We start from the raw sequence: 104579 nt of genomic DNA on the forward strand, positions 1-104579 counted from the left end.
CTAAGCCCGGAGCATAGCCCACGTCCGGATGGAGATCCTCCGACAACGGCCGATCCCAGCCAGGCTCCGATTCGCCGCGTCCGGATCTGCCGCCGGAAGTGATGGGAGACCACGCCGAGAGCGGTCAGCGTGCCGGCGATGCGCCTATCCTCATTCGGGGCGAAGGAAGGGGCGGACGGATGAGCCAGGATTACCGGGACGGTGACATCGTGCTCTGGAACCCCTCATCGGGAGTCTCCCGAGTTTTTCTCGGCCAGGTGCGCCTCTTCGAGGGTGAGCTGTCGTTGGCATCCGGCGTGGGGCCGATGGAGGCCGACGAGTGTCAATTCGATGTCGAACATCTCAGCACGTTCGCTCAGGCGCTCCTCACCTACTGCGGAGCGTCGAACCACGAGGTTCTCCACGCCCTGACGAACGGGTTCGTCATCACGGTCCTTGCCCTTGCCGAGCGGGCTGGAGCCGAGGTCCCGCCATCCCGCTTCGACGGCGGTCAACACGACGTCCAGGCTGGCAGGGGACCAGCACCCGCAGCCGAAACCGAGGACGAACTGCGTCAACGGGCGCACGCCATGCTGCCCTTCATGCCACGCTAGGCAGCAACGCACGCTCATGGCTCCGCCGATAGGAAAGTTGAAGCGTCTAGGTCGCAGCAAACTAGCCTCTGCCTATGAGCGAAGCATTCCGGGCCGAAGGAGTGTGGCGGCCGATTGAATACGCCGAAGCGTGGGCGGCGTTCGACGCTCGCTTCGACTTCAAGCCTGACTACTACGAGCGTGCTGTGCCTGCCATCCGGCTGCCTGACGTCTGTGTTGTGTTCGACCTCGCTCCTGTCTTTGCTCACGAGGGCGCTCGGTTCGCGGCCGCCGAAGCGGCGATCACCGCGGCTGCCCTCCGGAACTTTGTTTGGCTCACCGACGAGGAAGAGTTGACCGCGTTGGATTGGCAGCACACTTCATACCGCTACTCGCCGGCCAAGCACGCTCTCGCGGACGTCGGATGGCCCGTCCCGGTCTTCCCGAACGGCGACTACTACGTCCACACCACATCGGACCTGCGGTGGGGCACGTTCGCGCACCCGTGGCAGCAGTCGCTGACCGTCTGGGGCGAAGAGCTGGTGCGCACCCTCGGGGCGGAACTGTTGACCTGGCTACCGCGCCACGCGCAGCGCCCGTAAACGAGCGCATCTGCCCCGATGCGGCCGTTGTGCGTGCCGACGGCCGACCCTCCTCGCGTCGGCGTCCGCCGAGCAAACCGGGCGGCTTTCGCCCGCCAGGCGGATTTGACTAGTGCAGAGAATCCGGTTCCCGGTCTTCGGATCCTTGGCCCACGACGGAACCAGACCCCACTTGAGGTTGCGCAGCTGCCGGACCGGTTCGGCGTCGTCGCCGGCCCCGCGCGGTGGGCGGGCCAGCACAGCGGGGCTGGTCTTGGTTGGCGCGACGTTGTAGTCCGGTGCCTTCTCCTCGTCGGCGTAGGCTTCCTCGATCTTGAACGTCTCCAGCAGCTCCGAGCGGCTCCTGGTCGAGGCATATCGTCCGCACATGCCTACAGCCTGCCAGAGCGCCCTACCGGTCTAGCGGCAAACTGTTGCCGGTCCGATACCTCAGACAGTGAAACACTCACCGCTCAGCCCGCGATACACCGGTGGGGAGGGGCCGTGTCACACAAACGCTGCCGCCAGGAGCGGCCTGCGCCGACGGACGACGATCAGCTAGTCGTCGCCCGTCTGCTGGCCCTGTGGCGAGCCGTCGTCGACTCGCCACCGCCAGTCGACTTCGACCGCGCTGTGCTCGCCGACGACGCACTGCTCGACCAGCTGGCCGTTCCGACGATTGCGCCCAACCGGTCCACCCCCCCGTAGAAGTGGGCCGGCCGCCGGAACGACACGGTTCCCGGGAGCGCGGGGGGTCGGGCGCTCACCGGGGACCGCACAATCACGGTAGCTCGATCTGGTGATCTGCTCCGGCCGCGCACCCACTGATCCTGAGGTGCGTGCCGACGGGGCCTCGCGCTTCGCCGCCATGCGGGCGACGGCTTCACCCGCCGGTGGCCCGGGGCCTAGGACCGGCAAACACCCCACCAGTCCGCCAACCCGCTCCGGTACGCGGCCGAGGTTATCCACGGGTGGTCACGGGTTGTTCCGTGCCTCCCGGCCGTCGAATAGAACGCCTTCCTGCCCGGGGCCAGGCTGCGGATCCGAGGGCGGTTCGGAGGGTGCAGCACCGACCTCGAACGGCAGCGGCTTACGGAGGAGCTTGTGCAGAAGCGCCCGCCACAGCGGAGTCAAGTTGGCGCAGAGCAGGGCATTCATGTGGGCGACCTCCTACCCGAGAGTTGGCTCCGCCTCGGTTCTCCCCTCTCCGTTGACCAACGAGTCCCCGGCCGGATTCTTACAGTCGACTGGCTTGCCGAGCGCATTCGTGTTCTCGGCGTATCAGCGTTGCCGATCGTTAGGGCCGGAATAGCCCGTCGTGGGTTCGTACCTCGGTTTCCCATGGTTTCTCTGCCGGATCGACCTCTTATGAATCAAGGCGCGCCTTCGGCGCGCGACGTGGGCGTGCGCCTGCCCCTCCGGCCTTTCACCGCCCGCGCCCGCTCCGGGTGTCTTTCCTGAGCAAGTGCAACGCCTCCGGCGGGGCGTGCACGACGACGGGAAGACGCGAGTGGCGCTGCTCGTGGTCTGTGCGTTACGGCGTCCGTGCGGCACACTGTGCTTGTGACGAGAACGCTGGAGTTCTGGCCCGACTACGGGCAGGGGCCCCTCTGGGATGAGCAGGGTCGGGCGGTCAACCTGGATGAGCTAGACCTTCCTCCCGCACTCGTCGAGCGGATTCGCAACTGGCATGGTCGGTACGAGGAGGATCGCCTCCCTATCGACGGGCCAGGCGATTCAGGTTGGCTGAGCGAGGGCCTGGAGTTGTTGTCGAGCATCCGCAGTTCGCTGACTGACATCCGAGTTGTGGTCACGGAGCCGTGGTGGGACGAGACGGACAGCGATGCCCCCGAGGGGCCCTGAACAGCCGTCAACGACCCCGGGCCACTGAGCACGATCACTGCTCAAGGTGGGGGTCGTCGCGGGTTGGGGCTGGAGGCAAGGACTCGTATTGAGACGGTCAACAGTCGCTCCGCGAGCGTTAGCGAGCGATTACGAGGAGGCAACCAGGGTCACGTGGGGTCACCCGGGGGGACCGGTTGACACTCAGGACTAAGCGGTGAGCGTGCCGTCGACGGATCTTCCAAACTGGCTACCTGCTAACAGCGGACCTGGATGGGGCCGGATGCCGGTGGACAACCAAGCCGATCGCGTGACCGACAGGGCATGCGACAGACGACTGTGGACGGTCCGAATTCCGCTACGGATCAGACCCGGCACACGGACTGGCCCGAGCAGGCGTGACCCTCGACCTAGGGTGGTCTCGATGCCTGGCATGACTCGTGGCACCAAACGACGGATACGCATGGGGAATCTGGCGCTCGCTGGGGGCGGCCCTGTTGCTAAAAGCGCTCGTAGAGAGCAGTGCCACGCTGTCGTTCCTCCTCGTAATGAGAATGTCGGCGGCTCGCGCAGGGGTCTCGCTTCCCATCATCCGACCTGGCTCCTGGTGATAGCGGCTCTCATGACAGGCCCGGGTCCGGTTGTTCGGATAGCTGGAATGTCGACGGACTCTGGGGCGGGACCGGCCACTAAGCGGCATTTTGAGTACCCATGCGAGCTCCAGACAGCGCCCTGTCGACATCGGCGAAGCTCGCATCAACGAACGATGCGTTCTGGCCGGAGATTCTCGCCTCGGTGAACGACGGGTCCTTGTCGGAGAACGTCGCCCCGCTGAACAACGAGCGCGCTCTCCGGAGAGGTTCGCCCCGGTGAAAGACGTTTGGCTGAGAAGCTTGTCTTGGTGAACGTCTTGTTTTGGCCGGAGAGCCTCGCCCTGCCGAATAGTGTCTGGTCGCTGGAGAACTCCGCCAGGTTGAGCGTCGTGCGTTCGGCCGAGAACCTCGCCGCAGTGAACCACGTGTACCTGCTGCAGAACCTCGCCCCGTTGAACGACGTGCGTTCGCCAGAGAACTGTGCTTCATGGAACAAAGCCCGGTCGCCGGAGAAATCGCTCCTCGGAACGTCAGCTTGCCCATGAAAATCGCTCCATCGAATGTGGCATTGACCAGGGTGGCCCGGGTGAAGTCGTAGCTCAGCTTGCTCCAGCTGTCTTGAGCGTCGGGTTGGAGGTGCTGACGTATGGTGTAAACGATGGCCTGGCGGACTTGGATCTCGCTGGCTTTGTAGGTGGTGGTTTCGGTGCGTTGGATCGTGCCGCCGGCGTACTGACGCAGTTCTACTACCTGCTCGGGGTGCCCCGGCGGAGGTTCGCCTGCGTAGGCAGGCGGAGATACCCGCACAGCACGTCGACGCACTGCCGCCGCCGGGTGACCCACTCGTCGGCGAGGGCTTCCATGGCGTGGACCCCAGCGAGCCGGACTGCGGGACGGTCGCCGCCAAGCTGGGCTGCGGCGGCGACGAACCGTTCGGTGAACAACCGGATCTGGTCGCGTTTGCCGGCGGCGTCGCGCTCGAGGTGCTGCTGGCCAGTAGTTCACTACCAGGGCGATCGCGGCACCGCCAGAGGCCACTACACCGAGCGCCAGCTTCACCACGTCGGCCTGAGATGCCTGGTCGCCATACGGCTCCCAGGGGCATTTCCGTACCAAAGCCGTGAGACCAGCGCCCAGGCCCCGACAGCGCCGAGGAACAGCCACGCCGGTCCGCACGGTCGCCCACGGCAACCCATCGACACCGCCTGGTCGCCGTGCCCGTGGGTCGATACGCCGGCCGTCTCCCCGCCGTCCAACGGCCAGGACCACCGACCGATGCTCTCGGCTCCGCCCCACGTCCCGATTCGCCACGCTGATCCCCCTCCAGCTCGCTTTCCGCGAGACCAGTAGTAGATCGGACTCCGCGCGGCTAGGGAAGGAGGCTAGCTGGACGAGGCGGGTCTGCCCTCCGGCCGTTGGTAGCCCGGCTCGTCTCTGCCGCGCCGAGACGGCGGGAGTCTTGCTCCGACTGCAACGACATCGGCGAGCGCGTCGATCCCTTCGACGAGCAGCACGACACCGTGGAGATTGTTCTGATCGCGGCGAGCTTGGTCGCCGGCGTACGCCGGTCGCCAATGGATCGGTGCGGTCCGAGCGAGACGCGGGCCTTGACTAGGCCCCGGATCGCGGCATGAGAGTGCATATTGTTGTCTGGCAGCTCGCGGTTCGGGGATCATGGCCTCGTGACTGTCAACGATCCCGACGCGCGGATCACCTTTGATCGGAAGGTGCACGCGCTTGAAGGGCTTCGCATCCGCGCGGTGGACTATTGGGACATTCACACCTACGGTCCGAAGCCTGCTCGGTGGGATTATAGCGACTGGCATCACGCCGTCATGGGTGTGCAACTTTCCACGGACGCCGGTCGGTCGTCTCGTAATGAGAAGCTCATCGGTTGGATTCCGACAGGCGGTCCCCCAGGGCGAGGGACCTAGCCGATGTCATCCATCCGTAGATGTGCGAGGCCGCGTCCCCAGATCTTGGCGCGCTGACTCGTCGCTCAATGCGTGCCCGCACATGACTGCCCAGTGTGTGGCGTTGGACCATGACCATCGAATACTCGACTGAGTGCAGGTGGTAGGTGACGTAGCTCGCTGCCGACAATGGGAACCAATCACGCTCAGTTCGAGCTGCAACTGAACGCCGACGGCGGTTTTTTGGTGAGAGGTGGACGGCCAAAGGCGGGACGGCACTCTGCCGATGGGCTTTAGCGAGCCGGGGCCGAGGACCGTCAGAGGCCGTCCGGAGCCGACAGCTCCTTCTCCTCTGGCCCGCCGAGGTGCTCGACCGACTGAGCCGAGCTGGCCTCTCCAGGTGATGCCGCGGTCAGCATGCTCAGGAGGCGCGAGTGGTGAACCGACTGCGCTGGGGCCGTTTGTGGTGGAGCGGCGCCGAGTGGTCTCGGTCCTTGGATGTTGAATCGCTCGCGGTAAGCGGCCACGTCGCGTAGGTAGGTCATCCGTTCGTGCTCAGATCCGCTTTCCAATACGTGAAGTAGCTCCCGGAACCACGGGGGTTGCTCGCGGGCGGCCTTGTCGACTAGCCAGTCGGCGCGTTGGGCGATCTGGGATTCTAGTTCGCGTAGTGGTGCGATCAGGGTGGGATCGGTGACTTGGGTGGCGGGGGTGACGAGGCCGGCGATCAATGGTGGGTGATGGCCGGTGCGACGGATGGCGCGGGTAATGAGGCGTTCCACTCTGGTGTGGAGGACTGCGGCTAAGTCGTGGGCGTTGGTTAAGGGTGATTGGCTGACGGCTCGGTGGAGGAGTTCGGGGATGTTGAGTTTGGCGTTCTCGGCACGGCGGAGTTCGGCGACGAGGGCGCCGTACGCGGGGGACGCTTGTAGGGCAGCTTGGTCTGCCGCGTCCAGGCCGCTGGTACTTATCGCTTGTCGATAGCGCGTGCGGGCATCTAGTTGGCAGATGTGTTCATGGATGGGGATCAGGCGGTCTAGGCGAGTGGCGTTGTCTAGTTCTTGACGTATGACTTCGTGGGCGGATTGTTCTACGCCGGGGTCGTTGAGGACTGCTTCGAGGACGTCTTGCATGGTCTGTTCCGGGTGGGGTTCGTGCATGTCCGAGGTGGACTGGTGTGTGGCTATGTAGGCCTGGTTGGTGTGGCGGCCGCGGGTCATGCCTACGTAGAGCAGGGCTCGGGTGAGTTGGTCGGTGACCAGTAGGTGAGCGGTGTCGACTGTTGAGCCTTGGGCTCGATGTGCGGTCGTAGCGTAGGCGAGTTCGACAGATTTTTGGACGTAGGAGCTTGGGAGGGTGACGGTCTTCTGGTCATGGTTCTGCACGGTTAGCGAGCCGTCGGGCCAGCGGTGGATGACGGTCCACCGGTCTCCGTTTTGGACGTATCCGGATTTGCCGTAGCGGAGTCGGCGGTTGTTGAGACGGGTGACTATGTGGTCGCCGAGACCGACGTGGTTGCCGTTGTGGAGTTCGATACCGTCCGCCTCGACTTCCCCGGTGGTGATGCGGTCGAGGCGGGCGCGGGCGTTGAGTCGGGCGACGGTGGTGTTGTCGGCGGCGATGAGAAGGCTGGTCTTTCCGCCGTTGATGTCAGCCAGCCATGCCTTGTACGCGGCGTCTTCCATCTCGTCGGTGGAGCCCGCGGCCAGTCGATTGTGGTCGTCGTACTGGTCAATTGCGGCGAGGTCTCCGCGGCGAAGCGCGAGGCTCGCTTCTCGTTCCCAGGTGTTGGTGAATCTCCAGACGTCGCTGAGTTCGGCAGCGTTGGTGTCGTGAGCGACCAGGCGGAAGGCCCCACCGGTGTCGGCGGCGCCGAGTTGCGCGTCGTCACCTACGAGGAGCAGTTTCGCGCTGGCTGCGTTTGCTGCGCGGGCGAGGGTCGCGAGTTCCATGGTGCTGGCCATTGAGCTCTCGTCGACGATGACGAGCTGGTTCGGACGCAAGGACCACCGGTCCTGTTCGGCGTGCAGTGCTGCGAGGAGGGCGGATAGGCGTTGGTGTCGTCGGCGGCGCCCGGCTTGATGAGCGAGCTGGGCGGCATGCTGGGCCTGCTGGATCTGGTGCCGGCGCTGTTCAGCTCCGAGTCCGGTTGATTCGTAGATCCATTTGGCGATGTTCTCCGTCGGTGTGCCGATGGCGTCGCAGAGGACCGTGGAAGCCGCCGAGGATGGTGCGAGAGCGATGATTGATCCCTCGCCGTGAACGGACTGCCAGCTGGTGGTAAGGGCGGCGAGCAGGCTGGTCTTGCCGGTGCCTGCGGGGCCGATGAGGGCCTCGAGCCTCTGACCGCTGGTGGCAATTCGATGGAGCGCCTGCACCTTGTCCGCGCTCAGTCCGGCGGGGTTCAATGCGCTCGTGTCGATGGTTGGCCCGCTGGAGTCGTGGGCGAGGTCGAGGAGCAACGATTCCGCGCCAAGGATCACGGGCGAGGTGAAGATCTCGCCGTTGTGGATCGTAAAGACACTCTCGCCACTTGCTCTGGTGATCGGGACCGTCACGAGTTCCGGTGCAATGATGCTGATCGACTGCTGTTCCGCGCTCTCGACGATCGACTGAAGTACGGCGACGCGATCGCTGGTGGATACGAGTCGAAGCAGGCGTGTTTGGCGTGCGGCTTCGGCGAGGAGGTTCCACCGGGTCCAGGTCGCGCGCTTGTTCTGCAACGTGAGGACGGTTGCAGCGCCGTACGCCTCGATCGTCTCCGGCCGCAGATCAGCGGCAGCCATCGGGCGACTGCTGGCTTCGTCGAGCGACCGCTGAATGGCGGCTACGACGTCGCGGCCGATCGCCCGATCCGCACGAATCCTCCACTCCGCCATCAGTGCTGCGAGTGGGCGGGCGAGGTGCTTGGGCGGGCGATTCATGAGCGTTGCCTGTTGACGGAGGACGTACATCTCGCGGCGGTCCGGTGGATGAATCTCGTCGGCTCGCTCGTCGAGAAGAGCGGCTAGGTTGGCTTCGATCTGCTCGGTTCTGGCGGAGAACTCGCGGATCAGCTCGTCCGGCACGGCCTCGACCTCGAACGCCGGGTTTCGCTGTAAACCGCGCTCCCGGACTTCCCAGTTCACACCGAGGCGTTCGCACAGTTTGTCGGCGAGGATCACGTTGTGGACTTCTGACATCGCGACGATGGAGCGGTACAGGACGCGGCCGTCGAGGGTACGCCACTCACCGTCGGGACCTTGTACGCGGTTGGCGACGACGACGTGGGTGTGGAGCTGCGGATCGCCGCTGCGCGTGTCCCAGTGGTCGAAGGCCGCGGCGATCAGGCCGCGGGTGTCGACCTGCGCAATGCCGTCCACGCCGGTTCTGGTGAAGGCAGCATGCTGTTCGATGAGGTCGAGAACGTCCTGTACGGCCTCGTGATGTGCGGCGACGATTTGCTCTTGGACACCTACGTCGGTTGTTGCCCATAGCGCCGAAACGGACTTGGCAGGGGAGAAGGTTAGGTCGAAGCCGGCGACCGCCTGCCGTGTCTTCTGACGCATCTCCTCCTTCCAGATCTGGGCGATCGCGTTCTGTCTCGCTGGCTCGTCCAACGCTGGGTCGAGCGTGCGTATCCGGTCCTGGATCCGCTCCGACGGACGTTTGTAGACCCGATGCGGACGTCCGAGTGTGCAGCCCGTCAGTGGGTCTTCGGCCCGGCCGAAGAGCGCGGACATCTGCGCTTCGGTGACCTCGCTTCCGGGGGCCAGGTGGCCGTCACCGAGCCCGCTGAGCCCGCTGCCGATCCATCGGCCCGGTGGGTATCCGGAGGCCGTGTAGTACGCCGTCAGAGGGGTGGCCATGCGGCGATCGACATCGCCAGAAGCGATATGGCGAAGCAGGTACTTGTAGCCATCGCCGGCGGTGAGCCGATGGATGCTCAGCATGACCGCCCACCATCTGATCGCCGGTTCGGGCGACGCATTGGGTGCTCCATGGACAGATCAACGGCTGGCCGGAAGGCACGGAATCCTGCCGTGCCGGCAGCGTCCGCTCCTTGAATGCAAGAAGTGTGACAGCGGTGGCCCTGTCTCGCCGCCGAAAAGTTGTCTTCGGCATCCGTTGAGTGGCCGTGGTTCGGGACGAGCGCAGGTGCGACGTCCTGGACTACGCGATCCAGGACCACCAACGGAAGGAAGCACTGTGAACAGCAATCTGGCCGACGGCGACGAGGTACGTCGGAGGGTCGTCGACCTTGTCGCTCGGGCCGAGGCGATCGTCGAGGCGTGGGAGGCGACTGCTGTCGATGGCCGGTGGGCGATGACGGCATTCAGCCGCTACCGACTGTGCGAGCTGCTCGACATCACGCCGTACGGACCGTACGACGGCAGCCTTGACGACGATCCAGCCGCGTTGCTCGACGAAGCGGCGCTTGCGGTCGACGAGCTCGACGTACCGATCGAGGAGCTGAGTTGGCGGCTCGCGCTGGGGGATGCTTTGCGAACGGCCGCGACGGACATTCGGATGGTTCAAGATGCGCGCGACGTATGAGGATCTGCTCCGCACCGCGCGTCGCATGGCGGTGAACGCCCACCGTGGGATCCGCGCAGATGAAGCCAGCCTCATGGCGGACTGGGAGGCAGTCCTCGCCGCAACGGTCGTTCACCTGCGTTGGCTGCGAGGTCGCCTTACCACTCACAGTCCGATGGGCGCACCGGTGAGGGTGTCGGACACCTCCCTGGGCCGCCTCGCCCAGGCTCTCGGCGCAGGAGCTGACCTGATCGCCACGCAGACTCCAAACACTGCGAGCGTCCTCAACGACCATGAGGCACTCGCGGCCGCCAGAGCGGAGGTCGCGGCGATCGCGCTGATCGGTGAGAGGGCCGTGCTACGTGACATCCGCACCAGGACGCCGGGGCACCACCACCTGCTCACGGTAATGGCGGAGCTCGAGTCGCTTGCCCAGGCCGACGTACGGCGACGTGGACTCGGAGCACTCGGCGCCCTCACCACAGGAGGACCACCTGCACCGGTCGACGGGCTCTCTACGCTGGTCCACCACTCCGCCAGGTGGGAACGTGCGCATGCCTCCGTGCCACCGTTGACTCTCCTCACCCGAGACCTGCGCTCTACGACAGCCCAGCTGAGGACCGTGTGCCGTCATGTGTGGCGCTTCGCGGATCATCTCCTGGCTGCACCCCAGGCCGAGCTCGACGCCCGTCAGCGACTCGATCTCATGACACTCAAAGCAGGACTGCGCGCATTTGAGGCGGGCGCTGTCCGGGCTGCCGAGTGCTGGCGACGTCGGCTGTCGGACCTGCGCGGACAGAGCAGCTCGCCTGGCGAGGTCGCCTTTCTCGATCTACGAGCTGCGCTCGATCAAGTGGTTCGATCCGACGGACGGCTGCTGTCGCCGGCCGAGCTCGTACCGAACGGACGGGCCGCTGCAGCCTTGCTGGACGCGATGGATGAACTCTTGTGGTCCGCCGATCAGGTGGCCAGGAACCAGAAGCATGCGGTAGCGGGTCTGATCCTGGAAGGACGCCTGTTCGTTCCCCGACGCGAGGTTGCGAGGGCCAATCTGACCTATCTACGTCGACCCAGCGGTGGCTCCAGACCTCTGCAGGCTCGATGGGTACGCACGAATCTTGCGAACTGCTTCGACGAGCTGACAGATGGCATGACTTGGAGCGTCGATCATTTGGCTGTCGCAGCCGACGTTGCCCGCCGGCTCGCCGGGACCTCGCATCAATCACGACCGGCCGGCGAGGAACGTATGAGAGCTCCCGCGCCATACCTCGACGTACCGAACAAACCTCGTCGAACGAAGCCTTATGGCACCGGGATCGCGAATCCAGGACCAGAGCCGGCCGAGCTCGAACGTTGAGCTGGTGTGGACAGACCTTGTTGGAGGTTGCTATGAGCAAACAAGAGGTCAGCGCGGAGGACCTGCACCAGGTACTCGAGGCAGAAGTGCGGAAGCTGAGAACTGGTGCCGACTGGACGAGATGGTTGGACGCGGCGGCACTCTTCCCGCGGTTCGGCTTCGGGAACGTCGTACTCATCAATCTGCAGATGCCACAGGCCAACTGGGTCGCACGCGCGCATGCATGGGAGAAGCTGGGGCGACGCGTCATGAAGCAACACGCCATCAGGATCCTGGAGCCAGTCAGATCGCAGACCGCGATGGGCGCGGCGCTCGAAGCGGCCAGCGCGCGTCTGGGGCATGTGCAGCGACATGTGATCGGGTTTCGAGTGGGGACGGTCTACGACGTCACCGACACGGTTGGCCCACCCGTACAACTGCCTCGTCCGCCGGCTCCTGCTCGTCGAGCGGTTCCAGAGGGCCTGTGGGGCGCTCTGCTGCGGGAGGCCTCTGCGGACGGCTTCACCGTCGACGTTCGTCCGACAGGAGACGCATCGGAGGGCTTCACCGACTACGACGCGCGACAGATCGTGGTTGCCGATCACCTTGATGACTTCACGGCTGTAGCACGATTGGCTCACGAGGTCGGACACATGCGCTTGCACTCGGCCGAGGACGTCACGGGTTCAGGGAGCGTGGTGTGCCGTGGAGTTCGCGAAGTCGAGGCCGAGTCGGTTGCTTACATCGTGCTTACGCATCATGGACTCAGCATCGAGGCCTCATCCTTCGACTACGTCGCCAGTTGGGCAGCTCTGGTCGATCCACACGAGCCTGAGAGCGTGATCAAGGCGACGGGTGCCCGCGTCGTCAACGCTGCCAGACAGCTCATCGACTCGACCAGCAAGTACATGAAGACCGACCGGACGCACCTGACACCAGTGCCGGCGCGGCCTCTCGACTCGCTCTTCCTCCCACCAGACGGCGACAGCCCGGCGCTGTGACGGGTGAGGCTTGAGCGCGCATGGGAGCCAGCGAGAGGGTCGCCGCGCTGCGGCGAGCACGTGAACGACAGGCAAGGATCGAGGCCGCCACGGCGCGCACGATCACCGCGCAGGCCGCGGTCGCCCGCGCAATCGAGGCGAGAGCTCTTGCGATCGAGCGGTACGACGAGCGCGTCGCCGGCGCGGAAGCGGCGTCCGCCGCGGAGATCGCCGAACTCGCCAAGGTCTGCGGATCAACTGACGCCGCTGCCGAGATTCTCGGCTGGTCCGTCCGCGATCTTCGACGGGTGCTCAAATCGCACCGCACACGGCGCGCCGATGTTGATTCGGTAAACCGAGGCGATCCTGAGGGCAGGGGTCGGCCTAGCAGTGGAGGCCCGCATGTCGGCGGCGTTTGACTCAGACCCCCTGTGGAACATCGACCAAGTCGCGGCTTACCTCAACGTGCCCAAACGGACCTTGTACCGCTGGCGAACCCTCGGCTACGGCCCGCCTGGCAAGCGAGTCGGCCGGCACCTCCGCTACCGCGCGTCTGAGGTCATCGGCTGGTTCGCCAGTCTCGAAGGCCATCTCCTGGACGAGAGGTCGGACCGGTGACCGAAACGGCGCGCTCGCGGCTTGCGTAGCGATGGGCGACGGATGAATCGATATCCACAGGGTGACCAGTGGGCGTTTGGTCCTCAGGGCTGTTCACCCCGAGTCACGTGAGGATCGATCGTCTCCAGGCCGAACGGCCCGTGGCGACTGTGCCAAACGATGAGGCCGTTCATCTCACTGGCGTACTTTCGTTGGAATTGGGCTCGTTCCATCGCCGCCGCGCCGAGTCGCCGAAGAGGTCACGTCGGTGTTCCGGGCAGCTCGTTGTCTCAGGCCTTCACGCGCATTTTTCGAGTGCATTGGCGGCCGCCGCTTCGGTCGTATCGGGGCCCTGAGTCGGTCCGCAGCATGCCAGCCGTCCCGGCCCTTGACATGGTGATGTTCCCCGATGTCACGTCACTCCAGCCTCCGCAGAGTCGGTAGGTGTGACCGCGTGGCCAGCCAGGCCAGAGCGCCGGCAAACAGCGGTACGGCGATGAGGATGCCGCCCAGGTCGCGCCATGGGATGGCGAAGTGAGGCGAGGCGAAGACCACGTGCGCGGTGTATCCGTACAGCCCACCGATCAGTACGCCGAGCACGCAGCCGAGTTGAGCGAGGAGCCAGGCCTGTGCCGCGGCGAGTTTGCGGCGCTGCCGTGGTTGGGCTCCGACGGCCGCCAGCGTGGCGAAGTCCGCTCGTCCTTCCGCTGAGGACAAGGCCACAGAGATGGCGACCCCGAGCAGAGTGACCGCGGTTGCAGCTGATACCAAGGCAATGGAGGCCGTGCCGGCCCGGCTGGTGTAGCCATCCTCGACGGTCAGCAAGCCCTCCGCACCGAGCTCGGCCGCGGCCGCAAGCTGTTCCTCTCCCGTGAGGCTTCGGGTCAGGTCGAAGTGCGTCTCGATGACCTTCAGGGAGCCGAGCTTGCGTGCCGTCTCCGGACTGATGAGCACCGCCGACTGGAATCCCTTCAGGCGCGGCAGTCCCGCGACAAGTGAAGCTGGGAGCGTCACACCGGTACTGGCGACGTCGTCGTGACCCTTGACTGTGATCTTCCCGTCGCGGACGAGCGGAGGCGAGCCGGGGACCTTCGACGCTGCGTCGGAAACTGCGACCTGTCCAGACCGGAGGACGGCCGCGACCTCTGGTCCGTTGGAGCCCAGTTGTTCAACGTATTCCGGATCGACCGCGATCAGCCGCAGGAACAGGCTCCCGCAGGTAGCACCTTCCGTGCCACAGCCAGCTCCGATCGGCTCGGTGACGCCGAGGACGGACCGGTAGGGCGGTTCGGATCGGCGCTGAGCCTCGACGAGCGCAAGGTCGACGTGGCCGCGAGCCGGGAGTCGTTGCTCCAGCCGGCGAATGAGGTTGAGGGAGTACGTTGGCAGCCGAGGACCTTCCTCGTGTTCGGAATCGCTGAACCGAACGACGGCGTTGCCGTCGCGGGTCGACGGGACGTACCGTTCGGCCTCGGCGGCGGACGCGTTGGCGACTGCGAAGGCCATGGCAACCGTGCCGCCGACCGAAATCATGATGGCCGCCGCGGCGGGCCCGGTCCGATGCCGGTGCCGAGCCGCGTCCCGCAGTGCAAGCCGGCCGCTCACCGGAAGTCGCCGGCCGACCATCGCGACCCTGGCCATCAGGGTCGGTAGCAGCCATACCATCGCCGCGATCACCGTGCTGATACCGATCAGAACAAGGGCAAGCGGCGCCGGCGGAGCGATGCCTCGAGTTGTCAGATTCGGATCCTCCTGGAGGGCTTGGCGCGCTTTCTCGAACTCCGAGCCGAGCATCGAGTCGCCGATGAGCACTGATGTGATTCCGGCGAGGAGCAGTACCAAGGCTGACCGGTACCGCCTGTTGCCCGCGCGCACAGAGAATCGGCCGGTGAGCGCAGCCATCGGCTGCTGCCGACCGGCGGTGATGGCCGGTACAACGGCGGCGGCCATTGCGGCGAGCAACGCGAGAAGGCCCATTACAACCAGCGGTACGACCGGAATGATCCAGTCGTCGATCAAGTGGTTGAAGGTCCGTTCCCACCCAGGTCTACCTAGGACCGCGGCGACGATCGCGAGAGTAGCGCCGGCCGCCGTTCCGATCAGGCCGAGAGCCAGGCCTTGGGCGAGGACGATCCGCCGTATGTCTTGAGGGTTTCCGCCGGCAGCCAACACCAGACCGTACTCTCGGGTCTGGCGGCGCGCGCTCACGGCGAACGCCGTACCGGCCAGCAGCACGATCTCGACCACGCCGAAGCCGATCACGAGTGCGGTGGCGGCGATGGCCCGAGCGTCGGAGTCACCAGGCGATTGGGGGCCGCCGGGAGGATCGATGACCCAGGACCGCGGTGTGAGGGCGATGCCCTGCGCCGCGAGACGCTGCTGGAGAGCGAGCGGGTCGGATGTGCGGGGGAGACCCACGAGGTACGTCAGATCGGCATCAGGGGAAACCGGGACAAGCGGCGAGCGAGGCAATCCCCACAGATACCGCTCGTTCGGGCGATCCGGTCGCCGGGCCAACCCTACGACGGGATAGCTGTGGCCGTCGGCCGTTTGCACAGCGGCTCCGTCGATGAGTGAGCGGCCCTCACGCAGACCGAGGTGATCGGCAAGTGAGGGGGACAGGGCAACCTCGCCCGGTCCGGTGGGTAGCCGCCCCGCGTCCAGCCTGTACATTCCAGCCGTCAGCCGAGAGCGGCCGTCAAGGCCCACGATCGGGTAGTTGCCAGTGGTGTCGCGCACCTTGAGCGTGACCGCGCTGGTCCACTCGTACGGCGCGGCGACAACCTTGCTCCCCGAGGGGAGTAGCGCTGCGATGTTGACGCGGGCCGGATCCCGGCTTCCGTCCTGTTCGGGGTCACTGCGGTAGGACACATTGGTCGGATCCGCCATAGCAGGCTGCACGGTGATCCTCGGCGTTTTGGTCACCGTGATGGTCGCATCGGCAGTTCCCAGCTTCTGGCGAGCCAAAGGCGCACCGCTCGGGTTCGTGCTGCTGGTGAGTATGACGATCCAGCTGGCCGCCAGTACCGGCAGGCCGATCAAGGCCGCAACCAGGACGGTACGGCCAATCGAGCGACGGGCCGTACGGTGCGCCATCCGCAGCGCGACGCGCCAGCTCCTGCGGGCCATCAGCGGTCCTGTCCGAGCAATGTCTCAGCGCTGTCGAGCGGACCCGCCTGCCCGACGATCGCGCCGTCGTGGAGATAGACGACTCGGTCGGCCCAAGCAGCATGCCGGGCCTCATGGGTGACCAGTACTCCGGCGATGCCGTGGTTGTCACAGCGGTCGCGCAGCAAGCTCAACACCGACTCGCCGGTCTGGGAGTCGAGTGCGCCGGTGGGCTCATCGGCGAGCAGCAACGTCCGTTCGCCGACAATGGCGCGCGCGATCGCGACGCGCTGTTGCTGACCGCCGGACATGTCGTCTGGGAAGCGGTCGGCCAACTCCGCGATTCGTACCTCCTCCAGCGCCTTCAGCGCGAGCGCACGGGCGGCGCCGGCCCGGGTCCCGTCGAGTTCGAGCGGGAGTGAGACGTTCTCCACGGCAGTCAAGGCCGGGATCAGGTTGAAGTCTTGAAAGACATACCCGATTCGCCGCCTTCTCAGTGCTGCCACTGACTGCCTGCTGATGGTCGTCAAGTCGGTGCCGTCGATGAGGACGTTGCCGGTGGTCGGCCGGTCGAGGCCGCCGGAACAGGTGAGCAGGGTGGATTTCCCGGACCCAGACGGGCCCGTCACGGCGACCAGCTCACCCGCCGTGACCGTGAGGCTCACGCCGCGCAGGGCGTACACGGCGTCCTCGCCTTGGGGGTGCACACGAGTGACGTTCCGTAGCTCCAGTACTGCGGTCATCGGTGTGCGCCCGTGGTGGGGTGTCCATCGGCCGAGGCGCGACGACTGGGTTGGGAGGTTCTTGGACGCCGTCGGCGCGCGAGCGTCGACTCGCAATGATCGAGCCAGCGGATCTCTGCCTCGGCCTGGAAGATCATCGCATCGACGACGAGGAGCCAGGGGATGTCGTCCTCCGGGGTTGCCCGCTTGACGCGCGTCAGTTCCTGCAGGGACTGCATTGTCGCGACTCGCTGACGCTGGATCACCTCTTTGATGTCGAGGCCCGGCACCGTGAGACCGAGGGCGAGCTTGATCGCCAGTTCGTCGCGTGGCCGCGAGTCGGGGACCACGGGAGTCTCAAACCAGCTCGCCAGCTCGGCGCGCCCAGCGTCGGTGATCCGGTAAACCGACCGGCCGTCCGGTGGTTCATCCGCCGGTTCCACCAGGCCGTCGCGGTGCAGCCGGGTCAACGTCGAGTAGACCTGCCCGATATTCAGCGGCCAGGTCGACCCAGTTGCTGCCTCGAACTCGGCGCGCAGTTGGTAACCGTACTTGGGTCCGGTGCTGAGCAAGGTGAGCAGTGCCGGTCTGATGGACATACATACTGAGTATACATACGCAGTAGGCGTCCTCCCAGCCAGCTGATCGCTCGGCGGTGGTCGGCGGGGGCGGCGCAGAGTCCGCCCACGCGAGGCCTCGGCGGAATATGAGGGGCGTCCAGTTGACGGCCACGGCGAGTGGGTCGAGCGTTGAGGCCTGTTGCAGCTGATGTGGACGCTCAGCCCGAGTACCAGCGGGAAGCACATGGCGACCACTTCGTCCGGACTGACGTACCCGAATGTGACGATCGTGAAGTGGGCCTGCCATGACTCATAGACGTCGCGCTCGGGGATCGGTTCCGTCCTCGACGCCTTCGGGCTGAGCGGTGCTCGGCGAGGTCGTGGTGCGGCGCCCTGTCTCTCTGCGTTGATAGGGCTACGAGTGGGTCCTATTGATAGTGCCGCAGAGCGCCGCGGTGCGAGGGAAGCGGTACATCGAAGTACCGCCGTGACTGAATGCGATATTCCACCTGTCGTTGACGCGGCCCCGATCGCATCGGTCATGGTCGAGCAACGGGGTTCCAGATAGAGGCGGTAGCCCGAGGCAATCGAGGTGGCCGCAAGTGTCGGCCGCCGCCTGAATCGCGACACGCGACTGGCCTGCCGCCTTCGACGTACTGGAGCGCGTGCTGCCGCAGGCGGTTGGTACGCACCTGGCGCTTCGGAAAGCGGGACCAGCACGCTGGCAACCGGTTGCGCGCGCGATGTAATGCGCCTCGCCCTACCACGCGGGCGGAACTGTTGGGTTCCGTCGCTTCGGAATGGTGGAACGGCAGACGAGCGCTGGTCGCTGACACTGAACGCTCGCCTGCCGGACTGAAGGAAGGAGTCCCCGTCCGCGAGACGCGCAGAGGAGGTTCGGGGGTCTCGCGGGCGAGGACTCCATGAAGCGGCCCGGCCCATGCAGACGTACGATTGCCTGCTGGGGGAGGGGACCCGGGCACGCTGGCTTATAGGTCGGCGATGATGACCTGAGTGTTGGCCACCTGTTGTTGAAGTAGGTCGTACTTGGACCCTGCCAGATCCCATCGGCCGAAGTGCGCCTTCGAGGGGATGATCACGGCGGGCGCATCAAGGTCCTTCAACGAGGCGAGCAAGGCCTCGAACGCCTGAGGATCCGTGGGTAGCTCCTCGACGTACACCGTGCCCAACGTACGCCCGTGCTGCTTGGCGACCTCCGCGAGACGCTGCTGCACTTCGCCAAGATCGCGATCCCGCATCAAGGGGTATCTACGGACATACCCCGGCGCCACCGGCAGCTTTCTGCCGATCACCGCTCGACGCCGTCGGGAAGCGAAGCAACCGGGTCGACGGTGACCGGCAGCCCGGAGAATCGGCGGCCGATTGCTCGGGCGAACGCCGTTCCAGCCTCGCAGGCGGTCGTGTGGTCGACGATCGGGAACTGGCCGAACCACACCCGCACGCGAACCATCGGCTGTTCATCGGTGGTCGTCTGGCTCACCGTTGACACTCCTTGATCAACTCCGTTACGAGCTCGACGGCTCTGTCGAGCGTTCCCCAAGACTGGTCGGACCGGGCTGGACAGCAGAACCTCATCCACGGACATTTACGGACATTTCGTGCTAGTGTCCTTCTAGACATTTACCGACATCTACCCGTGGGTAAGAGTGGGGATCCTAGGTGAACGAGCTGCTCCGGCGCGCGATGTACGACGCAAACCTCACCGAGGTAGACCTGTCCGTGGAGTTGTCCGTCGATCCGAAGACCGTGCGGAATTGGATGCGCGGTCAGATCCCGCACCCGCAGCGCCGCGCTGCGCTGAGTCGACTACTCGGCTTGGAAGAACACGTCGTCTGGCCCGAGCTCCGCGCCCTGACCGCCACCCGCTCCAGGCCGGCGGAAATCGCTGGCGTCTATGCACGCCGTACGGCGATCGGTCAGAAGGCCTGGCTGTCGTTCTTCGACGCGGCGAAGTCCGAGATCGGCATCCTCGCCTACAGCGCCCTCTTCCTTGCGGAGGACGCCCGTTTGGTCCAGCTGCTGAGGGACAAGAGTGATGGAGGTGTCCAGATCAAGATCGCCTTGGGGCTTCCCGACGGGCATAACGTCAATCGGAGAGGCGCGGAGGAAGAGATCGGCGAGGCAATGAGCGCCAAGACTTGTAACTCATTGACTCTTCTGCGCCCTCTCCTGAAGTACGACAGAGTTGAGCTGAGGCTGCACGACACAGTCCTCTACAACTCGATGTATCGATCGGACGATCAACTACTGGTCAATCAGCATGCCTACGGCATTCCCGCGGCGCAGTCGCCCGTTTATCACTACCACCAGACGCAAGACAGCGAGATGTTCGACTCGTACCTGGCCAGCTTCAGCGCCATCTGGGCCAGCAGCAGCCCTATGGCGGACGACTCCTGACGTGCTGACGGCTCCTTTCGGGATCTCTGCTTCTAACGCTGGCATGGTGCTGGGCCGCAGTGGCGGAGACGACTGGACCAACCCGGGGCGCGGGAAAGCTGCCCGAACTTGCCGGCGGCAACACCCTCGATCGGCGTGACAAGCATTGAGCTCGGCCAGAGCCAGGACACCGTCCGATCCGCACAAGCCGAGGGCATCTCGTTAGGCTGGTGAACCAAGGCTTCGCACGGCAACGTCGACAGCAGACCACAAACTTTGTTGCGGCCGGTACGACATACCGCATGAGACGTAGACCACATCGGCGTGGCCGTGTTCGAGCGGCGCGAGCGCCAAGGGAACCGTGTCGGACCTCAGGTACAGCGGAGCTCGGCCCGCGCGTCCGCCTGCAGGAGAAGGGGTGGCGCCGGACCGCGCTGTGTCGTTGAAGCCGAAGAAGTTTCGACTTAGGGCCCTGAGCCGGGGCCAGCCGTGTCCGCAGCTCGGTGGGTGTCGCGAGCACGATGTGTCAGCGTGAGGTTCGTGCTCGTGCGGCCCCGGTCACGCCCGGGCTTACCGGCAAGGAACCCCACTCGGTCCGCCGGAGCTTCGGTTTGGGGTGGGGCACGGTCGGGGTGTGCGGCAGGCGAGAGTCTGGGACGTTCAGACCAGCAGCGTGACCAGCGGCTCGCCGCTCCGCTGTGCTCTCGGTGAGACGTCCACCGGGGGCATAGTGACGTTGCCGTTGCCTGACCAGGGGATTGGCGTTGTCGTGCCAGGTGGAACGCGGGACCGCTGGTGAAGCGGCGCGGAGACCGCTCGGCGCGAACTGCTGGAGGATGCTAGGCCGCGGACTGTCGCGTGAAGTGTCTAGGTGTGGTTGCCCTTGCCCCAGGACTCTTTGGGAACATGCTCCGGATGAGCGTCCCGCCTGCACAGGGCGATTCAGATCCCCCGACAGGCGGCGCACCGTGACAACGAGCAAGGAAGCAGCCATGAGCGATCTGTTCGACCTGACCGGCACAACGGCAGTCGTCACCGGCTCCAGCCGCGGTATCGGCCTGGCTATAGCAGGCACCCTGTTGCGGCAGGGTGCCAGCGTCCTAATCAGCGGGTTGGACCCTGCCGAGACTGAGACCACCTTCCGGGCACTGCGTGAAGACCACCCTCATACAGCGGGCGGCCGGCCGCGAGTGGCGCAACTGCCTGGCGACGTCACGGATGCTGCCGTGGCACGGCAGCTGGTGGACGAGGCCGTCAGCGTCTTCGGCGACCTGGACCACATCGTCTGCAACGCTGGCATCGACATCATCAAGCGAGCCATCGACTACAGCGCGGAGGAATGGGACCGAATCCTCACTATCAACCTGCGCGGGGCCTTCCAGCCGGCCCAGGCCGCCGCCCGTCACTGGATCGGCAAGGGCCGCGGCGGATCGGTCACCATGACCTCGTCCATCGCCGGCTCCGTCGGGATCCCCTCGCTGGCGCCTTACGCGGCCAGTAAGGGCGGCATCAACCAACTCGTACGCACCCTCGCAGCGGAATGGGCACCGCATCACATCCGCGTCAATGCCGTGGCTCCCGGCTACGTCGCCAACATCATGGACAACGTCACCGCCCACGACGACCCAGCCTCCGACGAGCGCATCAACACCTTCACCCCGCTCGGCCGCCGCGCCACCGTCGAGGAAATCGCCGCCAGCTATGCATTCCTAGCCTCGCCCGCCGCCAGCTACGTCACCGGATCCGTCCTGGCCGTCGACGGCGGCTACACCGCAACCTGACTATGCACGGCTAACCGTGACCGTCGTCGCGCCGACTGCGGACGAGGTCGTCGTCCGGGCCACCCAGGCCTGACCAATGAGGACATCGCCGGCCGTCTGCAGGTGTCCCGCCTGATCGCCAAGACCCCATGTCAACCCCGCCATGACCAAGCTCGACGCCCGCGATCGCGCCCAACTCGTCGTCCTCGCCTACCAGAACGGCCTCATACGGCCCGGTCAAACCCCACCCTGACCTACTGGTCGATTCAGCGTCGGCGGCATCGCGTCGGCGGTCAGCTGCCAGCCGTCCGGCATCGACTGTCCGGCACGTAGCGCTGCGGACAGGTGGGCTACCGCCGCGAGCAGGCTGCCGTTGGATGGGAGGTACAACGACAAGAAGCCGGGACGCTGGGGTGCGTGTCCGTTGGGGAGAAAAATGTTCTTGGGGGAGGGGATCAGGAGCGCCTCCACGGCGCGGTGCAGGTCTGACAACGCCGTCGCGGTCATGGACATCACGGGGTAGTCCCAGCCCCAGGTGGACTGTAGGTCCCACGTTTGCCAAACGGCGTCGAGGGTGGCCGCCATTGAATCGTGCCGGATCTGTTCGGAGTGCGGAACCCAGCCGAGGGCCATCAGCATCGATGGATGATCCTCGCGGATCAGGTACGGCGGTGTCGTGATCGCGGCGTACGAATTGTCTGGCAGCAGGAGGGGCGGCCGCATCCGGGAGGCCACACGGGTCCAGCGTTCGGATGGCGGAAGCTTCAGACGTGTCCGCCACCTGTTCGCCACTCCGAGAGCCCAGGACCAGTACGTCAGTTCGAATGTCGGATTGGCGGTGCCGACCCGATCGGCGAGGTAGCTCTCCTGTGCCGGTATCAGCGGTGGTGGCAGCTCGAACAGGCCGTCGCGCTCGACCACGAAGTCCGCCATGAAGTCGGCGGTCGCCGCCACCAATGGGTAGTGCTCGGTGAGGAAACGGTGTGGACGGCCCTCGGCGTACAGCAACTCGAGGAGGTAGATGATGTGCGGCTGCTGCCACAGGATGAACGCTCCGATGTTGCTCGGCGACTCACGCCCTGACGGGTCGGTCTGCTTCGGCCACCTCGCGCCGCGATAACCCTGCTGCCGGGCGGTTTCCCTCGCGGTGCCGAGGGTGTCGTGATACCAGCCGAGGCTGCGTTCCAAGAGGTGGCCACGCCCCCACATCGGGAAGTGTGCGGCATGCCACCAGTGCATCTCGAGGTGAAACTTGCCGGACCAGCTGTTGTAGGTTAGGCCGGTCTCCTGGGGAGGAGTCGAGCCGGCGCAGTTGACCGCCGTGAGGTATTGCGACAGCACCGTCCGGCGCTCCAGTTCCCCGGCACGGTCGTCGGCGCTGCCGTCGAAGCTGACGGCAGCTCCCTGCTCCCAGAACTCGCTCCACCAAGAGCCTGCACGGTGGAAGACGTCAGCGGCTTTGCCGGGATCCGCCTGCGCGTGAACGGGGCCGAGGGCAACGACAACCTCGAGCTCGGGCGATGGGCTGCCGCAAACGAGCGAGCCGTCCTCGGAATCGACCTCAGCATGACCGCTGGTCGCGATCGATACGAGGTACGCCGTGGACTCGACGCGACGCTCACACTGCCAGACACCGTCGATCTGCCGCCACGCATGAGACTGAGCCAACGGTTGCTCGAACGACGCCAGATCATCTGGCTGGTCGTCGAACCGCCACGCGATCGCGAGCCCGTCCGGCAGCAACGCGGATTCGAGCCGGACAGCGAATCGATCGGCGGCCGGATCGGAAGTCGTGTGGACGACGACGCGCCGGCCCTGCAGTTCGAACTCCGCGCGGACGCTCCCGGTCCAGAGATCCAACTCGGTCCGTGCGTTGCGCAGCTGGAAAGGATCCGTCAGCGGTGCAAGTGCCGCGCTCCGGACGGCGAGTGCGAGCCTGCCCAGATGCAGGCGCCGCGGGTTGAAGTGCAGCCAGGCGCCGGCCTCGAGATCCGGTGGGATCGTGTCGCCGGCACGCTGAAGTCCCATCCGATCCGGGTACGGCACCTTGCCTCGGTCCGTCTCGTACCAGGTGAACGTCTCGTCCAGCCGGTACGAACGGCGGCCGCGCGCCCGATACCACCCCCAGCTCGACTGGACTCGCAGTGGAATCTGATAGTCGTCCTTGGCAAAGGGACGCTGCTCCTGCTTCGGAAGCCCATCGGTGCCGTCGCTTGCCACTCGGCGCGGATCCGGTCGTAACTCGTGAAAGTCCGGGAACGTCTGGAGGCCCGAGAGATCGACCGTCATCGCGATGTTGCCGTTGCCAACAGTCAAGGTGTCGGCCGGATGTGGACGGACGAAAACCGGATTGTGTCGCGTGACAAGGGTCCGTCGTTCGATTCTCATCAGCTGCTTTCGACGTAGCTGCACGGCGCTCAGCCGTTTCCGCGGCAAGGTAGCCACCGTGCCGAGCCTGCTTCAACCCGTTGACAGGGCGCACTGTTACCGGTATCAATTGTTACCGGTATCAACCCAGCCGGATACGCGCTCGCAGGCCTGCTGGATGCGGATGGCCCTGGTGACCACATCGGCACCGAAGGCCCGGCCAGACGCAGTATCTCGAGCACCGTAATCGTGTCGTTCCCAGAGGAAGGTTCCTGCCATGTCGCGATCGACCCGCGGGCCGCTCCGGCCCCCGAACTCACTGACCAGGCGCCGTTTCCTCGGCTACGGTGCCGCCGCTGCCGGAGCCGTCTCGTTCGGGTCGACGCTGACCGCCTGCAGTACGGACGGAGCCCAGCAGGGATCGGCGTCGACGGAGCTGACGTTCATGAATCAGTCCCGTGGCCAGAAGGATGCGCTGGCCAAGCTGACCAAGACGTACGAGGAGCAGACCGGCGTACGGGTGACCGTCGACAACGTCGGCCCGGTCGACTTCCCGACCAAACTGCAGTCGAAGTCCCAGTCGGGCGACATGCCTGACATCTACTCCGCACTGCTGGTCGGCGACATGATCCCGTACTACAAGGCCGGCTGGGCCCTCGACCTGTCGTCGGAGTTGAAGGGCGAATGGAAGAAGAACTTTGCGCCGACCGCGCTGGAGCTGGCCACCATCCCGGCGGGCAATGCGAATGGCGTCAAGCCCGGCATTTACTCCGCGCACTGGGAAATCCAGCTGTGGGGGCTGTTCCGCAACATGGCGACGTACCGGGACGCCGGTGTCGATCCGCAGAAGGCCCCGGCGACGACCACCGAGTGGATCGACCAGCTGAAGGCGATCTCGAGGCACAGCGGGAACGGGGCCTTTCTGGTGGCGGCGTCGCTGTCGCCGTACCTGGTACAGACGCAGGCCGCGAACTGGATGACCGACGACGAGATCACTGCCACCTTCGCCGGAAGGACTCCATGGACCGCCGAGGGCTGGCGTAAGGCATTGCAGTTGATCAGCGACCTGGTTGACGCCGGAGTGATCGTCAACAAGTCGATTCCGGGCGGCAACGACGACAACCCGAACGTGGAGAAGTCGTTCTTCAACGTCCAGGATGCCGCGTCCATCTTCGACGCGTCTGTCGCTGTCGGTGTCGGGCGGGCGACAGCGCCGGACTTCACCGACTACACCTCAGCGGCTCTTCCCCCGGCACCGGACGCGACGCAGAAGCCGCGCCCCGTCGGCAACATCGGCAAGGGCGCGTGCATCAACCCGAAGGGGAAGAACGTCGACGCCGCGTTGGCGTTCCTGAAGTGGTTGACCGAGCCCGAGCAGGCAAAGGTCTTCGCCGACATGGTCGGCCTCGTTCCCGCCAACCCACTTGTGGATGCGGCAGATCTCGCCCCCCAGTCCAGCGGCCTTGCCCAGCATCTGAACGACATCCAGATCATCTCAACACCATTCGGCTCTGACGCGCGGACAGCGCTGAGCAGCGGAGTACAGGCTCTCGCGCTCAAGGAGAAGACCGTGGACCAGGTCCTCGCCGAGGTTCAGGCAGCACAGAAGAAGAGCAAGTGACGATCACAGCGAAACCCAGCGAGCAGGCGATTGCGCGCAACCCTGGCCGGACGCGACGCCACATTGCTGCCCGGCGCCGGCATGCGATGGCCTATCTCTTCCTCTTGCCGGCGCTGGCGCTGCTGGCCGTGTTCACATTCGTTCCGTTCGGTCAGGCAATCCTGCTGAGTCTTCAGGAGTGGGACGGCGTCAGCCCGAGCACGACCTTCGTCGGACTAGCGAACTACGCGCGGGTCCTGCATGACACGATCTTCTGGGACTCGATGAGGATCGTCGTGATCTTCGGCCTGGTGGGGTTCTTCGCCGGGAACGGGATCTCTCTCTGCATGGCGCTCGCCGTCCACCGGATCCGCCGCGGAAAGGCCTTCTTCCGTACGGCGTTCTACCTGCCCGGAATCTTTTCGGTGGTCGTCGTCGGCATGATGTTCTCGTGGCTGCTGGCGCCGAACGTCGGCATCATCAACCGGCTGCTGGGCATGATCGGTCTGTCCGCACTACAACACAACTGGCTGAACGACCCAGACATGGCCCTGCCCGCGGTGGCCGCGGTGTTCATCTGGTTCCACTGGGGATTCGGCTTCATCCTGTTCCTCGCCGGCCTGCAGGACATGCCCGCCGAGCTCTATGAGGCGGCGAGCCTCGACGGCGCGCGGGCGTGGGCGAAATTCCGCTACATCACCTGGCCCGAGCTTGCACCTGTCACCACCATCGTCTCGCTGCTCACCCTGTTGGCGGCGCTGCAGATCTTCGGCACGGTCCAGGTCCTGACCAACGGCGGACCGGCGTACCACACGATCGTGCCGACGCTCCGAATCTACGAGGAGGCCTTCACGAACCACCGGTTTGGCTCCGCCGCGGCGATGTCGGTGATCTTCGGCGGCGCGCTCGTCGTACTGGCCGGGCTTCAGCTCACACTGTCGCGCAGGAAGGTGTGACCCGATGACAACCGTCCGACGTCGAGCAACGGTCTTGTACGTGCCGCTGGTCCTGGCTGCGCTCGTGGCCCTCTTCCCGATCTTCTGGCTCCTCGCCGGATCGTTGCAGACGACGCAGGAGCTGTATCGAGGCAGCGAGCTGATCCCCTCGGAGCCGCAGTGGTCGAATTACGTCGAGGCGTGGCTCGATGGCCGCCTCGGCGTCTACCTGCCCAACAGCCTGGTGTACACCGTGCTCGCGGTGGCCGGGATCCTGGTCGTGTCGAGCATGGCCGGATACGTCCTGGCGCGGGTCGACTTTCGCGGACGGTCCGTGGTGATGTTCGTAATTCTCGCCGTGTTGATCATCCCAGCGCCGGCGTCGTTCATCGCGCAGTACAAGCTGATGCTCTCGTTCGGGCTGACCAACAGTCGGCTCGGGTACATCCTGGTGCTGATCACCGCCGGTATCCCGATGGCGACGCTGATCATGCGAGGGTTCTTCGCCAACCTGCCCAAGGATCTCGAGGAAGCCGCGGCCATCGACGGTTGCTCGGCGTTCAGCGCGTTCGCCCGGGTGATCCTGCCGTTGGCACGGCCGGGGCTGATTGCGGTCGCGGTGATCCAGGGTCTCAACGTGTGGAACGAGTACCTCCTGGCTCTCGTGTTGTTCGACGACGACGGGTTGATGCCGGTGCAGCGTGGTCTGATGAACTTCGTGTCCGCAGAGACGCCGCTGCAGAACATCCTGCTGGCCGCGACTGCCATCTCGGCGCTGCCGGTGATCGTGTTCTACGTGGTGGCACAGCGTCAGGTCGTCCAGGGAATCAGCAGCGGAGCTCTCAAGTGACTCGCCGTGGTGACCAGGCATCTCGTGGGCCGTTCCGGCTGGATAGTCTTCCAGCATCAAGACTCGAGGAGCGCCCCGTTGAGCGATCGTTCGCCCGCTGACGCGGACCCGTCGGACGGCCCTGCCGTTGCGCCTCCGGCGAGGCCGACCTTGACCGACGTCGCGCGACTTGCCCGTGTCTCACGTCAAACAGCCTCCCGGGTCGCCCGCGGGGGCGACCAGGTCAACCCGCGCACGGCTGCCCGGGTCAGACGAGCGATCAATACGCTGGGTTATCGGCCGGATCCGATTGCCCGCGCGCTGTCGACCGGCCGTGGACGCGTACTCGGCCTGCTCACGCACCAGTTGACCAACCGGCCGACGAGCATCGGCGCGATGTCGATCATCTCCGGGGTCGAGCAGGCGGCCACGGAGGTGGGATACAGCGTGAGCATCGCCAGCTTCGCCACGTTCGAGCCGACCGCAGTTCAGGAGGGGATCGACCGGCTGGCGATGGCGCGCTGCGACGGTGTGATCTTCATGGCGCCATGGGTCTCTGGAGCCGAAACGATCATGGCGATCGACCGAACCATGCCCATGGTGACCACTAGTACGGTGCCCGGGTACGAAGGCCCCGCCGTACACCCCGACATGGTCAGATCCGCCGAGGAGGTGGTCGAGCACCTCCTCGGGCTGGGACACGCCACCGTGCACCACGTCGCCGGTCCTGCGGAGTGGAGTGCGAGCCATCTTCGTGCGCTGGGATGGGAGCAAGCGCTACGCCGGGCCGGCGCCGAGGTGGTACAGCCGCTAACCGGAGACTGGACGGCGCGATCGGGGTACCTAGCCGGACTGGAGCTGGCTGAAGACTCGTCGGTCACCGCCGTTTTCGCGTCGAATGACGAAACCGCACTGGGCGTCATGTATGCGCTCAGCGAACGAGGGCTGCGCATCCCTGAGGACATCAGCGTCGCCGGGTACGACGACGCACCTGGATCGGACTACTTTCGTCCGGCTCTCACGACGGTGAGGGTCGATGGTTACGAACACGGCCGGACAGCCGTCGCCCACCTGATCGCACAACTCGACGGCCAGTCACCCGAACCAACAGTGATCGTGCCCCACGAACTCGTCATCCGCCGCAGCACCGCAAGGGCCCCGCGTCGACGCCGAGCCGGCGCCACCACTTCGACAAAGCAAAAGACATCGCCGGCATCGTGAGCTGATCCCGGACACGATCTTTGAGCGGCATGGTCCGTCGGCGGTCAATCGCTGCCCGATGACGACGCGAACCCGGTCGTCCCGACGTACACGATCATGACCACTACGGTGACCGACAGCGGTCGTCCGGATCGACGGTCGCATGTCCATGGCGACCACCCCCGAGCACTGCGCCGACGGGCTCGACCGCCGCAACCAGGACGTCTACCAACTCCGTGCACTGACGGCACCACCGGCCAAGGGCGGCCTCGACATGTACGCCGTCTGGAAGGCCCTGAACGACGACATGATGACGGCCCCGAACTGCTCCCGCGGATCGTCGCCGTCATCGTTTCGGCGGCGTTGTTGTTTCCGGCCTGGAGGCGCGGCAGCCACCCCTGGCAGCCGCGCCGCTGGAAGACCCGAAGCCGCGGCAGCGAAGGTGTCTTGGCGGCCGATCTGGTGTTCGCGGTGGAAACGGCGCGCCCGCAGGGCTCCAAGATGGGGTGGAGTTGATGCGGTCGGAGACGTCGACGGCGTGGGCGAGTCAGAACGGGACGCTCACGACCGAGCCGCCTGTGGGGCCGATCCGGTTCAAGACGGCGAAGGGCTCGGGGCAGTCGATCAACCTGACTGGCGAAGGGTGCTCACGGGCGGTCGCGCCGTGGGCACAAGTGGGGGCTTCAGGTCAGCAAGGACCTCGGCCGGCGGGCCAGGTGCGTCGCTGAGCGGGTGCGGTCCTCACGTGGAGTGGCTGGCGCCATTCCGGTTGCCGGAGCCGATGCTGCCAAGCTCCGCCGAGGTGCAGCCCGGCTGGACATGACACTAGACGCACGGCGGTCGGGGTTCGAGGTCGACTTCATCGTGAAGCACGCTCCGCGACTGCACCGGTGTGGCGGATCCCGCTGCGCACGAAGGGCTTGACGCCGCGACCCCGTACGTGGACGTACGCCACGGTCAGTCCGTGACGAGGCCAACCACCTACGCGTGATGCGCCACCACAACCGCCCCCGGCGAAGAAGGCGACCGCCGCGAAGGTCGCGATCGACGGCGCTTTGCTCGTGGCAGCTTTCTTGGCGGGCGCCTTCGCGGTGGGCAGGCGGCACCGGCCAAGCCGGAGCCGAAGTCGGCACCGGCCAAGAAGGCGACCGAGAAGGTTGCTGCTAGCAACAAGGTTGAGGCTGGCGACCTGGTCGCCCGCTTGACGGCAGCCCGCACCGCCGGGTTCACCTGCCGCGCGATCGCCAAGTTGACCGGAGTCCCCGGCGACGGACCCGGCATGGAGTACTGGCGGCTGGCCGGCCGCGTCGACCGGCTCAGCCGGGGCGGCAGCGTCACGGCCGAGGGGCTGAAACTGCTCGTCCCGGTCCTCGACCAGATCGAGTCCGGCGCGGTCGCCCCGCCCGAGCGCGCGACCCGGAGGCCCTCGACGAGCAAGAGGGCCGAGGCCGTCCGCGCGCTCGAGGCCGCGCTGGCCGAGAACACCCGGGCGGGCACGGACAAGTTGTTCCGCGAAGCGCTCAACCTGCTGGGCGCCACCACCAACAAGTAACCCGAAGCGGCCCCGGCGGGTGTCTCTAGCACCCTGGCCGGGGCCTCGATGGATAGGAGCCATCGTGAAAAACAACCTACCGAACACCGGGATCCGCGTCCGGCTGCTGGGGCTTGCCGCCGACGCCGCGGCGCTGCGGCAGCCGGGCGACACCGGCACCGTCACGCTCGTGGACGACCTGGGCACCGTGCACGTCCGCTGAGACGACGGCGGGCAGCTCGGCCTGATCCCCGGGCTCGACGCCTGGGAGGTCATCGCCGGGCCGTCCGACGACGAGGGAGCCGGGCGATGAGCGGCTCGCCCTGGGACGCGCTGGCCGAGCGCGTCGAGCGGGTGCTCTCGGCGCCCCGGACCGAGCTGCAGGGCGCGGTCGACGGGTTCATCCACCAGCTCGCCCGCGGCCTCGTGCCGCTGGTCCGCGCCATGGCTGACGGGTTCGGCCTGGAGGTCGCGGAGGCGCGGGAGCTGATGGTCGACCGGCTCCGCGCCACGCTGCGTGCCGAGCTAGACGACGACCCGTCCGACCCGAGGGACTGACGACCGTGGCCGAGTCGTTCCGTCTCACCCAGCCAGCCGCCGCCGCGCGCAGACCCCCAGGCCGCGCGGTGGCGGCATCCATCACCCGGGTTCAGGTCGAACCCGCGGTCTGGCGGTTCGTTGTCCGGCTCGCTGCCGATGACCTCACTCGCGTCGAGGTCCTGAACTCGCACGACGTCGTCGTGCACAACACCCGCGACCGGGCGCGCCGCGCCCCGCGGAACAGGAGGTGGGGCAGGCACTACAACTCGGCAGCCTGCCCAGTGCCGACACCGTAAGCAACAGTAGGAAAGCGTAGGCCCGGGACCGTTCGGGTCCGGGCCTTCCCTTCCCAGCAAGGGGGAAGGACAGTGAGGTGATGAGGTCCGAAATGCCGGAGGGCAACAAGCCGCAGGGTCAGGGTGTCGCCACAGCAATCGGCGCTATCAAGTGGGTCATCATCGCGATCCTGATCGTGGTCGGCGTGGTCAGCACGATCAACATCGAGCTCAACACGACCGTGCCGCGCGTGTGGGAGGTCGTCACGCTGGTCGCCACCGCGGTGTGGTGCCTCGGCGTGTGGGTGCTGTTCGGCTGGTTCGAGCACGCGCTGCTCAACCTGGTCAGGATCGAGCGGAACACCCGGCCGATGGGCACCGAGTTGGTGACGCCGACCCCACCGGTTGACCAGCAACGCAGTTAGGGAAGAGGAGACGCACGAACGGGCGGCCCCGGCTTCCGGCCCGGCGTCGCTCCGACGTTCCGGCGGCCCCCGGAGGTGCGATTCTGTCCGGCCAGCGGCCGGGCTAGCCCTATACGCAGATATGGTCAATGTGACCTCGGTCACAATAGCCTGTGGATAACTTCCTCGTACGAATTACATTCATGGTGTTTAAACGGCCTCCTGAGCGTGGGTGGTCACGCTCAGGTAACGGCTGACAACGTTGACCTCGTGCCAAAATTCACATACACAGCCCTGTGGATATCTCACATAGCGAGACGATCGGGGTCGCCAACTGTCCTTGCACGGGAGACCTGTGATGTAGCCTTCATGACGGAATCGCAAAAGCCCTCGGCCGAAGCGGACTCCGAACCGAGGGCTGACGCGAATCATTTGGCCGTGATGGTGTCAACGTACTTGGTTTGTGCCAAGAGATCAAAGGGTCATCTCACCGTGTCCCGTCTCTTGGACTTCGGAGACCTCCCACGCCGGGGCTGTCCTAATCACGACAGGTCCTGGAGGATCCATGCACGACGAAACCCCCACGGGGGACACCTTCGACCGGCTGCTGGCCCGTCGCGGCGAGATAGCCGAGTTCGTCAACTCGTTCGCGTCCGAGCGCGTACAGAGGAAGGCCTTCGCCGCCATCGTCTGCTCGCTCGGGCTGGCGGCCGACGACACCGCCGATCCCGTGCTGGCGGAACCGCTGCGCCTCGTCCGTGAGGAGCCGGGCGCCGAGGCCGATCAGGAGGGCACGGAAGAGTCGGTCACCGCCGACTCGGGCGCGGCTAGCCGTCGTCGTCGGGGACGGTCGGCCAGCAAGAAGACGTTCACCGTTCCCAGGGGCCTCAACTTCGCGCCCGAGGGACACCCGACGCTCGAGCAGTTCGTCGCCGAGAAGCAGCCCCGCAACATGGACGAGAAGGTCCTCGTCGCCTGCTACTACCTGAGCAACATGATGGGCGTGGCGGACGTCGAGATCGGTCAGATCCTGGCGGTGTTCCAGGCTGCGGAGTGGAACGCGCCGGCTCATCCCGACAACTCCGTCCGTGCGGCTGCTAGCCGCACGGGCTGGATCGACACGGCGAACACCAAGTCGATCAAGGTGGTCTGGAAGGGCGAGAACTACGTGACGACCAAGATGCCGGCCGATTCGAAGAAGAAGTCCGGCTGACGTGACGCTCGACCCGAAGCAGGCCCTGGGGCACCTTCCCCAGGGCCTGCGCGACGAGCTGCTGACGGAGTACGCCAAGATCACGCGGAACTACCGGCGTCGCCACTGGGAGGCCGCCGAGCTCGACGGTGGCCGGTTCTGTGAGGTCGCCTACTCGATCCTCGCCGGACACCTGGACGGGAACAACTACCCGGCGTCCGCGTCGAAGCCGCGCGACCTCAAGAGCGCCTGCGAAGCGTTGGCTCAGCTCCCGAAGACGGCGGGAGCCGACTCCGCGCGGGTGACCATCCCGCGGATCCTGATCGGGCTCTACCAGGTCCGGAACAACCGGGGCGTCGGCCACGTGGGCGGCGAGGTCGACGCCAACCACATGGATGCGACGTACGTCCTGCACGCGGCGCAGTGGGTCATGGCCGAGCTGGTCCGGCTGTTCCACGACACCGACATCAGGACGGCGACCGCCGTGGTCGACGTCCTGGTGGATCGCACGCTGCCGATCATCTGGCAGGTCGGCGACGCGCGCCGCATCCTCGACCCGACGCTCAACCTGACGGACTCGACGCTCCTGCTCCTGTACGGCGAGGCCGAGGGGGCGACCGATCGGCGCCTCGTGAGCGACCTGGAGCAGCCGCGGCTCGACAACTACCGGCGCGTGCTGCGACGGCTCCACGAGCAGCGGCTGATCGAGTACTCCGCCGCGACCGGCATCGCCGTCATCTCGCCGACGGGCGAGAAGTACGTCGAGGAGCGGATCCTGCCGAAACTGGGCGACTGACGTTCCCCACTTATCCACAGATCGCCTCACCCACCCTTGCGGGCGAGCTCGCTGCGCCCGGCGAGGTCACCCCGTCAGGACGGCCGTCTGCTGGTCACGATGAACCGGGCGGGCCGGGACTGCAAAGGCCGCCGGGCGCGCCCCCCGGCCGGGTCGGATTACGATCCGTCGAAACCCAGCCAGTACAGGATCGCGCCCGCGACGATCGTGCCGCCGATTGTGACGATCAGCGGGTGCGTGGTCGCTACGCTCCACGCGCGCTTCCACCAGGTCCGTGGCTGCGCCGGCGCGACGGCTGATTCCGGCGCGGCCGCTGCCGGGGCCAGTGGGCAATGAGTGGTCAGCGATTCGGTTCTCGGCCGGTCGTCGAGTGAGGAACTCGGGTAGCTCATCAAGGGTGTGCTGCGCGGTTCTGCGGCGGGTCTACGCGCCGAGCGACCTACTCGAACGTGTTGCAGAGCGCCTCGCCGGCCGGCATCTAGGCGAAGGTTGGTGCGTCTGTTGCGGACGCTTCAGTTGTCGATCGCGTCCGTCGTACTGTCTGGGGTGTGATGGGTGTCGAGGAGGCCAGGTCGCTCGCTGGGCAGCTGCTGGGGGGTCCGTTGCCGCGGCGGTGGGCGCACACTCAGGGGGTGGCTGAGCGGGCGCGGGAGCTGGCGGGGGTGCTCGGTGAGCAGGCGCAGGTTGTTGAGATAGCTGCCTGGTTGCATGACATTGGGTACTCGCCAGCGGTGCGGTCTACAGGCTTTCATCCGCTGGATGGTGGTCGGCACCTGCGAGATGTAGTCGGTGCGGACGATGTGGTGTGTCGGCTTGTTGCGCATCACACTGGAGCGTTGGTTGAGGCGGACGCGCGCGGCTTCACCGAGCTTGCGGAGGAGTTCGCTCCTCCCGAGCCAGAGCTGCTCGACGCGTTGACCTACTGCGACATGACTTCCGGGGTGGATGGCAACCGGGTGGATGTCGAGGATCGGATCAACGAGATCCTGAGGAGGTATCCCCGCGAGCACGTGGTGCATCGGTCGATCGTCAGGTCTGGGCCGGACTTGCGGAGGGCGGCGCGTAACGTGCAGCGGCGCCTCGGAGTGGCCGAAGCCTAGTCGAAGTACGGCGTCTTGCGGGGCTCGAGGTAGTGGGCGATCCGGCGTTGCATGGACCTGTCCATCTGCAGGTTGTTGATATCGGCTTGAGGGACCCAGTGCACTTTGGTGCTTTCGCTGCTGGGGGTGGGTTGGCCTCCGGTGGCGCGGCCTCGGAGGAGGATGGAGAACTCTTGCCGGGCTTCGCCGTTGCTGGTGTAGAAGATGATGTGCTTGGGGTCGGTGTAGATGCCGATGACGCCGACGATCTCGCAGTCGATCCCGGTTTCTTCTTTGGTTTCGCGTACGGCGGCTTGCGACATGGACTCGCCGAGGTCGATGGCGCCGCCGGGGAGGGCCCAGTTTCCGTTGTCGGAGCGCTCGATCATGAGGATCTCGCCGGCGTCGTTCTCGATGACGACGTTGACCGAGGGGACCATGCTATTTGCGACCGGGGCGTTCGGGTCGTCGTAGTAGTCGATTCGCTTGGGCATCAGACCTCCGTCATCGGGATTGCATCGCTCCATACGCGCTCGAAACTTTCCAGGTAGTGGCGGGCGAGTTCGCCCCCGGGAATCTTCCGCAGGTGCCAAACAGGGGCGTGGGCGGCGGGCAACCCGTACACGTGGGTGTTGACGTAGACCCTGTCGTCGGCGCGGTAGATGGAGTTGTAGAGGACTGTTCGATGCATCCGGAACTCGATGCCGTCGACATCGAAGAGGCCACGGTAGAGGACGACGGCATTCCGGATTTTGGCAGCCATCGCGTCACCGACCCCTTCCTCCGCGCCGCGTTCGGCGACGTGCGAGTCGTCCGGGTCGCCAAGCAGGATCCGCACCCGAGTGCCGGCTTTGGCCTTCTTGCGGATGATCCGTTGGATGGCCGCGTCCTCGGCCAGAAAGAGACCTGCATAGACGAGAATGCCGATCTCCTCCTTGCCTGACTCGAAAAGCTGGCGCCACTCGTCTCGAGGTACGTCCGAGCGTTGTGGGTAGACCCTCACAATCTCACTCTGGGCGACCGCCGTAGCGCGGTCACGTGGCAGGGCGTCCGGCCACAGGTAGGATTCGTCTCGGCCAAGCCGGACGGCCAGCTTGTGGCGGTTCCGCGGGAACGGGACGTAGTCGCCCACGACCCACCGCTCGACGGTCTTGACGTTGACTCCCAGCTCCTCCGCAAGTGCATGATGGGTGAGACCCTGCTCCACCATCGCCGCTCGCAGTCGTTCGTTAGGCACGAGAACTAACCTAGGACATTTCGGGACATTTTGAGGCGAGGCAAGACATCCCAAAGTTGTCTTTCTGTGCCGTGACCCTGTCTCGGCTCCACAGGCCACCCTTCTCATGGGAACCCTAGGAGGGTCATGAGAGGCAGGAGAGCCTACGCGTTCGAGATCGCGATGCGAGGACGAGACGGCCGCTGGATAGTGGTTGTCGCGAAGTCAGGCATGTTCACGAGGTCGCCGAAGGCAACTGCGCGCAGTATTGCCGAGCGCTGGATCTTCGAGCAGGCGGGACAGCTCCGTGGCGGTCGGCTCGTCATCCGGGGCAAGCGGCGGACGGTCCCGCGGGCGTTCGACGCCAGTGTCCGGATCCGGATCATGGACGAGCTCGGCGCCCGGCAGTTGGCGGCGGCGTACATCGGGCTTGATCGGAGCCAAGGCCTCGCCGCATCTGCCGGAGACAGGAAGGACCACTACGTCATACCAGCGCTGGCGCTAGCCGGGGGAGATCGTGACTGACCGAGAGCGGCGGCCCAACGAGTTGCTCAGGCGGGCGCGGGGCGGGATGTCGCAGGCGACACTGGCCGAGTTGGTCAACGCTGAGATCTACCGGGCCACAGGGCGTATGTCCGCGGTTACTTCGAAGTCGATCTCCGACTGGGAACGTGGGTGGTACACATGGCCATCCGCTGATGTTCGGCGCGCACTGTGTCAGGTGCTGAAGGCGTCGACTCCCGCCGATCTCGGATTCTACAAGCGGCGAACCCTGCGCTTCGGCGGAGGCCGGGACGCCGTGGTTCCCATTCTGGAGCTGATGACCGACCACACCGCGATCGGCGACGTCGACACGGTGAGCCTCCCGGCCGGGCGGGCGTACACCGGTGTTGAGATCGCTGCCCACTACTGCGACGCGGAGCTGACAGGCCAGCAGTGGATGCTGGTTCATCCTGGCAAGGAGTTGGTCGGGTCGCTGCGTCGACCGGACCGCCGTTCGATGGTGCTGGTCGTCGATCGAGATCGTCGGTACTACGTCTTGGACGGCCGCCGATTCGTGGACCGGGCCGGCCGGCGTACCGGTCCGCAACCGGTGTCGCTGGCCACAGTGATCGACGACATGACGGTCGGCATCATGTGGGCGACCAACAATGCCGACTCAGCTCTGCTGGCGGACGACGCGCAGCTGGTGAAGAGCCAGGCCCGACTGGCCCGGTACGACGCGAGGTCCACCTCGGAGCCGGCGTTGCACGAAGTTCCTGCGCTGAACGCCGTCTCGACGCTGTGGCTTGGATCGCGGTTCTGCTCACGGCACATCACGCGGAATCTCGACCGGCTGTCCGGAGCGCCGTTCTTCTGGACGCGTGAGCAGCGTGGTGAGGAGGCCGCATCCTGGTTGCTCTGGTCCCACAAGTACGAGTACCTCCGGCGCACGTCGCGATGGTTCTCGGGCATGCGACGGGGGTTCTGCATCAGCGAGGAGGACGTGGCCGCGTCACCGAAGTACGAGCGGGTGATGCTCTTGCTGGCAATGGCATTGATGGAGGCGTTCGGGATCAAGGTGCAAGTCAGCAGCGAAGCCGAACATGGCTCCGTCGAAGGATTTGTCCTCGGGAATGATGCAATCGTCGCCAACTGGCTGGGTGGGTCTGGGCTGTGGTACGTCGACGCAAGCGCGCCACCGTCGCGCAGATCGGAGTACCAGGACATCTCTGATCGCCTTGCCTCCGACTCCCTGGTCGATCAGCAAACCTCGGCTCGGCGACTTGCGGCCATAGCAAGCTACTTAGACGTGCCGTGGGAGTGGTTCAGTCGGCGCTGCCAGGAGCTGGCCACTGCCGGCGTCGACGACATCGCTCATCCGCGGAGCCGCCTCCTGTCCACCCGCGGCCTCAACACCGCTGTCCGCTACGTTGCCTACATCGACAGCCTCCAGGGAGATGATCTTGCGCGCCGCTGAACTGACCATGGGCCGAACCTTCGCCGTCCACTTCGACCACGGCGACGACTTCTACACCGCGCTCGCCGAGTTCTGCGCCGAGTACGCCGTACGGCAAGGCTTCATCCCGATGTTCATCGCCGGCATGCGAGACGTCCAACTCGTCGGTACTTGCGGAAAGCTCGAGAATCCTGACGCTCCCGTCTGGAGCTCCGTCCATCTCGAAAACGTGGAGGCCGTCGGCGGCGGGACCCTCGCGTACGACGAGGAATCCGGCACAGTACTCCCGCACATTCATGTGTCGGTCGGCCTCAAATCCCACTCGGCCACCGCCCATACCAGCCACCTGCTGGGCGCCAAGATCCAGTTCCTCACCGAGATGTATCTCGTCGAGGTGACGGCGCCGAGCTTCTCACGGCCGCGCCAACCGAACTTGTTCAACGTTCCGCTGCTTAGCTTCGGAGCTCCAGAGATGTGACGACGTCCGGCGAGCAGAAGTCTCGCCTGGGTCCTGGATCGCATGTGCCGGGTTCCAAGATCACAGTGGCTGGACGAATGTCGGGTCATGAACGCGATTCGACATCGTCGGAGGCAGTCGTGAACCGGCGGTCACGTGACCCGAACTCCGTGCCGACCATCGCAGAGCGGCGGCGCCTGCTGGAGGTACATCGCGCCGCTACGCGGTTCTTCCGTCGAGAGTTGCTCCGAGCAACGGGTAGCTGGCCCAGGGAGTACATGGTGAACGGAGGTGCGAGCGAGCTACTCGCCCCAGACTCCGGGTGGTCAGTTGGATATGCACCCGATGCGCCCTCGCGGCTGGTCGATCACCTGAGGGCTCGCGGCTTTGACCTCGAGAGCGTGAGGAACGCGGGCCTAGGCTGCACGAGCCCTGAGGGGCGAACGGTGGATCGCTTCCGTGACCAGGTCATGTTCCCGACTTGGAACGACCGTTTGGAGGCGGTCGGATTCGTCGGTGTCCGTAACGCTGCTGCGCCGTACTATGCGACCTCACCGGCTACGCAGGTTCACCGCCGCTCGAACTGCCTCGTTGGCGTTGCCGAGCAGCGTGATCTTCTCTCGGAGGGCGCCGTTCCTGTGCTGGTCAACGATCCGCTGGATGCCGTGGCGATCGAGCGAGTCAGCCGGCTCACGGTTGGCAGATGGGCCGGGATTCCGTTGTGCGACTCGCTCCTGTCGGCCGAGCAGGCAGGGATCCTGGGCCGGTACGCAGCCACCGATACGGCAATCGTGGTGTTGGCAGACGAGAGAGGCGGGCAGCGAGCCGCCGTTGGATTCCTTGACGACCTATCTCGCTTTTTCACTCGCGTCGGGGCCGTCGAGATTCCGGCCGGGCAGTCCCCAAGCCGGCTGTCCATCTCCAAAGACGGGCTCCAACGACTGCACGACGCCCTACTGACCACGCGACCCCTCGCCGACTACCGCCCGCCCGGGCGACGGCGGCGACGACCGCCCATCTCGCTGCTGGCCACTGATCCCGCCCCACCCAGTCGAACACCGTCGCTCTGAGCGGGATGGCGGCTACAGCCGGCGGACGTTGGAGCCGAGGATCCAGGAGACGCGGCCGTGCTTGTCGCCTACGCGGCCGAGCCGCCGCATAGGTTGTCGTCGGTGTTAAGAGCTGGATAAGCAAATTGCAACTTGCTGCAATTGTGTAACGCGATCTGTTACGTCGACAGCGGTCGCTGGCCAGCTCGGTGACCCGCCTAGTCGCTGGTGCTTGTCCCGGTCGGCGTGAGGTGGGGGAGTCGTCCATGTTTGTGTTGGATCGTTCGCAGCGTGCAGCTGAATTGAATAAATGGCTCGTGCGTTCGACAGATGCGAGGTACTTCCCGAATAGGATTCATGGTGACGAGCTTGTACGTCAGGGTGCGACCTACACTGAGTCCAATGAAGAGTGGGCGTACTCCGAAGAGATAGAGAATCTTCTGACGGAGAATTCGACGTTGCCATTGGTCATGGTTGATAGAAGCGAGTTGCCGGTTGCTGCGTATAAGTTCCGACTGTCCGGGCTGGAAGGCTGGAGCTCTATCATCAAGCCACGCTATATAACTGACGATGGCTTCGCGCCACCGGGGCGTGACTTCTATTTCACGGCGCACATGTGGGGTGCCGAGAGCGGAGAAAGATTGCTGTTGTTTGAGCTGGAGTGTTGAGAGTTGCATCGTTCCTGATCTATGCACTTTTCCATCTCGACGCATTCGTCAAGGAAGGTGGGGTCGGAAGCATTACTCATTCTCGCGACCCATCGGTGCCATCGCGGGAGGTCTGCCGTAGCTGTATTCGACGCATGGCCTAACGGTGCCGGGAGAGGCGCGTGCTCCTTGCGATCGTTGTGCTCGTGACCTGGGCCTATCGAAATCGACTGTTTTCTGATCGCAAACATTCCGGTCGAACGAGCGCACCTCGGGTGGTGATTAGGATCGACGCTGTATCGCCGTGGGTTGTCGGCCCCGCGGTGCAGCGCCTAGTTATATGAGGTCATGCCGTTGATGACGGGTTTGTGGAGTCGGGTGGCAGGGTGGTTGGTTTTCCGGCGGTGGTGGTGTGGGTAGTGGATGTTCCAGACGGCGAGGGCCTGCGTGCGTTGTTGTTCGCTGGTCCAGGTGCGGGCGTAGAGGAATTCTTCGGTGAGGATGCGATTGTGGCGCTCGATTTTGCCGTTGTGGCGTGGGGTGTAGGGGTGTACGGGATGATGCGTTGACGGCGGGCTCCGCGCAGGACCGTGGCGAAGTCGTGGGCTCGGTAGCAGTCGCCGTTGTCGGTGATGATGCGGTGGATGTGGGTGATTCCGTGGCGGCGAAGAAGGCACTGGCGCGGTGGGTGAACTCGATCGCGGTGGTGGCCTTTTCGTCGGGTAGGGCTTCGGCGTAGGCGAGGCGGGAGTAGTGGCTGAGTGCAGGTAGGTGTAGCCGGTCCGCCGGGCTGGTCAGCCGGGGCTGGTTGCGGGTGGTATGGCGCTTCTTGGAGCATTCGGCCTGTCGGGCCGGGTGACGGTGCGGCGGCTGATCGGGACTTGCTCCAGGCCCAGCTCGCAAGCGATCCGAGACACCGGCCACTTGTGGTCACGTCGCAACCCCGATCACCGGGCTGTTACCTCGACCGCCCCGATGGCCGCCGGCCGGAGCGAAGCACACACGTGGCTGGTCGGCAATGCGTCCACGCTCGGCTGCTTCAGAGCGCGAGTGGTTCGCCTTCGTCATGCTGTCGCAGCCCCTGCCGCCTCGTGGTCTTCGTCGTGCCGCGGGATCGACGTCGTGGCCGCGCCGCTGGGAAGTGTGGGCCGCCTACGAGGATCGCTGGGATCTACTTGAGATACCGGACCGCTAGTGTTCCTGTGTTGTTCCCCTCATGGGTGTGAGAGAGCTTCCCTGAAGCGAGTCGGTTTGCCGCGTGGCCATCCTTGGAACGAGTCCTTGCCGGTGTGGTAGCGGGGCTGGCTCGCAGCGTCGATCAGCTCGTCTGCTCCGCCGGACCTTCATGCTCGGCGTCAGCTGGTCCCATGGTGGGCCGATACTGCACGCCGATCGCCTCGATGGCACTTCCGGGGATCACCAGACGCTGCCAGCCCTGCTTGCCTATCTCTATCAGCTCAGCTTGGCCAGGCATCTCCATGTACAGCGGCGGAGCGAGGATCAGCTCTCGATCGGCGAGCTCCAGGTCCGCGCTGTAGTGGGCTACCTTGCCGATGAAACGTGAGCCACTGCTCAGCTTGACCCAGACATGAGGGTCGGTGTTCTTCGGTCGATCCTTGCGAAAGGCCTTCGTCCAGAGCGACTCGTGGGTGAGGCCCGGCTTATCCTTCCCGCGTCCAAGCCACCAGTGCAGAGCGAGCGCAGCGAGCAAAGCGGCACCAGTTGCGACAACCGCCGTGACGACCACATGCCGCAGTTGGCTTGTTAGGTAGGTCTTGTCGGTAACCGCCTTGTCGAGGGCGACAAAGGCGCGACCCCAGAACTGGTGCAGTACCGTGACGACAGCGAGTCCAACGGCGCTGAAGCCGAGTGATCCGAGGGCGACGCGGCTGATCTCGCGGAAGGCGGACTCCGGAATCCCGACTCGGCGCTTTGCCGCCAGCAAGTCGAACAACATGCCCGGTGCGACCAGCAGAAGGAACAGCACCAGCGTCAACCAGCTGGTGGGCAGCATCTGTCAGCTACTCCTCGCCCGATGCGTCGGCTGACGCCTGCTGCCCGGACCCAGCTGGTGGCTCGTAGGGGCTCATCAGCGGGGAGATGGGACCCTCGTAAGGCTCGGCGGGCGCGACATTCAGCGAGTCAACGCTCTTACGCACCTCACTGAAGTCAATCTTGTCTTCGTAGGCCGGTTCGTTCGGTCCTTCGGTCACGCGTGCCTCCCAGGCGCAAATCGCTCAGGCACACCATAGAGGTTCACACCGACAAAGTGCGCGCTCCACCGGCTCTCGATCGGGGCGACTGAGGAGGGGTGAGCTACAGCGGGCGGAGGTCGGAGCCGGGGATCCAGGAGACGCGTCCGTTCTTGTCGCGGACGCGGCCGAGCCATTCGCCGTTGTCGCGGATCCAGACGTCGAGTTCGCCGTTGTGCCACTGGGCTCATTGGACCGGCTGGGCCGGATCCACCTTCCGGACGCGCGTCGGCCGGCCGCGGGCCGTGGGCGTCGTACTGGACGTCGAGGTCGCTGGCTATCCGGTAGGCCTCCGTCTCGTCGTCGATGTCCGTTGCCCGCCACCCGTTGACCGCGCCGTCCCAGACGCCGAATCTGCCCGATCCGTCGTCCGAAGGTCGCACCGTGAACCGCCCACGCATGTCCTCAGAGTAGCGCTTCTTCGAACGTATGTTCTAGTCACGGGAGTTCTGGGTCGTCGAAGGCGTGTTGGAGGGCGTCGGCGGCGGCTGGGTTGGCGGCTCGGCGGGCTAGGTAGATGTCTTGGGTGATGGAGACCTTGGCTTGGCCTAGTTGGTCGGCGATTTGGCGGGCGGTGTGGCCGGCTTCGTCGAGGGCGGTGGCGGTGGTTTTGCGGAGGGCGTGGGACCGGATCCAGGCGAGTTTGTCGGATTCGGCTGGTTGGGTGGCGTCGTGGAGCTGGGCCAGAAGGGGGTGATGGTTATCGAGGTTGATGCCGTAGGTCGCGACGAGCGTGGCGATCTGTTTATGGTCTACCTTGACGCGGCCGGTTTCGATGAGCTCGATCCTGGTTTGGGGCCAGTCGAGGGTGTCGGCGACCTGTTTTCGGGTCATGCCGGTTTGGCGGCGGAGTGCTCGCAAGGATAGGCCTAGGTCGCGGCGGGCGGTGCTGCCGACGGGGGAGAGGGCGGTGCGCAGCGAGCGGCGGACGTTGGTGGGGTCGCGGAAGCCGCCGATGGTGTCGGCGAAGACGGGGTTGTCGAGGCGGATGCCGGCGGCCTGTCGTGCTCGCAGGGCTGCCAGGGTCCAATTGGGCAGGTGGAGGACGCGCTGGCCGGCTCTGGACTTGGTGCGCTTGCGGAGGAGCCCTTCGCCCTTGACGCGGACGATCGTGCTGGTGATCTCGACAGCGCCGGCTTCCAGGTCGACCTCGGACCAGACGACACCGAGCGCTTCGCCGATGCGTACGCCGGTGCCGAGCATGAAGGTGACCAGATCAGGAAGGTCGGCTTGGACGGCGCGTTCGTCGGTGGCGAGGCTCTTGCGGAGGAGGGTGACTTCCTCGGTGGTCAGGGCTCGGGGTGGGTTCTTGGGTTCGGCCTCGATGGCGTCGACTTCGCGGACAGGGTTCACGGAGATGGCGCCATAGCGGACGGCGAGTTTCATGGCGCCGGAGATGATTGCCCGGCAGGTCTTTGCGGTTGGGGCACCGGCCTGGTCCTTCATCTTGGACAGGACGGTATCGATCCGTGGGGTGCTGGCTTCGCCGATACGGAGCTCGCCGAGGGCCGGGCGGATGTGGTTGCCGATGGCGCGGCGGTAGGTGTCGAGCGAGGTGGGGGACCGTTTCCCGTCGTGCACCATTCCCTCGAATCGCTTCTCCCAGAGATCGAGAAGGTGGTTGATCTTGTGCATCGCGGTGAGTTCGCCGGACTGGTTGGTCCTGGCGCGGTCCTGAAGCTTTTTGAGGAGCGCGCGCTCGGCCGCTGTCTTCGTCTTGCCGAACGCGGTGACGTCGCGAACGCGGCCGTCGTGGTCGCGGAAGTTGGCCTTGGAGAGGTAGCGGAGGGGCTTGCCTTTCGCGCCGTTCTTCTCGAGGCGAGTCGAGATGCTTCCCCAGGTTCCGATGGGCAGTGGTGGCCTCGACACGTCATGCCTCCAACCGGTGTGATGGTTGGCTGCTCAACGCTGGCCGTGGCCCGGGATCCGAGAAGTCGGCAGCAATGTGAATCGATGTGATGTGACGCACAGTCACGATCACATGAAGACCGGAGGGGCGATGTAAGGCCGGACACGACGGCTGGGTTGGAGCCCTACTCGCGGCAAAGAGGGACGTAAAGGGGATGCAGCAGGCATGAAGAAACCCAGACCACTGCTGTGACCTGGGTGTTTGTGCGCCGCCAGGGACTCGAACCCCGAACCCGCTGATTAAGAGTCAGCTGCTCTGCCAATTGAGCTAGCGGCGCCTGTGTTGTGTTGTCTTGCGTTCGAACGATGAGGATCGTAGCAGGGGTCGGAGGGAGATGCGAAATCGGTTCGGTCAGGGGTGGCGGGACAGGACGGACATGGCGGCGTTGTGGCCGGCGATGCCGGAGACGGCGCCGCCGCGGCGGGCGCCGGAGCCGCAGATCAGCAGGTTGGCGACGTCGGTTTCGGTGCCCCAGCGGCCCACGTCGGCGGCGTCGGCCGCCCAGGGCCATTGCAGGTCGCCGTGGAAGATGTGGCCGCCGGGCATGCCGACGAATCGCTCGATGTCGTACGGCGTCTTGGCCTCGATGCACAGGTTGCCGTCGGCGTCGCGGGCGATGCAGTCCTCGAGCGGTTCGGCCAGGTACGAGTCGAGGCCGGCCAGCACCCGCCGGGTCGCCTCGTCCCGGGCCGCATCGTTGTCAGAGGCAAACAATCGGGCGGGGAAGTGGACGCCGAAGACGGTCAGCGTGTGGTAGCCGGAGGCAACCAGCGACGGCGCCAGGATGGAGGGGTCGGTCAGCGAGTGGCAGTAAACCTCCGACGGTGGCGTCGGCGGCAGGACCCCCGCGGCGGCCGACTGGTAGGCCGCCTCCAACTGGCTGTAGTCCTCGTCGATGTGGAAGGTCCCGGCGAACGCCCGCCGCGGGTCGTCGCCCGACTTCAGTGCCGGCAGCCGCGACAGCAGCAGGTTGATCTTGAGCTGCGAGCCTTCGGGTTTCTCGACACCGGTCTGACCGCGGAGTTCGGCCAGAGTGGACGGTGCGACGTTGGAAAGCACCCACGAGCAGTCCACAGACCGCTCACCGTCGCCGCCGAGCCAGGTGACGGATCCACGCACGCCGTCGACCTCGATCGAGGTCACTTCCGCGTCGGTGACCAGGGACGCACCGGCGCGGCGCGCTGCGTCGGCGAGGGCGTCGGTGACGGCGCCCATGCCGCCGACCGGCACGCGCCACTCGCCTGTGCCGTTGCCGATGAGGTGGTAGAGGAAGCAGCGGTTCTGCAGCAGGGACTCGTCGTGCAGGCTCGCGAACGTGCCGATGACCGAGTCTGTGGCGACCACGCCGCGGACGGTGTCGTCGGCGAAGCGTCGTTCGATGGTCTCGCCGAGGGGACGTTCCACGAGCTCGTCCCAGAGCTCGGCGTCGACTCGGGACCGCAGTGCGGCGGCGGGTTGCAGCGGTTCGAGAAGAGTCGGGGCGACGGCGGCGGCCAGGGAGCCGACGGCGTCGTAGAAGGACGTCCAGGCCGAGTACTCCGCATTACTCCCCGTGAGCGCGGCGAACGACTCCCGGGTCGCCCTGCCCTCGGGTCGCTCCACCATCAGGCCGAGATCGCGTCCTGAGCGTCGTACCGGCGTGTACGACGCGACGGCGCGCGACCGGAGCTCCAGAGACAGCCCCAGGTCGGCGGCGATCTTGTCGGGCAGCAGACTGACCAGGTACGAGTACCGCGACAGCCGCGCGTCCACACCCGGGAAGACCTGCTGGCTGACCGCAGCACCGCCGGTGTGGGCCTGCTGCTCGAGCAGCAGCGTGGACAGCCCGGACTGGGCGAGGTACGAGGCCGCGACGAGCCCGTTGTGCCCGCCGCCGACGATGACGACGTCGTAGAAGTCCTTCATCAGACCGGCCACTCCAGCCTCTTGTACGCGGCGTCCCAGAACATCCACTCGTAGCGGCACGTCGTCCTGAAGTGCTGATGACAACGCTCCCGCTCGGAGGCGCTCACGTCCAGAGCGTCGGTCACGGCCAGCACCGACTCGACCACCGCGTCGAACTCGTCCGAGCCGTACGTCTCGATCCACTGGCGGTAGAGCGGGTCCGGCGACGACCGCTTGAGCAGCTCGCGGCCCACGTCGCGGTAGATCCAGTAGCAGGGCAGTACGGCGGCCACGGCCTCGGCGTACGTGCCCGTCGCGCAGACCGCGGTCAGATACGACATGTACGCCGTCGTCGTAGGACCGGAACCGGCCGCATCGACGTCAGCCGACGCGAGGCCCAGTGAATCGAGGAGCGAGGTGTGCAGCGAGCGCTCCACCTCGATCGCGTTGGCGGCGTGCAGTGCGAACATGCTGACCGCGTCCTCGTCGACCGCCCGGCCGGCGACCAGCGTAAGCGCCCGGGAGTACGAGCGCAGATAGTGACTGTCCTGCACGATGAAGTAGCGGAACGCCTCGTGGTCCAGCGTGCCGTCGGTCAGCCCGGTGATGAACGGGTGCCGGACGATCTCGGCGTACACGGGCGCCCCGCCGCGGTCCCACAGCTCGCTGGAAAGCGTCATCCCCAACTCCCTCGGCGTCGACTGCGACGACCTTATCCACAACGCGACGCGGCGGCACGAGACGAAAGTCACTCGCTCGCTCTACCCTGACGCCATGAGGTGTTGATGCCACGCCTCCGGGGCGGCGGGTGATGGGGCGGGAACTCCCGGTCTTCCCTCGTCGCTCCGGGCGCTTCGGTCCACGACCGGGAGGCCCCATGACCATGCAGGGGGAGCGGGTTGAGTCGGCGGTCGAGATGCCGCCCGACACGCCCTTGCTGGCCCGGATCCGGGCGTCGGTGATCGGTGACGACCAGGTGATGCCGGGGCCGTACGGCCCGCGCCGGGTCACGTACGCCGACTACACCGCTTCAGGCCGCGCGCTCACCTTCCTCGAGGACTTCATCCGCGCGGAGGTCCTGCCGCGCTACGCGAACACCCACACCGAGTCCAGCGGCACCGGTCTGCAGACCACCCGGCTGCGCGAGGACGCCCGCCGGATCATCCGCGACAGCGTCGGCGGCGACGAGGAGACCGCGGTGATCTTCTGCGGCTCCGGCGCGACCGGCGCGATCGACAAGCTGATCGGCATCATGGGCCTGCGCATCCCGGCCGAGCTCGACGACACCTATCACTTCACCGACCAGATCCCGCCGGAGCAGCGACCGGTCGTCTTCATCGGGCCGTACGAGCACCACTCCAACGAGCTGCCGTGGCGCGAGTCGATCGCCGACGTGGTCGTGATCAGCCAGGACCACGACGGCCACATCGACATCGACCAACTCGAGTCGCGTCTGGTGCAGTACGCCGACCGCCCGCTGAAGATCGGCTCGTTCTCCGCGGCCAGCAACGTCACCGGAATCGTCAGCGACACCCGTCGCGTGTCGGCGTTGCTGCATCGGTACGGCGCCTTGTCGTTCTGGGACTGCGCGGCCGCGGCGCCGTACGTGGAGATCGACATGTACGGCGACGACCCGTTGGCGTACAAGGACGCGATCTTCCTGAGTCCGCACAAGATGATCGGCGGACCTGGGACCCCCGGCGTCCTCGTGGCCCGTCGCGAACTGCTCCGCAACCGGGTTCCCGACGTCCCCGGTGGTGGGACGGTCGCGTACGTGAACCCGCTCGAGCACCGGTACCTCGAGGACCCGGTGCACCGCGAGGAGGGCGGGACGCCGGCGATCATCGGGTCGATCCGGGCCGGGCTCGCGTTCCAGCTCAAACAGGCGGTCGGGATCGACGTGATCCGGGCACACGAGGACGCGTACCTGCGGCGAGCGGTCGAGGCCTGGCGGGCGGAGCCGAACCTCCAGATCCTCGGCAACCTGGACGCCGAGCGGCTGTCGATCGTGTCGTTCGTGGTGAAGGCACCGTCCGGGAGGTACCTGCACCACAACTTCGTGGTCGCGCTGCTGAACGACCTGTTCGGCATCCAGTCGCGCGGCGGGTGTTCGTGCGCGGGTCCGTACGGTCACGCGCTGCTCGGGATCGACCTGGAGCGGTCGCACGAGTTCGCCGAGGAGATCCTGCACGGATGCGAGGGGATCAAACCGGGCTGGGTGCGGGTCAACTTCAATTACTTCATCTCCGAGGCGGTGTTCTCGTACGTCGTCGAGGCGGTCAAACTGGTCGCCCGCGACGGCTGGCGGCTGCTCGGCGACTACCGCTTCGACCCGACGAACGGGCTGTGGCGCCACCACCGCGGTCCCGTCGAGCCGCCGATGCGGCTGTCCCAGGTCGGGTACGACGCCGACGGCACGTTGCGGTATCCGCACCACGACCACACCGCCCCGGAGTCAGCCCTGGAGGACTACTTGGCCGAAGCCCGCGAACTCCTCTCCAGCTGCCGGATCAGCCCGGACGGCGAGGGCCACGTCAACGCGGACTTCGACCACCTCCGCTGGTTCGACCTACCCTCCCGATGTCTGTCGGGGCTGCCGGGACGTCATGCGTAGGTAGTAGCCGTCGGCATCGAAGAGCCGGAAGTCCCGCAACCCCCACTCCCGCAGTTGTACCGGCCCCTCGACCGGCCAGCCGGTCGCCCGCACGCGCTCGTACTCGGCGTCGATGTCGTCGACTTCCAGCACGATCTCGGTCCCGGCCGGCACTCGCCGTACCGCGGGATCGACGGGCTCCGGGGCGGCGCCGATGCCGATCAGCGCCGACCCGCGGCGCATCCACAGGTACCGCTCCTGCCGGGACAGCTCCTCGAAGCCGAGCACGTCCCGATAGAACCGTCCGGCCCGATGGAGGTCCTCCGCGAAGACCTCGATCCGCAATGTCATCTCCATGGGACGATTCTCAGACCTCAAGTCGGCTTGAGATCAAGTCCGCGGCGGCGAGGGCCTGGTCGTTGTCTCTGGCAATCACTTGGAGGCCGACGGGAAGGCCCGGGGTGGGGATCGGGATGGTGATCGCGGGGTGTCTGGTGAGGTTCGCCAGACGGGTGTTCGTGAGCAGTTGGGCGCGTACGACGCGAGCGCCGTCCGGATCGTCGATGGCGTCGATCGGTGGGGCAGGGGTGAGGACGGTCGGGGTGATCACGGCGTCGACCTGGTGGAGGAGGTCGGTCATCGTCTTGGTGATCTCGGCTGCCTTCGTGCGGGCCGCGTCGTACCGGTACCGCGGAACGGCGGCTGCGTCGCGGAGCCGTTCCCGGACGTCGGGTTGGTAGCGGTCGGTGGCGCGACCGGCATGGTTCGCGGCGGCCTCCGGGCCTTGGAGATCGGCAGCGGTGTGGAAGCTCTCGGCCCAGTCCGGTAGGCGTACGTCGACGGTCGGCAATCGCCGGATCGCGTGAGTCCACGCGGCTTCCACGTCCGGAGTCAAGTCGAGGTACTCCTCGTTCACGACCACTCCGAGTTCCTCGACCACGGGCTGGTTCGCGGTTGAGCCCGTCAACGCCGCGACGGCGTACGCGGCATCGTCGACAGTGGTCGTGAGTACGCCGACGTGGTCGAGGCTCTGCGCGAGGGGGAAGACGCCGTCGGCCGGCAGCGTGCCGTACGACGGTTTGAAGCCGACCACTCCGCAGAGTGCGGCCGGGATGCGGACCGATCCGGCCGTGTCGGTGCCGATCGCGAGCGGGACGATCCCGGCCGCGACCGCCGCTCCGGCACCGGAGCTCGAACCGCCGGTCATCCGGGTCGGGTCATGCGGGTTGCGGCAAGGTCCGACCCGATTCGACGTACCCGTGCAGCCGTAGGCGAACTCGTGGGTGTGACTCAGCCCGATGACGATCGCGCCGGCCGCCCGGAGGCGCGCGACCACCTCGGCGTCACGTCGCGCGATCCCGTCCATTGCCGCGGATCCACAGCGATAGGGCAGTCCCTCGACCTCGATGATCTCTTTGACCAGCACGGGTACGCCGGCCAGCGCGCCGGTCCGTGGATGCTCGGCCGCGGCCTTGCGGGCGCCGTCGGCATCGAGGTGCACGACCGCGTTCAGGTGCTGCGATTCCTCCGCGCGTCGGAGAGCCTCCTCGACCAGTACGACGGGGTCCAGCCGGCCGGTGCGCACAGCCTCGGCGACCTCCGCGAGACCGCTCATGCGTCGACTCGGTGATCGGCGGCGAGTTCGGTCGCCAGCTTGAGCGTTTCCGCGTCCGGCGGTTGTGGACTCGTCGCGCCGTACGCCTCGAGGAGTTGGTGCTGGACGGCGTCGACGGTCAGGTCGGGCACTTCACTCGAGACAGAACCGACCGACGCGGGATCGAACGGCAGTTCCAGCTGAGCGTAGATCTCGGTCAGCACAGGGCGGAGTCGTGCGTCGTCGCCCACCACGATCAGCGCGCTGAACAGCCAGCCGTTGGGTACGACGCGTTGTCCGGTCCCGGCCAGTTTCACCACGCCGCGTGCGTTGACGCTGTGCGCACCGGGGCAGTATTCACCAGGCACAGCACCGACCCGCGCGTCGATGCCGAGTGCTCGCAGGACGTCGGCGTACATCAACCCGAACTGCTTGAACCGCGTCTCCAGCCCATCCGGCGCCAACCGCTCCTGCTTGACGTGGTCGACGACCAACGCCTCAGACGTGTAGGCCACCGGCCGACCGCCGACTGCCCGTACCAACGGCTCGAACCCGGCTGCCCGAGCAGCCCGAACCGCCGGCCCGAACCCCGGCAGCCGCGTGTCCCGCCGTCCGAACACGACCACAGGCGCCGAGGGCCGATACACCCGCAGGGCCTCCGTCACCTCGCCGGCCGAAACCCGCCGCACCAACGCCTGAGCCCCCGCCAACTCGACGGCCCCGTCCCCACCCCCGCCACCCATCACCAACACCCCGCCATCGTGCCATGTGACACTGACGGTCATGGCGGAGCCGACGGTTGACCGGGTGTTGGGGGTTGACGCCTGTAGGAGGGGGTGGGTGGGGATCTCGGGGGAGCTGCGGGGGTACTTCGGGGTGACGATCGGGGAGTTGGTGGAGCGGGCGGAGCGGGATGGGGCTCTGGCTGTGGTGGGGGTGGACATACCTATTGGGCTGCCGATCACCGGGGCGCGGCAGGCTGACGTGCTGGCGCGGAGAGTGGTGGGGAGGCGGGCGTCGTCGGTGTTCTCGACGCCGGTCAGGGAGGCACTCGTCGCGGCGACGCATGCCGAGGCGTCGGCGGTGAATCTGCGGGCGACCGGGAAGGGGCTGAGTCAGCAGGCGTACGCGTTGGCGCGGAAGATTCTGGAAGTCGATGCGTGGGCGCCGACCGCGGCGTGTGCAGTCATCGAGGTGCATCCCGAAGTCTGCTTCGCGACGATGGCCGGCCGCCCGTTGACGCATCCGAAGTCGACCTGGGCAGGCGGGGAGGAACGCCGACGGCTGCTGGCGAACGCCGGCATGCAGGTTCCCGCCGACATCGGTCCCGCGGGCGAGTCCGCCGCCGTCGACGACGTACTCGACGCGGCTGCGGCGGCCTGGACAGCCAGGCGTTATGCCGAGGGCCGCGCCCTCGCCTACCCAGAACCTCCGGAACTGTTCGGCGACGGGACGCCGGCCGCGATCTGGGCGTAGGTCGTGTCCGGCAATTCCTCGGCGACGGCAGGCATGACCTAGCGGGCGCCGGCCTTGCGGAGGAGCGTGGCTATTTCGTCGTAGCCGCGGTCGACGGCGTGTTGGAGGGGAGTGACGCCGTTGCTGTCTGCGAGGGAGGGGTTGGCGCCGGCTGCGAGGAGGATGGCGACGATCTGTTGCCAAGGTTCGGTGCCCTTGCCGAGGATGACGGCTTCCAGCAGCGCGGTCCAGCCGAGGTTGTTGACATGGTTGACGTTGATGCCGGTCTGGACGACGCGACGAACGTAGTCGACGTGGCCGCGTTCGCTCGCCGGGATGATCGAGATGCCGCCGAAACGGTTGCGAAGATTGAGGTCCGGGTCGGCCGGCAGCAGGGTCTCCAGCATGGCGACGCTGCCCGTCACACCCGTGACCAGCCAGGCCGAGTCCTGACGGTCGTCCTGGGCGTCCGGGTCTGCGCCGAGTGCGACCAACAGGCGGGCCGTGTCGACGTGGTCGCCCAGCGACGCGAGCAGGAGTGCCGTACGGCGGTGCTCGTCCCGCGACTCGAGCGGCGCGCCGGCCGCGAGGGCAGCGGCCACACGGTTGGCATCACCCGCTTCGGCAGCCTCGAGGAGCACGGCCGGGGCTTGGTCGCGAGACGGCAGTTTTGAGCTCAGTACGGCGGCCACTTGTCCGCGGGCGGCCTGGACCGGCGTGACCCCGTCGCGCTCGGCCGGGAGGTCGCGGTTGGCTCCGCCGGCGATGAGTAGGCGGACGGTGTCGACGTACCGCTGGCTCCCGTCGCCGAGCAGGATTGCCTCGTGCAGAGCGGTCCAGCCGAGGCGGTTGACGTGGTTGACGGCCACACCGGCGCGGAGCAGGCGGCCGACCACAGCGGCGTGACCGCGTTCGGCAGCGCGGATGAGCGCCGTACCGCGGTAGCTGTCGAGGCTCCGGACGTCCGCGCCGTGCTGGAGCGTGAGATCGAGCAGGTCGAGGTAACCCTCGCTCGCAGCGATCAGGAAGGCGCTCTGCACGGTGTCGTCGACCGCGTTCACGTCAGCGCCGGCCGCGATCAGCCGACGGGCTGTCGGCACGTCGTTCTTCCAGGCCGCGGCGATCAGCTGCTGGTCGAGCGATGCGGCTTGCTGCACGGTGGACGTCCTCGCGCTCGGGGTTGGTACGGGCGGTGTGGTGGAGCAGGCTGCCGCCACCAGGATGGCGGCAGCCAGGGCTATCACTCTGTACATCAGCGTGGCGGGGTCAGCGCGACGACCTGGTACGGCGGTACGGCGACCTGCTCGTCGAACTTACTGTCAACGAGCAGCAGCCTGCCCTGTGCCAGCTTGGCGGTCGTGAACACGCGGGACGGGTCGGTCGGGGTGGCGGAGACCAGAGTCGCGGTGCGTCCGTCGGACGAAAGCGTCAGCGTGGTCAGGACGCGGGAGAAGTTGCGCACGACCCACAACTGGTCGCCGTTCCGCACGAGACCGTCGGCGTTGACCAGTTCCGCCGTACCGGTGTCGATCGGTGAGACCTTGCCGCTGCCCAGGTCGAACCTCCAGAGCTTGCCAACGTTGCCCTGGGCCACGACCAGAGCACTGCGGTCCGGTGACAGCACGATGCCGCCGAGGTTGAACCCGGTCTGGGTCGGGATCGTCGCCGTGGCGTCCACCCAGGTCCGGACCGTCCACTCGCCGTTTCGCTCGGCCACGCGGAACACCTGCGGCGCGTTGGAGTTGGTGAAGTACGCCGCACCGTCCGGGCCGATCACCACGTCGTTGAGGAACGCGTTGGCGACACCGGTGCGCATAGCCGCCAGCAGCCGGCCGGACTGGTCGTACACCCACAGGTCCGGCGCACCCGCGTGGTCGATGCCGTTGGGACCTCCGGCGACGTACACGCGACCCTCCGAGTCCACAGTGACGCCGCGAGCCGTCCAGCGGCCGTCGGTCCCGTCACCGCGCAGCCACTCCGTAGCGGCCGTGGAGTTGAGCTGACCGCGGTGGATCTCGCCACCCGTCGTCTCCGACACGTAGAAACGCTGCGTGCGTACGTCGTACCCGATGCCCTCGAACTTGGACCCGCCCGCGTCACCGGGCAGCTCGTAGCTGGCAGGCCGGGCGGACGCCGTGGGCGCGCCGACTCCGATGAGGGCGGCGGACAGCGCCAGGGCGGCGGACAGGGAGCGTACGGACATGAGTACCTCGCTTCTGGAGTAGTGGATGTCTCCAGCCTGCTCTGTGGGCGCCGCGGGGACGACGGGCAATCGGGGACGATCAGATAGCCGAACGGATGATTCGGTACGGCGGCTTTCGGGCCTACCATCGGCTGGATATGACTACTGCGCGTTCACACAGCACGCCGGCAGCCGCCGGGAGCCCGACTGCGCCCGCTTGGGCGACCGGGATCCTCGGTCGTGCCAACGGGCTGGTGACGGTGCTGCACGCGGCGTTCGTCGTACTGGTGCTGGCGTCCGCTGTGCGGTACCTCTCCGGGCACGGGTTCGGCGACCAGGCCCCGTGGGTGCTCGCCGGAGCTGCTGTGTTGCTGGCGACGTACGCGGCGTACCGGGTGCTGCCCGGGCGGGTGTGGCTGGCGTTGCTGGTGGTGGTGTGGGTCGGACTGGTGCTGCTGGCGCCGTCCTTCGCGTGGTGCGCCGTACCACTGTCGTTCGTGGCGCTGCGGGTGCTGCCGTTCTGGCCGGCCTGCGTGGTCGTGGCAGGGATGGTGGTGACCACTGTGGTCACATGGACCCGCATGACAGACCGGCTGGACCCGACGATCGTGCTCGGGCCGGTGTGCGTCGCCGTACTCGCCGTCAGCGCCTATAGAGCGTTGGAGCGGGATGCGCTGGCGCGGCAGGCGTTGCTGGACGACCTGCACGCGGCACAGGGTGATCTGGCCGACGCACAGCATCAGGCCGGCGTACTGGCCGAGCGGGCACGGCTCTCGCGGGAGATCCACGACAGCGTGGCTCAAGGGCTGTCCAGCATCAATCTGCTGTTGCAGGCCGCTGAACGCGAGTGGGACGACCGACCGGCCGCTGCCCGCGAGCACGCGGCTCAAGCGGCGGCCACGGCGCGCGACGGGTTGGACGAAGTACGGCGGGTCGTGCGGGACCTGGCGCCGTCCGACCTGTTGAGCGGGTCGTTGCCGGACGTACTGCGGCAGGCCTGTGAGCGGCTGGCTGAGCACAGCGAGGTCGACGTGCAGGTCCAGGTGCACGGCACGCCGGTAGCGCTCGGGCCGGAGGTAGAGACCGCTTTGCTACGTACTGCGCGTGGTGCACTGGCTAACGTGATCGAGCATGCTGATGCGAGCACTGCGGTCGTCACGCTGACCTACCAGCCCGATGCCGTCGTACTGGACGTTCGCGACGACGGGCGCGGTCTGACGGCTCGCGCTACTGGCCCTGACCGTGGGCGCGGCCTGGCAGGTATTCGTGAGCGGCTGGAGGCACTTGGCGGGACTCTCGTGCTGGAGAGCGAGCCTGGTGAAGGTACGGCGCTTGCGGCCTCAGTGCCGCTGGAGCGGCCATGATCCGGGTTGCGCTGGTCGACGACCATCCGGTGGTCCGTGCCGGGATGCGTGCACTCGTCGACGGTCAGGACGACCTGACTGTGGTTGGTGAGGCGTCCGACGCGCACAGCGCCGAGCAACTGGTTGCGGCTGTGCGGCCGGACGTCGTACTGATGGATCTGAACCTAGGAAGCGGTCCTGGTGGTGCTGAGGTCACCGCGCGGCTGCGTTCCCTGCCGGAACCGCCGCAAGTCCTGGTGCTCACGACGTACGACACCGAGGCAGACATCCTCAGCGCGATCGACGCCGGGGCGTCCGGTTATCTGCTGAAGGACGCGCCGCCCGAGGACCTGTTCCGCGCCATCCGCGGCACCGCACGCGGCGAGGTGGTCCTGGCCCCGGCCGTCGCCGCCCGCCTGGTCAAACGCTCCGGGCCGCTCCTCACCGACCGAGAGGTCGAGATCCTCGGCCTGCTGGCCACCGGCCAGTCGAACCGCGAACTCGCCAAACGCCTCTTCGTGAGCGAGGCAACGATCAAGTCCCACCTCTCCCACATCTACACCAAACTCGAAGTCGACACCCGAGCCGCCGCCGTAGCCCGCGCCATAGAACAACGCATCATCCGCCCACCCGGCTGAACACCGAACGACGTCGTCGCTTGAAGCCCGCAGGATGCCGCGGGGCTGGGTGGGGGAACCTGCTCAGAACACCTTCGACAAAACCCACACCGCGAAGGCAAGAAACCCCACGACGAACGTGACGACAACCACAACCCCATACCCGAACCACAAACTCCCAGAACCCTTCACCCGCCCATCCTCCCATCCACCCCTCGTCACCCACGCCCGCCGAAGCGGAGTGCGGGTGACCATAGTCCGCCTAGCGGGGCGAAGGTGTGGGGGGTGCGGGTGGCGGAGGGCCCGCTGGCGGCGGGTGGAGCGACGGCGCAGAAGACGGCGAAGGCGACCCGGTCCGCGGTTTCCGCGGGCACAGGTCGCCTTCGCCTTTGGGTGAGTGACGGGACTCGAACCCGCGACCACCTGGACCACAACCAGGTGCTCTACCAGCTGAGCTACACCCACCATTGCCGCCCTGACTGCGACGGCTGAGCAATCATAGCGACGATGGCCGATTACCAGAAATCGGGTCCGCGGGCACCCCGTTGACCCCCTCGATGACCCGGCTGGCGGCGGCCCGGGCGGTGTCGGAGTCGGGCCCCGGCGGGGGTACGAAGACGGTCTGCCGGTAGTACCTGAGCTCGGCGATGCTCTCGGTGATGTCCGCGAGCGCCCGGTGGTTGCCGGTTTTGGCGGGGGTCGCGTAGTACACCCGCGGGTACCACCGCCGGACGAGTTCCTTGATCGAGCTGACGTCGACGTTGCGGTAGTGCAGGTGGGCCTCGACCCGCGGCATGTCGCGGACCAGGAACGTCCGGTCGGTGCCGACGGAGTTGCCGGCCAGCGCGGCCTTGCGCGGCTCCTTCACGTACCCGGTGATGAAGTCGAGCACCTGCTGCTCGGCCTCGGCGAGCGGGATGCCGTTCTCGAGTTCGGCGAGCAGGCCGGAGTCGGTGTGCATGTCGCGGACGAAGTCGCCCATCTGCTCGAGCGCGCCCGGGGGTGGCGCGATCACCAGGTCGATCCCGTCACCGAGCACGTTCAGTTCGTAGTCGGTGACGAGAACCGCGACCTCGATCAGGGCGTCCGCCGCCAGGTCGAGGCCGGTCATCTCGCAGTCGATCCACACCAGCCGGTCGTTCATGGGCACCCACCTTACGGCGACCCACCGACACCGTCGCCCCAACCGCCCCCCACCGACAACGTGGCGTTCCTCTCCACCACCCTGTCCCACCGGGACCTGCGGTACGTCACGGGGCGGGGAAACCGCCCGTACGTCGTGCGCCAGGAAGCTCCAGTACGTCGTTCTCGCCCGGGAACCTCCCGTACGCCGTCCCCGTCCGGGAGACTGCCGTAGGTCGTGCGGCCGGGAAGCTCCCGTACGACGCCGTCGACTGCTGTGCGTCGTGTCGCAGGAAACGTTCCGTACGCCGTGCCGCCGCGAAACCCCGCAGGTCGTGCTGCCGGGGGAGCACCCGTGCGTCGTGCCGCCGGGACCCCGGGGTGTGCTGTGCCGCCGGGACTCCGAGGTGGAAGGACTCAGCTTGGGGCGTGGGCGAGGTGGATGCTGCGGGCGGAGAGGATGGCTAGGTCGGTGCGTCGGCCGAGGTAGTGGGTGCTGTCCGGGTCCAGTAGCTGCTTCCATACCGCCAGGTCCTCGGCCGACAGCCACTCCTGCGGCTCCACGTGACCGTGACCGTGGCCATGCCCATGCCCATGCCCATGACCATGCCCGTGAGCCGGCGCGGCGTCCGGGTTCAGGCGGTCGATGCGGTGCTGGAACTGCGTGATGAGCCGATCACGCTGCTCGGGGGACAGCGGCGGTGGGGACTCGGTCAGGATGCTCCGAGTGGTCACGTCGGTCAGTCCGGCGCGGGTCAGGGCATCGGTCCACCCGTACGGCATCGGCACCGTGCCCGGCAGCGCGTCACGCATCGCCGCGAACCACCGGTCCTGCGCCAGGTCCAGCCGCAGCTCCAGACCCGGCTCACCGATCCCCAGATCCCAGGGGAGGTGCCGCGCCGGCAGACCACCTTCCGCGAGTGCCAGCCGCCCACCCGGTGCCAGCAGCGAGGCCAGCGCGTCGACGGCTGCCTGCTGATCCGCGGCGTGGTGCACCGAGGCCGACGCCCAGATCAGGTCCGCCGGCGCGTCGATTGCCTTGCGCAACGGTTCGGCGCCGTCCTCCATCGAGGCCAGTTCACACCGGACGGCGCCGGCGGTGTGCTCGCGGGCCTGCTCCAGTACGTCGGGATCCGCGTCGATCGCGACCACCGTCGTACCGGCCGGCATCGCCTCGGCCAGTGCCTTGGCCATCCCGCCGCCTCCGCAGCCGACGTCCACGGCCACCTTGTCGCTGTCACGGACCAGGCTCGCGGCAACCGTCGCGTTCCACTCGGCCTCGTTCGCCGCCGACGCCCGCAGCCGTCCGGCCTCTGCACTCCATTCGATCTCCACCATGCCGCCAGTTTCCGCCCGCCGGCCGGCAACCCCCACATCCGGTTGCCGTTTCGGCAAGTGATTTCAGGTCCGACCGGGGCGGCACGGTTGCCACGTGGTCACGCGAGGTGCTGTCCTATTCGGGTCTGGGGAGGAGGTGGGCGGCCGGTGGAAACCGTGGCGGGGACGGTGGGTCGTCCCCGGTTGACGTCGTTGCTGGACGAGGGGGTGCAGCGGCGGCTGCTGACCGTCGTGGCCGACGCCGGGTTCGGAAAATCGACACTGCTCAGTTCTTGGGCGGCCGGGCGTCCGTGCGCCTGGCACACGGTTCGCGCGGAGGACGCCTCGCTCGCCGCCATGGTCGCCGGTCTGGTCGCGGCCCTCCGCCGCCAGGTGCCTGCCCTCGAAGCCATCCCGGCCGAGTTGCAGAGTCCCCGCGGCCCGGATGCCGACGCCGAGCAGGAGACCCGGGCGCTCGCGTACGCCGCTCTCCTCGCCGACGCCCTGGAACAGAACCTCAGCACCGACCTCGTCCTCGTTCTGGACGACCTGCACGAGATCGACCCGGACGCTCCCGCCACCAGGCTGATCGAGGGCCTGGTCCGCACCGCGCCGTCGAACCTTCACCTGGTCGTTGCCTCCCGCACCCAGCTGCCGTTCGGCATCGACCGCCTCCGTGGCCGCGGTCAGGTGATGGAGATCGATGCGACCGCTCTCGCGTTCACAGTCCCCGAGACGCTCGGCGTACTCCGGCAGGTGCTCGGTGAGGGTACCGAGGAGCTCGCCGAGTCGTTGCAGACCGCGGTCCATGGCTGGCCGGCCGCCGTACGCCTTGCCGTGGAGGCCCTGCGCACAGCACCGGCCGACGGGCGCGGTAGCCGGTTGCGCCGGGCGCTGCGGTCGGACGGCCCGCTGTACGACTACCTGGCCGAGGAGGTCTTCGCAGCCGAGCCTCCAGCGGTACGGCGGTTGGTCGCAGCCGTGGCCGTGTTGCCGCGATTCGGATCCGAGCTGTGCAAGGCGATAGGACTCACAGACAGCGCCGAGACACTCCAGCAGCTCCGCACTAGGGGACTGCTCGTGTCGGCCGGTGAAGCGGACGGCTACGAGCTCAACCCGCTGGTCCGAAACTTCGCCAAGGACAGGCTGGCGGCCGCCGAGCAGGAGACGGCCGAGCTCACCCTCGCGGCTGCCAGGTGGTTCGAGGCGACAGGAGAGCACCGGGACGCGCTGGCCTGCTACCAAGCCGTCGACCCGGCTGCGGCCGCTCGCATGCTGACCGAGAAAGGGCATGCGATGGTCACTGCCGGCCTGGCCGAGACCGTGGTCGCTGCCGTCACCGCACTGCCTGCAGAGCTGCACGACCCCGCTTTGGACCAGTTGGAGGGTGAAGCCCGGCAGGTACTCGGGGACTGGCAGGGCGCGATGGAGTGCTTCGACCGGATCATCGGGCCGGAGGGTGAGATCCCGGTCGGCGTCGCCTGGCGGCTGGGACTCATCCATCACCTGCGTGGCCAGACCGATGTGGCGATCGCGACGTACCAGCGTGGCCGGATCGACGGTCGGCATCCCACCGACGAGGCGCTGCTGCAGGCGTGGTGGGCCGGTGCGCATTGGTTGCGCGGCGAGTTCGAGGAGTGCCGCCGACTGGTGACCGCCGCCCACAAGTCGGCCAAGCTCTCCGGAGACGACGGCGCCCTTGCCATCGCCCACACCGTGCTCGCCATGCTGGCAGCGGTCGACAGCGACCCACACGGCAACTACACGAACTACGTGCGCGCGCTGGAGCACGCGGAGCGGGCCGGCGACCTCCTGCAGTCGATCCGTATCCGGGTGAACCGCTCGTCGCATCACATCGCCGAAGGCGACTACGAGCTCGGCTTGAAGGAACTTGACGTCGCTCTGGAGCTCGCGGACCGGGCAGGCTTCGCGGTGTTCCGCGCCCTTGCCCTCAACAACCGTGGCGAGGCGTTGCTCAGGTTGGGCCGGTTGGACGAGGCCATCGGCGAGCTGGAGGCGTCACGAGCGCTCTACCAGAAGCTGGACTCCAAGCGCGTCGCACAGCCGCTGTCCGTGCTCGGCGAGGTCTACCGCGAGCGGGGAGACCGTGCGATGGCCAGAGCCTGTTTCGAGGAGGCCATCCCGATCGCCGAGGAGACCAGGGACATGCAGTCCCTGGTGCCTTCACTCGCCGGTCTGGCCCGGGTGCTGGCCGTCGAAGAACCGGAACGGGCAGCCGAGCTCGCCGCGATGGCACGCCAAGCCGTTGCCTACGGCCCTGTCCTCGGCCTCTCCGGCGCGCTGGTCGCGTTGGGCTGGGTCACACTGCATGCGGGCAACCAGACCGAGGCTGCAGCGACCGCAGAGGAGGCAGCCGCGCTCTGTCGCAAGCGACGTGACCGAGCGGGCTTGGCCGACGCGCTGGAGCTGTACGCCGCAGCGGGTGGCGGTGAGGTGCTACACGAGGTCCTGAACATCCGAAGCGAGTTGGGGGACCAGTTGGGCGAGGCACGGGCCGAGTTGATGCTTGCCAAGCGCACCAAAGGCCCAGAAGGTCGTGAGCTGGCCCTGCGTGCCCATCAGCAGTTCCTGGCTGCAGGCGCGACTCGCTACGCGGCTGAGGCGTTGGCAACCAGCGACGAGACCCGGCCGGTCCCAGTCCGCATCGAGTGCCTTGGCGGCTTCCGCGTGCTCCGGTACGGCAAGGCCGTCCAGCTGGGGGAGTGGCCCTCGAAGAAGGCTCGTGATCTGCTGAAGATCCTGGTGGCGCGCCGCTGCCGTCCGGTCGCCCGAGTACAACTGCTGGACCTGCTCTGGCCGGACCAGGACGAGTCGGTTGCCTCACCCAGGCTGTCGGTGGCCCTGTCCACCGTGCGCTCCGTACTCGACCCGGACAAGAAGTACCCAGCGGACCACTTCGTCGGTGCCGACCGCGCCACCATCTGGCTCGACGGTGAGCAGACGGCGGTCGACGTCGAGTTGTTCCTCCGTGACGCGCGGGAGGGCCTCAACACCGGCGATCTGCGGTTGCTCCGCGCTGCCGAGGCGGCGTACAGCGGCGACTTCCTGGAGGAGGATGTGTACGCCGACTGGGCCGCAGGCATGCGTGATGAGGCCCGGGCGCTGTACGTCCGGGTCGCCCGTGTACTGGCCGAGCGGGGTCGCCGTGACCCCGACGCGGCGGCCGGCTACCTGCTCCGGATCCTGCAGCGCGACCAGTACGACGAACGCGCGCACCTCGGCCTGGTGGCGGCGTACCAGGCGAGCGGCGCGCACGGGGAGGCCCGCCGGGCGTACCGCACCTACGTGCAGCGGATGGCCGAGCTGGAGGTCGAGCCGGCCCCCTATCCGGCGGTGCCGGCCCGGCTTTAAGGCTTTCTGAAGATCCGGCCGCACGATCTGACCATGGCAGCGCCGGTGCACAACCCAGTGGTGGTCCGCGAGTTCGATCGGACCGGTCACCCTGGTCGCGACTACCGCTCCGAACCGGGCACCCCGGTCAGGGCGACCCTGGCCGGTGTGGTGGTCCGGGTCGAGGCCGGACGGGTCGCGGTCGAGTCGAACGCGATCTGGCACGTCTACGACCAGCTGTACGGCGTCACGGTCAGGCAGGGGGAGACCGTGGAAACGGGGGACCTACTGGGGCTCGCGGCCGGTTCGCACCTGCACTACGAGGAGCGGGTCGCGCCGTACGCGGTGGAGGATCAGCGGAGTCCGCAGTTCGATCTGCACACGAATGCCCGGATCCGGATGGTGGCGCGGGACGGGTCGGTCGAGGAGGGAGCGGCCGAGCCGTCCGGCGCTACCGTTGAGCCGTGATCGCCACCAGCTTCCACACCGCCCGGCTCACGATGTTGCCGTTGCAGGTCGAGTACGCCGGCGAGATGGCGAAGGTCCTGGCCGACCCGGCCCTCTACACCTTCACCGGCGGAGAGCCGCCAAACGTGGACGCACTGGAGAACCGCTACCGCCGTCAGCTCGCCGGACCGGGCCGGGCAGACGAGCACTGGCTCAACTGGGTCGTCCAGTACGACGGCCGGCTCATCGGCTACGTACAGGCAACCGTCACCGGTAGCACGGCCGAGATCGCCTGGGTGATCGGTACCGAGTGGCAGGGCCGCGGCTTCGCGAAAGAGTCCGCGCGGGGCCTGGTCGCCTGGCTGAACGGACAGGGCGTTGAGCGCATCATCGCGCACGTCCATCCCGACCACACGGCGTCAGCCGCGGTCACCGCGGCGGCAGGCCTCAGCCGCACCGACCACATCGAAGGCGGCGAGTATCTCTGGACAACATGACAACAGGCCCAGCCGCAGTGCGGCTGGGCCTGTTGCGGACAGCTCAGACCGGGCGGACGTTCTCCGCCTGCAGGCCCTTCGGGCCCTGGGCGACGTCGTACTCGACCTTCTGGTTCTCCTCGAGCGACCGGTAACCGTCGGTCGCGATCGCCGAGTAGTGCACGAAGACGTCGGCGCCGCCGCCGTCCTGGGTGATGAAGCCGAAGCCCTTTTCACCGTTGAACCACTTCACTGTTCCACTGGCCATGATCTGCTCCTCGCGTAAGGGCCGGGGCGAGAGTCGACGGATGCCGACTCCCGGGTTGCCGTATTGAGCCCTCCCACTACAGACCAGGCCTGAAATGAGAAACGCCCGGCGGATCACAAATCCGCGGGCGCTTTTGAAACGAACGTGGAACTGCAAAACTGCAACCGGCGAAAAGCCTAGCAGACCGCCAACCATCCGTCAGCCCGGCGCGCCTCGTACTCGTCCGGCGTGCCCGCCCAGACCTCCGAGCAGCCAGACTGGCCGCACTCACAAGCGAACGGGTACGGCGGTAGCGTCGCCAGACCGATATCCGCCTGCCACAGCCGACCCTGGCGACACGCAGCCTCGTTCTCGTACTGCCGCTGCCTCCTCAACGCGGCGCCGGGCTCGAGCCGCGGCAGCGTCCCCAAAGCCGCTTCAACCGCGGCCGTGATCTGCACCCAGTCCGGCGCAGCCGGCACCTCGATCAGCGTCCGGCCGCGCTCGACCGCCTCCCGCCGTACCAACTCGGCCAGTACTACGTCCCGCGCCAGCAGACCCTCCAACCGGGCGCGGCCCTCAGGGTCCTCCACCCGAGCCAGCCGCTCCGCCCGAGCCTTCCTGGTCTGCTCGGCATCCGGCACCAACCACACCGCCGCCACAACCCGCTCAGCCATCGACGGGAACAACTGTGGACCCTCGACCAACGCCGGTACGTCGCCCAACCCGCGAGCCCGCACGTCCTCGACGACCAGCTCCAGCCGCGCCCGCGCGATCCGCACGAACGCCTCGGCCGCAACCTCGGGTCCGTCGGCCAGGTCCTCGTCGAGCGACCGCATCGGCGGCATCCGGCCGACGTGGTCGTAGGTCCAGAGGTCGACCGGATGCAGCGGCAGGTCCCGGCGGCGGGCTAGGGCGCGGGCGATCGTCGACTTCCCGGCTCCGGGCGCGCCACCGATCCACACCATCGGCGGCCAGGTCATCGGGTCATCCTCTCAGGAAACCGGCAAGCGCTCGCCGTCGGTGTGATCTTGACCGCATTCGGGGGTCGGCCTACTGTATCCGGTATACAAGCTCCCCCTCCGGAAGGTGGGAACCCATGCACTCTGCCCGTGATGCGGCCGGCTTCGACACGGCTTCGGGACCGAGGAGGGACGGATGAAGGTAGCTGTTCTCGGCGCCGGAGCAATCGGTGCCTACGTCGGCGCGGCCCTGCACCGCGGCGGAACGGAGGTTCACCTGATCGCCCGCGGTGCCCACCTGGAAGCGATCCGGGCCGACGGCGTCAAGGTGCTCAGCCCGCGCGGCGACTTCGAGGCCCGTACGCCGGCCACCGACGACCCGGCCGATGTCGGCCCGGTCGACTACGTCTTCCTGGGACTGAAGGCGAACACCTACGCCGCCGCGGGCCCGCTGCTCGAGCCGCTCCTGCACGACGAGACCGTCATCGTCGCGGCGCAGAACGGCATCCCGTGGTGGTACTTCCACGGGCTCAAAGGCCCGTACGAGGGTCGCCGGATCGAGTCGGTCGACCCCGGCGGCGAGGTGTCCCGGGTGCTGGAGGTCGAACGGGCGGTGGGCTGTGTCGTGTACTGCTCGACCGAGCTCGAGGCGCCGGGCGTCGTACGCCATCTGGAAGGCACCCGGTTCTCGATCGGTGAGCCTTCCGGCGGGATCTCCGACCGGTGCGTGCGGTTCAGCGAAGCGATGATCGCCGGCGGGCTGAAGTGCCCGGTGGAGGAGGACATCCGCAAGGACATCTGGATCAAGCTGCTCGGCAACGCGGCGTTCAACCCGATCAGCGCGCTGGCCCGGGCCACGATGGTGGAGATCGCCACGCACCAGGGCACCCGGGCGATGGTCCGGCTGATGATGGAGGAGTCGCTGGCGATCGCGGCGGCGGTCGGCTGTCACCCGGACATCTCGGTGGACAAGCGGATCCACGGCGCCGAACGGGTCGGCGAGCACAAGACGTCCATGCTGCAGGACCTGGAGAAGGACAAGCCGCTCGAGCTCGACGTCATCCTCGCCGCCGTCGTGGAGCTCGCCGACCTGACCGGCACACCGGCCCCGACACTGCGTGCCGTCCACGCCGTCGCCGACCTGCTGGCCACCAAGGTCGGCATGGCGCACGCACCGACCTCGGCGCCGGCGCCTTCCTAAGAGCCAGGTGGGTCCGGCCACAGCGACGCCGGACCCACCTGTTCCACTGTTCTACAACTCTGTCGGCCCCAACGACGGGCGGGCGACGAAGTGCGCGACCGGATCGGCCATCACATCGAGTTCCAGTACGACGAGCTCGTTGCGGCCCGGACGCAGTACCGGGCCGGGAACGTACAGCGTCTCCTGCGGACCGCGGCGCCAGTAGCGGCCGAGGCAGAAACCGTTGACCCAGGCCACACCTTTGCCCCAGGCAACGGTGGAGAGGAAATGGTCGACCGGCTCGGCGACGTCGAAGCCGGCCCGCCAGGCCATCGGTCCGACGCCGGGGGCATCCGGCGCCGTACCCACGGAATCCCACAACTCCGGCACCCGGTCGAGGTCGATCACGCACGCCGACCATCCGGTCAGCTCGGACGATCCCAGCTGGACCGGCCCGATCAGGCCCTTCGGCTCACCGATGCGCTGCCCGTAGTTCACCCGGCCCTGGTCCTCGACGAGGATCTCGAGCCGGCCTCGGCCACGCGGCAGCATCAGCGCGCGGTCGTGTCGTTCGCGGTCCAGGACTCCGACCGGATCGCCGTCCAGGAACACGTACGCCCGGTCCCGCACCTCGTCGACGCTCAGCAGCGCCGGGCCGTCGCCGTCTAGCGAAGTCCGGAACAGCACCAGCCGCGCATCCAGTGCGTCGAGCGTGGGCATGACCGCGTGCTCACTCCACTCGCCCCAGGCCGACGGATCCGCGAGCAGCCGGATCGGCGATCCCAGCGCCGCGGAGGTCTGCGGCGCCGCCGTCCCCGACCCCGGGACAACGTCGGGGACCGGCGCGTACCGGGAGATGACCTCCCGGAAGGCGTGGAACTTGGCGGTCGGGTTGCCCGCCTCGTCCAACGGGGCGTCGTAGTCGTACGACGTGATGGTCGGCCGGTAGACGCCCTTGTCGTCGGCCCCGCTGGTCAGCCCGAAGTTCGTGCCGCCGTGGACCATGTAGATGTTCACCGAAGCACCCGCCGCGAGCAGTGCCTCCAGCTCCGCGGCGGCCTCGGCGACACCGGTCGTGTGGTGTGGTCCGCCCCAGTGGTCGAACCACCCGTCCCAGAACTCCATGCACATCAGCGGCCCGGTCGGCTGGTGCTTGCGCAGGGTCGCCAGTCGTTCTTCGGCCCGCGACCCGAACGATCCGGTGCGCAGTACGCCGTCCAGACCGCCGGCCGCGAGCATCGCGTCGACGGGCTGGTCGACCGTCACCAGCGGCACCGTGATCCCGGCCTCCCGGATGATCTCGGCCACCGACTTCAGGTACGTCCGGTCGTCGCCGAACGCGCCGTACTCGTTCTCGACCTGGACCAGCAGGACCGGTCCGCCCTGGTCCACCTGTAACGGCCGGACGATCCCGAGCACGTTGCGCAGGTAGTCCTGGACGGCGGCCATGAACTTCGGCTCGTACCGGCGGACTCCCATCCCCGGCTCCCGGAAGAGCCAGGTGGGGAGTCCGCCGTTGTCCCACTCGGCGCAGATGTACGGCCCGGGGCGGACGATCGCGTACAGGCCCGCGTCGGCGACCTCCCGCAGGAAGCGCTCGAGGTCGAGCATCCCGGAGGTGTCGAAGCTGCCCGGCCGCGGGCTGTGCGCGTTCCACGGCACGTACGTCTCGATGGTGTTGAGTCCCATCAGGCGGGCCTTCTCGATCCGGTCGGCCCAGTGGTCCGGATGCACCCGGAAGTAGTGCAGCGCACCGGACAGGATCCGGAAGGGCCGGCCGTCGAGGAGGAAGTCGGACTCACCGATCGCGAAATCGGGCACGGTCAGCCGTTCACCTGAAAGCCCTGCTGATTGCCATAGGCAACCAGCGCGTCCTGCCAGGCCTTCAGTCCGGTGTTCAGGTCGGACTTGGACTGGTAGGACTTGCCGACCGTGTCGCCGTAGATGCTGTTGGCGTACAGCTCGTACGGCAGGTAGCTCCAGCCCTTGACGACCGTGTCGGCCGCGCCGGTCAGGACCTGGTTGATCTTCTGCCCGCCGAAGTACGCACTCGGCTTGTCGACGAAGGCCGGGTCCTTCAGATCCTTCGTGGTGGCCGGGAAGCCACCGCTGGCGAGGAACGGCTTGACGCCCTCGTCGTGGTTCAGCCAGCGCACGAAGGCCGCGGCCAACGCCGGGTTGGCGCTCTGCTTCAGCACGGACTGGGTGCTGCCGCCGTTCTCCGCGGTCGCCGGCCGGCCGTCGTACGTCGGCATCGGGGCGACCCGCCACTTGCCCGCGCCGGCCTTGACCGACGCCTCCATCACGCCGGGCATCCAGGCGCCGGTCGGCAGGGTGGCGATGGTGCCGTCACCGAGGGCCTTGAACCACTCGTCGGTCCAGCCGGGGATGTTCGAGACCAGACCTCCCTCGACCAACTGGTTCCAGGTGCCGGTCCACTTCTTGGAGCCGTCGTCCTGCAGGTTGATGGTGATGTTCTTGCCGTCGGTCTTGAACGGCTGACCGCCGGCCTGCCAGATCATGCTGGTGGTGAAGCCCGCGTCACCGGAGTCGTTGGTGATGTAGGCCTTCGGGTTGGCCGCGTGCAGCTTCTTGGCCGCGGCGACGTATTCGTCCCAGGTCTTCGGTACGGCGATGCCGTACTTGTCGAAGACCTCCTTGTTGTAGAACAGCGCCATCGGGCCGGAGTCCTGCGGCAGACCGTACAGACCGCCGCCGGCATGCACGGAAGCCCAGGTCGACGGCGTGTACGCCGACTCGTACTGGTTGAAGCCGTACTGGTTCAGGTCGACCAGCGAGCCGGGCAGCGCGAACTGCGGCAGCGCCTGGTACTCGATCTGCGCCACGTCCGGAGCACCGGAGCCGGCCTTGATCGCGTTCTGCAGCTTGGTGTAGTGGTCGTTGCCGGTCCCGGCGTTGACGTAGTTCACCTTGACGTTCGGGTACTGCGCCATGAACGCCTTCACCTGGGCCTCGGCCGACGGCGTCCAGCTCCAGTACGTGATGGTTCCGCCCGCCTTGAGCGCGGCGTCGACGGCGTCGGCTGATCCCGTGGTCTGACCGCCGCCGGAGCCGGCCGTGCTGTCGGAGCCGCCGCACGCGGCCACGACCGCCAGGGCCGTGAGTGCGGCGCCGGCAACCACCAGTTGCCGCAGGCCGCGCCGATGTGACTTCATCCTGTTCCCTTTCACTTGACGCTCCCCGCGGTCAGGCCGGACTGCCAGAACCGCTGGAGCAGGAGGAAGGCGATCACGAGGGGCACGATCGTCAGCAACGATCCGGTGATCACCAGGTTGTAGATGGGGCGGGCACCCACGCCGGTCGCCTGGTTGCTCCACTGGGTGAGGCCGACCGTGAGCGGGTAGAGGTTGGGTTTGCTGAGCATGATCAGCGGGAGGAAGTAGTTGTTCCAGGTCGACACCACCGCGAACAGCAGCGTGGTGACGATGCCGGGGGCAACCAGTCGCAGTGCGACGGTGAAGAAGATCCGCACTTCGCCGGCGCCGTCGATCCGGGCCGCCTCGAGCAGTTCCACCGGTACGGCCTCGGTCGCGTACACCCACATCAGGTAGAGGCCGAACGGGCTGACCAGCGACGGAATGATGATCGCCCAGACCGTGTTGGTCAGGCCCAGGTTCGAGAACATCAGGAACGTCGGCACGGCCAGCGCCGTCCCGGGTACGGCGACCGCACCCAGCAGCACCGCGAACACGGCCCGCCGGCCGGCGAACTTGTACTTCGCCAGGCCGTAGCCGGCCGCGGTGGCGAGCAGCGTCGCCCCGCCGGCACCGACCACGACGTACAGCACGGTGTTGCCGAGCCACTGCAGGAAGATGCCGTCGTTGTAGGTCAGCGTGTCCTTGATATTGGTGAACAACGCGAAGCTTTTGCCGAACCACAGCCCCGGACTGGAAAGCAGGTCGTTCTGCGTCTTGGTCGCGCTGATCAGCAGCCAGACCAGCGGGACCAGGGTGTAGATCAGGTACAGGATCATCAGGCCGGTCAGCAACGGCGACCGCTTGGGCCGCAACGGCGACGTCCCGGTCTTCTTCTTGGCGCCCGGCGTCGTACTCGCGACACGGGGTGCGCTCATCGTCGTGGTCACAAGGCCTCCCGGGAGCCGCGAAGCTGGACGACGTACGCGATGATCGCGGTGATGACGCCCATCACGATCGCGATGGTGGCGGAGTAGTTGAACTGCTGCCCGGCGAAGGACAGGTTGTAGGCGTACATGTTGGGCGTGTAGTACGTCGTGATCACGTTCGGCGCCAGCGTGCGCAGGATGTTCGGCTCGTTGAACAGCTGGAAGCTGCCGATGATCGAGAAGATGGTGGCGATCACGATCGCGCCGCGCAGCGCGGGCAGCTTGACCGCCCGGGTGGTCCGGAACGTCCCGGCCCCGTCGATCGCGGCCGCCTCGTACAGCTCACCGGGGACCGTGCGCAGCGCCGAGTAGAAGATCAGCATGTTGTAGCCGACGAACTCCCAGGTGACGATGTTGGCGATCGACGGCAGCATCCAGTTGCCGCTGAGCGGCTGGATGGCGGTCGTGCCGAACAGGTCGTTCAGGTCGGCGGCCAGGCCGAAGTTGTTGCCGTAGATGTAGCCCCACATCAGCACCGCGACCACACCCGGTACGGCGTAGGGCAGGAAGATGATGATCCGGAAGAAGCCGGCGGCGTGCAGCCGCGCGCTGTCGATGGCCAGCGCGGCCAGCAGGGCAAGCACCAGCATCACCGGTACCTGGACGACCAGGAAGAGCAGCACCCGGCCGAACGCGTCCCAGAACTTCGAGTCCTGGATCGCCGCCACGTAGTTGTCCAGGCCGACGAACACGGTGCCGCCGAAGAACGCCTGGTCCCGGAACAGGCTGAGATAGATCGCGTACCCGATCGGGGCCAGGAAGGTGAGCGCGAAGACGGCCAGGAACGGCCCGACGAACACCCATCCCTTCGCGTCCTTGTGCACCCTCCGGCGCCGGGGCGCACCAGCACCGGGTGTCCTGCTGAGTTGGCCTTGGGCCACGGACTCCGCCATTGCGTCCGCCGACCTCCTCTCACTGTCCGTGTCCGTCCGACACGACGGATGTTTACGTCAACATCGACGGCGTGACGGTAGCGTGTTTACGTCAACATGTCTAGACTGCGGGCACTAGCGAGGAGGGGGTCCGATGGCAGCGGAGGAGTCGCCGATCCGCCGGCGGCGCGGTCCGTCGATGGCCGACGTGGCCCGGCTGGCCGGCGTGTCCGGGCAGACGGTGTCCCGGGTGGCCAACGACCGGCACAACGTCGACGCGGCCACCCGGGACCGGGTGCGGGCCGCCATGCGTCAGCTCGGCTACCGCCCGAACAGCGCCGCCCGGGCGCTGCGCAACGGGCAGTTCCGCAGCATCGGCGTGATCGTCTTCGAGCTGCACAGCTTCGGTACGACGCGCACCCTCGACGCGGTCGCCGCGGCGGCCACGATCAGCGGCTACGCGATCAACCTGCTGCCCGTGCTGGACGTCAACCAGCGTTCGGTGACGAACGCGTTCAGCCGGCTGGGCGAACAGGCCGTGGACGGTGTGATCATCCTGATCGAGGCGCACACCCTGGACGAGGCCGGCGTACTGCTGCCCGACGGGCTACCGGTCGTCGTGGTCGATTCCAGCGCCCACTACGACTACCCGATCGTGGACACCAACCAGGCGCAGGGCGCCCGGTTGGCCACCGAGCACCTGCTGGATCTCGGGCACAAGACCGTATGGCACCTGGGCGGCCCGCCGACCTCGTTCGCCGCGGACCGGCGCCGGCGCTCCTGGGAGCTGACGCTGACCCAGCGCGGCTGCGAGGTGCCGCCGGTGCTGGACGGGGACTGGTCATCCGGCTCCGGGTACGAAGCCGGCCGTCAGCTGGCCGCGAACCCGGACGTCACGGCGGTGTTCGCGGCCAACGACCAGATGGCGCTCGGGCTGCTGCGCGCGTTGCACGAACAGGGCCGGGTGGTGCCGTACGACGTCAGTGTCGTCGGCTTCGACGACATGGAGGAGGCCGCGCACTTCTGGCCCCCGCTGACCACGATCCGGCAGAACTTCGCCGAGGTCGGCCGGCTCAGCGTCGACGCGCTCATCCGCGAGATTCAAGCCGGCGAGCACCACCACGACCCGGTTGCCGTCGGCACCAAGCTGGTGGTCCGGAGCAGTACGGCGCCGCCGCGCACGTCGTCGCGCTGATTGTCAGACCGCGACCTCCTCCACGGCCATCACGGCCCGCATCAGCTGCGCTGCCTCGGACGGGGTCTTGCCGACCTTCACGCCGACGGCCTCCAGGGCCTTCTGCTTCGCGGCCGCCGTACCGGACGAACCGGACACGATCGCGCCCGCGTGCCCCATCGTCTTGCCCTCCGGCGCGGTGAACCCGGCCACGTAGCCGACCACCGGCTTGGTCACGTTCTCCTTGATGAACGCCGCCGCCCGCTCCTCGGCGTCACCGCCGATCTCGCCGATCATCACGATCGCGTCGGTGTCCGGGTCGTCCTGGAACGCCTGCAGCGCGTCGATGTGGGTGGTGCCGATGATCGGGTCACCACCGATCCCGATCGCGGTCGAGAACCCGAAGTCCCGCAGTTCGTACATCATCTGGTACGTCAGCGTCCCGGACTTCGACACCAGACCGATCCGGCCGGGACCCGCGATGTCGGCCGGGATGATGCCGGCGTTCGACTCACCCGGCGTGATGATGCCGGGGCAGTTCGGCCCGATGATCCGGCTTCCGGCCGCCTGTGCGTGCGCGAAGAACGCGGCGGTGTCGTGCACCGGCACGCCCTCGGTGATCACCACCACCAGCGGGATGCCGGCGTCGACCGCCTCGAAGACGGCACCCTTGGTGAACTTCGGCGGCACGAACACGACCGACACGTCGGCTCCGGTCGACGCCACCGCGTCGGCGCACGAGCCGTACACCGGGATCGACCGCTTCGCGAAGTCGACCGACTGACCACCCTTGCCCGGGGTCACGCCGCCGACGATGTTGGTGCCGGCGGCAAGCATCCGGCTGGTGTGCTTCTGTCCCTCGGATCCGGTCATCCCCTGTACGACGACCCGGCTCTGCTCGGTCAGGAAGATCGCCATCTCTCTCACGCCTCTCGGTTCTGTGACGCCAGCTCGGCGGCACGGGCGGCGGCGCCGTCCATCGTGTCCACCACGGTCACCAGCGGATGGTTGGCCCGGGCAAGGATCCGCCGGCCTTCCTCGACGTTGTTGCCGTCCAGCCGGACCACCAGCGGCTTGTCGGCCTGGTCGCCGAGCAGGTCGAGCGCCTGCACGATGCCGTTCGACACCGCGTCGCAGGCGGTGATCCCGCCGAACACGTTCACGAACACACTGCGGACCTGGGCGTCGCCGAGGATGATGCCGAGACCGTTGGCCATCACCTCGGCCGATGCGCCACCGCCGATGTCCAGGAAGTTGGCCGGCTTCACGCCGTACTGCTCGCCGGCGTACGCGACGACGTCCAGGGTGGACATGACCAGACCCGCGCCGTTGCCGATGATGCCGACCGAACCGTCCAGCTTGACGTAGTTCAGGCCCTTCTCGTGCGCTGCCGCCTCGAGCGGGTCCGCGGCCGCCTTGTCCTCGAAACCGCCGTGGTCGGGATGCCGGTACGCCGCGTTGTCGTCGAGCGTGACCTTGCCGTCGAGGGCTTCCAGCGACCCGTCGCCCAGCTTGACCAGCGGGTTCACCTCGACCAGTGAGGCGTCCTCGGCGACGAACACGTCCCACAGCCTGCGGACCAGCTCCTCCGCGCCGGCCGGGAAGCCCGCGGCCGCGACGATCTCGGCGGCCTTGGCCTCGTCCACGCCGACCGCCGGGTCGATCGGAACCTTGGCGATCGCGTCCGGATCGGTGTGCGCGACCTCCTCGATCTCGACGCCGCCCTCGGTGCTGGCGATGCAGAGGTACTCCCGATTGGCCCGGTCGACCAGGAAGGAGAAGTAGTACTCCTCGGCGATGTCCGCGGCGGGCGCGAGCAGCACCCGGCGGACCGTGTGGCCCTTGATGTCCATGCCGAGGATCTCGCGCGCCTTCTCCACTGCCTCGGTGGGGGAGCCGGCCAGCTTGACTCCGCCGGCCTTGCCGCGGCCGCCGGTCTTCACCTGCGCCTTCACCACCACCCGGCCACCCAGTTCCGCCGCGGCGCCGGCCGCGTCGGCGGGATCCTCGATCACCCGGCCGAGCGTCACCGGGACGCCGTGCCGGGCGAACAGTTCCTTGGCTTGGTACTCCATCAGGTCCACGGCCAGCCTCCTCGTCGGGATCATGGCGACTGTATTCTGTATGCACAGGGATTCACAAGGGGTCGGACTCTGGACAACGCCGACGCGGAGGAGTACCACAGATCTCATACGGTATGCAGTAGTCAGGAGGCGCTATGAATCACGTGATGCCCGCTGACCGGGGCCGTGGGGCTGGGACGGTGAACGCACAGCCCCGGGACGTGCGTGACGTCTACGGCCGGCAGTACCGCATCGGCGAGGACGCGAGGGACCTGACCGGACACTCCCGGCGCTGGCAACTGTGGGCGGCCTGGGCGTGCATGGTCGCCATCAGCCCATTGCAGTACTCCTTCGGATCGGCGGCCATCGGCCTGCAGGACGGACGTGGCTGGGGTGCCGTCGCGACCATGTGGCTGCTCGCCGTCTTCGTCGCCTGCCAGGCGTTGATGGCGATCCCGGCCGCCTGGATCCAACGCGTACGCCGGGCCACGCCGACCCAACTCGTCGTCGGCGGCGGTGTGTGCGCGGCGATCGGCCTGGTGACGCTGGCGCATGCCGACAGTTACCCACTCGCCGTCCTCGGCTACGCGGTGATCGGTGGAGCCGGTGCCGGACTGGTGTACGCCGCCTGCATCACCACGGCCGCGCGCTGGTTCCCCGACCGGCGGACCGCCACGATCGGGTTCGTCACGGGCGGCTTCGCCGTGGGTGCCGTGCCCAGCATCGCGTTGTTGACCATCATCCGGTCGGCGAGCGGACAGCGGATCGTGTTCGATGTGACCGCGCTCCTCGCCGTACTCGTCGTACTGACGGCCGGGGGACTGCTGAAGGACCCGCCGCGGCACTGGTGGCCGCCGCACATCGACGCGCAGGTCTGGGCGATCGACCGGAAACTGAACCGGAGCATCCCGCACAACGCGCCCGCGGTCCGGCACTACCGCCCGGCCGAGGCGATGCGCACCGGCGCGCTCCCGCTGATGTGGCTGACGTTGGCGTTGTCCACGGCGCTGTCGCTGTTCGGCATCGCGTTCGTCGTGAGCTACGCCGTCTCCGCCGGATTGGGAGTCGCGGTGGCCGGGTTCGCGGCCGGAATGCTTGCCGCGGTCAACGGTCTTGGCCGGTCCCTGGCCGGACACCTGTCGGACCGCTTCGGCCGCCGTCGGGTGCTGGCCGCCGTACTGATGATCGAAGGGTTCACGCATGTCGGGCTGGTCGTCGCCGGCGAGACCGGGGCGGGCTGGGCGTTCGTGCTGTGCGCGATGTTCGCCGGGCTCGGCGGCGGCGCGTTCTACGCGATCATGGCGAATCTGGTGCTCGAGTTCTTCGGCGAGAACAGCCTGCTGCAGAACCAGGCGATCCTGTACTCCGCGAAGGCCGCCGGTGGACTGGTCGGCGTCGGTGTCGCGGCCTCGCTGGTGGCCACGGTCGGCTATCGGCCGTTGTTCCTCGGTGCCGGCCTGCTCGGTCTGCTGACCGCACTCACGGTGCGGTTCCTGAAACAACCCGGACGACCGGCGCTGCCGGTCCGGCCGCAGCTGGGTACGCCGGTCGCCGGATCGCACGAGTGAACGGCTACGGCCGAGTCGTCCGGCCCGATCCCTGCGTGATGGAACTGGTGTCCAAACTGGCCCGCGAACCGTGGACGGATCGGCCGAGTTGCGTGCATCCGACGCTGAGTGCGGTGGCGAGAGCGGTGCACGACCACAGCAGCCCGGCCGGCCGCCGGGCGTTGTTGCCGCTGGCATCGAGTTTCGTCGGAACCGCACAGCCGGGGTTCGAGGCGTCAGCCCGCGTGGTCGCGCTGTGCGTCTCGACCGCGTTGGCCGGCGGGGAACTGACCACGGACGAACGGGTCCGATTGTCGAGGGCCCGTCAGACCGCGATCCACCTGATGACAGGTCGTGACGAGCCGGCGGGAGCGGCTCGTTGGTGGCTGCCGGTGCTCGGCCGGTTCGGCTGGAGCGAGCCGTTCTACCGGACCTTCGTTGCCACCGAACAGGCCGCGGAAGCAGTCGCGATCACCGCCCGATGTCCGGACGGTGACCGCGACGCACGCCTGCGGCATCTACTCAAGCAATGTCTCGCCGTGCTGAATGCTGCGCCTCCGGCGCAGCGGGTCATGGGGCTTTGACTCCCGGCGTTCCCTCGTCACTCCGGTCGCTTCGCTCCCTCCGCTCCTCAGTCCAGGCCGGGAGGCCCCACGACCGGTCACGGGGCCCGGCGGCCGGGTGCTCCCAAGCCTTCGTGCTCGACGCCGGCCCAGAAGCTCTGGTCGTAGTCGCCGTCGGGGATCACCACCAGTTCGTGCCGCCGTGGTGCCCTGACCTGTTGTTCGAGCCGCTGCAGGTCCGCCGCACACCGCTGGAGATCGTCCATCAGCCGCAGTACGTCGAGATGCGGACCGAGCCGATTCCTCAATGCCAGAAGGGATTTCTCCAGGTCCTGCACGGCCTGACGGGTCCGGTCGAGGTGTTCGTGAATCGTCATCGCAGCTCCCTGGTGCTCGAACTCTGGACAACCGCCACGGCGTGCGATAAGACTACGACTACACCATACGGTATGCAATCTACATCGAACTGACACGACAGGGGCGCACACCGGCCCTTCCGAGGAGATGACTGCAGATGGCGCAGACAGTGTCGGAGACCCAACCAGTCGCAGAGGTGAAGGAGCCGGCCCCGGCGACCATCTCAGGTGGTCACCTGGTCGCCAAGGCCCTGAAGGCCGAGGGGATCGACGTGATCTTCACCCTCTGTGGCGGGCACATCATCGACATCTACGACGGCTGTGTCGACGAGGGCATCGCGGTCGTCGACGTCCGGCACGAGCAGGTCGCCGCGCACGCGGCCGACGGGTACGCGCGGATGACCGGCAAGCCCGGGTGCGCCGTGGTCACCGCCGGTCCCGGCACGACGGACGCCGTCACCGGTGTCGCGAACGCCTTCCGGGCCGAGAGCCCGATGCTGCTGATCGGCGGCCAGGGTGCGCTGAACCAGCACAAGATGGGGTCCCTGCAGGACCTCCCGCACGTCGACATGATGGCGCCGATCACCAAGTTCGCGGCGACCGTGCCGCACACCGCCCGGGTCGCCGACATGGTGTCGATGGCGTTCCGCGAGTGCTTCAACGGTGCCCCCGGCCCGTCCTTCCTGGAGATCCCGCGCGACATCCTGGACAACTCGGTCCCGGTCGAGCAGGCCACCGTCCCGGAGGCCGGCCGGTACCGCGCATCGACCAAGAGCATCGGCGACCCGGCGAACATCGAGGCACTGGCCGACCTGCTGGTCCGGGCCGAGAAGCCGGTGGTGCTGCTCGGCACCCAGGTGTGGACCTCGCGCGGCACCGACGCCGCGATCGAGTTCGCCCGGACGCTGAACGTCCCGGTGTACATGAACGGCTCCGCCCGCGGCACGCTGCCGCCCGGCGACCCGCACCACTTCCACCTGTCACGGCGGTACGCGTTCAACAACGCCGACCTGATCCTGATCGTCGGTACGCCGTTCGACTTCCGGATGGGCTACGGCCGCCGGCTGCCGAAGACCGCGACCGTGGTGCAGGTCGACATGGACTACCGCACCGTCGGCAAGAACCGCGACATCGACCTCGGCCTGGTCGGCGACCCGGGAGCGATCCTGGCCGCGGTCACCCAGGCGGCCTCCGGCCGGGTGCAGAAGGCCGCCGACCGCAAGGCCTGGTTCGCCGAGCTGCGGTCCGAGGAGGACGCGTCGTACCAGAAGCGGCTGCCGAAGCAGCTGTCGGACGCCAACCCGATCCACCCGCTGCGACTGGCGCACGAGATCAACGAGTTCCTCACCGAGGACTCGATCTATATCGGTGACGGCGGTGACATCGTCACCTTCTCCGGCGGCGTGGTGCAGCCGAAGTCGCCGGGCCACTGGATGGACCCGGGCCCGCTCGGCACCATCGGCGTCGGCATCCCGTTCGTGATGGCGGCCAAGTACGCCCGGCCGGACAAAGAGGTGGTCGCGCTGTTCGGCGACGGCGCCTTCTCGCTGACCGGGTGGGACTTCGAGACGCTGGTCCGCTTCAACCTCCCGTTCGTCGGGGTGGTCGGCAACAACTCCTCGATGAACCAGATCCGCTACGGCCAGGAGGCGAAGTACGGCAAGGCCCGCGGCCGCGTCGGCAACACCCTCGGTGACGTCAGGTACGACGAGTTCGCCCGGATGCTCGGCGGCTACGGCGAGGAGGTTCGCGACCCCAAGGACATCGGGCCGGCCATGCAGCGGGCCCGCGAGTCCGGGCTGCCGTCGCTGATCAACGTCTGGGTCGACCCGGACGCCTACGCCCCCGGAACCATGAACCAGACCATGTACAAGTAGTGGAGGACCAGCATGAGTAAGGCCCTCGAAGGTGTCCGCGTCCTCGACATGACCCACGTCCAGTCCGGACCGTCCTGCACCCAGATTCTGGCCTGGCTCGGCGCCGACGTGATCAAGCTCGAGGCACCGACCGGTGACATCACCCGCCAGCAGCTGCGCGACATCCCCGACGTCGACAGCCTCTACTTCACGATGCTGAACTGCAACAAGCGCAGCATCACGCTGAACCTGAAGTCGGACCGGGGCAAGGAGATCTTCACCGACCTGGTCAAGGACGTCGACGTCCTGGTGGAGAACTTCGCGCCCGGTGCGATCGACCGGATGGGCTTCACCTGGGACCGGCTCCAGCTGATCAACCCGCGGCTGATCTTCGCCTCGATCAAGGGCTTCGGCCCCGGCCGGTACGAGAACTTCAAGGCCTACGAGGTGGTCGCGCAGGCGATGGGCGGCGCGATGAGCACGACGGGCTTCGAGGACGGACCGCCCACCGCGACCGGCGCGCAGATCGGGGACTCGGGCACCGGGATCCACCTGGTCGCCGGCATCCTGGCCGCCCTCTACCAGCGGACGAACACCGGCAAGGGCCAGCGGGTCTCGGTGGCGATGCAGGAGGCCGTGCTGAACCTGACCCGGGTCAAACTGCGCGACCAGCAGCGGCTCGCCCACGGGCCGCTGCGCGAGTACCCGAACGAGCACTTCGGCGACGAGGTGCCGCGGTCCGGGAACGCCTCCGGCGGCGGCCAGCCGGGCTGGGCGCTGAGGTGCTCCCCGGGTGGCCCGAACGACTACATCTACGTGATCGTCCAGCCGCCCGGCTGGGCCCCGATCGCGAACCTGATCGGCAAGCCCGAGCTGGCCGACGATCCGGACTGGGCCACCCCGGCCGCCCGGCTCGACAAGCTGGACAAGATGTTCGCGCTGATCGAGCAGTGGACCGAGCAGCACACCAAGTTCGAGGTGATGGACAAGCTCAACGCGCTGAACGTGCCCTGCGGGCCGATCCTGTCCACGCGTGAGCTGATCGAGGACGAGACGCTGGCCGAGCTCGGCGCGGTGGTCGAGGTGAAGCACCCGCAGCGCGGCAGCTTCAAGACCGTCGGCTGCCCGATCCGGCTGTCCGACTCCCCGGTCCAGGTCGAGACCTCACCGGGTCTCGGCGAGCACAACCCGGTCATCTACGGCGAGCTCGGCATCGACACGGCCGAACTCGAGGAACTCAAGGCCGCCGGCGTCGTCTGACGTCACCCTCCGCAGCGGAAATGGAGCCCATGGCATGACTTATGACAAGGCAGCAGTCCGGACCATCCTCGACCAGGCTCTGGCGGACGGCCGCACCTCGCTGAGCGCACCCGAGGCCAAGCAGGTCGCGGACGCGTACGGCATCCCGACGCCGGGTGAGGGGCTGGCCACGACTGCCGAGGGAGCGGCCGGTCTCGCCGCCGAGATCGGCTTCCCCGTCGTGCTGAAGATCGTCTCACCGGACATCCTGCACAAGACCGACGCCGGCGGCGTGGTGGTCGGCGTCGACTCCGCCGAGGCGGCGGTCAAGGCGTTCGACCAGATCGTCGCCAACGCCAAGGCGTACCGGGCCGACGCCGAGATCACCGGGGTCCAGGTGCAGAAGATGCTGGTCACCGGCGGTGACGTGCAGGAGGTCATCGTCGGCGCGGTCACCGACCAGACGTTCGGGAAGGTGGTCGCGTTCGGGCTCGGCGGCGTACTGGTCGAGGTGCTGAAGGACGTCACCTTCCGGCTCGCCCCGCTGACCGGCGACGAGGCGCGCTCGATGATCGACGGGATCAACGCGCACGAGATGCTGGACGGCGTCCGCGGCGCCGAGCCGGTGGACAAGGACGCCGTGGCCGACCTGGTCAGACGGCTGTCCGACCTGGTCACCGACTTCCCGCAGTTCGCCGAGGTGGACCTGAACCCGGTGCTGGCCGGGCCGGACGGCGCCACCGCGGTGGACGTCCGGATCATCGTCGACGCCGAAGCCGGCAAGCCGGTCGAGCGGTACAGCTCCGAGGAGATCCTCACCGCGATGACCCGGATCATGAAACCGCGCGCGGTCGCGGTGATCGGGGCCTCGAACGAGTCCGGCAAGATCGGCAACTCGGTGATGAAGAACCTGGTCAACGGCGGCTACGCCGGCGACATCTACCCGATCAACCCCAAGGGCGGCGAGGTGCTCGGGCGCAAGGCGTTCCCTTCGATCCTCGACGTACCGGGTGACGTCGACGTCGCGGTGTTCGCCGTACCGGCCAAGTTCGTCGGCGCCGCGCTCGAACAGTGCGGTCAGAAGGGCGTGGCCGGCGCGATCCTGATCCCGTCCGGGTTCGCCGAGACCGGTCAGCAGGAACTGCAGGACGAGGTCGTCGCGATCGCCCGCAAGCACAACGTTCGCATCCTCGGACCGAACATCTACGGCTACTACTACCTGCCGGAGAGCCTCTGCGCGACGTTCTGCACGCCGTACGACGTCCGCGGCAGTGTCGCGTTGTCGTCACAGAGCGGAGGCATCGGGATGGCGATCCTGGGCTTCAGCCGGTCCAGCCGGATGGGCGTCTCCGCGATCGTTGGGGTAGGCAACAAGGCCGACATCGACGAGGATGACCTCCTGACGTTCTTCGAGAGCGACGACAACACCAACCTGATCGCCATGCACCTGGAGGACCTGAAGGACGGCCGGGCGTTCGCCGAGACGGCGGCCCGGGTGTCGAAGAAGAAGCCGGTCGTCGTCCTGAAGGCCGGCCGGACCGACATGGGCGCGCGGGCCGCCAGCTCGCACACCGGCGCCCTGGCCGGCAACGACAAGGTGTACGACGACATCCTCCGGCAGAGCGGTGTGGTCCGGGCCCCGGGGCTCAACGAGATGCTCCAGTTCGCCCGCGGCATCCCGCTGCTGCCGACGCCGAAGGGCGAGAACGTCGTCATCATCACCGGCGCCGGCGGTTCCGGCGTACTGCTGTCGGACGCGTGTGTGGACAACGGCCTGCAGCTGATGTCGATGCCGCCCGACCTGGACGAGGCGTTCAAGAAGTTCATCCCGCCCTTCGGTGCCTCCGGCAACCCGGTCGACATCACCGGCGGTGAACCACCGTCGACGTACCGGAACACCATCGCCCTCGGCCTCTCCGACGACCGGATCCACGCGCTGATCCTGGGCTACTGGCACACGATCGTGACACCGCCGATGGTGTTCGCGAAGCTGGTCGCCGAGGTGGTCGAGGAGTACCGGGCCAAGGGCATCGACAAGCCGGTGGTGGCCTCGCTGTCCGGTGACGTCGAGGTGGAGGAAGCCAGCCAGTACCTGTTCGACCACGGTGTGGTCGCGTACCCGTACACCACCGAGACGCCGGTCCAGGTGCTCGGTGCCAAGTACCGCTGGGCCCGCAACGCCGGACCCCTCGGTTCCTGAGTCCCTGGAGAAGCTGTGTCGGAGGAAGCCGGTGATGCGTTTGGCAAGGGGGGAGTGCACGGGGGAGCGGTAGTCCAGCAGCTGGCGTCGATCTAAGGAGTCCGCCTTGGACGTCACGAGCAAGACCTCAGAAGTACCCGAAGAGCCCGCCTCGGCGGCCGTGACCGAGCGGGTCTGGCGCGCGGGCAGGCTCGAACCGATGCCGATCCGGAAACTTCCGGACGCACCGCCCTCGATGCACATCCTCGGTCCGACCGTCTTCCTGGTCGCGCTGGGCGTCGGCATGGGCGAGTCCTACATGTGGCCCCGGCTCGTCCTGGTGTTCGGGCCGGACATCCGCTGGCTGTTCATGGTCGGCGTCACCCTGCAGGCGTTCGTGCTGCTGGAGATGGCCCGGTACGCGATGGCGACCGGGGAGAGCATCTTCTTCGGCGCGGCCCGGATCTTCAAACCGCTGATGTGGTTCTTCTACGTGGCGGCGATCCTGATCTACATGTGGCCCGGCCACCTCTCGGCCGGCGCGGCCGCCTTCGAGGAGGTGTCGGGCATACCCTGGCAGGTCTCGGCGTGCGTGGCTCTGGTGTTCGTCGGTGTCCTGTTCAGCCTGCTGTCGGTGATCTACAACTTCCTGGAGAAGCTGCTCGGCCTGCTGATCGGCCTGCTGGTCGTCGGTACGTCGGTGATCGCCGCGATCGTGGGCAGCTGGGACGACCTGGCCCAGACGGTCTCGGGCATGTTCGCGTTCGGCTTCTTCCCGGACAAGGCGCTGTCCGAGGCGTGGTTCCCGATCGTGGTCGGGTCGATCGCGTTCGCCGGCCCGTCCGGGATGCAGCAGATGTGGTACACGCTGCAACTGCGCGACAGCGGTGCGGCGATGGGTGCGCACATCCCGAAGATCCGCGGGCTGCGGTCGGCCGGCGAGGCCGAGTCGATGCCGTCGCGGGGCTTCATGTTCGACACCGAGGACGCCGGCGAGATGGCCAAGTGGAAGGGCTGGCGCAAGTGGGTCACCTTCGACGCGCTGCTGCTCTTCTGGGGCATCACCATGCTGGTCACGATCTCGTTCACCGTGCTGGCCATGTCGGCGGCCCGGGAGAACCCGAACGTGGCCGGCCTGATCGAGGGCGGCGACCGGGAAGCCGCGCTGAAGGCCATGTCGGATGCGTTCGCCTCGGCCGGCAGCCCGATCCTGGGCACGCTGTTCTTCGGCTTCATCGCGCTGATCGGGCTGAACGCGACCCTCGGTCTGTTCGACTCGTTCTCCCGCGGTCAGGCGGACATGACGTACTACTTCGTCCCGGGGGCCAAGCGGTTCTCGATGTCGCGGCTGTACGCCGGGTTCCTGTGGGGCGTGATCACCTTCGGCATCCTGATCCTGCTGTTCGGGCCGGCCGAGGGTCCGGCGGGCATCCTGGACATCCTCGCCTTCCTGTCCACGTTCGCGATGGGCGCCTACTGCGTCGTGTTGCTCCTGGTGAACAACAGGCTCCTGCCCAAACCGATCCGTCCCGGTCCGGTGCGCAACGTGATCATCGGGTTCGGCGCGGTGTTCTACCTCGGCCTGCTGTTCTACAGCCTGGTGCGCTTCGGCGTGGTCGTGGGTTGAGATGGCCGGCGTGAAGCAACTTGCGGAGTTCTCGGTCCCGGCCGCCGCGGTCGGTGCCGCGGCCGGGCTGGTCGCCGGTGGTCTGGCCGCGTTCGTCGGCCAGCCCGCCGGCTGGGCTGTGGCCACCGGGCTGGGCCTGGGCGTTCCGCTGGCCCTGTTCGGGGCCGGGTACGCCGTCCTGCTTGCGTTGGGCAAGGTCCCGGCCGGTGTGTTCGCGCCGGCGGCGGTCTACTGGGTGATCGGCTTCCCGCTCGCCCTGCTGGTGCACTCGGTGGTGACCGAGTGGGCGGTGACCGGTACGCCGGGCCTGCCGTCGGAACCGTGGAAGTTCCTTGCCTTCCGGGCCCTGGTCAGCATGGGTTTCGCGATCGGCTTCCTCTGGATGCACGAGCAGCTCGGCCGCCTCTGGTGGCCGCGCATCCTCGAGCACAACGTCTACGCGTTGCGCACGGTCGAGCAGTACGTCCACCTCGCCACGGCCATGGAGGCCCGCAAGGCCGCTACGGGTCGTGGCCGCAAGAAGCGTGTCGCCTCACCCTGACCGGCGGACGGACATCCCCTGCAATGGCCCCTTCTCCCCTCGTATCACCGGGGGAGAAGGGGCCATTCGGGCGGTGATCCCCTCGCAGCGGCTGGGCCGGTGGGCCCTGCGGTCAGTTGGCCGTACGGCGGCGACGACGTGGGGCGGGATCGGTCTCGGCCGGAGCCTCGTCCGGACCGTTGGCGGCCTGGAGGTCGTGGTACGCCTTGCGCGTGTGCTCGGTGTGCTCGCGCATGATCTGCGCGGCCTTGTCCTCGTCGCCGTCGCTGATCGCCTTGACCAGCCGGTTGTGCTCCCGCCACGAGGCCGCGCCACGCGCCGGCGCGACCGGGGTGTAGTACCAGCGGACGCGGCGGTCGACCTGGGCGGCGAAGTCGACCAGGAACCTGTTGCCGGACATCTGGGTGATCAGGCTGTGCAACTCGCCGTTGGTCCGCACCGCGCCGTCGATGTCACCGGCCTCGTGGTACGCCGTACCGACCTTGCACAGTTCCTTGAGTTTGGCCACGTCCTCCTTGGCCGCGTGCCGGGCCGCGAGCCGTGCGGACTCCGACTCCAGCGCCGCGCGGGCCGCCAGCAACTGGTCGACCTCGTCCTCGGCGGGGACGTGCACCATCGCACCGAATCCCGGCCGCAGGTCAACCCAGCCCTCGTTGTTGAGTCGCTGGAGCGCCTCGCGGACCGGCTGCCGGGAAACGCCCAGCATGCCGGCCAGCTCGACCTCGACCAGGTGCCGGCCGCGCTCGAGGGTGCCGTCGATGATCATCTCGGTCAGTGCCTCGTAGACGGACTCGCGCAGCGGCGTCGGCCGCTTGACGTGCCGGACACCGGGGGAGACAGGATCGGTGGCACCCGCACTGATGGTCGTCATGAGGTCCTTCCCGGAGCACTGGGAGATCAGGATGGCACTTGGTACACAGTCTACCAAGTGCCATCACCGAACATATGGCTACCAGCTCGGGAATCGCCGGGCGGATGCCGGTGATTCCGCGCGGACTCCCGGGAGTTGGTCAGGCCGCCGATTCGTCCGCCTGGTGGTGGCCGCCGGAGTTGCGCCGGGTGTCGGCGGTCACCCGGTTGCCGTCGGTGGCCACCCGGTTGTCGCCGGCGGTCAGCCGGGCGAGCTCGGCATCCAGGTCGATCGGGGTGTTCTGCTCCTGCTGCAGCTCCGGAGCATCCGGGAACTGCGGGCGAGCCGCCAGAGCACCGAACCTACGCGTGAAAATCATCGTTACCCTTCCTGCTCCCCAGTGGGGAGCGCTTCTGAATTCTGCCTTCTGTATACATTCAACCAGCCGTCTTGACCGGTTATGCCCCCGTCTCACGTGATCCCGGTTACCACGGACGTGATCCCCATTACATGCACGTGGCTTCGCTGTGGAAGGGATCCGTCCCTTCCACAGTCACCCCGGCGTGGCCAGGCGGTCAAAGACCTGCCTGCTATGGCGTGATAGGCCGCGCCTATCAGCTCACCTGAGCGGAATAGCCCGAGCCCATCAGGTGTACGTCGAGAAGCTCGTCCAGGGCGTCGTGAACGCCGGCCTGCCGGGCGATGTCCAGCAGGGCGCGGGCCAGCACGGGCTCGGGGCTGCGTGCCGCGATCACCAGGCCGACCCGCGGCCCGTGTGCCGGGCTCTTCAGCGGTACGACGCGCATCCCGTCGGGCACCCCGAACATGTGCAGCCACGCATGCGAGATCACCGTCGACCAGTGGTTGCCGTGCAGATGACTGTAGAGACCGGACACCGTGTCGCTCTCGATCGCCGGCGAGGCGGTGACGCCGTCGTCGGTGAAGTAGCCGTTCATGATCCGGCGGTTGCGCATGTCCGGGGAGAGCAGGCACAGCGGCAGTTCGGCGACCTGCGCCCAGGTTGCCACCGGCGACTCGGCGAGGTCGGTGTGCTGTGGCGTGAGCAGAAGGTAGCGCTCCTCGTACAACGGGGTCTTGCGGACGTGGCCGAGGGTGTCGTCGTCCAGATAGGTCATCGCGACGTCGAGATCGAACTCGGCGAGCTTCTGGGTGATGTCGCGCGACGACAGCGACTCGATGGTGACCTTGGCGTTCGGATGCCGTTCGCAGAACGGCGTGGTGAGCAGCGAGATGACGGGCATCGCGGTCGGGATCGCACCGAGCCGAAGCGTTCCGGTGAGGCCGCCGCGCATCATCGACAGCTCGTGCCGGAGTGCGTCCTGTTCGGCCAGGATCCGCTGCGCCCAGAGCAGCACTCGTTCACCCTCGGGGGTGAGGCCCTCGAATCGGCGGCCGCGGCGGACGATCGGTACGTCGAGCTCCTGCTCGAGCTTGCGGATCGCGGCGGACAGCGACGGCTGGGACACGTAGCAGGCGTCGGCGGCCCGGGCGAAGTGCTTCTCCCGGGCCAGGGCGACGAGGTACTCGAGCTGCCGGAGCAGCATCAGGACCGAGCCTTCGTGTGGACCGCATACCAGTCGTCTGTATACATAATCCAACTGTAGTGACGCGGTCAAGGTCGCGGAAAGGGCTCGCGGGCGGTCGTCGGCTCGTGTGATGTGGATCACAATTGAGGTGGTCTATCCGCGCCGGGCTCGTTCGACGGAGGGGTAGGGAATCCCGTTTTCAGAAGGAGCATGGTGATGGAGAGGGTTGTCTCACACGACGGCACAGAGATCGCGTACGACACCTACGGCAGTGGACCCGGACTGGTGCTTGTCACCGGGGCGTTCACCGACCGGTCGTTCTTCGCGCCGTACGCCGAGGCGTTGTCCGCCACGTTCACCGTGGTCAACTACGACCGGCGCGGCCGCGGGGACTCCGGCGACACCGCGCCGTACGCGGTCGAACGTGAGTGGGAGGATCTGGACGCGGTGCGCACGGCGACCGACGCACGGTTCGCGTGCGCGTTCTCGTCCGGGTCGATGGTGCTGCTGCAGGCCGGACTGCCGTTCGAGAAGCTGGCGATCATGGAGCCGCCGTTCCGGGTGGAGGGCGCGCCGCCGGCGCCGGAGCGATACCTCGAGCGGCTGCAGGAGTTCGTGGACGCCGGCAACCCCGGTGGCGCGGCAGAACTGTTCATGGTCGAGGCGGTCGGGCAGCCGAAGGAGATGGTCGACCAGATCCGGCAGACGCCGATGTGGGCCAAGCTGGAGGCGATGGCGCACACACTCGTGTACGACGGCCTGCAGATGAGGGACAGCGCCGTACCGGTGGAGTTGCTGTCGTCCGTGTCGGCGCCGGTGCTGGCGCTGTACAGCAACGCCAGTCCGGAGTGGATGAAGCAGGCGGTGCGGGAGGCCGCGGCCGCGCTGCCGAACAGCACGGTGGAAGGGCACGACGGCACGTTCCACACGATCCCACCGGAGACCCTGGCCCGAGTCCTGACCGCCTACTTCCGCGGGGCGAGCTGACGCCTTCCGGGGCAACCATCAGTAGCGCGCCGGCGACCAGGAGGACGTGGTCCACCTGGTCGCCGATGTGCCCAGGGGTTGAGCAGGTCCTGTTCTCCTGGTCGATCTGCGACCCGCCGATGCGCGCATCAGTTCGGCAGGCGCATGGGCATCAGGATGTACGCCGAGTCGTCCGCAGGACTGTCGTCAGGCGAGCGGAGCCCGGTCAGGTTGGCGGGTTTGGTCGGCTGAGTGAACGCGAAGTGCGCGACCGGCGCCCCGATCGCGGCCAGCCCGTCGAGCAGGTAGCCCGCGTTGAACCCGCTCACCACCGGCTCACCGGTGAGCACGACGTCGACCGACTCGGACGCCTGCGCCTCCTCCCCGCTGCCCGCGTCCAAGGTCGCCGTACCGTCCGCGAACGTCAGCCGCACGGGCGCCGTACGCTCCGCCACCAGCGCGACCCGCTTCACCGCCTCGACCAGCGCCGCGGTGTCCACCCGGACCGTGCTCGTGATCGCGGACTCCGCCGGGATCAGGCTGCGGACCTTCGGGAACTCTCCGTCGATCAGCCGGCCCGTCGCCTGCCGCCCGCCGGCCTCGAACCCGATCAACCCGTCCCCTGTGCGGGTCGCACCGAGCGCCAGTGTGACGTCGTGACCGGCCATCGCCTTGGCCACCTCGGCGAGCGTCCTGGCGGGCACGATCGCATCCGCCTCGATCGCCGGGTCGACCGGCTCCCACTCGAAGGTCCGTAGGGCGAGCCGGTACCGGTCCGTGGCCAACAGGGAGACCTTCGATCCGCGGATCTCCAGCCGGATCCCGGTGAACACGGGCAACGTGTCGTCCCGGCCGGCCGCACTCACCACCTGGGCGACCGCCCGAGCGAACACGTCCCCGCTCACCACACCGGTCGGCGCCGGTACGTCGGGAAGGGCCGGATACTCGCCGAGCGGCAAGGTCTGCAGCACGAACCGCGAGCTTCCGCTGCTCACCTGCACCCGGGCGGCCTCGCCACTCAGCTCCACCGAGTCCCGCGGCATGCTCCGGCAGATGTCGGCGAGCAACCGGCCCGACACCAGATACCGCCCCTCGTCCGCCACTTCGGCCGGCACACTCACCTGCGCCGACGTCTCGTAGTCGAACCCGGACAACGTCACCTGCCCGTCGCCCGCCTCCACCAGCATCCCGGCCAGGATCGGCACACTCGGCCGGCTCGGCAGCCCCTTCGCCACCCAGCCGATCGCCTCGGCCAGCACCTCACGCTCAATCCGAACCTTCACTCGCACTCCTCCCCATCAAGGAGTCCGAGTCAATCACCAGCCACCGACAGTCCTCGTCTAGTACCGGAACAGCTGGGTCGGCGAGTTCGTGTTGCAGTTCGCGAGGGTGACCTGCTCGCCGTTGGTCCTGCCGGGAGCCGAGAAACAGAGCCTGGGTTTGGTGGTGGACCTGATCCGGCCGTCCGAGCCGATCGTCCACTTCTGGGCCGGGTCGACGCTGTTGCAGAGGTCGGTCCGCAGCGGAGCGCCCACCTTGAGGTTGCCGCCCGGTACGTCGGCACACACGCCGAGCGCGCGCAACGTGCCGTCGGACGGACGGGTCCAGCGCTGCGCCGGCGTACCGTTGCAGTCCCACAGCTGGATCTTGGTCCCCGGAACGATCGAGCTGTGGTCGATGTCCAGGCACCGGTCGCCCGGGCCGCTGATCGTGAGCCGGATCGGCGCCGGCGCCGGCGGGGCCGTCGCGGTCAGCTGCACCATGTGTGCCACCGAGGGCACCCCGTTGCTGTCGACAACGAACAGCATGTAGTAGCCGGGTGGCGCCAGGTTGACGTTCGCCGGGGAGTCGATCGACAGCGTCGTACCCGAGGCGCTGAACGAGAGCGGCACGTAGCGCTGGCCCTGGTCGTCGCCGTGGGTCGGCGCACCCAGGCCGACGAGTCCGACCTTGGCGATCGACCCGGCCTGGGGCGACGTCACCGAGAAGACACTTCCGTACGACGCGGTGGCCGGGGCCGCCGTGATCGCCGGACGAGGGGCAAGCTGCCCATCGGGTCCGTAAAGGTACGGCGGGGTGAAGTACTCGATGTTCTTCTCGAGGTACCCGACCCGCTGGCACTCGCCGCAGATGCCGCCGCCACCGGTCATCACGCGACCGTCGGGCAGCAGGAGTGCGGTGGAGTGGTACTGCCGGATCCGGTTCGCGGCGGCCAGATTGCGCCAGGTGCCCGTCTCGGTGTCGTAGAGCTCGGCGGCGTACACGGGAGCGGCCAGGTTGACCGTGCCGTCGGTCATCACCGCGTTCATGCCGCCGGTGGCCAGGGCGTCGCCGTCGGCCAGGACGGTCAGGTTGTGCTGGCGTCGTCCGGTGGCCATCGAGCCGGTCGACTGGGCCACCGTCGGGCCGTTCGAGTCCACGATCACGGCGGTGCGCGTCGGTACGCCGACCTTGCCGTCCTCGGCGATGATGCCGCCGCCGGCGACCAGCGTCTTGCCGACCCGGATCGTCGCGAAACTGGCGTAGTCGCGGTTGATCAGGTCCCGGACGGAGGTGCCGACCTGCGCGCCGGCCGCGCTCGTCTGCAGCGTTCGCATGACGGCGCTGGTCCCGACCAGGTCGACGTTGCCGTCCGGTCGGACGGTGAGCAGCGGGTACAGCCGGCTGGACGGTGTGGTGAACCCGGTCAGCAGCCGGATCCACTGGTTCGTCTGGTGCACTTCGGCGTTCTCCGGGCCGCCGCCCTGGATCAGGGCCTCCTGGTTCGGCAGCGCGGTCACCGACGGGTACCAGCGTTCGGCGGCCATGTCCGGGCCGCGACGCCAGGTCTCGGTCCGCCAGTCGAACAGATGCGTCTTCCGCAGACCGTTGAGCGACGCATCACGGTTGCCGCCGGCAACAAGGACGGTGCCGTCGGAGAGCTGGGCGTAGCCGGCGCAGAAGATGTTGTAGCCCTGGACGTCGACGCGCCTGCTGGTGTTCGTCACCGGGTCCCACACCGCGGCCCGGGTGAACGACTGGTCGCTGTACGACTCGGTCGGTCCCTCGCCGATGGAGTCCCACATCAGGACCTTGCCGTTCGGCAGCGTGGCAGTGAACACCGGTACGACGGGAGTGTCGATCACACCGCCCCACGTCCCGGACACGGCCGGATCCGCCGCCGCGGCGATCGCGTCGGCCTTCGCCTGCTCCTTCGGCGACCGGCGGCCGGGGCGCTGACCGGTCTGCCGGGTGACCTCGTCCGCACGGGCCTTCGCGGCCCGTTCGATCTCGTTCATCGGCACCCCGACGAGATCCTCGGCCGCATGATCGTGGTCGTGACCCCGGTGATCGTGCGCGGCCGCCGTCGGCGGCGGATCCTGTGCGCTGGCCGGTGCGGTCGCGGCGACCCCCACGACCAGCGGAACGAGGGCAGCGATCGCCACCCGGGCATGCGAGACACGAGTGCGCATGACAGGTTCCCCCCTGCAGCAGACGCGATCATGGCGGAGATCGCTGGGCTCAGAGTCTGCGTCCGCAGGGGATCCCGTCAATGCCCTGTGCAGTCACGATCTGCGATCGCTACCGCGCGATGGCCGGCGATCACCCGCCGTACCGGTGAAACGGGAAGGTCGATGACCCCTGGTCAAGCGGAAACCGGAGTCGTACCGTCGAAATGTCCGTCTGTGGGGGACGGGCAGGGGAGCGCCAATTCCGGCGCGTTTTCACAAAGGGGGGCCTGAGATGGGCCGCAATCGTGGGGTGCTCGCTGTCGTCGCCGCAGTCTCGGCTGTCGCCGCTGGAGGTGTCCTCGGCCTCGGGTTCGTTACCCAAGCCGGCGCGACTTCGAGTACGACGAGTACGACGACCACCACATCCACCTACACGCCGCCGACGACCACGCCGCCGCCGACGACCCAGCCGCCCGGGGGCGAGTTCTGCACACCGGGGTTCTGGAAGAACAACCCAGGCGCGGTGGCCGAGACCGGCGTCGACATGACGCAGTCGTACAACGCGCTCTTCGACCCGGACGTCAACGGCACCAGGAAGGGCGGCGTCGCGAACCCGACGCTGCAGCAAGTCCTGGACAGCCCGCAGTTCTACGGCGGCGAGGCGGCCAACAACGTCGCCGCACTGCTCAGTGCCGCGCACCCGGACGTCGACTTCACCGGCGAGCGCACCGAGAACACCTGCCCGCTTGACGCCGACGAGAGCCGGAACTGACGCCGTACAGCCTGGCCGCACGCACTGCGGCCAGGCTGCACTGACCGCTAGTCGAACGTGATGGTGGTCAGGCGGTCTGCCTGACCGCGGGTGAGGATGGTGGCGGAGATCGCGCCCGGGATGAGGGCGCCCGGATCCTCGGCTGCCAGCGCCATGAGGCGCGGCCAGCGCCGGCAGTGGGTGGCCATGCTGCCGGTACGGACGACGCGACCGCGGGCGTACTGCCCGGAACGGGCCACGTCGCCTGGTACGTCGAGAAGGATCAGGTGCACCGCCAGACCCGAACGACGCGCCCGCCACCCGATCAGCCGCCGTACCCAGGGACGCGTGGCGCAGTCGTGAACGACCATCGGGCCCGTACGCATCGCGCTGAGCACCTTCACGTAGTACGTGAGGTGCAGCAACGGCCGCCACCACGAATACGGCACAGCACCCAGTACGGGTGTCCAGCGAGCACGCAGCCGTTCTGAGTCGAACACCTTCACACCACGGTGGTCAGCGCCCACTGGGAACAGCCGGCGCAGCAACGTGCTCTTACCGGCGCCCGGGATCCCGGCCAGCACCACCACCGAGTCCTTGGGGTACCGCAACTCGTCTCTGCCGCGCACCAGGCGGGTCCCCGGTGCCTCGGCGATCCCCAAACCTGCCACAGCAGCTACCGTCCTCTCGTCCTTGTGGTGTTCAACATCCACTTAGACGGACGGCGTTCCCGCTCGGCCCACAAAGCACGCTGAGAAGTCGATAGGAAAACCCTGAGAGACCACAGCCCGTACGCAACTGGCAACAACTACCGCATGGGTTCGCGGTCGGTGTCAGGGTTCGACGAGGCCGACGCGGATCGCCGGATGCCTGATCCGGCCGGTGGCAGCGCGGGCCTTATCCGTCCCGGGAGTCGACTTTGTGCTCGGCGGTCCACGAGGTGAGGATGCGCAGGGCCTCGTGGGAGCGACTGCCTTCCTCGGCGGTGAGCAGCATCAAACGCTGGCCGCCGCCGTCGGGACTTTCCCACAGATCGCAGTCGAGGGTCAGCGGCCCGACGACAGGGTGACGGTAGTTCTTGACGCCGTAGCTGGCGGCGGACACGTGGTGCTCCGCCCACCAGGTGCGGAACTCGGGGAACTGGACGGACAGCTCTCCGACGAGACCTGCGAGCTCCGGCGCGCCCGGGTCCGCGGCCGCCTCCATGCGCAGGGCAGCGACCGCGGTGCGCGCCGCATCGTCCCACTGCTCATGCAGATCGCGCATCGCGGCATCGGCGAACAGCAGATACACGTAGTTGCGGTGCCGCGTGGGGTACTGCGCGAAGTCCGTGAACAGGGCCGCCGCCGCGGCATTCCACGCGAGTACGTCCATCCGCCGTCCGAGGACGAGCGCGGGGGACTCGGTGAGCTGGTCCAGCAGGCGCCGCATGGCTGGTCGCACCTTCTGTACGGCGCGGCGGCGCGGACGCGGCGAGATGACGCCGGCGACGCGGTAGAGATAGTCGCGTTCCTCGTCGCTCAGCCGCAACGCGTCGGCGAGCACCGGCAGGATCGAGGGCGACGGCGGGATCCGGCCCTGCTCGATACGGGTGTAGTAGTCGACGCTGACCGACGCGAGCTGGGCGACCTCCTCCCGTCGCAGTCCCGGCACCCGGCGGGGCGAGCCCGTCTCGGGCAGGCCGACCTGGCGCGGGGTCAGCTGGGCACGGCGCGCCTTGAGGAACGCCGCGAGTTCGGCGGAGGCGGTTCGATCCCTGGCCATGCTCACAGTGTGATCGAAACGCGGCGGGTGTGCGGGGGCAGGATCGTTCCCTGGCACGAATCTGTCCTGGTCCGAGCCCCAGGCTGCGACGAACGCTGGATGCATGAAAACCACTGTTTCCTTCCCCAGCGATGGCCTCACTCTCAGCGGCCACCTCTACACCCCGGACTCTGGACAGAGCAGTCCCCGCCCCGCGATCGTCGTCGGCCACCCGATGACCGGCGTCAAGGAACAGACCGCCGGCCTGTACGCCGAACGGCTCGCCCGGAACGGGTTCGTGACGCTGGCCTTCGACTCCGCGCACTGGGGCGAGAGCGAGGGCGAGCCGCGGTTCCTCGAGAACCCCGCCCGCCGGATCGAGGACCTGAAGAACGCCGTCACCTTCCTCAGCGGCCTCCCCGAAGTCGACGCTGATCGCATCGGCGGACTCGGCATCTGCGCAGCCGGCGGTTACATCGTCCCGGCCGCGGCGACCGACCACCGCATCAAGGCGGTCGCCACGGTCAGCGCCGCCGAGGAAGGCAGCTGGTTCCGTGACGGCCTCGCCCACTCCCAGGCACCGGAAGTTCTGCAGGACCTGCTCGACCAGGCCGCGGCAGCCCGTACGGCGGAAGCTCGGGGCGAGCCGGTGCGCCGGATGCCGATCCACCCCGAGACGCGGCCGGAGAGAGGCGAGGTGAAGAAGAGCCTCACCAGGCACATCTTCGACGGCTGGGAGTACTACCGCACCGACCGCGGCTATCACCCGCGGACCGAGAACTGGTTCGCGCTGCGCAGCATCGACCTGCTCGCGCAGTTCGACGGCTTCCGGTTCGTTGATCTCATCGCGCCCCGGCCGCTGCTCATGATCGCCGGCACCGAGGCGGTGAGCGACTACTTCAGCGTCGAAGCGATCGAGCGCGCCGCCGAGCCGAAGGAGCTGTTCTGGATCGAAGGCGCGAGCCACGTCGACCTGTACGACAAGGACGAATACGTCACGCCCGCCGTCGCGAAACTCACCCAGTTCTTCGACAGCGCGCTCAGCCGTACGTCGTCGATCGCCGCGTGACCACCACCCACGTTCGCGGGCCGGGATGACACCTGGCCCGCGAACACGACCCGTCAGGAGGTCCACATGCCTTCGTCAACCCGAACCTGGACGCCCGACGAGCTCCGCCTCCTCGACACGGCGTACTCCGTCCATCTGCACGCACACACCGAGGGCAGTTCGAACGCCTCTGTCGAGATCGGACTCGTCGTCGTGAACGGCAGCGTTTTCGTCCGCGCCTACCGGGGAACAGCCTTGCCCTGGTACCAGGCCACGCAGAGCCGAGGCACCGGGTGGATCCGCCTCGTCCCAACCACCTGGAACGTCGCGTTCTCCGCCGTACCCGCCTCCACGGACCCACACCTCGCCGACCAGATCGACGCCGCCTACATCCGCAAGTACGGCAGCCTCGCTACCAGCGCCACCGGCAACCGCATGCGCCAGGCCACCCTCCGCATCGACCCTGCCTGACGAGACTCGCCTTCGCGCTCTCGGCTGGGCCGCCGTCAGACCTCCGGTTCAGGCAGGAACTCGCGGACCTCTTGCGCACAACGACAGGCGACCGCGATCTTGGCCGCCCACTCCAGAGCCGCCTCCCGATTGGGTACATCCACCACCATCAGGCCGCCGAGGAACTCCTTGCTCTCCGGGTACGGCCCGTCGGTGATGGTCCCGTCGGTCGCCACCACGTCGTACTCCGCATCCTCGGCCAGCCCGCCGGCGAACACGAACACCCCCGCATCCCTGGCCTCCTGAACCACCCCATACGCAGCCTTGGCCACGTCCGGCAGGTCCTCCTCGGAGATGTCCATAGCCCCGTTCCTGAACGAAATCATGAACTGCGCCATCTCACCCCTCCTAGTCCCGACGGCCACCCACCGGCCGCCTCTCACCCCTCCCACGAACGCCCCACCCCAAATCCGACAGCCGGCCCAAACAAAATTCTTACTGGACCCCTCCCCGCCAGCTGCCCTCAGCACTCGCGGCCTCGACAGACCTCCGGACCCTCCACCTCGCGCCGCCAGCTCCGAGCTCGACCTGCCCCAGCCAACTTCGCAGCACACCTTCGCCGCAGCTTGGTCTGCCGTACGACCCGAGTCAATCGGCGCTGGGCAGGTTCCAGCCGTGCCGCCGTACGTAGTGTGAAATCGGTGGAAACCGTGGGGACCATCGCGCCCTGGTGCAACCGGAATATGAGCCTTTCAGAACCCAGGGCTGACCTGCGCGTTTGCGGGGCGATTCCAGTACGCGACGGGACCGAGCGAGACCGTGCCCCGGTGACGTCTCACCGGGGCACGACGCAGGGCAACCGGTGGTCGCGCTACTGCTCAGAACGTCCCCCACCACTAACTGCGTGCCGGCACCGACAATGTACCCGGAGCCGAAACCTCCGCACGCAGGCGGATGCGCCCTTGGGAGCGCAGCGGGATGCCTCGCCGACGACCGCAATCTGCACTGCCCGCCCCCGCGGCAGGTCACTCCCAGCGACGACGCCAGAAACACCGCCCGCCTGGTCCAAGTCGCGTCACGACGGCTCGGATGTGGAGGCAATGCTGGTGTTGTGGCGCGGCGGTGGCGGTGCGGGAAGTGCGAAGGAGCGAATGTTCCTGAGCATGAACAGGATGAATTGCACTTGATGCAACATTGCTCGCTGGTCCGGATCGGCCAATCGCGCTGGTCAGGGAGGTGCAACGAGATCCCGGGTTTGACCGCCCCCGGCCTCTGACCTGGGCAGACGGGTTCACGGCAACATTGATGCATCTAATACAACCGCCTGGAGAGGCCTGATGAATCGCGGCGAGAAGCAGAGCCACGATGCTCCGATGCCTGGCCTGACTGTTCAACGTGATGCCCCTACTGTGGCGTTACAGGCTCAGTTGATCGGAACCCTCGAGATCGACACTTCAACAAACTGCCTGGTAGTCCGTACCCCAATGGGCACTGCTGCCGGCACCGACAGCCGTCGACATCGACGTGGCCTGGCCTCCAGGCTGGAGTGTCGCACTCCGTGACGGCTCACCCGCCCTGATTGATGCAACTGGACAGCTGGCCTGCCGGCCAGGCGACGAGATAGGCGTCGGTGGCGGCTTCGAAGACACAGCCGTAATCGACGTCGTCTCATGCACAGGCCAGGAGCGGATATTCGAGGCGTACAAGCTCACCCGCGCTTGAGTCTTAGCTGCCGAAGCTCGTCCAGGCTGCCCCCGTCATCCTCATGACGATCGGCCGCGACACACGAACCCAGAGTCATTGGTCTAAGCCGTGCAGCCGACATCGCACCCTGGTCTACGGCGGCCCGGTCGCCGAACCCGCCGACGCCGAGTGCGTCCTCCGCAAAACCACCGGCATCCACGGCTTCTACGGCGCCTCCTCCCTGGACGCCTCCCCGTCGAACGAGCCCTTCACCGACCAAACCCGAGCCTTCACCTCCATCACTTTCTGAGGTACGGGTACGGCGTGAGACGTACGCCGGTGTCCGCGGCGATGACGGCCCGGTCGCCGAGCGGCTTGCCGAGGGTGACGACCGCGGTCGATGTCTTCCCGACGTCCGCACCGCCCGGGAGCAATGGACCGTGACTGCCGCCGATGACCACCAGATCGTCGTACTCGACGACGTGGGCCCGGAGGTCGGTCTCATAGAGTCCGTGGCTGAACTCGAAACTGAGGGTCTTGCCGTCGACCCAGTCGAGAACGCCGACGCGGAGCAGACCCTGCTCGAGCCGGGCGAGACCGGGTAGCGGGTCGGGCCACTGCAGCGACTTGAGCACGCCCGCGGGGGCTGCGACGGCGACAACAGGTCTCGACAGGCCTTGCACCGTGAAGGACCAAGCCGGCACGGTCGCCCGGCCATGGCTGGTCTCCACGTCGGTCGTCGTCAACGAGCCGCCGGTGATCGTGAGCGTTTCGCAGCTCGGCATCCTCTCGCAGATGTCGTTCGGCGGCCCGATCGCCTCGGTCAGAGCTTGCTGAGCTTCGAGCACCTGCATCGTCTCATTCGACCCATCCGCGAAATCGATCCGCGTCGTACCACCTTCCGCGAACTGGACCCCGTCCGCGAAGGCAACCCGCCCGGACGACCACGAGTTCTTCTGCTGCCAGGTGTCGAACCCGAGCCCCGGCGTCCGCGTCGAGTACAAGAAGACCCCGGTCACCGGCGCCGGAATCCCCGCCGCCCGCACGACCCGCGCCACCACTCCCGCGCGCTCCACAAACGCTTGTGTGGGCTGAGCTTGCGGCACCAGATCACCGCCCGGTGTCTTCCACGCCGGCCGAGGGGCCGACGTACTACTAGGCGCAGAGCCCGGCGCTGCCTCGGACCCACACCCTCCGAGAGCGAGCACCAGCACCACCCCCAACCACACCTTCCCCACCATGGGGCCGAGTATCCGCTTCCCTTCTCGGCCCCTCAAGCAGCGAGGTTCCTCAGGTGAGGTAGGTGGTAAGGGTGCGCGCGAAGGTTGTGGCTGTTGTGCAGGTGGGTAGGGCCGGCGCCGTACCCGGCAGCCTGTGACCGCAACTCATGAGACGAGCGCACGCGACAGTATGTCCGACGCTCCGCCATCCTCGTCGGTCCAACGGCTGCTCCTGAACTGACGGACAAACGACATCCGATTTCACGGGTCACAGCTAGGCATCCGAGGCGTGACTGAGGCACATGATCAACTTCTCAGTGATTTCTCGTCATGATGGATGCATGGCGGCCAGAGACTTGGTTTTCCAGCCGGGCGACAGAGTCCGCACCTCCGGCCGTTTCGTCTCCGGCCCGGACGGCGACTGGCTCGACCTGCAACGCGTCCTCGATCTGACGATCAAACCGCCCGGCTGGAAGTCGGATCTGTCGATCCGCCTGATCGGTGCCGACGCAGCGGCCGTCCCCTCCGAGTTCGGCCCGAATCAGGTCCCGGACCACATCACGGTGGTCGGGAGGTGGCATGCCCCCGCCCCCGGTGAGCAGGTACGGCTCGGTGACGAGAGCATCGAGGTCGAGACACAGACTCCGGAAGGTCCTCCTCCACGGCCACGTGCGGACAGGACCCACCCACCATGCCCGCCACCTCCCGGGGGCTGGCCACAGAATGTGGTCTGGTACGAGGGCTGGCCACACAGCGCGGTCTCGGATCTCGACCTGGACATCCGCGACCTGGAATCGTCCGGGGCGATGGTCCATCGGGCGATCTTCCGTCCCTCGGAAGACCAGGAAGTCCTCGTCGTAGCCGCCACCGACGTCGAAGCGGTCACCCGCGGGCTGTCCCCGAGCCTCCCGAATCAGCTCTGCGTAGTCCGAAGCCGCTTCACCCGGGCCCAACTGGACGAGGTCCGCGACGTCCTCCATGCCCATTTCCAGGAGTGGCGCTTGGAGGTCTTCGGCACCGGCAACTCCGACCCCCAAGGCCAACCGTTCGCCACAGCCGAACCCGTCCGAGTCACCCCCGAACTGGCCGCCTGGGCCGACACCCTCCCCAAAGGCCTACTCCTCCTCAACCCGACAATCACCCCCCGCCTGAAATCCAGCAGCCCAACCGACAGCAGGAGGGTAGGAGCACCCGGCTGGGCTTGAGTGGCGGTCCGGTGGGTCAGCGGTCGGTGATCTCGGTGAGGACGGGCCCCGCAGCCTTCGCTCAAGGCGTAGCCGGCGAATAGCGCACACTTCGAATATGCGCTCGTTGCCAGTCCATCGGTTCTGCCCCCACCGAGACCCGCGGCTCACCGTGAAACGTGTGCTGATCGTGGTGTGGCCACCTCTCGGACAGTGTCGTGACGGGAACACCGATGAGCCCGACTCGAGTGCGGACTGAACCCGCCGACCGGACGAATCCACGCGGCACAGATAGGCGGCTCCGACGCTAAAAGGGGGTCTCCAGCGCCGGAGCCTGGCGACCCGGCTATGGGGTACACGGAGCCGCCGACGCACGCGGTACCCACCCCCATTACTGAAAGCAGCGGCTCCGACGCTCCCTGCTCCACATCTGCGCTTGGCCGCATCGCGGAACTGAGCTGACACCGAACCCGCCAAGAGTTAGCGCATGGCAGCACCGAACTGCACCTGACTAGAACATGGGTTTCCCTTAAGGTCTCGCCTCACCTTCCAGGCGCGTCCTGGGAGGTTGCGTCGGCGACAGTGTCCGCGACGTGGGTGTGGTCACCGGGCCGGCTTTGGCTCCGCCGGCGCACTGCTGTCGGTAGCTCCTCCGCCGCGGCGAGGGTCGTCACGCGGGCTGGCGGGCCTGAGTCGGCAGCGATCCTCAGCAGACATCCGGGGGCGCGGCCCCTTCTTGTCCTAAACTCCGCAGGATGTTTCCTATGGGACTGTCGATGCTCTGGGAATCCACCGAGCCTCAGAGTGCCCTGCAGGAACGGTTCGGCCTCGACAGCTTTGAGGAAGCGGTCGGGTGGCTCACCAAAGGTCTCGCCCTGGCTTGGGCAATCGACGTGGAGGCATGCGACCGGATCATCATCAGCGGTGACAACGCCATCGCCTGGGTCCGCACCAATCAGGGAGCATTGGTGGCGAAGTGGTCTCGAGCCCAGGACCAGTTCGTCAGGTTCACCGCAATCGCAGATTTGCTCCAGGGGCTTCACAAGCAGGGGGTGCTTGTTGCGCCGCCGCTGACGTCGGTCAACGCTCAGCGTCGAGTGATCATCAATTCCGGTTCGATGGCTCTGTCGATGACGGTGCAACCGCAGATAGATGGCGACCTGCTTGATACCACTGACGAGACTGCAGTCCGTCAGGCTGGCGCTTGTCTGGCCTCCTTGCACGGCGCCTTGGGCATGCACGTAGACAGCCGACTGATCGAGCCCGAACCCGGCCAGTCCTTGGACTTGCGCCAGCGGATTGAGACGTGGTTGGAGCTTGAGGACGCAGGCAGGGCGCCGGCTGCGTCAGCAAGACTGCGCGCCCAGATGGCGTCGCTGCCGCAGATCGACACCGAGCCGCAGCTGATCCACAACGACTACCGGGCCTCCAACATCCTCACGTCCGGCTCGGAGATCCTTGCCGTCATCGACTTCGACGAGGTTGCCTGGGACTACTGCATCAGCGACATCGCGAACGCATTCGTCTTGCTCGGCACTTACTTCAGAAAGTGGCAACCGACACCGGCAGGCGTTCGAGACACCTTTCTCGAGGGGTATGAATCAGTGCGATCACTCACTCTCCTCGAGCAGCAGTGGCTCCATGTAGTCGCGCTGTGGCGCGGCATCAGAGCTATCCCCGCAGGTGATGACCCCGCCGGATGGGCAAACGCCGTGTGAGTGCAGTGCTGGGGCAAGCAGGGCGGCCCGTTTCGCTCCGCTTACGACGGGTTCACCGAAGGCATCACATTCATCTGCCTGCTAGGGGTGGGGTGTCCGTGTCGTGGCGGCGCGGAGGTCGCCGTGGGCGCGTGCCAGCTGGTCGCGGAGTCTGCGGATTTCTTCGGTCTAGCGCGGCGGATGTGTGTGCTTCGTGGCTGCGGCCAGTAGACGTTCCAACGTGAACAGCCGGGCCGAATCGAGCGGCGGTGCGCCTTCAGCCCAGACGCGGGGCCGCCTGCCAGGACCGGGCGCGCTTGGACTCGCTACACCTATCCGACCGATCCGGTGAACCGCTTGGACGTATCGCTCCGCGAGGCTGCTGACCACGGCGGCGGCGCAACCGGAAGACCAAGCGCTGGCACAAGTACACGAGGTGGTTCGACTCCTACACCGGTTGGAAGCCGTCGACCTGCAGCAGGATGCCGAAACACATCAAAGCGGTATGAGGGACCACCTCGTGGCTGCCTTCATATCGAGGATGTCTACCATCAAGACCGGACCAAGCGCTGGGGCGACCGGCTGCCAGAACGGTCGCTGGCAGTACCGGTTCAAGTCCGAGCAACAGATGCGGGCGCGGTGGACGCTAGACCCCCCACACTGGCCTGACCAAGACCTCAAAACTAGACGGGCCGCACCGAATGAATACACCGGATAGCTCCGCTTCGCCGCAGCTCGGGGCAATGTGGCTCGAGCTTGGACTGACGTTCGCCGCGTCGCTGGGTACCGGCTGGGTGGCCGGCGCCCTGCACGGCGCGCCAAGCCTGGTCCTGCGGCTGATAGCTCTGCTACTGCTGATCACCTTCCTTCTGCGCGCCGCCCGGTGGGCTGAGCGAGTGGCGCGCAGGAAAGGCATCTATCACCCGCAGTACTTCGTGCTGGGGCCGATTGGGCTGCTCATGGCGCTCTGTGCAACGGACAAAACCCGGTCTACACCGACGTGAAGGTGGGAGTGGGCTGGCATTCGAACTTGCCTAGGACCAAACCATCCGGCAGATCAACCCGCTAACCACCGAGGCCCTCACCGGTGAGAACTGTGGCTGCTGGCTGAACCGTGACTCGATCACCCAGCGAGGCTGTCTGCGGTCCACTGGTACCCAGGTGGCGGGCCAGCGATTCGCGTCGTTCGTCGGAGGTCGTGTTGTGATCGCCGTCCCAGACCGCTCGATGACACCTCGCCGCCATAGCCCGCTGCCGCCGGATCAACCGCCGGTGCGCGGCTGATGACCGGACTGCGGGGCGGTTTGCAGGTACCGTTCCAGGTTGCGCAGCCGGGTCGTATCGAGCGGCTGGGTGGCCTTCAGCCCTTGGCGTGGCGCGGCCTGCCAGGACCGGGCGCGCTCGTACTCCCGCCCGGTGAACACCTCGGCCAGGAACCCGCCGTACCCGAGGTCGACGGTGGCGCGGTCGGCGAGCTTCTCGGTCACCCGGGCGGCCCACCAGACGAAGAACGGGCCGACCAGCGGCGACAGCACCATGGCGACCCAGTAGTCGAAGCCTTGGAACCAGCACACGCCGATGACGCCGGTCAGGCAGAACGCGATCGCGAGTTTGATGACGATCGATAGCACGGGCTGTTTGAGGCCGACCCGGATCGCCTTGGCCATGAGCCGTGCCGGCATCGATGCCCCGTACAGCAGCAGCGACACGATCCGCGGCAGCGCCAGGGCATGGAACAGTTCGTGCGCCAGGACCGCCTCGAGGTGGCGCGGCGGCAGCGTGTAGGTCGCCCAGCTGGTCACCGCCACGGTCGAGCCTGCCGCGACCGGCGCGGTGGCTTGCGGACCTTCGTGGATCCACACGCGGTAGCGGTTCGGGTCCACGCGCGCCGCGGCGCAGACCCGCGAACCATGCCGGCCCGAGCCGCTGTGCTTCCAGCGCCGATGGTGGACGCAGTCGCCACACACCCGCCGTGCCAGCAGTTTCCCGGCCTTCGGGTGGAAGATCGCGGCCGTCACGGCGAGCCACGCCAGCAAGGCGACCACGTACAGGGCGCGGCTGGGGAAGCCCAGGAACTGCACTGCGAGCCAGGACCACCACAGCCACGGCAGCGCCAGCCCCAGCTCGATCAGCGCAGCGGCCTTCAACCGCTGCCGCAGCAGCGTAGGCCCCGCCGCCTGCGCTGGTGACACGAAAATCCCTGGGTGGGAGGGCTCCGGCGACGATGGAGTGAGCAGACCCGACGGTCCACCGACTCGAGACTGAACCTGGCCGCCATGATGCCCGCGCTGCGAGTGCGCGTCAGGTCGGTTCCCCTCTTCGTTGCTGTCAGCACCGGTCATGCTCCGGAGGTAGGCAGACACCGAGGCGGGAATCCAGCGTCTTGCAACTTGTTGCAAGCCAGCCGGCGGTCCTGACGTGATGGATCCCGCACGAGGCGTCACATCGGTACGGTGACTCAGCGAACAGGTTGCCTGTGGCAACCGTAGACGTCACTGTGGAGTGGGTGAACCGGAGATGTCGCCAGTCCCGGGCCTGCCTGCCAGCGGGGGCTCACGCCTCGACGCGCCAGCACGAGCACGCCTGCATTCGCTGCCCGATGCTCCGGATCAACCCAGCGATGCTGCCGCGCCTGACCGAGCTCGAAACCGATCTCCAGGAACGCCGAGGCCGGGCTTCCGCCGAGGGCTGGCTTGGTGAGATCGAGGGCATCGACCTCACGCTGAGGCTGCTGCGCGAGAAGCAAGCCGCCGCCGAACGCATCCGAGCAACCAGCAGCACCAGCGGTGTTGTCGACCTCGGCATGCCACGCGTCGTCGACGGCGCCGCGATGCGGCCGCCTAGTGCTCGGGGTCTGTCCCAGCCATGATGGGCTTGAGCAGGTCTGGTCCGTTGTTCTTCACATTGGTGACGGCTGTCGAGATCGCATAGATGTCCAAGCTGCCAGGTGTTGGCGGCGCCATCAGCGACCGGACCCGGTCGGTGTCGTCGTTCCTGGGATCGAGCCAGGCGTCCCAGTTCTCCGGAGCGACGGTCATGGGCATCCGATCATCGATGTGGCCGACGTCGTCGGTCGCGGTGGTGGTGATGATCGTGAACGTCGTCAGCCAGCGGTCCGGATCGTCCTCGGCCTTGGACTTGTCCAGCCAGAACTCGTACAGGCCGGCCAAGGCCAGCACCGCGTCGTCCTTCGGGTGCAGGTAGAAAGGCTGCTTCAACGGCATGCCCGACCGGCCGAGCTGCTGGGTGGGGAACCATTCGTAGAACCCGGAGATCGGCACCAGGAGGCGACGCGATTTGAACGCCCGCCGGAACGACGGTTTTCGTGGACCGTCTCGGCGCGGGCATTGATCATCCGCCCGAGCTTGGCCTCCTTCGACCACGAGGGCACGAGCCCCCAGATCAGGTTGGGCAGCTGCCTGACCGGCTCAGCGTCCTTGTCGTCGCGCGGAGGGCGCACCAAGACCACAGCCGGCGTCTTGGTCGGTGCGACGTTGTAGTCGGGCGGTTTCTCCTCGTCGGCCAGAGCTTGCTCGATTTTGAACGCCTCCAACAGTCCGACCGGGTCCGCGTCGATGCATATCGTCCGCACATACCGTCAGGCTGCCACAATCGCCTGCGCGAAGGCGGTTCAGCACATAGCTATGGCGGCTACGACCGGCCCTAAGGCTGAGGGCCACCGGCGCTCGTCCGCACATGCCGATTTGAGGACATTACTGAAGGGCGGTTCGGCGACCTACCTGGGCGTGGCCCATCCCCTACGATCGACCCGTGGACGCTCTGACGCTCGGACTCCAAAGGCTTGGTGCGGCGGAGACGAAGCAACAGCTCGTCAACGCTCTGTGGGACTTGCGTGATTCGGCCTACGACCAACCTCAGGTCTGGAGTGCTTTAACAGCGGAGACGCTCTTGCAGACCCTGGCGGAAGAGCTGGAGCAGGCGCCGCCCGACGACGGCGGCCAGACCTCAATTCCGGTATTCGCCCGTGCTTTCGAGAAGGCGCTCGACCCCCGGCTGAGTGGAGGCTAGGGCGCGGCGGCCCTGAGGACGACTACGACCGCCCGACTATGCCGCGATCAGAGCGCTGAACGGGCAGACCAAGTCAGCGCGATCGGATCACCCGGAGTAGCTCCTCTCCGGTGGCGACCAATTCCACGTCCTCATTGAGGCCTTCCGGCAAGTGGATGCGCTGAGCTTCGTCGGTGAGGCATGTCGGACAGTAAACGGGCATGATCACCCACCCGGCCGCCCGCGCTCCTTCAACGAGGAGCTCCCACGGCTGCTGTCCGGTCATGTGGTTGGCCATCATGTGGGTGCCGTCGAGGTAGACGTCCGCCGACCCGTCGCCATACTCCACGAGTAGGAAGGAATGCCCGGGCTCCTCGCGCACGATGAAAGGATCGAGCATCTGACGCATTCGTTGACCGCCACCGGGCTCCGCGTCACCGTCTCGGAACCGCTGGAAGTAGACGTCGAAGGACACGGGCAAAGAGTGCCACGGTGGATGTCGACGCGCACGCATCTGCCGCGTTCCGCGCGCCCATGCCGATTGCGCCCAGTTCTGATTGGATCCTCGCAGGACGGAGTGGGCATCACTGCGAGACGCGTATGGACCCGCCGGCCATGTGCCCCCCTCCTTGCGACGGCCGCGACAGCGGGTACGGAAGTCGGCGGACCTTGGACGATCTATGGGGGCGTCTGTGCCACCAGGGCTCGGTCTACAGCGCGAGTTACGCCGCGCTCCCCACGCTGGCGCAGATGAGCGCGCAGCACGACCGGAGTGGGTACGTGGCCGCCTTACATCTGGCTGCCGCAATTGTCGCCTCGAATGATGGGCCAGAGGACACCGCTGTGGTTCGCCAGCGCTATGAGGATGAGGTGGCCGACCTGCGCACCGTCGCCACCCGGAACCTGCAGCATGCGACGGACGACACCGAGTTTGTGTACGGACTGCAAGCACTCATGGCCTTCGAGGACGGAGGCGTATGGCAGCGAAACCTGGATTGCCTCGCGAACGGCGAGGCATCGCTGGAGTGCCCGTCGCGCGGTGAAGACCTGCTGTTGGACCTCGACAGCCCGAAGCCCCGCGTGGCCAGTTTCGCGGACGCCTCACTAGCACCGACGGCGGTCACGCCACTCGAGCCTTCTGCACCGACGGTTGAGGGCCGACTGCTCGCTCTCGCTCGGACCAACGACCGAACGGCCATCGCCTCGAAGCTGCCCTATCTCTTCGGCGGTTCCGCCTGCCCACGCTGCCACGCATCGTTCGAGCTTCCGCGGGCGTTCGTCTGACACCAACCGCGCACCTCTGCCGCGATCCACGCGCCCATGCCGATGTGAGTGCGTTCAACCGGCCTGCCGGTGGGACGGTCGCACCGTGACGCC

97 protein-coding genes, 2 tRNA genes and 3 pseudogenes are annotated in these 104579 nt (G+C 67.2%); 55 read left to right on the forward strand and 47 right to left on the reverse strand.

The features are described 5' to 3' along the window. The first annotated feature begins 179 nt into the window (after nt 1-179). Nucleotides 180-593, forward strand: a complete 414-nt coding sequence (locus ACYVOK_RS32110) for a DUF6086 family protein (RefSeq protein ID WP_460666352.1) — start codon at nt 180-182, stop codon at nt 591-593. A gap of 74 nt (nt 594-667) precedes the next feature. Further along, complete coding sequence (locus ACYVOK_RS32115; protein WP_460666353.1) at nt 668-1174, forward strand: DUF2716 domain-containing protein; 507 nt, start codon at nt 668-670, stop codon at nt 1172-1174. Here ACYVOK_RS32115 and ACYVOK_RS32120 read toward each other — a convergent pair. Further along, the gene (locus ACYVOK_RS32120; protein WP_460666354.1) at nt 1148-1543 is read right to left on the reverse strand and encodes an SOS response-associated peptidase family protein; all 396 of its coding nucleotides are present in this window, start codon (nt 1541-1543) and stop codon (nt 1148-1150) included. The two genes, ACYVOK_RS32115 and ACYVOK_RS32120, sit on opposite strands and share 27 nt — an antisense overlap. Before the next feature lie 114 nt (nt 1544-1657). On the opposite strand from ACYVOK_RS32120, the gene ACYVOK_RS32125 reads away from it, so the two are divergent. Both ACYVOK_RS32125 and ACYVOK_RS32130 read left to right on the forward strand, forming a co-directional pair. Next, on the forward strand, nt 1658-1861 hold the full coding sequence (locus ACYVOK_RS32125; RefSeq protein WP_460666355.1) for a hypothetical protein: 204 nt from the start codon (nt 1658-1660) through the stop codon (nt 1859-1861). Between the two features lie 855 nt (nt 1862-2716). Next, nucleotides 2717-3016, forward strand: coding sequence for a hypothetical protein (locus ACYVOK_RS32130; RefSeq protein ID WP_460666356.1), 300 nt, complete (start codon nt 2717-2719; stop codon nt 3014-3016). Between the two features lie 2802 nt (nt 3017-5818). Here ACYVOK_RS32130 and mobF read toward each other — a convergent pair. Further along, on the reverse strand, nt 5819-9433 hold the full coding sequence (mobF, locus tag ACYVOK_RS32135) for a MobF family relaxase (protein WP_460666357.1): 3615 nt from the start codon (nt 9431-9433) through the stop codon (nt 5819-5821). A gap of 256 nt (nt 9434-9689) precedes the next feature. Here mobF and ACYVOK_RS32140 point away from each other — a divergent pair, with 256 nt between their 5' ends. Genes ACYVOK_RS32140 through ACYVOK_RS32160 form a run of 5 tightly spaced genes read left to right on the forward strand, consistent with a single transcriptional unit; the run spans nt 9690 to nt 12950 of the window. Next, nucleotides 9690-10037, forward strand: coding sequence for a hypothetical protein (locus ACYVOK_RS32140; protein WP_460666358.1), 348 nt, complete (start codon nt 9690-9692; stop codon nt 10035-10037). Then, nucleotides 10021-11373 (forward strand): hypothetical protein, encoded by a 1353-nt coding sequence (locus ACYVOK_RS32145; RefSeq protein WP_460666359.1) that lies wholly within the window; start codon nt 10021-10023, stop codon nt 11371-11373. Before ACYVOK_RS32140 ends, ACYVOK_RS32145 begins: the two co-directional genes overlap by 17 nt. 32 nt (nt 11374-11405) lie before the next feature. Next, nucleotides 11406-12353: a hypothetical protein gene (locus ACYVOK_RS32150; RefSeq protein WP_460666360.1), complete on the forward strand. Its 948-nt coding sequence runs from the start codon at nt 11406-11408 to the stop codon at nt 12351-12353. Between the two features lie 20 nt (nt 12354-12373). Continuing rightward, nucleotides 12374-12751 carry a hypothetical protein gene (locus ACYVOK_RS32155; protein WP_460666361.1) on the forward strand — a complete coding sequence of 126 codons (378 nt, stop codon included), beginning with the start codon at nt 12374-12376 and terminating at the stop codon, nt 12749-12751. After that, the gene (locus ACYVOK_RS32160) at nt 12735-12950 is read left to right on the forward strand and encodes a helix-turn-helix transcriptional regulator (RefSeq protein ID WP_460666362.1); all 216 of its coding nucleotides are present in this window, start codon (nt 12735-12737) and stop codon (nt 12948-12950) included. Before ACYVOK_RS32155 ends, ACYVOK_RS32160 begins: the two co-directional genes overlap by 17 nt. Before the next feature lie 396 nt (nt 12951-13346). Here ACYVOK_RS32160 and ACYVOK_RS32165 read toward each other — a convergent pair whose 3' ends face one another. The 5 genes from ACYVOK_RS32165 to ACYVOK_RS32185 form a co-directional block, all read right to left on the reverse strand. Beyond that, nucleotides 13347-16058 carry an ABC transporter permease gene (locus ACYVOK_RS32165; protein ID WP_460666363.1) on the reverse strand — a complete coding sequence of 904 codons (2712 nt, stop codon included), beginning with the start codon at nt 16056-16058 and terminating at the stop codon, nt 13347-13349. Continuing rightward, a complete protein-coding gene (locus tag ACYVOK_RS32170) occupies nt 16058-16780 on the reverse strand; it encodes an ABC transporter ATP-binding protein (protein ID WP_460666364.1) in 723 nt (240 codons plus the stop codon). Before ACYVOK_RS32170 ends, ACYVOK_RS32165 begins: the two co-directional genes overlap by 1 nt. Next, nucleotides 16777-17358, reverse strand: a complete 582-nt coding sequence (locus tag ACYVOK_RS32175) for a PadR family transcriptional regulator (protein ID WP_460666365.1) — start codon at nt 17356-17358, stop codon at nt 16777-16779. The genes ACYVOK_RS32170 and ACYVOK_RS32175 overlap by 4 nt, the downstream gene beginning before the upstream one ends. Nucleotides 17359-18308: 950 nt before the next feature. After that, nucleotides 18309-18578, reverse strand: coding sequence for a hypothetical protein (locus tag ACYVOK_RS32180; RefSeq protein WP_460666366.1), 270 nt, complete (start codon nt 18576-18578; stop codon nt 18309-18311). A gap of 50 nt (nt 18579-18628) precedes the next feature. Next, nucleotides 18629-18820, reverse strand: coding sequence for a hypothetical protein (locus ACYVOK_RS32185; protein ID WP_460666367.1), 192 nt, complete (start codon nt 18818-18820; stop codon nt 18629-18631). 179 nt (nt 18821-18999) lie between these two features. On the opposite strand from ACYVOK_RS32185, the gene ACYVOK_RS32190 reads away from it, so the two are divergent. Together ACYVOK_RS32190 and ACYVOK_RS32195 are read left to right on the forward strand one after the other, a co-directional pair. Beyond that, nucleotides 19000-19737, forward strand: coding sequence for a helix-turn-helix domain-containing protein (locus ACYVOK_RS32190; RefSeq protein WP_460666368.1), 738 nt, complete (start codon nt 19000-19002; stop codon nt 19735-19737). A 971-nt stretch (nt 19738-20708) separates the two neighbouring features. Then, on the forward strand, nt 20709-21497 hold the full coding sequence (locus ACYVOK_RS32195; RefSeq protein WP_460666369.1) for an SDR family NAD(P)-dependent oxidoreductase: 789 nt from the start codon (nt 20709-20711) through the stop codon (nt 21495-21497). Nucleotides 21498-21713: 216 nt separating this feature from the next. On the opposite strand, the gene ACYVOK_RS32200 is transcribed toward ACYVOK_RS32195, so the two are convergent. Next, nucleotides 21714-23864, reverse strand: a complete 2151-nt coding sequence (locus ACYVOK_RS32200; protein WP_460666370.1) for a hypothetical protein — start codon at nt 23862-23864, stop codon at nt 21714-21716. A gap of 256 nt (nt 23865-24120) precedes the next feature. Here ACYVOK_RS32200 and ACYVOK_RS32205 point away from each other — a divergent pair, with 256 nt between their 5' ends. The 10 genes from ACYVOK_RS32205 to ACYVOK_RS32250 all read left to right on the forward strand — a co-directional run bounded on the left by ACYVOK_RS32205 (nt 24121) and on the right by ACYVOK_RS32250 (nt 33145). After that, a complete protein-coding gene (locus ACYVOK_RS32205) occupies nt 24121-25464 on the forward strand; it encodes an ABC transporter substrate-binding protein (RefSeq protein ID WP_460666371.1) in 1344 nt (447 codons plus the stop codon). Continuing rightward, nucleotides 25461-26399, forward strand: a complete 939-nt coding sequence (locus ACYVOK_RS32210) for a carbohydrate ABC transporter permease (RefSeq protein WP_460666372.1) — start codon at nt 25461-25463, stop codon at nt 26397-26399. Before ACYVOK_RS32205 ends, ACYVOK_RS32210 begins: the two co-directional genes overlap by 4 nt. A 4-nt stretch (nt 26400-26403) precedes the next feature. Continuing rightward, entirely contained in the window at nt 26404-27228 is an 825-nt protein-coding gene (locus ACYVOK_RS32215) for a carbohydrate ABC transporter permease (protein ID WP_460666373.1), read from the forward strand. A gap of 150 nt (nt 27229-27378) precedes the next feature. Continuing rightward, entirely contained in the window at nt 27379-28428 is a 1050-nt protein-coding gene (locus ACYVOK_RS32220) for a LacI family DNA-binding transcriptional regulator (protein ID WP_460666374.1), read from the forward strand. 1180 nt (nt 28429-29608) lie between these two features. After that, nucleotides 29609-29959: a hypothetical protein gene (locus ACYVOK_RS32225; protein WP_460666375.1), complete on the forward strand. Its 351-nt coding sequence runs from the start codon at nt 29609-29611 to the stop codon at nt 29957-29959. Nucleotides 29960-30023: 64 nt separating this feature from the next. Next, on the forward strand, nt 30024-30161 hold the full coding sequence (locus tag ACYVOK_RS32230; RefSeq protein WP_460666376.1) for a DUF4314 domain-containing protein: 138 nt from the start codon (nt 30024-30026) through the stop codon (nt 30159-30161). Nucleotides 30162-30247: 86 nt separating this feature from the next. Beyond that, nucleotides 30248-30496 (forward strand): hypothetical protein, encoded by a 249-nt coding sequence (locus ACYVOK_RS32235; protein WP_460666377.1) that lies wholly within the window; start codon nt 30248-30250, stop codon nt 30494-30496. A gap of 358 nt (nt 30497-30854) precedes the next feature. Beyond that, the gene (locus tag ACYVOK_RS32240) at nt 30855-31178 is read left to right on the forward strand and encodes a hypothetical protein (protein ID WP_460666378.1); all 324 of its coding nucleotides are present in this window, start codon (nt 30855-30857) and stop codon (nt 31176-31178) included. A 544-nt stretch (nt 31179-31722) separates the two neighbouring features. Beyond that, nucleotides 31723-32370, forward strand: coding sequence for a hypothetical protein (locus ACYVOK_RS32245; RefSeq protein WP_460666379.1), 648 nt, complete (start codon nt 31723-31725; stop codon nt 32368-32370). A gap of 1 nt (nt 32371) precedes the next feature. Then, on the forward strand, nt 32372-33145 hold the full coding sequence (locus ACYVOK_RS32250) for a hypothetical protein (RefSeq protein WP_460666380.1): 774 nt from the start codon (nt 32372-32374) through the stop codon (nt 33143-33145). Nucleotides 33146-33303: 158 nt separating this feature from the next. Here the strand turns inward: ACYVOK_RS32250 and ACYVOK_RS32255 are convergent, their stop codons facing one another. Continuing rightward, nucleotides 33304-33537, reverse strand: a complete 234-nt coding sequence (locus ACYVOK_RS32255; RefSeq protein ID WP_460666381.1) for a hypothetical protein — start codon at nt 33535-33537, stop codon at nt 33304-33306. 159 nt (nt 33538-33696) lie between these two features. On the opposite strand from ACYVOK_RS32255, the pseudogene ACYVOK_RS32260 reads away from it, so the two are divergent. Continuing rightward, nucleotides 33697-33948 (forward strand): annotated as a pseudogene (locus ACYVOK_RS32260) (HD domain-containing protein); the annotation flags it as partial. 33 nt (nt 33949-33981) lie between these two features. Continuing rightward, nucleotides 33982-34245 (forward strand): hypothetical protein, encoded by a 264-nt coding sequence (locus ACYVOK_RS32265; protein WP_460666448.1) that lies wholly within the window; start codon nt 33982-33984, stop codon nt 34243-34245. Here the strand turns inward: ACYVOK_RS32265 and ACYVOK_RS32270 are convergent. Continuing rightward, a complete protein-coding gene (locus tag ACYVOK_RS32270; RefSeq protein ID WP_460666382.1) occupies nt 34242-34718 on the reverse strand; it encodes an NUDIX hydrolase in 477 nt (158 codons plus the stop codon). The two genes, ACYVOK_RS32265 and ACYVOK_RS32270, sit on opposite strands and share 4 nt — an antisense overlap. Beyond that, nucleotides 34718-35461 (reverse strand): XRE family transcriptional regulator, encoded by a 744-nt coding sequence (locus tag ACYVOK_RS32275; protein ID WP_460666383.1) that lies wholly within the window; start codon nt 35459-35461, stop codon nt 34718-34720. Before ACYVOK_RS32275 ends, ACYVOK_RS32270 begins: the two co-directional genes overlap by 1 nt. Nucleotides 35462-35587: 126 nt before the next feature. On the opposite strand from ACYVOK_RS32275, the gene ACYVOK_RS32280 reads away from it, so the two are divergent. The 5 genes from ACYVOK_RS32280 (at nt 35588) to ACYVOK_RS32300 (ending at nt 39553) form a co-directional block, all read left to right on the forward strand. Next, nucleotides 35588-35965 carry a hypothetical protein gene (locus tag ACYVOK_RS32280; RefSeq protein WP_460666384.1) on the forward strand — a complete coding sequence of 126 codons (378 nt, stop codon included), beginning with the start codon at nt 35588-35590 and terminating at the stop codon, nt 35963-35965. 196 nt (nt 35966-36161) lie between these two features. Further along, nucleotides 36162-37400 carry a hypothetical protein gene (locus ACYVOK_RS32285; protein ID WP_460666385.1) on the forward strand — a complete coding sequence of 413 codons (1239 nt, stop codon included), beginning with the start codon at nt 36162-36164 and terminating at the stop codon, nt 37398-37400. Continuing rightward, nucleotides 37387-37857, forward strand: a complete 471-nt coding sequence (locus ACYVOK_RS32290) for a PPC domain-containing DNA-binding protein (protein WP_460666386.1) — start codon at nt 37387-37389, stop codon at nt 37855-37857. Before ACYVOK_RS32285 ends, ACYVOK_RS32290 begins: the two co-directional genes overlap by 14 nt. A gap of 77 nt (nt 37858-37934) precedes the next feature. Then, nucleotides 37935-38906, forward strand: a complete 972-nt coding sequence (locus ACYVOK_RS32295) for a hypothetical protein (RefSeq protein WP_460666387.1) — start codon at nt 37935-37937, stop codon at nt 38904-38906. 245 nt (nt 38907-39151) lie between these two features. Continuing rightward, the gene (locus ACYVOK_RS32300; RefSeq protein WP_460666388.1) at nt 39152-39553 is read left to right on the forward strand and encodes a hypothetical protein; all 402 of its coding nucleotides are present in this window, start codon (nt 39152-39154) and stop codon (nt 39551-39553) included. Nucleotides 39554-39864: 311 nt separating this feature from the next. Here the strand turns inward: ACYVOK_RS32300 and ACYVOK_RS32305 are convergent. The 7 genes and pseudogenes from ACYVOK_RS32305 to tenA all read right to left on the reverse strand — a co-directional run. Further along, nucleotides 39865-40317, reverse strand: a pseudogene (locus ACYVOK_RS32305) (integrase core domain-containing protein); the annotation flags it as partial. Nucleotides 40318-40850: 533 nt separating this feature from the next. Continuing rightward, on the reverse strand, nt 40851-41546 hold the full coding sequence (locus tag ACYVOK_RS32310) for a DUF6338 family protein (protein WP_460666389.1): 696 nt from the start codon (nt 41544-41546) through the stop codon (nt 40851-40853). Nucleotides 41547-41553: 7 nt separating this feature from the next. Further along, nucleotides 41554-41745, reverse strand: a complete 192-nt coding sequence (locus tag ACYVOK_RS32315) for a hypothetical protein (RefSeq protein ID WP_460666390.1) — start codon at nt 41743-41745, stop codon at nt 41554-41556. A gap of 477 nt (nt 41746-42222) precedes the next feature. Beyond that, nucleotides 42223-43653 carry a helix-turn-helix domain-containing protein gene (locus ACYVOK_RS32320; protein ID WP_460666391.1) on the reverse strand — a complete coding sequence of 477 codons (1431 nt, stop codon included), beginning with the start codon at nt 43651-43653 and terminating at the stop codon, nt 42223-42225. 244 nt (nt 43654-43897) lie between these two features. Further along, nucleotides 43898-43970 (reverse strand) — tRNA-Lys (locus ACYVOK_RS32325). A 74-nt stretch (nt 43971-44044) separates the two neighbouring features. Further along, entirely contained in the window at nt 44045-45598 is a 1554-nt protein-coding gene (locus tag ACYVOK_RS32330; protein ID WP_460666445.1) for a phytoene desaturase family protein, read from the reverse strand. Beyond that, nucleotides 45598-46257, reverse strand: a complete 660-nt coding sequence (gene tenA, locus ACYVOK_RS32335; protein WP_460666392.1) for a thiaminase II — start codon at nt 46255-46257, stop codon at nt 45598-45600. The genes ACYVOK_RS32330 and tenA overlap by 1 nt, the downstream gene beginning before the upstream one ends. A gap of 197 nt (nt 46258-46454) precedes the next feature. Between tenA and ACYVOK_RS32340 the strand changes: the two genes are divergently transcribed. Further along, nucleotides 46455-48191: an aminotransferase class V-fold PLP-dependent enzyme gene (locus tag ACYVOK_RS32340; RefSeq protein WP_460666393.1), complete on the forward strand. Its 1737-nt coding sequence runs from the start codon at nt 46455-46457 to the stop codon at nt 48189-48191. On the opposite strand, the gene ACYVOK_RS32345 is transcribed toward ACYVOK_RS32340, so the two are convergent. The 3 genes from ACYVOK_RS32345 to ACYVOK_RS32355 are packed head-to-tail and all read right to left on the reverse strand — an operon-like array spanning nt 48147 to nt 50507. Then, nucleotides 48147-48527, reverse strand: coding sequence for a VOC family protein (locus tag ACYVOK_RS32345; RefSeq protein WP_460666394.1), 381 nt, complete (start codon nt 48525-48527; stop codon nt 48147-48149). The genes ACYVOK_RS32340 and ACYVOK_RS32345 overlap by 45 nt on opposite strands. 10 nt (nt 48528-48537) lie before the next feature. Then, nucleotides 48538-49785 (reverse strand): amidase, encoded by a 1248-nt coding sequence (locus tag ACYVOK_RS32350; RefSeq protein WP_460666395.1) that lies wholly within the window; start codon nt 49783-49785, stop codon nt 48538-48540. Then, nucleotides 49782-50507: a lipoate--protein ligase family protein gene (locus ACYVOK_RS32355; RefSeq protein ID WP_460666396.1), complete on the reverse strand. Its 726-nt coding sequence runs from the start codon at nt 50505-50507 to the stop codon at nt 49782-49784. Before ACYVOK_RS32355 ends, ACYVOK_RS32350 begins: the two co-directional genes overlap by 4 nt. A gap of 40 nt (nt 50508-50547) precedes the next feature. On the opposite strand from ACYVOK_RS32355, the gene ACYVOK_RS32360 reads away from it, so the two are divergent. Further along, entirely contained in the window at nt 50548-51240 is a 693-nt protein-coding gene (locus ACYVOK_RS32360) for a DUF429 domain-containing protein (protein ID WP_460666397.1), read from the forward strand. Nucleotides 51241-51278: 38 nt separating this feature from the next. On the opposite strand, the gene ACYVOK_RS32365 is transcribed toward ACYVOK_RS32360, so the two are convergent. Continuing rightward, nucleotides 51279-52376: an ankyrin repeat domain-containing protein gene (locus ACYVOK_RS32365; RefSeq protein WP_460666398.1), complete on the reverse strand. Its 1098-nt coding sequence runs from the start codon at nt 52374-52376 to the stop codon at nt 51279-51281. A gap of 95 nt (nt 52377-52471) precedes the next feature. Beyond that, a complete protein-coding gene (locus ACYVOK_RS32370) occupies nt 52472-53422 on the reverse strand; it encodes an SMP-30/gluconolactonase/LRE family protein (protein ID WP_460666399.1) in 951 nt (316 codons plus the stop codon). 137 nt (nt 53423-53559) lie between these two features. Here ACYVOK_RS32370 and ACYVOK_RS32375 point away from each other — a divergent pair, with 137 nt between their 5' ends. Further along, entirely contained in the window at nt 53560-54765 is a 1206-nt protein-coding gene (locus ACYVOK_RS32375) for a sensor histidine kinase (RefSeq protein WP_460666400.1), read from the forward strand. Continuing rightward, nucleotides 54762-55382 carry a response regulator gene (locus ACYVOK_RS32380; RefSeq protein WP_460666401.1) on the forward strand — a complete coding sequence of 207 codons (621 nt, stop codon included), beginning with the start codon at nt 54762-54764 and terminating at the stop codon, nt 55380-55382. Before ACYVOK_RS32375 ends, ACYVOK_RS32380 begins: the two co-directional genes overlap by 4 nt. Before the next feature lie 371 nt (nt 55383-55753). Here ACYVOK_RS32380 and ACYVOK_RS32385 read toward each other — a convergent pair. From ACYVOK_RS32385 to ACYVOK_RS32395, 3 genes are all read right to left on the reverse strand, one after another. Further along, nucleotides 55754-55826: transfer RNA gene (locus ACYVOK_RS32385), tRNA-His, on the reverse strand. A 31-nt stretch (nt 55827-55857) separates the two neighbouring features. Then, nucleotides 55858-56505: an oligoribonuclease gene (orn, locus tag ACYVOK_RS32390; protein ID WP_460666402.1), complete on the reverse strand. Its 648-nt coding sequence runs from the start codon at nt 56503-56505 to the stop codon at nt 55858-55860. Nucleotides 56506-56900: 395 nt separating this feature from the next. After that, nucleotides 56901-57821, reverse strand: a complete 921-nt coding sequence (locus tag ACYVOK_RS32395; protein WP_460666403.1) for a class I SAM-dependent methyltransferase — start codon at nt 57819-57821, stop codon at nt 56901-56903. Between the two features lie 147 nt (nt 57822-57968). Here ACYVOK_RS32395 and ACYVOK_RS32400 point away from each other — a divergent pair, with 147 nt between their 5' ends. Genes ACYVOK_RS32400 through ACYVOK_RS32410 form a run of 3 tightly spaced genes read left to right on the forward strand, consistent with a single transcriptional unit; the run spans nt 57969 to nt 62095 of the window. Further along, nucleotides 57969-61172, forward strand: coding sequence for a tetratricopeptide repeat protein (locus ACYVOK_RS32400; RefSeq protein ID WP_460666404.1), 3204 nt, complete (start codon nt 57969-57971; stop codon nt 61170-61172). Nucleotides 61173-61205: 33 nt separating this feature from the next. Continuing rightward, nucleotides 61206-61619 carry a M23 family metallopeptidase gene (locus ACYVOK_RS32405; protein ID WP_460666405.1) on the forward strand — a complete coding sequence of 138 codons (414 nt, stop codon included), beginning with the start codon at nt 61206-61208 and terminating at the stop codon, nt 61617-61619. Continuing rightward, entirely contained in the window at nt 61616-62095 is a 480-nt protein-coding gene (locus ACYVOK_RS32410; protein ID WP_460666406.1) for a GNAT family N-acetyltransferase, read from the forward strand. Before ACYVOK_RS32405 ends, ACYVOK_RS32410 begins: the two co-directional genes overlap by 4 nt. 43 nt (nt 62096-62138) lie before the next feature. On the opposite strand, the gene ACYVOK_RS32415 is transcribed toward ACYVOK_RS32410, so the two are convergent. Both ACYVOK_RS32415 and ACYVOK_RS32420 read right to left on the reverse strand, forming a co-directional pair. Then, nucleotides 62139-62342: a cold-shock protein gene (locus ACYVOK_RS32415; protein ID WP_460666407.1), complete on the reverse strand. Its 204-nt coding sequence runs from the start codon at nt 62340-62342 to the stop codon at nt 62139-62141. A 176-nt stretch (nt 62343-62518) separates the two neighbouring features. After that, nucleotides 62519-63304, reverse strand: coding sequence for a hypothetical protein (locus tag ACYVOK_RS32420; protein ID WP_460666408.1), 786 nt, complete (start codon nt 63302-63304; stop codon nt 62519-62521). A gap of 175 nt (nt 63305-63479) precedes the next feature. Between ACYVOK_RS32420 and ACYVOK_RS32425 the strand changes: the two genes are divergently transcribed. Next, nucleotides 63480-64484, forward strand: a complete 1005-nt coding sequence (locus ACYVOK_RS32425) for a 2-dehydropantoate 2-reductase (protein WP_460666409.1) — start codon at nt 63480-63482, stop codon at nt 64482-64484. A gap of 51 nt (nt 64485-64535) precedes the next feature. Here the strand turns inward: ACYVOK_RS32425 and ACYVOK_RS32430 are convergent, their stop codons facing one another. From ACYVOK_RS32430 to ACYVOK_RS32445, 4 genes are all read right to left on the reverse strand, one after another. Then, entirely contained in the window at nt 64536-66284 is a 1749-nt protein-coding gene (locus tag ACYVOK_RS32430; RefSeq protein WP_460666410.1) for a glycoside hydrolase family 35 protein, read from the reverse strand. Between the two features lie 2 nt (nt 66285-66286). Beyond that, nucleotides 66287-67639, reverse strand: coding sequence for an ABC transporter substrate-binding protein (locus tag ACYVOK_RS32435; protein WP_460666411.1), 1353 nt, complete (start codon nt 67637-67639; stop codon nt 66287-66289). Nucleotides 67640-67650: 11 nt separating this feature from the next. After that, entirely contained in the window at nt 67651-68457 is an 807-nt protein-coding gene (locus ACYVOK_RS32440) for a carbohydrate ABC transporter permease (RefSeq protein WP_460666446.1), read from the reverse strand. 107 nt (nt 68458-68564) lie between these two features. After that, nucleotides 68565-69500 (reverse strand): carbohydrate ABC transporter permease, encoded by a 936-nt coding sequence (locus ACYVOK_RS32445; RefSeq protein ID WP_460666412.1) that lies wholly within the window; start codon nt 69498-69500, stop codon nt 68565-68567. A 133-nt stretch (nt 69501-69633) separates the two neighbouring features. Here ACYVOK_RS32445 and ACYVOK_RS32450 point away from each other — a divergent pair, with 133 nt between their 5' ends. Beyond that, nucleotides 69634-70674: a LacI family DNA-binding transcriptional regulator gene (locus tag ACYVOK_RS32450; RefSeq protein WP_460666413.1), complete on the forward strand. Its 1041-nt coding sequence runs from the start codon at nt 69634-69636 to the stop codon at nt 70672-70674. Between the two features lie 3 nt (nt 70675-70677). Here the strand turns inward: ACYVOK_RS32450 and sucD are convergent, their stop codons facing one another. Continuing rightward, complete coding sequence (gene sucD / locus ACYVOK_RS32455) at nt 70678-71571, reverse strand: succinate--CoA ligase subunit alpha (protein ID WP_460666414.1); 894 nt, start codon at nt 71569-71571, stop codon at nt 70678-70680. Between the two features lie 5 nt (nt 71572-71576). After that, nucleotides 71577-72737 carry an ADP-forming succinate--CoA ligase subunit beta gene (gene sucC / locus ACYVOK_RS32460; protein ID WP_460666447.1) on the reverse strand — a complete coding sequence of 387 codons (1161 nt, stop codon included), beginning with the start codon at nt 72735-72737 and terminating at the stop codon, nt 71577-71579. Nucleotides 72738-72916: 179 nt separating this feature from the next. Between sucC and ACYVOK_RS32465 the strand changes: the two genes are divergently transcribed. Then, the gene (locus ACYVOK_RS32465) at nt 72917-74284 is read left to right on the forward strand and encodes an OFA family MFS transporter (RefSeq protein ID WP_460666415.1); all 1368 of its coding nucleotides are present in this window, start codon (nt 72917-72919) and stop codon (nt 74282-74284) included. A 38-nt stretch (nt 74285-74322) separates the two neighbouring features. Next, nucleotides 74323-74847: a hypothetical protein gene (locus ACYVOK_RS32470; RefSeq protein ID WP_460666416.1), complete on the forward strand. Its 525-nt coding sequence runs from the start codon at nt 74323-74325 to the stop codon at nt 74845-74847. Between the two features lie 77 nt (nt 74848-74924). Here the strand turns inward: ACYVOK_RS32470 and ACYVOK_RS32475 are convergent, their stop codons facing one another. Continuing rightward, nucleotides 74925-75203: a hypothetical protein gene (locus ACYVOK_RS32475; protein ID WP_460666417.1), complete on the reverse strand. Its 279-nt coding sequence runs from the start codon at nt 75201-75203 to the stop codon at nt 74925-74927. A 137-nt stretch (nt 75204-75340) separates the two neighbouring features. Here ACYVOK_RS32475 and ACYVOK_RS32480 point away from each other — a divergent pair, with 137 nt between their 5' ends. The 5 genes from ACYVOK_RS32480 to ACYVOK_RS32500 all read left to right on the forward strand — a co-directional run bounded on the left by ACYVOK_RS32480 (nt 75341) and on the right by ACYVOK_RS32500 (nt 82624). Next, nucleotides 75341-77059, forward strand: coding sequence for a thiamine pyrophosphate-binding protein (locus ACYVOK_RS32480; RefSeq protein ID WP_460666418.1), 1719 nt, complete (start codon nt 75341-75343; stop codon nt 77057-77059). Nucleotides 77060-77071: 12 nt separating this feature from the next. Next, nucleotides 77072-78298, forward strand: a complete 1227-nt coding sequence (frc, locus tag ACYVOK_RS32485) for a formyl-CoA transferase (protein WP_460666419.1) — start codon at nt 77072-77074, stop codon at nt 78296-78298. A 34-nt stretch (nt 78299-78332) separates the two neighbouring features. Continuing rightward, nucleotides 78333-80477, forward strand: a complete 2145-nt coding sequence (locus ACYVOK_RS32490; RefSeq protein ID WP_460666420.1) for an acetate--CoA ligase family protein — start codon at nt 78333-78335, stop codon at nt 80475-80477. A gap of 106 nt (nt 80478-80583) precedes the next feature. Then, nucleotides 80584-82083, forward strand: a complete 1500-nt coding sequence (locus ACYVOK_RS32495) for an Nramp family divalent metal transporter (protein ID WP_460666421.1) — start codon at nt 80584-80586, stop codon at nt 82081-82083. 1 nt (nt 82084) lies between these two features. Then, nucleotides 82085-82624 carry a hypothetical protein gene (locus tag ACYVOK_RS32500; RefSeq protein WP_460666422.1) on the forward strand — a complete coding sequence of 180 codons (540 nt, stop codon included), beginning with the start codon at nt 82085-82087 and terminating at the stop codon, nt 82622-82624. 112 nt (nt 82625-82736) lie between these two features. On the opposite strand, the gene ACYVOK_RS32505 is transcribed toward ACYVOK_RS32500, so the two are convergent. The 3 genes from ACYVOK_RS32505 to ACYVOK_RS32515 all read right to left on the reverse strand — a co-directional run bounded on the left by ACYVOK_RS32505 (nt 82737) and on the right by ACYVOK_RS32515 (nt 85039). Then, nucleotides 82737-83495 (reverse strand): GntR family transcriptional regulator, encoded by a 759-nt coding sequence (locus ACYVOK_RS32505; protein ID WP_460666423.1) that lies wholly within the window; start codon nt 83493-83495, stop codon nt 82737-82739. Nucleotides 83496-83634: 139 nt separating this feature from the next. Further along, the gene (locus ACYVOK_RS32510; protein WP_460666424.1) at nt 83635-83853 is read right to left on the reverse strand and encodes a hypothetical protein; all 219 of its coding nucleotides are present in this window, start codon (nt 83851-83853) and stop codon (nt 83635-83637) included. A gap of 235 nt (nt 83854-84088) precedes the next feature. Then, nucleotides 84089-85039 carry a LysR family transcriptional regulator gene (locus ACYVOK_RS32515; RefSeq protein WP_460666425.1) on the reverse strand — a complete coding sequence of 317 codons (951 nt, stop codon included), beginning with the start codon at nt 85037-85039 and terminating at the stop codon, nt 84089-84091. A 198-nt stretch (nt 85040-85237) separates the two neighbouring features. Here ACYVOK_RS32515 and ACYVOK_RS32520 point away from each other — a divergent pair, with 198 nt between their 5' ends. Further along, a complete protein-coding gene (locus ACYVOK_RS32520) occupies nt 85238-86008 on the forward strand; it encodes an alpha/beta fold hydrolase (RefSeq protein WP_460666426.1) in 771 nt (256 codons plus the stop codon). Nucleotides 86009-86136: 128 nt separating this feature from the next. Here ACYVOK_RS32520 and dnaN read toward each other — a convergent pair whose 3' ends face one another. Continuing rightward, nucleotides 86137-87270 (reverse strand): DNA polymerase III subunit beta, encoded by a 1134-nt coding sequence (gene dnaN / locus ACYVOK_RS32525; RefSeq protein ID WP_460666427.1) that lies wholly within the window; start codon nt 87268-87270, stop codon nt 86137-86139. 57 nt (nt 87271-87327) lie between these two features. Then, entirely contained in the window at nt 87328-89439 is a 2112-nt protein-coding gene (locus ACYVOK_RS32530) for a galactose oxidase-like domain-containing protein (protein WP_460666428.1), read from the reverse strand. 271 nt (nt 89440-89710) lie between these two features. Here ACYVOK_RS32530 and ACYVOK_RS32535 point away from each other — a divergent pair, with 271 nt between their 5' ends. After that, nucleotides 89711-90190, forward strand: coding sequence for a hypothetical protein (locus ACYVOK_RS32535; RefSeq protein WP_460666429.1), 480 nt, complete (start codon nt 89711-89713; stop codon nt 90188-90190). A 47-nt stretch (nt 90191-90237) separates the two neighbouring features. Here ACYVOK_RS32535 and ACYVOK_RS32540 read toward each other — a convergent pair whose 3' ends face one another. Together ACYVOK_RS32540 and ACYVOK_RS32545 are read right to left on the reverse strand one after the other, a co-directional pair. Continuing rightward, nucleotides 90238-90840 (reverse strand): AAA family ATPase, encoded by a 603-nt coding sequence (locus ACYVOK_RS32540; RefSeq protein WP_460666430.1) that lies wholly within the window; start codon nt 90838-90840, stop codon nt 90238-90240. A gap of 226 nt (nt 90841-91066) precedes the next feature. Then, the gene (locus ACYVOK_RS32545) at nt 91067-91933 is read right to left on the reverse strand and encodes a helix-turn-helix domain-containing protein (protein ID WP_460666431.1); all 867 of its coding nucleotides are present in this window, start codon (nt 91931-91933) and stop codon (nt 91067-91069) included. Between the two features lie 103 nt (nt 91934-92036). Between ACYVOK_RS32545 and ACYVOK_RS32550 the strand changes: the two genes are divergently transcribed. Both ACYVOK_RS32550 and ACYVOK_RS32555 read left to right on the forward strand, forming a co-directional pair. Further along, entirely contained in the window at nt 92037-92981 is a 945-nt protein-coding gene (locus ACYVOK_RS32550) for an alpha/beta hydrolase (protein WP_460666432.1), read from the forward strand. A gap of 66 nt (nt 92982-93047) precedes the next feature. Further along, nucleotides 93048-93431 (forward strand): DUF2255 family protein, encoded by a 384-nt coding sequence (locus tag ACYVOK_RS32555; protein ID WP_460666433.1) that lies wholly within the window; start codon nt 93048-93050, stop codon nt 93429-93431. A 35-nt stretch (nt 93432-93466) separates the two neighbouring features. On the opposite strand, the gene ACYVOK_RS32560 is transcribed toward ACYVOK_RS32555, so the two are convergent. Further along, a complete protein-coding gene (locus ACYVOK_RS32560; RefSeq protein ID WP_460666434.1) occupies nt 93467-93808 on the reverse strand; it encodes a YciI family protein in 342 nt (113 codons plus the stop codon). A 1367-nt stretch (nt 93809-95175) separates the two neighbouring features. Here ACYVOK_RS32560 and ACYVOK_RS32565 point away from each other — a divergent pair. Beyond that, nucleotides 95176-95403, forward strand: a complete 228-nt coding sequence (locus ACYVOK_RS32565; RefSeq protein ID WP_460666435.1) for a phosphoenolpyruvate hydrolase family protein — start codon at nt 95176-95178, stop codon at nt 95401-95403. On the opposite strand, the gene ACYVOK_RS32570 is transcribed toward ACYVOK_RS32565, so the two are convergent. Continuing rightward, nucleotides 95393-96169, reverse strand: coding sequence for a hypothetical protein (locus ACYVOK_RS32570; RefSeq protein ID WP_460666436.1), 777 nt, complete (start codon nt 96167-96169; stop codon nt 95393-95395). The two genes, ACYVOK_RS32565 and ACYVOK_RS32570, sit on opposite strands and share 11 nt — an antisense overlap. 485 nt (nt 96170-96654) lie before the next feature. Between ACYVOK_RS32570 and ACYVOK_RS32575 the strand changes: the two genes are divergently transcribed. The 3 genes from ACYVOK_RS32575 to ACYVOK_RS32585 all read left to right on the forward strand — a co-directional run bounded on the left by ACYVOK_RS32575 (nt 96655) and on the right by ACYVOK_RS32585 (nt 100198). Then, nucleotides 96655-97518 (forward strand): hypothetical protein, encoded by an 864-nt coding sequence (locus ACYVOK_RS32575; RefSeq protein WP_460666437.1) that lies wholly within the window; start codon nt 96655-96657, stop codon nt 97516-97518. Nucleotides 97519-98261: 743 nt separating this feature from the next. Beyond that, nucleotides 98262-99215: a phosphotransferase enzyme family protein gene (locus tag ACYVOK_RS32580; RefSeq protein ID WP_460666438.1), complete on the forward strand. Its 954-nt coding sequence runs from the start codon at nt 98262-98264 to the stop codon at nt 99213-99215. A gap of 722 nt (nt 99216-99937) precedes the next feature. Further along, entirely contained in the window at nt 99938-100198 is a 261-nt protein-coding gene (locus tag ACYVOK_RS32585) for a hypothetical protein (protein ID WP_460666439.1), read from the forward strand. A 258-nt stretch (nt 100199-100456) separates the two neighbouring features. On the opposite strand, the gene ACYVOK_RS32590 is transcribed toward ACYVOK_RS32585, so the two are convergent. Then, a complete protein-coding gene (locus ACYVOK_RS32590) occupies nt 100457-101386 on the reverse strand; it encodes a M48 family metalloprotease (protein WP_460666440.1) in 930 nt (309 codons plus the stop codon). Nucleotides 101387-101814: 428 nt separating this feature from the next. Between ACYVOK_RS32590 and ACYVOK_RS32595 the strand changes: the two genes are divergently transcribed. Beyond that, on the forward strand, nt 101815-102063 hold the full coding sequence (locus ACYVOK_RS32595; protein WP_460666441.1) for a hypothetical protein: 249 nt from the start codon (nt 101815-101817) through the stop codon (nt 102061-102063). On the opposite strand, the pseudogene ACYVOK_RS32600 reads toward ACYVOK_RS32595, so the two are convergent. Next, nucleotides 102035-102786: pseudogene (locus tag ACYVOK_RS32600) on the reverse strand (SOS response-associated peptidase). The gene ACYVOK_RS32595 and the pseudogene ACYVOK_RS32600 sit on opposite strands and share 29 nt — an antisense overlap. 179 nt (nt 102787-102965) lie before the next feature. On the opposite strand from ACYVOK_RS32600, the gene ACYVOK_RS32605 reads away from it, so the two are divergent. After that, entirely contained in the window at nt 102966-103223 is a 258-nt protein-coding gene (locus ACYVOK_RS32605) for a hypothetical protein (RefSeq protein ID WP_460666442.1), read from the forward strand. Nucleotides 103224-103296: 73 nt separating this feature from the next. On the opposite strand, the gene ACYVOK_RS32610 is transcribed toward ACYVOK_RS32605, so the two are convergent. After that, nucleotides 103297-103677 (reverse strand): hypothetical protein, encoded by a 381-nt coding sequence (locus ACYVOK_RS32610; RefSeq protein ID WP_460666443.1) that lies wholly within the window; start codon nt 103675-103677, stop codon nt 103297-103299. 275 nt (nt 103678-103952) lie between these two features. Between ACYVOK_RS32610 and ACYVOK_RS32615 the strand changes: the two genes are divergently transcribed. Continuing rightward, nucleotides 103953-104486, forward strand: coding sequence for a hypothetical protein (locus ACYVOK_RS32615; RefSeq protein ID WP_460666444.1), 534 nt, complete (start codon nt 103953-103955; stop codon nt 104484-104486). The last annotated feature ends 93 nt before the right edge of the window (nt 104487-104579 follow it).

The sequence above is a fragment of the Kribbella swartbergensis genome, assembly GCF_054784135.1.

Excerpts from the sequence above, each read along its gene's own strand:
- ACYVOK_RS32110 (WP_460666352.1), top strand. The coding sequence starts at position 180 with ATGAGCCAGGATTACCGGGACGGTGACATCGTGCTCTGGAACCCCTCA.
- ACYVOK_RS32115 (WP_460666353.1), top strand. The coding sequence starts at position 668 with ATGAGCGAAGCATTCCGGGCCGAAGGAGTGTGGCGGCCGATTGAATAC.
- ACYVOK_RS32120 (WP_460666354.1), bottom strand. The coding sequence starts at position 1,543 with ATGTGCGGACGATATGCCTCGACCAGGAGCCGCTCGGAGCTGCTGGAG.
- mobF (WP_460666357.1), bottom strand. The coding sequence starts at position 9,433 with ATGCTGAGCATCCATCGGCTCACCGCCGGCGATGGCTACAAGTACCTG.
- ACYVOK_RS32145 (WP_460666359.1), top strand. The coding sequence starts at position 10,021 with ATGCGCGCGACGTATGAGGATCTGCTCCGCACCGCGCGTCGCATGGCG.
- ACYVOK_RS32150 (WP_460666360.1), top strand. The coding sequence starts at position 11,406 with ATGAGCAAACAAGAGGTCAGCGCGGAGGACCTGCACCAGGTACTCGAG.
- ACYVOK_RS32155 (WP_460666361.1), top strand. The coding sequence starts at position 12,374 with ATGGGAGCCAGCGAGAGGGTCGCCGCGCTGCGGCGAGCACGTGAACGA.
- ACYVOK_RS32160 (WP_460666362.1), top strand. The coding sequence starts at position 12,735 with ATGTCGGCGGCGTTTGACTCAGACCCCCTGTGGAACATCGACCAAGTC.
- ACYVOK_RS32165 (WP_460666363.1), bottom strand. The coding sequence starts at position 16,058 with ATGGCCCGCAGGAGCTGGCGCGTCGCGCTGCGGATGGCGCACCGTACG.
- ACYVOK_RS32170 (WP_460666364.1), bottom strand. The coding sequence starts at position 16,780 with ATGACCGCAGTACTGGAGCTACGGAACGTCACTCGTGTGCACCCCCAA.
- ACYVOK_RS32175 (WP_460666365.1), bottom strand. The coding sequence starts at position 17,358 with ATGTCCATCAGACCGGCACTGCTCACCTTGCTCAGCACCGGACCCAAG.
- ACYVOK_RS32180 (WP_460666366.1), bottom strand. The coding sequence starts at position 18,578 with ATGCGGGATCGCGATCTTGGCGAAGTGCAGCAGCGTCTCGCGGAGGTC.
- ACYVOK_RS32195 (WP_460666369.1), top strand. The coding sequence starts at position 20,709 with ATGAGCGATCTGTTCGACCTGACCGGCACAACGGCAGTCGTCACCGGC.
- ACYVOK_RS32200 (WP_460666370.1), bottom strand. The coding sequence starts at position 23,864 with ATGAGAATCGAACGACGGACCCTTGTCACGCGACACAATCCGGTTTTC.
- ACYVOK_RS32205 (WP_460666371.1), top strand. The coding sequence starts at position 24,121 with ATGTCGCGATCGACCCGCGGGCCGCTCCGGCCCCCGAACTCACTGACC.
- ACYVOK_RS32215 (WP_460666373.1), top strand. The coding sequence starts at position 26,404 with ATGACAACCGTCCGACGTCGAGCAACGGTCTTGTACGTGCCGCTGGTC.
- ACYVOK_RS32235 (WP_460666377.1), top strand. The coding sequence starts at position 30,248 with ATGAGCGGCTCGCCCTGGGACGCGCTGGCCGAGCGCGTCGAGCGGGTG.
- ACYVOK_RS32240 (WP_460666378.1), top strand. The coding sequence starts at position 30,855 with ATGAGGTCCGAAATGCCGGAGGGCAACAAGCCGCAGGGTCAGGGTGTC.
- ACYVOK_RS32245 (WP_460666379.1), top strand. The coding sequence starts at position 31,723 with ATGCACGACGAAACCCCCACGGGGGACACCTTCGACCGGCTGCTGGCC.
- ACYVOK_RS32255 (WP_460666381.1), bottom strand. The coding sequence starts at position 33,537 with ATGAGCTACCCGAGTTCCTCACTCGACGACCGGCCGAGAACCGAATCG.
- ACYVOK_RS32270 (WP_460666382.1), bottom strand. The coding sequence starts at position 34,718 with ATGCCCAAGCGAATCGACTACTACGACGACCCGAACGCCCCGGTCGCA.
- ACYVOK_RS32280 (WP_460666384.1), top strand. The coding sequence starts at position 35,588 with ATGAGAGGCAGGAGAGCCTACGCGTTCGAGATCGCGATGCGAGGACGA.
- ACYVOK_RS32295 (WP_460666387.1), top strand. The coding sequence starts at position 37,935 with ATGTCGGGTCATGAACGCGATTCGACATCGTCGGAGGCAGTCGTGAAC.
- ACYVOK_RS32300 (WP_460666388.1), top strand. The coding sequence starts at position 39,152 with ATGTTTGTGTTGGATCGTTCGCAGCGTGCAGCTGAATTGAATAAATGG.
- ACYVOK_RS32310 (WP_460666389.1), bottom strand. The coding sequence starts at position 41,546 with ATGCTGCCCACCAGCTGGTTGACGCTGGTGCTGTTCCTTCTGCTGGTC.
- ACYVOK_RS32330 (WP_460666445.1), bottom strand. The coding sequence starts at position 45,598 with ATGAAGGACTTCTACGACGTCGTCATCGTCGGCGGCGGGCACAACGGG.
- tenA (WP_460666392.1), bottom strand. The coding sequence starts at position 46,257 with ATGACGCTTTCCAGCGAGCTGTGGGACCGCGGCGGGGCGCCCGTGTAC.
- ACYVOK_RS32340 (WP_460666393.1), top strand. The coding sequence starts at position 46,455 with ATGACCATGCAGGGGGAGCGGGTTGAGTCGGCGGTCGAGATGCCGCCC.
- ACYVOK_RS32345 (WP_460666394.1), bottom strand. The coding sequence starts at position 48,527 with ATGGAGATGACATTGCGGATCGAGGTCTTCGCGGAGGACCTCCATCGG.
- ACYVOK_RS32350 (WP_460666395.1), bottom strand. The coding sequence starts at position 49,785 with ATGAGCGGTCTCGCGGAGGTCGCCGAGGCTGTGCGCACCGGCCGGCTG.
- ACYVOK_RS32355 (WP_460666396.1), bottom strand. The coding sequence starts at position 50,507 with ATGGGTGGCGGGGGTGGGGACGGGGCCGTCGAGTTGGCGGGGGCTCAG.
- ACYVOK_RS32360 (WP_460666397.1), top strand. The coding sequence starts at position 50,548 with ATGGCGGAGCCGACGGTTGACCGGGTGTTGGGGGTTGACGCCTGTAGG.
- ACYVOK_RS32370 (WP_460666399.1), bottom strand. The coding sequence starts at position 53,422 with ATGTCCGTACGCTCCCTGTCCGCCGCCCTGGCGCTGTCCGCCGCCCTC.
- ACYVOK_RS32375 (WP_460666400.1), top strand. The coding sequence starts at position 53,560 with ATGACTACTGCGCGTTCACACAGCACGCCGGCAGCCGCCGGGAGCCCG.
- ACYVOK_RS32380 (WP_460666401.1), top strand. The coding sequence starts at position 54,762 with ATGATCCGGGTTGCGCTGGTCGACGACCATCCGGTGGTCCGTGCCGGG.
- orn (WP_460666402.1), bottom strand. The coding sequence starts at position 56,505 with ATGAACGACCGGCTGGTGTGGATCGACTGCGAGATGACCGGCCTCGAC.
- ACYVOK_RS32395 (WP_460666403.1), bottom strand. The coding sequence starts at position 57,821 with ATGGTGGAGATCGAATGGAGTGCAGAGGCCGGACGGCTGCGGGCGTCG.
- ACYVOK_RS32405 (WP_460666405.1), top strand. The coding sequence starts at position 61,206 with ATGGCAGCGCCGGTGCACAACCCAGTGGTGGTCCGCGAGTTCGATCGG.
- ACYVOK_RS32415 (WP_460666407.1), bottom strand. The coding sequence starts at position 62,342 with ATGGCCAGTGGAACAGTGAAGTGGTTCAACGGTGAAAAGGGCTTCGGC.
- ACYVOK_RS32420 (WP_460666408.1), bottom strand. The coding sequence starts at position 63,304 with ATGACCTGGCCGCCGATGGTGTGGATCGGTGGCGCGCCCGGAGCCGGG.
- ACYVOK_RS32425 (WP_460666409.1), top strand. The coding sequence starts at position 63,480 with ATGAAGGTAGCTGTTCTCGGCGCCGGAGCAATCGGTGCCTACGTCGGC.
- ACYVOK_RS32435 (WP_460666411.1), bottom strand. The coding sequence starts at position 67,639 with ATGAAGTCACATCGGCGCGGCCTGCGGCAACTGGTGGTTGCCGGCGCC.
- ACYVOK_RS32440 (WP_460666446.1), bottom strand. The coding sequence starts at position 68,457 with ATGATCCTGTACCTGATCTACACCCTGGTCCCGCTGGTCTGGCTGCTG.
- ACYVOK_RS32445 (WP_460666412.1), bottom strand. The coding sequence starts at position 69,500 with ATGGCGGAGTCCGTGGCCCAAGGCCAACTCAGCAGGACACCCGGTGCT.
- ACYVOK_RS32450 (WP_460666413.1), top strand. The coding sequence starts at position 69,634 with ATGGCAGCGGAGGAGTCGCCGATCCGCCGGCGGCGCGGTCCGTCGATG.
- sucD (WP_460666414.1), bottom strand. The coding sequence starts at position 71,571 with ATGGCGATCTTCCTGACCGAGCAGAGCCGGGTCGTCGTACAGGGGATG.
- ACYVOK_RS32470 (WP_460666416.1), top strand. The coding sequence starts at position 74,323 with ATGGAACTGGTGTCCAAACTGGCCCGCGAACCGTGGACGGATCGGCCG.
- ACYVOK_RS32475 (WP_460666417.1), bottom strand. The coding sequence starts at position 75,203 with ATGACGATTCACGAACACCTCGACCGGACCCGTCAGGCCGTGCAGGAC.
- ACYVOK_RS32480 (WP_460666418.1), top strand. The coding sequence starts at position 75,341 with ATGGCGCAGACAGTGTCGGAGACCCAACCAGTCGCAGAGGTGAAGGAG.
- frc (WP_460666419.1), top strand. The coding sequence starts at position 77,072 with ATGAGTAAGGCCCTCGAAGGTGTCCGCGTCCTCGACATGACCCACGTC.
- ACYVOK_RS32490 (WP_460666420.1), top strand. The coding sequence starts at position 78,333 with ATGACTTATGACAAGGCAGCAGTCCGGACCATCCTCGACCAGGCTCTG.
- ACYVOK_RS32500 (WP_460666422.1), top strand. The coding sequence starts at position 82,085 with ATGGCCGGCGTGAAGCAACTTGCGGAGTTCTCGGTCCCGGCCGCCGCG.
- ACYVOK_RS32505 (WP_460666423.1), bottom strand. The coding sequence starts at position 83,495 with ATGACGACCATCAGTGCGGGTGCCACCGATCCTGTCTCCCCCGGTGTC.
- ACYVOK_RS32510 (WP_460666424.1), bottom strand. The coding sequence starts at position 83,853 with ATGATTTTCACGCGTAGGTTCGGTGCTCTGGCGGCTCGCCCGCAGTTC.
- ACYVOK_RS32515 (WP_460666425.1), bottom strand. The coding sequence starts at position 85,039 with ATGCTGCTCCGGCAGCTCGAGTACCTCGTCGCCCTGGCCCGGGAGAAG.
- ACYVOK_RS32520 (WP_460666426.1), top strand. The coding sequence starts at position 85,238 with ATGGAGAGGGTTGTCTCACACGACGGCACAGAGATCGCGTACGACACC.
- ACYVOK_RS32530 (WP_460666428.1), bottom strand. The coding sequence starts at position 89,439 with ATGCGCACTCGTGTCTCGCATGCCCGGGTGGCGATCGCTGCCCTCGTT.
- ACYVOK_RS32535 (WP_460666429.1), top strand. The coding sequence starts at position 89,711 with ATGGGCCGCAATCGTGGGGTGCTCGCTGTCGTCGCCGCAGTCTCGGCT.
- ACYVOK_RS32545 (WP_460666431.1), bottom strand. The coding sequence starts at position 91,933 with ATGGCCAGGGATCGAACCGCCTCCGCCGAACTCGCGGCGTTCCTCAAG.
- ACYVOK_RS32550 (WP_460666432.1), top strand. The coding sequence starts at position 92,037 with ATGAAAACCACTGTTTCCTTCCCCAGCGATGGCCTCACTCTCAGCGGC.
- ACYVOK_RS32555 (WP_460666433.1), top strand. The coding sequence starts at position 93,048 with ATGCCTTCGTCAACCCGAACCTGGACGCCCGACGAGCTCCGCCTCCTC.
- ACYVOK_RS32560 (WP_460666434.1), bottom strand. The coding sequence starts at position 93,808 with ATGGCGCAGTTCATGATTTCGTTCAGGAACGGGGCTATGGACATCTCC.
- ACYVOK_RS32565 (WP_460666435.1), top strand. The coding sequence starts at position 95,176 with ATGACGATCGGCCGCGACACACGAACCCAGAGTCATTGGTCTAAGCCG.
- ACYVOK_RS32575 (WP_460666437.1), top strand. The coding sequence starts at position 96,655 with ATGGCGGCCAGAGACTTGGTTTTCCAGCCGGGCGACAGAGTCCGCACC.
- ACYVOK_RS32580 (WP_460666438.1), top strand. The coding sequence starts at position 98,262 with ATGGGACTGTCGATGCTCTGGGAATCCACCGAGCCTCAGAGTGCCCTG.
- ACYVOK_RS32585 (WP_460666439.1), top strand. The coding sequence starts at position 99,938 with ATGTGGCTCGAGCTTGGACTGACGTTCGCCGCGTCGCTGGGTACCGGC.
- ACYVOK_RS32595 (WP_460666441.1), top strand. The coding sequence starts at position 101,815 with ATGCTGCCGCGCCTGACCGAGCTCGAAACCGATCTCCAGGAACGCCGA.
- ACYVOK_RS32615 (WP_460666444.1), top strand. The coding sequence starts at position 103,953 with ATGAGCGCGCAGCACGACCGGAGTGGGTACGTGGCCGCCTTACATCTG.